The organism is Streptomyces sp. CB01635 (assembly GCF_002803065.1).
Taxonomy (GTDB): domain Bacteria; phylum Actinomycetota; class Actinomycetes; order Streptomycetales; family Streptomycetaceae; genus Streptomyces.
In genome coordinates this window covers 73,131-188,473 of the sequence record NZ_NNBL01000009.1, presented here as the reverse complement: position 1 = coordinate 188,473, position 115,343 = coordinate 73,131, and the positions used below count along the sequence as shown (strand labels likewise).

89 protein-coding genes and 12 pseudogenes (1 of these 101 only partly in view) are annotated in these 115,343 nt (G+C 69.1%); 53 read left to right on the top strand and 48 right to left on the bottom strand.

Annotation, left to right across the window (positions count from 1 at the left end; genetic code table 11):
- On the bottom strand, positions 1 to 2,290 hold the 5' portion of the coding sequence (locus CG723_RS23995) for a beta-galactosidase (RefSeq protein ID WP_199841868.1). 272 nt of this gene lie to the left of the window's left edge; only the first 2,290 of its 2,562 coding nucleotides appear in the window; it begins with the start codon at positions 2,288 to 2,290; the stop codon falls past the left edge of the window.
- A 159-nt stretch (positions 2,291 to 2,449) separates the two neighbouring features.
- On the opposite strand from CG723_RS23995, the gene CG723_RS23990 reads away from it, so the two are divergent.
- From CG723_RS23990 to CG723_RS23950, 9 genes are all read left to right on the top strand, one after another.
- Positions 2,450 to 3,463: a LacI family DNA-binding transcriptional regulator gene (locus tag CG723_RS23990; RefSeq protein WP_100595523.1), complete on the top strand. Its 1,014-nt coding sequence runs from the start codon at positions 2,450 to 2,452 to the stop codon at positions 3,461 to 3,463.
- Between the two features lie 67 nt (positions 3,464 to 3,530).
- Positions 3,531 to 5,204 (top strand): ABC transporter substrate-binding protein, encoded by a 1,674-nt coding sequence (locus tag CG723_RS23985; RefSeq protein WP_100595522.1) that lies wholly within the window; start codon positions 3,531 to 3,533, stop codon positions 5,202 to 5,204.
- A 5-nt stretch (positions 5,205 to 5,209) separates the two neighbouring features.
- Entirely contained in the window at positions 5,210 to 6,205 is a 996-nt protein-coding gene (locus CG723_RS23980; RefSeq protein ID WP_100595521.1) for an ABC transporter permease, read from the top strand.
- A complete protein-coding gene (locus tag CG723_RS23975) occupies positions 6,205 to 7,143 on the top strand; it encodes an ABC transporter permease (protein ID WP_100595520.1) in 939 nt (312 codons plus the stop codon). Before CG723_RS23980 ends, CG723_RS23975 begins: the two co-directional genes overlap by 1 nt.
- A gap of 1 nt (position 7,144) precedes the next feature.
- The gene (locus tag CG723_RS23970; RefSeq protein ID WP_100595519.1) at positions 7,145 to 9,001 is read left to right on the top strand and encodes an ABC transporter ATP-binding protein; all 1,857 of its coding nucleotides are present in this window, start codon (positions 7,145 to 7,147) and stop codon (positions 8,999 to 9,001) included.
- 64 nt (positions 9,002 to 9,065) lie between these two features.
- Positions 9,066 to 9,839 (top strand): phytanoyl-CoA dioxygenase family protein, encoded by a 774-nt coding sequence (locus CG723_RS23965; RefSeq protein ID WP_100595518.1) that lies wholly within the window; start codon positions 9,066 to 9,068, stop codon positions 9,837 to 9,839.
- Complete coding sequence (locus tag CG723_RS23960) at positions 9,836 to 10,708, top strand: hypothetical protein (protein WP_100595517.1); 873 nt, start codon at positions 9,836 to 9,838, stop codon at positions 10,706 to 10,708. The genes CG723_RS23965 and CG723_RS23960 overlap by 4 nt, the downstream gene beginning before the upstream one ends.
- Positions 10,705 to 11,643: an ROK family protein gene (locus CG723_RS23955; RefSeq protein WP_100595516.1), complete on the top strand. Its 939-nt coding sequence runs from the start codon at positions 10,705 to 10,707 to the stop codon at positions 11,641 to 11,643. Before CG723_RS23960 ends, CG723_RS23955 begins: the two co-directional genes overlap by 4 nt.
- Before the next feature lie 76 nt (positions 11,644 to 11,719).
- A complete protein-coding gene (locus tag CG723_RS23950; RefSeq protein WP_100595515.1) occupies positions 11,720 to 13,894 on the top strand; it encodes a glycoside hydrolase family 3 N-terminal domain-containing protein in 2,175 nt (724 codons plus the stop codon).
- 210 nt (positions 13,895 to 14,104) lie between these two features.
- Here the strand turns inward: CG723_RS23950 and CG723_RS23945 are convergent, their stop codons facing one another.
- Positions 14,105 to 14,755, bottom strand: a complete 651-nt coding sequence (locus tag CG723_RS23945; RefSeq protein ID WP_234374480.1) for a TetR/AcrR family transcriptional regulator — start codon at positions 14,753 to 14,755, stop codon at positions 14,105 to 14,107.
- A gap of 117 nt (positions 14,756 to 14,872) precedes the next feature.
- On the opposite strand from CG723_RS23945, the gene CG723_RS23940 reads away from it, so the two are divergent.
- Both CG723_RS23940 and CG723_RS23935 read left to right on the top strand, forming a co-directional pair.
- Positions 14,873 to 15,571, top strand: coding sequence for a hypothetical protein (locus CG723_RS23940; protein ID WP_100595513.1), 699 nt, complete (start codon positions 14,873 to 14,875; stop codon positions 15,569 to 15,571).
- Positions 15,572 to 15,794: 223 nt separating this feature from the next.
- Complete coding sequence (locus CG723_RS23935) at positions 15,795 to 16,832, top strand: hypothetical protein (protein WP_100595512.1); 1,038 nt, start codon at positions 15,795 to 15,797, stop codon at positions 16,830 to 16,832.
- A gap of 295 nt (positions 16,833 to 17,127) precedes the next feature.
- Here the strand turns inward: CG723_RS23935 and hisC are convergent, their stop codons facing one another.
- The 4 genes and pseudogenes from hisC to CG723_RS23915 form a co-directional block, all read right to left on the bottom strand.
- Complete coding sequence (gene hisC / locus CG723_RS23930; RefSeq protein ID WP_100595511.1) at positions 17,128 to 18,261, bottom strand: histidinol-phosphate transaminase; 1,134 nt, start codon at positions 18,259 to 18,261, stop codon at positions 17,128 to 17,130.
- Positions 18,262 to 18,318: 57 nt separating this feature from the next.
- Entirely contained in the window at positions 18,319 to 19,296 is a 978-nt protein-coding gene (locus CG723_RS23925) for an L-threonylcarbamoyladenylate synthase (protein ID WP_100595510.1), read from the bottom strand.
- A gap of 41 nt (positions 19,297 to 19,337) precedes the next feature.
- Positions 19,338 to 19,954, bottom strand: a pseudogene (locus CG723_RS23920) (IS701 family transposase); the annotation flags it as partial.
- A 48-nt stretch (positions 19,955 to 20,002) separates the two neighbouring features.
- A complete protein-coding gene (locus CG723_RS23915; RefSeq protein ID WP_100595509.1) occupies positions 20,003 to 21,025 on the bottom strand; it encodes a helix-turn-helix transcriptional regulator in 1,023 nt (340 codons plus the stop codon).
- A 250-nt stretch (positions 21,026 to 21,275) separates the two neighbouring features.
- Between CG723_RS23915 and CG723_RS23910 the strand changes: the two genes are divergently transcribed.
- Positions 21,276 to 24,020: a M4 family metallopeptidase gene (locus CG723_RS23910; protein ID WP_199841876.1), complete on the top strand. Its 2,745-nt coding sequence runs from the start codon at positions 21,276 to 21,278 to the stop codon at positions 24,018 to 24,020.
- Positions 24,021 to 24,123: 103 nt separating this feature from the next.
- On the opposite strand, the pseudogene CG723_RS23905 reads toward CG723_RS23910, so the two are convergent.
- Both CG723_RS23905 and CG723_RS23900 read right to left on the bottom strand, forming a co-directional pair.
- Positions 24,124 to 24,375, bottom strand: a pseudogene (locus CG723_RS23905) (GH25 family lysozyme); the annotation flags it as partial.
- A gap of 9 nt (positions 24,376 to 24,384) precedes the next feature.
- Positions 24,385 to 24,540 (bottom strand): annotated as a pseudogene (locus CG723_RS23900) (transposase family protein); the annotation flags it as partial.
- Between the two features lie 240 nt (positions 24,541 to 24,780).
- Here CG723_RS23900 and CG723_RS23895 point away from each other — a divergent pair.
- From CG723_RS23895 to CG723_RS47800, 4 genes and pseudogenes are all read left to right on the top strand, one after another.
- Positions 24,781 to 27,351 (top strand): S8 family serine peptidase, encoded by a 2,571-nt coding sequence (locus CG723_RS23895; RefSeq protein ID WP_100595507.1) that lies wholly within the window; start codon positions 24,781 to 24,783, stop codon positions 27,349 to 27,351.
- Positions 27,348 to 30,242: an FG-GAP-like repeat-containing protein gene (locus tag CG723_RS23890; RefSeq protein ID WP_100595506.1), complete on the top strand. Its 2,895-nt coding sequence runs from the start codon at positions 27,348 to 27,350 to the stop codon at positions 30,240 to 30,242. Before CG723_RS23895 ends, CG723_RS23890 begins: the two co-directional genes overlap by 4 nt.
- 762 nt (positions 30,243 to 31,004) lie before the next feature.
- The gene (locus CG723_RS23880) at positions 31,005 to 31,619 is read left to right on the top strand and encodes a hypothetical protein (RefSeq protein ID WP_159032536.1); all 615 of its coding nucleotides are present in this window, start codon (positions 31,005 to 31,007) and stop codon (positions 31,617 to 31,619) included.
- 295 nt (positions 31,620 to 31,914) lie between these two features.
- Positions 31,915 to 32,103 (top strand): annotated as a pseudogene (locus CG723_RS47800) (IS256 family transposase); the annotation flags it as partial.
- Between the two features lie 96 nt (positions 32,104 to 32,199).
- On the opposite strand, the gene CG723_RS23870 reads toward CG723_RS47800, so the two are convergent.
- Positions 32,200 to 34,287 (bottom strand): SpoIIE family protein phosphatase, encoded by a 2,088-nt coding sequence (locus tag CG723_RS23870; RefSeq protein ID WP_100595504.1) that lies wholly within the window; start codon positions 34,285 to 34,287, stop codon positions 32,200 to 32,202.
- Between the two features lie 299 nt (positions 34,288 to 34,586).
- Between CG723_RS23870 and CG723_RS46990 the strand changes: the two are divergent.
- Positions 34,587 to 35,203 (top strand): annotated as a pseudogene (locus CG723_RS46990) (integrase); the annotation flags it as partial.
- A gap of 171 nt (positions 35,204 to 35,374) precedes the next feature.
- Here the strand turns inward: CG723_RS46990 and CG723_RS23855 are convergent.
- Together CG723_RS23855 and CG723_RS23845 are read right to left on the bottom strand one after the other, a co-directional pair.
- Complete coding sequence (locus CG723_RS23855) at positions 35,375 to 35,827, bottom strand: VOC family protein (protein ID WP_100595502.1); 453 nt, start codon at positions 35,825 to 35,827, stop codon at positions 35,375 to 35,377.
- Positions 35,828 to 36,126: 299 nt separating this feature from the next.
- Positions 36,127 to 36,516 carry an integrase core domain-containing protein gene (locus tag CG723_RS23845; protein ID WP_199841867.1) on the bottom strand — a complete coding sequence of 130 codons (390 nt, stop codon included), beginning with the start codon at positions 36,514 to 36,516 and terminating at the stop codon, positions 36,127 to 36,129.
- On the opposite strand from CG723_RS23845, the gene CG723_RS46405 reads away from it, so the two are divergent.
- From CG723_RS46405 to CG723_RS23835, 3 genes are all read left to right on the top strand, one after another.
- Positions 36,509 to 36,865 (top strand): hypothetical protein, encoded by a 357-nt coding sequence (locus CG723_RS46405; protein ID WP_199841866.1) that lies wholly within the window; start codon positions 36,509 to 36,511, stop codon positions 36,863 to 36,865. The two genes, CG723_RS23845 and CG723_RS46405, sit on opposite strands and share 8 nt — an antisense overlap.
- Positions 36,866 to 37,181: 316 nt before the next feature.
- Positions 37,182 to 37,691, top strand: coding sequence for a hypothetical protein (locus CG723_RS23840; protein ID WP_234374479.1), 510 nt, complete (start codon positions 37,182 to 37,184; stop codon positions 37,689 to 37,691).
- Positions 37,692 to 37,696: 5 nt separating this feature from the next.
- The gene (locus tag CG723_RS23835) at positions 37,697 to 40,600 is read left to right on the top strand and encodes a M56 family metallopeptidase (RefSeq protein ID WP_100595500.1); all 2,904 of its coding nucleotides are present in this window, start codon (positions 37,697 to 37,699) and stop codon (positions 40,598 to 40,600) included.
- Positions 40,601 to 40,753: 153 nt separating this feature from the next.
- Here the strand turns inward: CG723_RS23835 and CG723_RS46400 are convergent, their stop codons facing one another.
- Positions 40,754 to 41,077 (bottom strand): hypothetical protein, encoded by a 324-nt coding sequence (locus CG723_RS46400; protein WP_159032534.1) that lies wholly within the window; start codon positions 41,075 to 41,077, stop codon positions 40,754 to 40,756.
- Positions 41,078 to 41,269: 192 nt separating this feature from the next.
- Between CG723_RS46400 and CG723_RS23830 the strand changes: the two genes are divergently transcribed.
- The 3 genes and pseudogenes from CG723_RS23830 to CG723_RS47795 form a co-directional block, all read left to right on the top strand.
- Complete coding sequence (locus CG723_RS23830) at positions 41,270 to 41,794, top strand: hypothetical protein (protein ID WP_234374478.1); 525 nt, start codon at positions 41,270 to 41,272, stop codon at positions 41,792 to 41,794.
- A gap of 115 nt (positions 41,795 to 41,909) precedes the next feature.
- On the top strand, positions 41,910 to 42,038 hold the full coding sequence (locus CG723_RS46985) for a transposase (protein ID WP_199841865.1): 129 nt from the start codon (positions 41,910 to 41,912) through the stop codon (positions 42,036 to 42,038).
- Positions 42,039 to 42,058: 20 nt separating this feature from the next.
- A pseudogene (locus tag CG723_RS47795) lies at positions 42,059 to 42,196 on the top strand (IS3-like element ISPfr13 family transposase); the annotation flags it as partial.
- Between the two features lie 398 nt (positions 42,197 to 42,594).
- Here CG723_RS47795 and CG723_RS46395 read toward each other — a convergent pair.
- The 6 genes from CG723_RS46395 to CG723_RS23790 form a co-directional block, all read right to left on the bottom strand.
- Positions 42,595 to 42,825, bottom strand: coding sequence for a peptidoglycan-binding domain-containing protein (locus CG723_RS46395; protein WP_324904160.1), 231 nt, complete (start codon positions 42,823 to 42,825; stop codon positions 42,595 to 42,597).
- A 711-nt stretch (positions 42,826 to 43,536) separates the two neighbouring features.
- Positions 43,537 to 43,776: a Smr/MutS family protein gene (locus CG723_RS23810; protein WP_234374488.1), complete on the bottom strand. Its 240-nt coding sequence runs from the start codon at positions 43,774 to 43,776 to the stop codon at positions 43,537 to 43,539.
- 530 nt (positions 43,777 to 44,306) lie between these two features.
- Positions 44,307 to 46,382: a SpoIIE family protein phosphatase gene (locus CG723_RS23805; RefSeq protein ID WP_100595496.1), complete on the bottom strand. Its 2,076-nt coding sequence runs from the start codon at positions 46,380 to 46,382 to the stop codon at positions 44,307 to 44,309.
- A 517-nt stretch (positions 46,383 to 46,899) separates the two neighbouring features.
- Entirely contained in the window at positions 46,900 to 48,339 is a 1,440-nt protein-coding gene (locus tag CG723_RS23800) for a dihydrolipoyl dehydrogenase family protein (RefSeq protein WP_100595495.1), read from the bottom strand.
- A 367-nt stretch (positions 48,340 to 48,706) separates the two neighbouring features.
- Entirely contained in the window at positions 48,707 to 49,177 is a 471-nt protein-coding gene (locus CG723_RS23795; protein WP_100595494.1) for a VOC family protein, read from the bottom strand.
- Positions 49,178 to 49,331: 154 nt separating this feature from the next.
- Positions 49,332 to 50,342 (bottom strand): NADP-dependent oxidoreductase, encoded by a 1,011-nt coding sequence (locus tag CG723_RS23790; protein ID WP_199841875.1) that lies wholly within the window; start codon positions 50,340 to 50,342, stop codon positions 49,332 to 49,334.
- Positions 50,343 to 50,453: 111 nt separating this feature from the next.
- Here CG723_RS23790 and CG723_RS23785 point away from each other — a divergent pair, with 111 nt between their 5' ends.
- Positions 50,454 to 51,047 carry a TetR/AcrR family transcriptional regulator gene (locus CG723_RS23785; RefSeq protein ID WP_100595492.1) on the top strand — a complete coding sequence of 198 codons (594 nt, stop codon included), beginning with the start codon at positions 50,454 to 50,456 and terminating at the stop codon, positions 51,045 to 51,047.
- A gap of 930 nt (positions 51,048 to 51,977) precedes the next feature.
- On the opposite strand, the pseudogene CG723_RS23780 reads toward CG723_RS23785, so the two are convergent.
- The 5 genes and pseudogenes from CG723_RS23780 to CG723_RS23760 all read right to left on the bottom strand — a co-directional run.
- A pseudogene (locus CG723_RS23780) lies at positions 51,978 to 52,241 on the bottom strand (ATP-binding protein); the annotation flags it as partial.
- A gap of 37 nt (positions 52,242 to 52,278) precedes the next feature.
- Positions 52,279 to 52,650 carry a hypothetical protein gene (locus CG723_RS23775; protein ID WP_100595491.1) on the bottom strand — a complete coding sequence of 124 codons (372 nt, stop codon included), beginning with the start codon at positions 52,648 to 52,650 and terminating at the stop codon, positions 52,279 to 52,281.
- 183 nt (positions 52,651 to 52,833) lie between these two features.
- Positions 52,834 to 52,989: pseudogene (locus CG723_RS23770) on the bottom strand (FAD-binding protein); the annotation flags it as partial.
- Positions 52,986 to 53,405, bottom strand: a complete 420-nt coding sequence (locus CG723_RS23765) for an arsenate reductase ArsC (protein ID WP_100595490.1) — start codon at positions 53,403 to 53,405, stop codon at positions 52,986 to 52,988. The gene CG723_RS23765 and the pseudogene CG723_RS23770, both read right to left, overlap by 4 nt.
- A 68-nt stretch (positions 53,406 to 53,473) precedes the next feature.
- Positions 53,474 to 54,109 carry an arsenate-mycothiol transferase ArsC gene (locus CG723_RS23760; RefSeq protein WP_100595573.1) on the bottom strand — a complete coding sequence of 212 codons (636 nt, stop codon included), beginning with the start codon at positions 54,107 to 54,109 and terminating at the stop codon, positions 53,474 to 53,476.
- 76 nt (positions 54,110 to 54,185) lie between these two features.
- Between CG723_RS23760 and CG723_RS23755 the strand changes: the two genes are divergently transcribed.
- Both CG723_RS23755 and arsB read left to right on the top strand, forming a co-directional pair.
- The gene (locus CG723_RS23755) at positions 54,186 to 54,491 is read left to right on the top strand and encodes an ArsR/SmtB family transcription factor (RefSeq protein WP_100595489.1); all 306 of its coding nucleotides are present in this window, start codon (positions 54,186 to 54,188) and stop codon (positions 54,489 to 54,491) included.
- Entirely contained in the window at positions 54,491 to 55,603 is a 1,113-nt protein-coding gene (gene arsB / locus CG723_RS23750; protein ID WP_100595488.1) for an ACR3 family arsenite efflux transporter, read from the top strand. Before CG723_RS23755 ends, arsB begins: the two co-directional genes overlap by 1 nt.
- Positions 55,604 to 55,765: 162 nt before the next feature.
- On the opposite strand, the gene CG723_RS23745 is transcribed toward arsB, so the two are convergent.
- Positions 55,766 to 56,272: a GNAT family N-acetyltransferase gene (locus CG723_RS23745; protein ID WP_100595572.1), complete on the bottom strand. Its 507-nt coding sequence runs from the start codon at positions 56,270 to 56,272 to the stop codon at positions 55,766 to 55,768.
- A 75-nt stretch (positions 56,273 to 56,347) separates the two neighbouring features.
- Positions 56,348 to 56,713: an ArsR/SmtB family transcription factor gene (locus CG723_RS23740; protein ID WP_100595487.1), complete on the bottom strand. Its 366-nt coding sequence runs from the start codon at positions 56,711 to 56,713 to the stop codon at positions 56,348 to 56,350.
- A gap of 73 nt (positions 56,714 to 56,786) precedes the next feature.
- On the opposite strand from CG723_RS23740, the gene CG723_RS46980 reads away from it, so the two are divergent.
- The 3 genes and pseudogenes from CG723_RS46980 to CG723_RS47790 form a co-directional block, all read left to right on the top strand.
- The gene (locus CG723_RS46980) at positions 56,787 to 56,957 is read left to right on the top strand and encodes a hypothetical protein (RefSeq protein ID WP_199841864.1); all 171 of its coding nucleotides are present in this window, start codon (positions 56,787 to 56,789) and stop codon (positions 56,955 to 56,957) included.
- A 32-nt stretch (positions 56,958 to 56,989) separates the two neighbouring features.
- Positions 56,990 to 58,363: an NAD(P)-binding domain-containing protein gene (locus tag CG723_RS23735; RefSeq protein WP_100595486.1), complete on the top strand. Its 1,374-nt coding sequence runs from the start codon at positions 56,990 to 56,992 to the stop codon at positions 58,361 to 58,363.
- An 8-nt stretch (positions 58,364 to 58,371) separates the two neighbouring features.
- Positions 58,372 to 58,629: pseudogene (locus CG723_RS47790) on the top strand (integrase core domain-containing protein); the annotation flags it as partial.
- A 328-nt stretch (positions 58,630 to 58,957) separates the two neighbouring features.
- Here the strand turns inward: CG723_RS47790 and CG723_RS23725 are convergent.
- The 5 genes from CG723_RS23725 to CG723_RS23700 form a co-directional block, all read right to left on the bottom strand.
- A complete protein-coding gene (locus CG723_RS23725; RefSeq protein WP_100595485.1) occupies positions 58,958 to 60,415 on the bottom strand; it encodes a multicopper oxidase family protein in 1,458 nt (485 codons plus the stop codon).
- 773 nt (positions 60,416 to 61,188) lie between these two features.
- On the bottom strand, positions 61,189 to 61,596 hold the full coding sequence (locus CG723_RS23715; RefSeq protein ID WP_100595483.1) for an FKBP-type peptidyl-prolyl cis-trans isomerase: 408 nt from the start codon (positions 61,594 to 61,596) through the stop codon (positions 61,189 to 61,191).
- Positions 61,597 to 62,029: 433 nt separating this feature from the next.
- Positions 62,030 to 63,010: a TauD/TfdA dioxygenase family protein gene (locus CG723_RS23710; RefSeq protein WP_100595482.1), complete on the bottom strand. Its 981-nt coding sequence runs from the start codon at positions 63,008 to 63,010 to the stop codon at positions 62,030 to 62,032.
- A 604-nt stretch (positions 63,011 to 63,614) separates the two neighbouring features.
- Positions 63,615 to 64,559: a TauD/TfdA dioxygenase family protein gene (locus CG723_RS23705; RefSeq protein WP_100595481.1), complete on the bottom strand. Its 945-nt coding sequence runs from the start codon at positions 64,557 to 64,559 to the stop codon at positions 63,615 to 63,617.
- Positions 64,560 to 65,011: 452 nt separating this feature from the next.
- Entirely contained in the window at positions 65,012 to 66,244 is a 1,233-nt protein-coding gene (locus CG723_RS23700; RefSeq protein ID WP_100595480.1) for an ROK family transcriptional regulator, read from the bottom strand.
- Positions 66,245 to 66,935: 691 nt separating this feature from the next.
- On the opposite strand from CG723_RS23700, the gene CG723_RS23695 reads away from it, so the two are divergent.
- From CG723_RS23695 to CG723_RS23660, 8 genes are all read left to right on the top strand, one after another.
- The gene (locus CG723_RS23695; RefSeq protein WP_100595479.1) at positions 66,936 to 68,192 is read left to right on the top strand and encodes an ROK family transcriptional regulator; all 1,257 of its coding nucleotides are present in this window, start codon (positions 66,936 to 66,938) and stop codon (positions 68,190 to 68,192) included.
- Positions 68,193 to 68,535: 343 nt separating this feature from the next.
- Entirely contained in the window at positions 68,536 to 69,051 is a 516-nt protein-coding gene (locus tag CG723_RS23690) for a flavin reductase family protein (RefSeq protein ID WP_100595478.1), read from the top strand.
- 37 nt (positions 69,052 to 69,088) lie between these two features.
- The gene (locus tag CG723_RS23685) at positions 69,089 to 70,153 is read left to right on the top strand and encodes an ABC transporter substrate-binding protein (protein ID WP_100595477.1); all 1,065 of its coding nucleotides are present in this window, start codon (positions 69,089 to 69,091) and stop codon (positions 70,151 to 70,153) included.
- Complete coding sequence (locus tag CG723_RS23680) at positions 70,150 to 71,040, top strand: ABC transporter permease (protein ID WP_234374476.1); 891 nt, start codon at positions 70,150 to 70,152, stop codon at positions 71,038 to 71,040. Before CG723_RS23685 ends, CG723_RS23680 begins: the two co-directional genes overlap by 4 nt.
- A complete protein-coding gene (locus tag CG723_RS23675) occupies positions 71,016 to 71,807 on the top strand; it encodes an ABC transporter ATP-binding protein (RefSeq protein ID WP_100595476.1) in 792 nt (263 codons plus the stop codon). Before CG723_RS23680 ends, CG723_RS23675 begins: the two co-directional genes overlap by 25 nt.
- A 122-nt stretch (positions 71,808 to 71,929) precedes the next feature.
- On the top strand, positions 71,930 to 73,267 hold the full coding sequence (locus tag CG723_RS23670; RefSeq protein WP_100595570.1) for an LLM class flavin-dependent oxidoreductase: 1,338 nt from the start codon (positions 71,930 to 71,932) through the stop codon (positions 73,265 to 73,267).
- Positions 73,264 to 77,100: an ABC transporter ATP-binding protein gene (locus CG723_RS23665; RefSeq protein ID WP_100595475.1), complete on the top strand. Its 3,837-nt coding sequence runs from the start codon at positions 73,264 to 73,266 to the stop codon at positions 77,098 to 77,100. Before CG723_RS23670 ends, CG723_RS23665 begins: the two co-directional genes overlap by 4 nt.
- Positions 77,097 to 78,134 carry an aldo/keto reductase gene (locus CG723_RS23660; RefSeq protein WP_100595474.1) on the top strand — a complete coding sequence of 346 codons (1,038 nt, stop codon included), beginning with the start codon at positions 77,097 to 77,099 and terminating at the stop codon, positions 78,132 to 78,134. The genes CG723_RS23665 and CG723_RS23660 overlap by 4 nt, the downstream gene beginning before the upstream one ends.
- Before the next feature lie 156 nt (positions 78,135 to 78,290).
- Here CG723_RS23660 and CG723_RS23655 read toward each other — a convergent pair whose 3' ends face one another.
- Positions 78,291 to 80,858 (bottom strand): MFS transporter, encoded by a 2,568-nt coding sequence (locus CG723_RS23655; RefSeq protein ID WP_199841863.1) that lies wholly within the window; start codon positions 80,856 to 80,858, stop codon positions 78,291 to 78,293.
- A complete protein-coding gene (locus CG723_RS23650; protein ID WP_234374475.1) occupies positions 80,851 to 81,414 on the bottom strand; it encodes a MarR family winged helix-turn-helix transcriptional regulator in 564 nt (187 codons plus the stop codon). Before CG723_RS23650 ends, CG723_RS23655 begins: the two co-directional genes overlap by 8 nt.
- A 400-nt stretch (positions 81,415 to 81,814) precedes the next feature.
- Here CG723_RS23650 and CG723_RS46390 point away from each other — a divergent pair.
- Positions 81,815 to 81,934 (top strand): annotated as a pseudogene (locus CG723_RS46390) (ATP-binding protein); the annotation flags it as partial.
- A 12-nt stretch (positions 81,935 to 81,946) separates the two neighbouring features.
- Here the strand turns inward: CG723_RS46390 and CG723_RS48700 are convergent.
- Positions 81,947 to 82,078: a hypothetical protein gene (locus CG723_RS48700; protein ID WP_267893724.1), complete on the bottom strand. Its 132-nt coding sequence runs from the start codon at positions 82,076 to 82,078 to the stop codon at positions 81,947 to 81,949.
- 554 nt (positions 82,079 to 82,632) lie between these two features.
- On the opposite strand from CG723_RS48700, the gene CG723_RS23635 reads away from it, so the two are divergent.
- The 6 genes and pseudogenes from CG723_RS23635 (at position 82,633) to zwf (ending at position 89,917) form a co-directional block, all read left to right on the top strand.
- A complete protein-coding gene (locus CG723_RS23635; protein ID WP_234374474.1) occupies positions 82,633 to 84,045 on the top strand; it encodes an alpha/beta fold hydrolase in 1,413 nt (470 codons plus the stop codon).
- Between the two features lie 12 nt (positions 84,046 to 84,057).
- On the top strand, positions 84,058 to 85,668 hold the full coding sequence (locus CG723_RS23630; RefSeq protein WP_100595473.1) for an alpha/beta fold hydrolase: 1,611 nt from the start codon (positions 84,058 to 84,060) through the stop codon (positions 85,666 to 85,668).
- 467 nt (positions 85,669 to 86,135) lie between these two features.
- Positions 86,136 to 86,909, top strand: coding sequence for a polyphosphate--glucose phosphotransferase (gene ppgK, locus CG723_RS23625; RefSeq protein ID WP_234374473.1), 774 nt, complete (start codon positions 86,136 to 86,138; stop codon positions 86,907 to 86,909).
- A 145-nt stretch (positions 86,910 to 87,054) separates the two neighbouring features.
- Positions 87,055 to 87,228: pseudogene (pgi, locus tag CG723_RS47785) on the top strand (glucose-6-phosphate isomerase); the annotation flags it as partial.
- 97 nt (positions 87,229 to 87,325) lie between these two features.
- Entirely contained in the window at positions 87,326 to 88,357 is a 1,032-nt protein-coding gene (gene gnd / locus CG723_RS23615) for a phosphogluconate dehydrogenase (NAD(+)-dependent, decarboxylating) (RefSeq protein WP_100595472.1), read from the top strand.
- Positions 88,358 to 88,507: 150 nt separating this feature from the next.
- Entirely contained in the window at positions 88,508 to 89,917 is a 1,410-nt protein-coding gene (gene zwf, locus CG723_RS23610; RefSeq protein ID WP_100595471.1) for a glucose-6-phosphate dehydrogenase, read from the top strand.
- A 247-nt stretch (positions 89,918 to 90,164) separates the two neighbouring features.
- Here the strand turns inward: zwf and CG723_RS23605 are convergent, their stop codons facing one another.
- Genes CG723_RS23605 through CG723_RS23595 form a run of 3 tightly spaced genes read right to left on the bottom strand, consistent with a single transcriptional unit; the run spans position 90,165 to position 93,753 of the window.
- Positions 90,165 to 91,019 (bottom strand): ABC transporter ATP-binding protein, encoded by an 855-nt coding sequence (locus CG723_RS23605; protein ID WP_100595470.1) that lies wholly within the window; start codon positions 91,017 to 91,019, stop codon positions 90,165 to 90,167.
- Positions 91,016 to 92,812 carry a dipeptide/oligopeptide/nickel ABC transporter permease/ATP-binding protein gene (locus tag CG723_RS23600; protein WP_100595469.1) on the bottom strand — a complete coding sequence of 599 codons (1,797 nt, stop codon included), beginning with the start codon at positions 92,810 to 92,812 and terminating at the stop codon, positions 91,016 to 91,018. The genes CG723_RS23605 and CG723_RS23600 overlap by 4 nt, the downstream gene beginning before the upstream one ends.
- On the bottom strand, positions 92,809 to 93,753 hold the full coding sequence (locus CG723_RS23595; RefSeq protein ID WP_100595468.1) for an ABC transporter permease: 945 nt from the start codon (positions 93,751 to 93,753) through the stop codon (positions 92,809 to 92,811). Before CG723_RS23595 ends, CG723_RS23600 begins: the two co-directional genes overlap by 4 nt.
- A gap of 261 nt (positions 93,754 to 94,014) precedes the next feature.
- Between CG723_RS23595 and CG723_RS23590 the strand changes: the two genes are divergently transcribed.
- Complete coding sequence (locus CG723_RS23590) at positions 94,015 to 94,710, top strand: TetR/AcrR family transcriptional regulator (protein WP_100595467.1); 696 nt, start codon at positions 94,015 to 94,017, stop codon at positions 94,708 to 94,710.
- Here the strand turns inward: CG723_RS23590 and CG723_RS23585 are convergent.
- Positions 94,700 to 95,542, bottom strand: a complete 843-nt coding sequence (locus CG723_RS23585) for an SGNH/GDSL hydrolase family protein (protein WP_234374471.1) — start codon at positions 95,540 to 95,542, stop codon at positions 94,700 to 94,702. The two genes, CG723_RS23590 and CG723_RS23585, sit on opposite strands and share 11 nt — an antisense overlap.
- A gap of 387 nt (positions 95,543 to 95,929) precedes the next feature.
- On the opposite strand from CG723_RS23585, the gene CG723_RS23580 reads away from it, so the two are divergent.
- Both CG723_RS23580 and CG723_RS23575 read left to right on the top strand, forming a co-directional pair.
- Positions 95,930 to 98,260 carry a glycoside hydrolase family 3 C-terminal domain-containing protein gene (locus CG723_RS23580; protein WP_100595465.1) on the top strand — a complete coding sequence of 777 codons (2,331 nt, stop codon included), beginning with the start codon at positions 95,930 to 95,932 and terminating at the stop codon, positions 98,258 to 98,260.
- A complete protein-coding gene (locus CG723_RS23575) occupies positions 98,257 to 99,462 on the top strand; it encodes a serine hydrolase domain-containing protein (protein ID WP_100595464.1) in 1,206 nt (401 codons plus the stop codon). The genes CG723_RS23580 and CG723_RS23575 overlap by 4 nt, the downstream gene beginning before the upstream one ends.
- A gap of 85 nt (positions 99,463 to 99,547) precedes the next feature.
- Here CG723_RS23575 and CG723_RS23570 read toward each other — a convergent pair whose 3' ends face one another.
- Together CG723_RS23570 and CG723_RS23565 are read right to left on the bottom strand one after the other, a co-directional pair.
- Positions 99,548 to 100,129: a TetR/AcrR family transcriptional regulator gene (locus CG723_RS23570; RefSeq protein WP_100595463.1), complete on the bottom strand. Its 582-nt coding sequence runs from the start codon at positions 100,127 to 100,129 to the stop codon at positions 99,548 to 99,550.
- A gap of 10 nt (positions 100,130 to 100,139) precedes the next feature.
- Positions 100,140 to 101,390 carry a glycoside hydrolase family 1 protein gene (locus tag CG723_RS23565; RefSeq protein WP_100595462.1) on the bottom strand — a complete coding sequence of 417 codons (1,251 nt, stop codon included), beginning with the start codon at positions 101,388 to 101,390 and terminating at the stop codon, positions 100,140 to 100,142.
- A 190-nt stretch (positions 101,391 to 101,580) separates the two neighbouring features.
- Between CG723_RS23565 and CG723_RS23560 the strand changes: the two genes are divergently transcribed.
- Entirely contained in the window at positions 101,581 to 103,188 is a 1,608-nt protein-coding gene (locus tag CG723_RS23560) for a family 20 glycosylhydrolase (RefSeq protein ID WP_100595461.1), read from the top strand.
- A gap of 101 nt (positions 103,189 to 103,289) precedes the next feature.
- On the opposite strand, the gene CG723_RS23555 is transcribed toward CG723_RS23560, so the two are convergent.
- A complete protein-coding gene (locus CG723_RS23555) occupies positions 103,290 to 104,828 on the bottom strand; it encodes an ABC transporter substrate-binding protein (RefSeq protein WP_100595460.1) in 1,539 nt (512 codons plus the stop codon).
- Between the two features lie 235 nt (positions 104,829 to 105,063).
- Entirely contained in the window at positions 105,064 to 105,480 is a 417-nt protein-coding gene (locus tag CG723_RS47780; RefSeq protein ID WP_234374470.1) for a glycoside hydrolase family 3 N-terminal domain-containing protein, read from the bottom strand.
- Between the two features lie 217 nt (positions 105,481 to 105,697).
- Here CG723_RS47780 and CG723_RS23545 point away from each other — a divergent pair, with 217 nt between their 5' ends.
- Entirely contained in the window at positions 105,698 to 105,877 is a 180-nt protein-coding gene (locus tag CG723_RS23545; RefSeq protein ID WP_234374469.1) for a hypothetical protein, read from the top strand.
- 420 nt (positions 105,878 to 106,297) lie between these two features.
- On the opposite strand, the gene CG723_RS23540 is transcribed toward CG723_RS23545, so the two are convergent.
- From CG723_RS23540 to CG723_RS23530, 3 genes are all read right to left on the bottom strand, one after another.
- On the bottom strand, positions 106,298 to 107,683 hold the full coding sequence (locus CG723_RS23540; protein ID WP_100595459.1) for an MFS transporter: 1,386 nt from the start codon (positions 107,681 to 107,683) through the stop codon (positions 106,298 to 106,300).
- Between the two features lie 203 nt (positions 107,684 to 107,886).
- The gene (locus CG723_RS23535; RefSeq protein ID WP_100595458.1) at positions 107,887 to 108,342 is read right to left on the bottom strand and encodes an RpiB/LacA/LacB family sugar-phosphate isomerase; all 456 of its coding nucleotides are present in this window, start codon (positions 108,340 to 108,342) and stop codon (positions 107,887 to 107,889) included.
- Between the two features lie 282 nt (positions 108,343 to 108,624).
- Complete coding sequence (locus CG723_RS23530) at positions 108,625 to 109,620, bottom strand: LacI family DNA-binding transcriptional regulator (RefSeq protein WP_159032531.1); 996 nt, start codon at positions 109,618 to 109,620, stop codon at positions 108,625 to 108,627.
- A gap of 160 nt (positions 109,621 to 109,780) precedes the next feature.
- Between CG723_RS23530 and CG723_RS46385 the strand changes: the two genes are divergently transcribed.
- Complete coding sequence (locus tag CG723_RS46385) at positions 109,781 to 109,921, top strand: hypothetical protein (RefSeq protein WP_159032530.1); 141 nt, start codon at positions 109,781 to 109,783, stop codon at positions 109,919 to 109,921.
- Between the two features lie 256 nt (positions 109,922 to 110,177).
- Here CG723_RS46385 and CG723_RS23525 read toward each other — a convergent pair whose 3' ends face one another.
- Positions 110,178 to 110,579, bottom strand: coding sequence for an integrase core domain-containing protein (locus CG723_RS23525; protein WP_100595456.1), 402 nt, complete (start codon positions 110,577 to 110,579; stop codon positions 110,178 to 110,180).
- 238 nt (positions 110,580 to 110,817) lie between these two features.
- Between CG723_RS23525 and CG723_RS46380 the strand changes: the two genes are divergently transcribed.
- Positions 110,818 to 111,030 carry a hypothetical protein gene (locus CG723_RS46380; RefSeq protein WP_159032529.1) on the top strand — a complete coding sequence of 71 codons (213 nt, stop codon included), beginning with the start codon at positions 110,818 to 110,820 and terminating at the stop codon, positions 111,028 to 111,030.
- Positions 111,031 to 111,141: 111 nt separating this feature from the next.
- Here the strand turns inward: CG723_RS46380 and CG723_RS46375 are convergent, their stop codons facing one another.
- The gene (locus tag CG723_RS46375) at positions 111,142 to 111,279 is read right to left on the bottom strand and encodes a hypothetical protein (protein ID WP_159032528.1); all 138 of its coding nucleotides are present in this window, start codon (positions 111,277 to 111,279) and stop codon (positions 111,142 to 111,144) included.
- A gap of 155 nt (positions 111,280 to 111,434) precedes the next feature.
- Positions 111,435 to 111,851 (bottom strand): SseB family protein, encoded by a 417-nt coding sequence (locus tag CG723_RS23515; RefSeq protein ID WP_159032527.1) that lies wholly within the window; start codon positions 111,849 to 111,851, stop codon positions 111,435 to 111,437.
- A 764-nt stretch (positions 111,852 to 112,615) separates the two neighbouring features.
- Between CG723_RS23515 and CG723_RS23510 the strand changes: the two are divergent.
- Positions 112,616 to 112,936, top strand: a pseudogene (locus tag CG723_RS23510) (hypothetical protein); the annotation flags it as partial.
- A gap of 306 nt (positions 112,937 to 113,242) precedes the next feature.
- Here the strand turns inward: CG723_RS23510 and CG723_RS23505 are convergent.
- Positions 113,243 to 113,785 (bottom strand): hypothetical protein, encoded by a 543-nt coding sequence (locus CG723_RS23505; RefSeq protein WP_234374468.1) that lies wholly within the window; start codon positions 113,783 to 113,785, stop codon positions 113,243 to 113,245.
- Between the two features lie 528 nt (positions 113,786 to 114,313).
- On the opposite strand from CG723_RS23505, the gene CG723_RS23500 reads away from it, so the two are divergent.
- A partial coding sequence (locus CG723_RS23500; RefSeq protein WP_100595564.1) for a LacI family DNA-binding transcriptional regulator occupies positions 114,314 to 115,343 on the top strand: 1,030 nt, incomplete at its 3' end.

Sequence of the window (115,343 nt, the reverse complement as noted above, 5' to 3'; positions counted from 1 at the left end):
GCATCAGCCCGCTGCGGGCGGACAGTTCGACCGGAGCGCCGGCAGCGAAGGGCTGGCCGGCGATCTGCAGCGTCACCCGCTGCGCCACCGGCGCCACGTTGACCAGGTGCAGCAGGCGCTGCCCCGTGCCGTCCGCGGTGGTCGTGGTCGCAAGGCCGGGGGTCGCGCCGTCCGCGACGATCCGGCGGGACACCCCGAGCCGGGCCAACAGCGCTCGCCAGAAGTCGAGATGGCATGGGTAGTCGCAGGCCAGGACGATCGCCCGCCCACCACCGTCCACGGTGACGTCGACCGCGACCGGCGAGCCGTCGGCCACATCCACCACCAGCGGCTCGACCTCCGTTCTGCCCGAGGCCCGCAGCCGCTCGAGGAACCCGACCCGTACCTCGGCCCGCTGCCCCGCCCATTGCGCGGCTCGGACCGACGGGTAGTGATGCGGGCCGCCGTCCACCTTCGTGGTGACCGCGAGCCCGAGAGCATCCGCGAGCACCGTGCACGGCGTGCCGTCGTCGTCCAGGACCGGCAGCCTGCCGTGCAGCAACAGCCTCCCGCCGCCTCGCACATACGCGGCAAGCCGCTCCTGCACGGCGCGCCCCAGGACCACGGGCGTGGCCAGCGCAAGGGCGGGCCCGGCCGGGTCGAGTCCGGCACCGAAGGACGTCTCGGCGCCCGAGAGGTCGACCGCGGGGAAGGAGTGCCCGCCGAGCAGCAGCGCACGGGCCAGGATGTCGCGCGGGCCCATACCGCGGAAGACCTCGACATCGGCCCGGAGTTCCTTGCGGCGGGCCGCGTCGGGGTGCGCGTACTCGGTCAGATAGTGGTCCGGTACGTAGCCGAGGACGATGTCGTCGTACTCCTCGTCCATGTTCGCGAGGAGGTGTTCGTTCCCGCGGACCGCCCGCACCGCGTCGCGCAGCGCCGGGTAGGCCGTGCTGAGCCCGCCCTCCGGGTCGACAGGGGCGGCGAAGCCATGGCGTTCCCCGGTGAATGCGATGCGGTCGTTGCCGTCGCCGACCGGCTCGTCCAGCGGCGGGTTGTGGCCGCCGGCGAACAGGTAGTAGTTGATCAGGCGGTTGCCCTGTGCGACACACATCCGCGTCTTGAGGTCGAGGGCTTCCGGTGTGACCTGGCGGCTCATGCACTCGCCGTAGTCGCCGCCGCCCGCCTCGAACTCCAGTGAGGTCAGGGGCTGGTCGGCGTCGTGCACAGCGGCCGTGAAGGCGTTGATGACGTACAGGTCCGCGGCGTTCTCGACGGTGAGATCACCCAGGTAGTGATCGGAGCCGGATGTGGTGCCCGGCACGCCGGCGTACGAGCGGGAGAGCTGGCTGATGCCGATCGGGTACGTCCGGCCGCGGCCCTCGCCCGTGCCGTGCAGATTTACCAGGAACGGCACGTCGATACCGTGGCGCTGTGCCACCTCGCGCAGGTGCAGGAGATATGCGGCGTAGCGGTCGCGGTGGTGGTCGCCGAGGTCGTGGTGGAGCGCCAGCTGCTGATTCTCCGTGCCGGACAGGGTGCCGCCCGAACGCCACTGCGCAGCCCAGGACTTGGCGTCCTCGGGGTCGGCGCCGTAGCGCTCGTGGGAGCGCTCACGGCCCCATCGCTCCAGGGACCGCGCCGCGAGCGCGTCGAGGGTGCGGTCCGTCAGTTCGGGGGTGCCGGTGACCCACGACAGCATCCCGACCTCGTTGTCGAGCTGCACCGCCGCGACATGGCCACCGCGTGTGACCTGGCGCTCGGCGAGGACCGGCATGATCTCGGCGTACCAGCGCTCGGCCTGCTCCAGATAGCCGGGCTCCAGGTAGTCGAGGGTGCGGGAGGTCGCCGGTTCACCGCCCCAACCGATCGGCACCGCATCGGGGTGGTCCCGGTAGATCCGGAAGGGTATGCCCTCGTTCTTCAGCTCGGCCATCACGAACGGGCCGGGCCGCGCGATGACCAACAGGTCGCGCTCGGCGGCCAGTTCCAAGAAGTGGGCGAGGTCTCGGTACTCGCTCGTGGCGCCCGTCAGATCCACCTCGCCGTCCGGGGTCTCGTGCACCAGCCACGGCATGTAACTGGCGACGGCGGTGCAGCCTGCCGCCACGAGCTTGTCGAGCCGGTCGGCCCAGTCCTCGCGGCGCAGCCGGAAGTAGTGCACCTCCCCGGCCATGACGATCCTCGGCACCCCGCCCACCAGCAGCCGCCGTCGCTCGAACTCGACTGTTCTGTACGCCTGTTCCCCGGACGCGGAGTCCTTCGCCCGTGCCCCGTGTGTCGCGCGGTCCGAACCTTGCGAAGTGCTCACGAAACAGTCCCCATCAGGTGATCGTCGGAATTCTGAGATCTGAACTCCAGCTCCTGACAGGGGTCTTGCCATCCCTGCCGGGACCGGACTACGTTCCTGAAATCGCCGTGAAACCGGTTTCCCGAAACCGGTTTCCCGAACATATCGGGGGCCGTCACGATGAGCAATAGCCGTGTATCGCTGCGCTGGGTGGCGCAACAGGCGGGTGTTTCGCCCGCCACGGTCTCGCGTGTCTCGCGGGGTTCGGCCACGGTCTCCCCGGAGCTGCGCGAGAAGGTCCTGCGCATCATCGAGGAGTCCGGCTACCGCCCCAACCACCTGGGCCGCGCCCTTGCCGAAACCCGGCACGGAGCGCTCGGCCTGGTCTTCCCGGGCCTGTCGGGCCCGTACTTCGCCGAACTGCTCCAGGGTTTCGAGGAGGAGGTGCAGGAGTCGGGCGACAGCATGTTCCTGCTCGCCTCCCACTCCCACTCCGGGACCGACACGCGGGTGATCGATCTCGCCGGCCGCGTCGACGGCATGGCCGTCCTCGCCGGCACCGTCTCCGACGCGGCCCTCGAACAGGTGGCGCGCCAGGTGCGGCTGGTGGTGATGTGCGCCCGGGAGCGGGCCGCGCACTCGACGGTCACCATGGACAACGCCACGTTCGGGGCGCTGGCCAGGCATCTGCTCGTCGAACACGGCTACCGCCGCCTCGCGTTCGTCGGCAACCCGGAGGGTTCCCCCGATGTGACGTCCCGGTGGGAGGCGTTCCGCGCCGCACACCAGGAGGCGGGCGTGGTCCCGCCCGCCCAGCCCATCGGCGTCGGGCTCCAGCAGTCCGACGGGATCATCGCCGCCCAGCAGATCCTGGACGGCGGACAGCGGCCCGACGCGGTGATGTGCGCCAACGACGAGACCGCGCTCGGGCTGATGCTCGGCGCGCTCGGCCGCGGCCTGCGCGTGCCCGAGGACCTCGCGGTCACAGGATTCGATGACATGCATATGGCGGCCATGGTGCGGCCAGGGCTGACCACGGTCCGTCAGCCCATCCGTGAACTCGCCACCACCACGGCCCGTCTCCTGGCCGACCGGGAGCCAAAGGTCACCCGGCACATCACCCTGCCGACCCGGCTCGTCCTGCGCGAATCGTGCGGCTGCCGCCCGGCGGTCGCGGGCCCGTTAGACACCTGAGCACCGACCACCTGACGGGGGACACCGGGACAGACGCGCGACACCTGCAGACGACGGAGGTATCTCAATGACGAGACGGCCACGCTTCACCACTGCGCTCATAGCCGGCCTGGCGAGTTCGAGCCTGCTGCTCACGGGATGCACAGGCACCGAGGACACCGGCGACAGCGTCAGCTCGGACGGCATGATCGGCCACATCACGTATGCGGGCATCGGCGGCGGCAGCGCGCCGCAGGCCAACTACAACCCGTTCCTCGACACGTCCAAGCTCGTGGCGACGAACTTCGTGTTCGAGAGCCTCTACCAGATCGAGCAGAACAGCTGCAAAGAGGTCCCCTGGCTGGCGAAGTCGTACAGCTGGCAGGACCCGAAGACCCTGGTCTTCACCATCCGTGAGGGCGTGCAGTGGAACGACGGCAAGCCGATGACCGCCGACGACGTCGCCTTCACCTTCAACATGATCAAGAAGTACGACGTCCTGGACACCAAGGCGGCCTGGCCGCTCCTGAAGTCGGTGAAGGCCACCGGTGACAACCAGGTCACCTTCTCCTTCAAGAAGCCCGGCGCCTCGGGCTTCACGGTGATCAGTTCCATCCCGGTCGTCCCCGAGCACATCTGGTCGAAGGTCAAGGACCCGACGAAGTTCACCAATGCAGAGAGCCCGGTCGGCACCGGCCCGATGAAGGTCAAGTCGTTCAACCCTCAGCAGGTGGTGACCGAGCGCAACCCCCGCTACTGGCAGGCCGACAAGGTCAAGGTCAAGGAGGTTCGCTTCAAGGCCAACAACGGCAGCCCCGAGATCGAGCAGCTCAAGATGGGCCGCGGCGAGTACGACACCAACGGGATGTTCATCCCGAACGTCAAGAAGTCGTACGTCGACAAGGACCCGAAGCACCACCACTACTGGTACGCGCCGGGCATGGTGATGAGCGTCTACATGAACCTCACCGAGGCCCCCTTCAGTGACGTCGGCTTCCGCCGCGCGCTCACCAGCGCCTTCGATCGGGACACCGTGGCGCGGAAGGCGCAGCTCGGCTACGTGAAGACCGCCAGCCAGACCGGCCTCGTCCTGCCCGGCCAGCAGGACTGGCTACCCGAGGGCGTCAAGAACGAGGGTCGCGTCCCCTTCGACCCGAAGGCCGCCGACGAGGCGCTCACGAAGGCCGGTTACAAGAAGGACTCCCAGGGCCGGCGGCTCGGCAAGGACGGCAAGCCGATCTCGTTCAAGTTCAAGACCCCCACGGCGTACACGGACTGGGTCGCGGCGGCCGAGATCCTCGTCAAGAACCTCAAGGCCCTCGGCCTCCAGGTCGAACTGGACCGCACCACACCCGAGTCCCACGACGAGGACCGAGCCATGGGCCGCTACGACATGATGTTCGGCGCGCACGGCGGCGACTGCAACATGTCCACCGGCTTCGGCCACCCGCTCGGCAGCGAGGGCACCGCCCCCATCGGGAAGCACGCCTTCAGCAACGAGATCCGGTGGAAGGACAAGAAGACGGACGCGCTCCTGACCGATCTGCGGTCCGCCACCAAGAAGGCGGACCAGAAGAAGGCCGTCGCGGGCCTCACCGAGATCATGATGGACGAGGTCCCGATGATCCCGATCTGGTACGGCGCCAAGTGGTTCCAGTACGACACCACGCGGGCCGTCGGCTGGCCGAACGCGAAGAACCCGTACGCGGCCGGCGGCGACAATCTCATCCTGCTCACCCATCTGCGCCCGGCCAAGGACTGAGCGCAATGACGTACTTCATCCGCCGCGCCGGGTTCTTCCTGGCCACCCTGTGGGCCGCGGTGACCCTGAACTTCCTGATCCCCCGGCTTCAGCCGGGCGATCCGGCCCAGGCGCTGCTGGCACGTCTCGCGGGCAAGACCGGCGTGATCGCCCCGGACCAGCTGGCGGCCGTCCGCAAGATGCTCGGCGCGCCCGACGGCAGTCTGTTCACGCAGTACTGGGACTACCTCGGGGCGCTCGCCCACGGGCAGTTCGGCATCTCGTACACCTACTACCCGTACAGCGTGGGCGATGTCATCGCCCAGGCCGTGCCCTGGACCCTGATCCTGGTCGGTGTCACCCAGATCCTGTCGTTCATCGTCGGCACGCTGCTCGGGGCCTGGGCCGCCTATCGGCGCAACAGCCGGGTCGACACGGTGATCACGCTCGGCTCGACCTTCGTGGGCACACTGCCGTTCTTCTGGATCGCGCTGCTCCTCGTGTTCGTCTTCGCCATCACCCTCAACTGGTTCCCCGAGGGCGGCGGTTACGGCGGCGGCAGCTCCCCGAGCTGGACGTGGGTGTTCTTCTCCGACGCGTTCCAGCACAGTGTGCTGCCCGCCGTCGCGCTGCTGATCACCGGGCCGATCGGCTGGATCATCGGCATGCGCAACAACATGGTGCAGACCCTCGGCGAGGACTACGCGCGCCTCGCCCGCGCCAAGGGGCTGCCACGCCGCCGGATCGCCCTGACCTACGGCGCCCGGATCGCGATCCTGCCGAACGTCACCGGCTTCGCCATCGCGCTCGGCGGCATCCTCGGCGGCACCGTGCTCGTGGAGAGCATCTTCAGCTATCCCGGGCTGGGGCGTCTCCTCCTCGAATCAGTGAGCAACAAGGACTTCCCGCTGATGCAGGCGCTGTTCCTGTTCACCACGGTCGGCGTCCTGATCGCCAACTTCCTTGCCGACATGGCCTACGGGTTCCTGGATCCGCGGGTCCGCCGGACGGAGGCAGCCTGATGACCATCGCCAACACCCCGAGCGCCGCGGCCGTGCCGAACGCCGGCGACACCGAGGGCGTACAGCTCGCCGCGATCACCGCCGGCCGCTCCGGGCGGCTGCCCGGCTGGTTCCTGATCCTTTGGCGTAACGGCAAGTGCCGCGCCGGACTGCTGCTGCTCACCGCCTTCGTCCTCCTCGCGGTCTTCGCCCCGGTCATCGCGCCCTACTCGCCCCGCGCCGACACCTTCGGCCTGTCCGAGGGCCCGACGGCCGCGCACTGGCTGGGCACCACCGCACGCGGTGAGGACGTGTTCTCGCAGGTGATCCACGGGGCCCGGACCTCGCTGATCGTCGGCATGGTGGCGGGCACGTTGTCCACCCTGATCGCGGTCGCCGTCGGGCTCACAGCCGGCTATCTGCAGGGCGCGGTCGACGAGATCCTCTCGTTCTTCATCAACCTCGGTCTCGTCGTCCCTGTCCTCCCCCTGATGATCACGCTCGCGGCGTACGCGCCGGTCAAGGGCCTCTGGCTGGTCATCATCGTCATCACGGTCACCGGCTGGGCCTTCGGCGCCCGCGTCAAACGCGCCCAGATCGCCACCCTGCGCACCCGCGACTACGTGACGGCCGCCAAGTTCGCGGGGGACAGCACGCCACGGATCATCGTGTACGAGATCGCGCCCAACATGATCTCGCTGATCGTCGTGGACTTCATGGGAGCGTCCCTCGGCGCGATCGGCGCCGAGGCGGGGCTGTCGTTCCTAGGCCTCGGCGACCCGGCGACGACTAGCTGGGGAACGATGCTGAACCAGGCGAGCATGGGCGGCGCGATGACGACCGGCCAGTGGGCGTGGCTGATCGCGCCGGGCCTGGCCCTCGCCCTCCTCGTCACCTCGTTCTCGCTCATCAACTTCGGCGTCGACGCGCTGAGCAACCCGCACCTGAGGGAGGACTGAGATGGCCCTGCTCGAAGTCACCGACCTGACCGTGACGTACAGCCCGCGTGGCGCCGAAGCCGTACGGGCCGTCCACCGGGTCGGGCTCGAGGTCGCCGAGGGCGAGTTCGTCGGCCTGCTCGGCGAGTCGGGCTGCGGGAAGTCGACCCTCGGCAACGCGATCCTGCGGCTCCTGGAGAAGCCCGCCGCGATCACCGGCGGCAGCATCGTCTTCGACGGCCGCGACATCACACACGCCGGCGAGGACGAGCTGCGGGCGCGTCGCTGGGCCGATCTGTCGACCGTGTTCCAGTCGAGCATGAACTCGCTCAATCCGGTGATCACCGTGCGCGAGCAGTTCGCCGACACGTACGCGGCGCACCCCGAGGCGGCGGGCAGGGATGTCGATGTGGACGCGCAGGCAGGTGAACTCCTGGAGCTGGTCTCCCTCGACCGGGACGTGCTGCGCCGCTACCCGCACGAGCTGTCCGGCGGTATGAAGCAGCGCGTCGCCCTGGCTCTCGCGCTCGCCCTGCGGCCCAAGTTCGTGCTGCTCGACGAGCCGACGACCGGCCTGGACGTCGTCGTGCAGCGCGACATCCTCGACCGGCTGCGCGAGCTCCGGCGCACGCTCGGGTTCGCGGTCCTGTTCATCAGCCACGACCTCGGCACCGTCATGGAGATGGCCGACCGGGTGCTCGTCATGTACGCGGGCGAGATCGTCGAGAGCCGGCCGGCCGGGGACATGGTCGCCGCGCCGCTGCACCCCTACAGCACGGGCCTGCTCGGTTCGTACGCCGATCCGCGCGACGAGGTCGTTCAAGTCGCCTTCATTCCGGGCCGGCCGCCGAACCTGGCGCGCGACCACGAGGGCTGTCTCTTCGAGCCGCGCTGCCCGGTGGCTCTGGACGCCTGCCGCACCCGCCATCCGGAGCTGTTGCCCGTCGAGCGCGGGGCGGCCCGGTGCCTCCTCGTCGAAGAGTCCGGGGGCGCACGGCCCGCGAGTGCGCGCCCCGCCTCGGTGTTCTCCGCCGTGGGCGGCGCGGGCAGCAGAGTTACGGCCGACACCGAGCCGGTGCTCGTCGTGGAGGGCGTTGGTAAGGAGTACCGCTCCAGGCGCGGTTTTCGCACGACGACCGTACGGGCCGTGGACGAAGTGTCGTTCGCGCTCAGGCCGGGCCGGGTCGGCGCACTCGTCGGGCAGAGCGGCTCCGGCAAGACCACCATCGCCCGGATGATCACGGGGGTGGAGCGGCCCACCAGCGGCACGATCCGCTTCAAGGACGAGCGCGTGGACACTCTGGGCCGCCGGGCCCTGCGCCGCTACCGGCGCCATGTCCAGCTGGTGTTCCAGGACCCGTTCGCGGCGCTCAACCCCACGCGCACCATCGGCTACGCGCTGAGCCGACCGCTCCGCAACTACCTGGGCCTGAACGCCGGACAGGCCCGGACCCGCGCGGCCGAGCTCCTTGAGACCGTCGGCCTCAGCCCGGCCGAGCAGTATCTCGACAAGCTGCCCGGCCAGCTCTCGGGCGGCCAGCGGCAGCGCGTCGTCATCGCTCGCGCGCTGGCGCCGGAGCCCGACGTCCTCGTCGCGGACGAGCCGATCTCGATGCTCGACGTCTCCATCCGCGCGGAGATCGTCGAACTCCTCGACCAGCTCGTACGCGACCGCTCCATCGCCATGCTCTACATCACCCACGACCTGCTCAGCGCGCGGCTCCTCGCCGACGAGGTCCTGGTCCTGAACCAGGGATCCCTGGTCGAACAGGGCCCCACCCTCGACGTGATCGGCCACGCCCGAGACCCGTACACCCGCAAGCTGCTCGCGGCCATCCCCCGCCCTGACGGGGCGCGCACGGTCCCGTCCAATAACTGACGATCCCTCATAACACCGCGACAGCACTCCACTTATGGCACTTCCTCATGCCCAGGAGGCATTCATGGCAACGAACGGCACTCTCGGTGAACTCGTCACGCCCGCGCTGCGCGAACAGTACGAGAGCGAGGGCTACTTCGTCCTCGAGAACGTTCTCAGCGAAGAACAGCTGGAGCTGCTGCGCGGCGGGGCGCAGTACTCCATCGACCGGCTCGACGCGGAGATGGACGCGGCCGGTGTCGACACGATCGGCATCAACCACCGCGGCAAGCGCTACTTCTCCAACATGATCTACCAGCACCGCCCCGAGCTGCGGGCCTTCCTCTTCAGCGAGCTGACCGCGGAGATCTGCCGTGCCACGATCGGCGAGGAGGCGTATCTGTTCTGGGAGCAGTACGTCATCAAGGCGGGCGACCCGGACACCGCGTTCTCCTGGCACCAAGACTCCGGTTACGTGCACGAGGATCACGAGCCGTATGTGACGGTGTGGATCGCACTCGACGACGTGACCATGGACAACGGCCCGGTGCATCTGCTGCCGTACTCGCGCTCGGGCGTGAAGTCGTACGTGAAGCACATCACCGATCCCGTCTCCAACGACCGTGTCTGCTACTTCGGTTCGGATCCTGGCATGCCGATGACGGCGCCGGCGGGTTCGGTGGTCGTGTTCTCCAGTGTGGTGATGCACCGCAGCGGTCCGAACCTGACCGACCGCAACCGCCGCGTCTACATCGCGCAGTACTCCAAGGACGTCATCACGCTCAAGGACGCGCCGGACACCCCGCAAGGCGCCACGGACCCGTTCCTGAGCGGCGGCGAGAACGTGGCGGATCTGTGAGCGAGGCCGTGCGGCGTCCGACGCCGCGCCCCACCTTCGACCACCCCACCGTCATCCGGCAGCAGGACGCCGCACATCACCTGTGGGGCGACGAGGACGGCTCGGGACACGTCAGCGACCGGGTGTACGTGTCGTCGAGCTGTCTGCACGTCCTGCAGTTCACGCTGCCGCCGCGCGGACGGTACGTGCATTCAGCGATGAACCCGACGGTGTTCGCGGCCGACGTGGCGTACACCGTCCTGGAGGGCGAACTGATCCTGATCGACCCGGAGCACGGCGAGGTCCGTCCGCTGGCTGCCGGTGACATCGGCTTCTTCCGGCGTGACACCTGGACACACGCGGTCAATCCACGCCACGAGCCCGTACGCGTCCTGGAGTTCTTCTCGCCGCCGCCGTCGCACGACACGGCGTCGCCGTACGCGCGCAGTCAACCGCTGCTCGGCGAGACGCGGTACCGGGACACGCGCTGGAGCGGCCGATGGCCGGCGGCGCGCGCCGACCGGGAGGCGGCCTCCCGCATCCACGTCGTACGGGAGGACGGTCATCTGCACTGGCTGCCGGAGGACGACGGCGGGCATCTGGCGGGGACGGCGGTGGACACCGAGTATCTGACGGTCACGCGTGGGCAGTTGACGCCGGGACACCGCGGCCAGGAGCACGTCACGGCCGACGAGACCGTCCTGTACGTCACCGAGGGCACCGTCCATCTGCATCTGCCCGGCTTCGCGGGCCCGGCGTGGCACCGCGTCGAGCCGCACGACGCCGCGTACCTGCCGGCGGGCACCCGGTACCAGTTGATGGACTTCGACGGCGCGGGCGCGGCGTACTGGGCCGGTGCCGGGCGCGTTCCCGAAGGCTGGCGGCCATGAGGACGGCGGGTGGCGCCGGTGCGCGGGTGGTGGTTGCCCTCGACATCGGCGGCACCACCCTGTCCGGCGGGCTCGTGGCGGAGGAGGGCGCGGTGCTCTGCGCGGCCGAGCGTCCTGCGGTGCGGGACGGCGGCCGCGATCCAGGGCTTCGTGGCACGGTGGCACTGGCGCGTGAACTGACCGTCCGGGCGGGGGACATGGGTGCGCAAGTCGTCGGTATCGGCGCCGGGTTCCCCGAGTACGTGTCGAGGGCCGGCGCTCTGACCAGCCGTGACGTCATCGGCTGGGACGAGCAGCCGGCCGGTCTCCTCGCCCCGCTGGTGCCCGAACGCCCGGTGGTCGTCGAGTCGGACGTGCGCTGCGGCGCGCTCGCCGAGGCGCGGACCGACAGCGGCCGGGGGCTCGGCTCGTTCTTGTACGTGTCTCTGGGCACGGGCCTGTCCGCCGCGTTCGTGCAGCAGGGGCGCGTGTGGGCGGGGCAGCGCGGGGAGGCGCTGGGTCTTGGCACGTGGCCGGTGCACGGCAGTCTGGCGCCGGACCTGGAGGGTTACGCCTCGGGGTCCGGGATCGCCGCGCGCTACTCGGCGGTCACCGGATCGGCGGTGACCGGAGCCCGCGCGGTGGTGGCGCGGGCGGAGGCCGGTGACGCCGTGGCCTGTGACGTACTCAGCACGGCCGGAGGCGCCCTCGGCACGGCACTTGCCTGGGTGGTGGCACTGCTCGACCCCGCCGCGATCGTCGTCGGCGGGGGATTCGGCAGCGCCGGCGGACTGCTCGACGATTCGATGCGGACCGCCTACGCCGAGCACGCCCGGCACCGGGGCCGGCCGCCCGTCCGGCGCGCGGAACTCGGCGCCCTCTCCGGGCTCGTCGGCGCGGCCCTCGCGGTCTGGGAACACCCGGCCTGCGCCCGGGAAACACACCGCATCGCCTGACATCACGGTTTGTCTCCCGCTCTGCTCCTCCGCCGCCCTGCGGCGCGGCTCCCACGACTTACCTGGAGGTACCCCCATGCCCGGACCGTACGAAGACAGGATCAAGGAACTCCTCGGCCGGATGACGCCCGAGGAGAAGGTGGGCCAGCTCCAGCAGCTGTCATGGAACGGGGACACCGGACCGGGCGGCGGCCAGACCGAACGCGCGGAGGCCTCGGCGCGCGCCGGGCTGCTCGGGTCGGTCCTCAACATCCATGGCGCCGCGCACACCAATGCGCTGCAGCGCATCGCCGTCGAGGAGTCCCGGCTCGGCATCCCGCTCCTCTTCGGCCTCGACGTGATCCACGGCTACTGGACGACGTTCCCGATCCCGCTGGCGCAGGCCGCGAGCTTCGACCCGGAGACAGCGCGGCGCGACGCCGAGGTGTCGGCGAAGGAGGCCCGCTCGCAGGGCGTGCGCTGGACGTTCTCCCCGATGATGGATGTCTCCCACGAGCCGCGCTGGGGCCGTATCGCCGAGGGCAATGGCGAGGACCCCTATCTGACGTCAGCCTTCGCGGCCGCCAAGGTGCGCGGCTACCAGGGCCCGGCGGACGGCGGCGAGCTGGCCGACGACGGCCGGATCGCGGCCTGCGCCAAGCACTTCGTGGCGTACGGCGGGGCGGAGGGCGGCCGCGACTACAACACGGTCGACGTGTCCGAGCAGCGGCTCCGCAACCTCTATCTGCCGCCGTTCCGGGCGGCCGTCGAGGCCGGGGTGGCCACCGTGATGGCCGCGTTCAACACCGTCTCGGGCGTCCCGGCGCACGGCAATCCGCACACCATGAACGACGTCCTGAAGACTGAGTGGGGCTTCGACGGCTTCGTGGTCAGCGACTACACGGGCGTCGAGGAACTCATCGCCCACGGCTACGCGGAGGACGGCGCGGACGCGGCGCGCCTCGCCCTGAACGCGGGTCTGGACATGGAGATGGTCTCCACCCATGTCGTCGACCACGGCAGGGAACTTCTCGCACAGGGCCGCATCACGATGGACCGGGTGGACGACGCGGTGGCGCGGATCCTTCAACTGAAGTTCGCGCTCGGCCTGTTCGAGAACCCCTACGCCGACGAGTCCGCGGAGATCACCGAGCCGACGCCCGGGACGCGGGCGGTATCGCGGGCGGTGGCGGCGCGCTCGATGGTGCTCCTGAAGAACGAAGGGGGGTTGCTCCCGCTGAGCCCTTCGGGCACGGGCGCGGGCTCGGTCGCGGTGGTCGGCCCGCTCGCCGACTCGGACGATCTGCACGGCACGTGGGGCGGTCCGGGCGCTCACCGGTTCCCGTCGGTGAGCGTGCTGGACGGCGTACGGGCCGTGGCCCCGGAACGGACGGTCACGCATGCGGGCGGGGACGTCGGTGAAGCGGTGGCCGCGGCCTCGGCCGCGGACCTCACGGTGATCGTGGTCGGCGAGGAGTCCCGGCTGAGTGGCGAGGCGTGCTCACGCAGCGACATCGGCCTCCCGGCCGGCCAGGAGGAGCTCATCGAGGCCGTCGCCGCGACCGGAAAGCCGTACGCCGTGGTCCTGTTCAACGGACGGCCCCTCGCCCTCGGCGCCTGGCTGGACACGGCGCCGGCTGTCCTCGAGGCATGGCACCCGGGCATCGAGGCGGGTCACGCGGTGGCCGATGTGCTCTTCGGCCGGGTGAACCCGGGCGGCAAGCTCCCGGTGACCTTCCCGCGCTCGGTGGGCCAGGTCCCGATCTACTACAACCACGAGATCACCGGCCGCCCCTACGATCCGGAGACACCGGACGAACACTTCCGCTCCCGCTACCTGGACCTGCCCGAGGGCCCGCGCCTTCCCTTCGGACACGGCCTGAGCTACACGTCCTTCACAGTCTCCGAGCCCCGTCTGAGCCGGGAGACCGTCGGCGCGACCGCTCTCCTGGACGGCGGCGCGACGGTCGAGGTCACGGTCACTCTCACCAACACCGGCGACCGCACCGGCGACGAGGTCGTCCAGCTGTACGTCCACGACGTCGTGGCGAGCATCACCCAGCCGGTCCGCAAACTCCGCGGCTTCGAACGTGTCACCCTCGCCCCCGGCGCCACCACCACGGTCACCCTCCAGCTCGGCGCCGACGACCTGGGCTTCTGGACGAACGACCAGTCCGGAACCTTCACCGTCGAACCCGGCCGTTTCGACCTCTACACCGGCACGAGCTCGGAGACGGAGAGCCGGGGCACGCTGTGGGTGGTGCCGGACTGACGCCTCGACGCGTGGTGGCCTCCCGGGCCTGTCCCGCTCGGACATACGATTCGATGCCGTGAGCTGTGGTGATGTCGTTTGGTCAGGCGGCTCGCTGGTACTCCTTGATCAACTCTCCGAGGCTGGATCGTTGTCATCGCTTTGTACGGCCGCCGCACCGCATTGGCAATCGGCGTCAGCAATGTGAAGGCCGTCCGGCATTAGTTCGAATCAGGCGTGGGCGGTGCCCCGGCGGTCGGGTGTGAGGAGGTAGGCGATCGCCATGTCGCTGAGTTCGTCCGCGTAGCGGCGTTGCGCCGCCTCACCGATCGCCGGGTCGGGGCGTACGGAGTTGTGGAAACAGGCGCCGAGGAGGGCGCGGGCCGCGGTGTCCAGCGCCGCCTGCGGGTCGGAGCGACGGATCTGGTCCGCGTAGGGAGCCGCCGCTTCGAGCAGGAGTCGATGGACCTCGGTGATGGTGCGGGCCCCGCGGTCCGAGGGCTTGGCGCCTCGCGCGCGGAGCAGCTCGGGGAAGAGGTTGGTGCTGTCGGTGAAGGACTGCAGCAGGGTGTGCGCGTAGGTGTACAAGACGCCGGACAGTGATGGCTCGGCCTTGCGGAGTTGCTCGGCCACGTACTCCTCGCGCCGATCCAGCATCCGCTCCGTCAGGGCGTTGATCAGCTGCTCTTTGTCCTCGAAGCGGCGGTAGATCGTGCCGACCGAGACGCCGGCGCGTTCCGCGACGCCAGAGATCGTCATCTCCTCCAGACCGGCCGAACCGGCGATCTCCTCGGCCGCCTGCAGTACGCGGGCCAGTGTCGCGGCGCTGCGCGCCTGCTGGGGCTCCCGGTACGGCGCTGGGCGGTCGTGCTCGTCGGTCATGTCCCGCATCGTATCGGCGGCGGTCCCACCAAGGATGTTTGACAAGTGGTGCACCTCTCTGAGTACCCTCAGGATGCGAATGTGAATTTACATTCGCATCCTACTGGAGGTTTGACCATGACCGACAACCAGACTTCCCCGGCTGTGACCGTGACGCTCGAGTCGGGGCCCGCCGGCTCCGGGAGCATCGACGACTTCGAGCTGTTCTACGCCCGCCGTGCCCTGGACCGCTTCAGGACGCGACTGGGCCGCCAGGGCCTGCTCGATCTGCTGGCCGCGGACATCGAGGAAGGCAACGCCTTCCTGAGGGAGTGCGCGCGCAGCTCCGACGGTGAGTTCCACGCGGGCACGACGGTGCTCCAGGCGCGCGGCCTGACCTCGGCCGAGTTCCTGACCTGGATGGACGGGGCCTTCGCGAGCAGCGACGAGCGCCCGCTTCTCGCGGCGCATCCCGAGCACTACGCGATGGGCACCGACGACATCGGGGCGCGTGTGGTGGAGAACATAGGCCCCCACGTGTGTTCCTTCTACATGGGCGGCTGGGGCACGGCCGCGATGGCCTGGGCCGAGGACGCGGCCGAGCTCCTCCCGAAGTCGGAGTTTCCGCGCAAGATGTCCTCCAACCTTTTCCTGGAGGACGGCACCGTGGTCGGGCGGGCGCTGATCCAGTTCGGCGACACCGCCGACGGGTTCACCGCGAACCTGACGGTCTACTTCCCCACGTCCTGCCCGAAGGACGTCCTGGACCACCACCTGCGGCACTACGCCGTCGAGTTCAGGAACTGGATCGTCGCCGCGGCAGCGGCCAACGCCTGACCGATGCGGGTGGCGCGCACCGGCGGTTGACGTCGTCGGCCGAACGCCGGGCGGCTTCGGGCTTCATGAAGTCGCAGCCGCCCGACGCGTCAGCGCGATACACGTCGGCCTCCCGGCGCACACGGCCTCCGGCTCCCAGCGCCGGGCCGATCTTCTCAACTACCCCGTCCGGCAAGGAGCTCTGCCTCTCCGGCGGACGGTGCCCAGCAAAGAAAGACCCACCATGACGCACCACGCCACCCCGCCCGGTACGGGACGCAAGCTGACCCTCGTTGTTCTCGCACTGGCGGCCCTCATCGCCGCGATGCTGTGCGCCTTTGCGCTGCCCTCGCTGCACAGCGGCGCGCATCATGTACCTATCGGCGTCACCGGGCCCGGGCAGGCCGCCGAGACCGTCCGGGGGACCGTCGACGGACCTGAGTGGGACGTCCGTGTCTACGAGACCCCCGAGGCTGTCGAGACGGCCGTCAAGGGCGGCGACATCGCGGGCGGTCTCGCGATCACGGCTCAGGGCGTCGACGTCTACGCCGCCACCGCCAGTGGTCCCTCGGCCACCAGCGCCCTCACCGCGCTGGGCGACGGCGTCGCCGAACAGAACAAGACGCAGGCCACCGTCCACGACGTGGTGCCCTTCACTGACGACGACCCCCGGGGCGCGGGCCTGACCGCGGCACTGATGCCCATGATCTTCGCCGGGATCTTCCCCGCCCTGATCCTCGGCAACGTCTTCCCCGGCCACCGTGGGCTGCGGGTCCGTCTGGCGGGAGCCTTGACCTTCTCCGTCGTGGCGGGTGCGGCCGTCGCCGCTGTCCTGCAGTTCGGTACGCACTCGATCGACGGCAGCTTCGGGCTCACCGCGCTCGGGGTCATCCTCGGCATGGCGGCCCTGTCCACGACCCTCCTCGGCCTCCAGGCCCGCTTCGGCATGGCCGGCTTCGCCATCGGCGGCGCCCTCATGATGCTGCTCGGCAACCCCCTCTCGGGCCTGGCCACCGGACCGCACTGGCTTCCCGACGGATGGGCCACCATCGGCCAGCTGCTTCCTCCGGGGGCCTCGGGCAGCCTTCTGCGGGCCAACGCCTTCTTCGACGGGGCGGGTAGCGGTCTGCCCGGCCTGGTCCTGATGGTCTGGGTCGTCATCGGGGTCGGCCTCGCACTGCTCGCGGACCGGCGTGGCAGGCGGGCCGCGGGGTCTCGCTCCAAGGTGATCGCCGCGTCCGCAACTGTGGATGCCTCGCACGCCGAATTCGCCACGTCCTGAGAGCGAATGCCGCCCGCGTCCCAACGGGGCAGCGGAGTCGTTCTGCAACGGCGCCGACGGGCTCGGCCTCGCCGGCGCCCCTTCTGGCTGACTCAGCAAACCGACCAGAGTGTCTACCACACCGGCGCGACCAACGTTCTCCACACGGGCCCGGAACACATCCGGTATGTGCAGCTGCCGATTGTCCCGAGCCGACTCCACCGCTGATCTGTGCAGCGCCGTCTCGGGCCTTCGCCGCCCTTACCGCGGAGACGTCGCTCGCGTGCGGCTGCTACGCAGCATGGTCACTGGGGCGTCAAACAAGTGAGTGGAGGAGCTGTGCGCGGAAGTGACCGGCCGCGGTCAGTGCAGCATCATTGGCCTGTCGTTCGCCGATGGTGATCCGCACTCCGTCCTGGCCGTAGGGCCGCACGGTCACGCCTGCGTTCTGGCAGTGCTCGGCGAAAGCGGACGTCTGCTGACCGAGGCGGAACCAGACGAAGTTGGCCTGGCTGTCGGGCACGGTCCAGCCCTGCTCCAGGAGTGCCTCGCGGACACGTATCCGTTCGCCGACCAGCTCCTCGACTCGCTCCATCAGCTCGGCTTGCCGGTCGAGGGACGCGATTGCGGCGCTCTGCGCCGTCGTCGAGACGCCGAAGGGAACGGCAACCTTGCGCAGGGCTTCGGCGACGGGTTCATGAGCGACCGCGTAGCCGACCCGCAACCCGGCCAGGCCGTAGGCCTTCGAGAAGGTCCGCAGGGCCACGACGTTCGGTCGATCGCGGGAGAGCTCCACGCCGTCAGCGCAGAGGGGATCGTCGTTGAACTCTACGTAGGCCTCATCCAGGACGACCACGACATCGGCCGGCAGGCGGTCGAGGAAGGGTTCCAGAAGATCCCGGCGCAGCGCGTTGCCGGTGGGATTGTTGGGCGCGCACACGAAAACCAGCCGCGTACGGTCCGTGACCGCCCGCGCCATCGCATCGAGGTCGTGCGCCTCGTCGTGGGCCAGTGGAACCTCAACGGGGCATGCTCCGAAGAGGCGGGTGACGATGGGGTAGGACTCGAAAGAGCGCCAGGCGTACACGACTTCGTCGCCCGGCGCGGTGCTGATCTGCATCAGCTGCTGCAACAGTCCACTGGAGCCGGTGCCCAGCGCGATGCGCGCGGCGGGGATCGACAAGTGTTCCGCCAGCCGGTTCGTCAGCTCGGTCGCGTGCAGGTCCGGGTAGCGGTGCATCTGTCCGGCGGCGACGGTCACGGCGTCCAGTACCCCCGGCAGCGGCGGGTAGGGATTCTCGTTGGAGGAGAGCTTCCAGCTGGGCCTGTCGGCGGACGCCGCCGACTTGCCGGGCACGTAAGCCGGGATCGTGTCGAGCAGGGCACGCAGCCGAGGCGACGAGCCCTTGCCGCTGCGAGGCACTGCTTCATCCGGGCTTATGTTGCTCATGTTGCGTCCGTTCTGTGGGGCTTCGGCGGCACGGGTTAGGCACAGCGTCGGTGCTGGTCACACGGTGGGCCGGGGCCCCGCGGCGCGGCGGAGCCGGTTGGCGATCGCCAGTCCCAGCCCCTCCTCCACCGGCAAGGACGCGATGATGAGGTCGCACCCCTGCTGATCGAGCTCGCGCAGGAACCCGTACAGCCCGCGCGCATAGGCGGCCAGCGAACCGGGGGCCGCCACCACGGTGTGCACCTTTACCGGAGCGGCGGCGAAGGAGGCGGGCAGCAAGACGCCCACCTGATGCCCCCGCTCCTGCGCCAGTTCCGCTTCGGAGACGACGTTCTCCGGCTCGACGAGGACGACTCGCGCACGCGGCGCGTAGTGCGACGGATGCTGGCCCGGCACCCGAACGCGGCTCGTCGAGTGGACCGCGAGCGGGCACCCCAGCACTGCTTCGAGGTCCTCGCGCGTCACCCCGCCCGGGCGAAGGATGCTCGGGGCATCGCCCGTGGCGTCGACGATGGTCGACTCGACGCCGACCTCGCAGGGGCCGCCGTCCAGCACGAAGTCGACTTCATCGCCGAGTTCGGCACGGACGTGGTCCACCGTCGTGGGGCTGACCGAGCCGAAGCGGTTTGCGGACGGGGCAGTGACCCCGCCGCCGAAGGCCGACAGGAGCGCGAGCGCGACGGGGTGGTCGGGCACGCGCACGGCCACCGTCTCCAGGCCGCCGGTCGCTTCGAGGGGCACGCGGGGACCGCGCCGCAGGACCAGCGTGAGTGGTCCCGGCCAGAAGTGTTCGGCCAGCAGGCGCGCCGTCGCAGGCACCTCTTGGACCCAGTCGTCCAACTGCTCCGCGGCGCTGATATGGACGATCAGCGGGTGGGTGGGCGGACGTCCTTTGACCTGGAAGATGCGCGCGACGGCGGCGGGGTCCTCGGCGTTGGCGCCCAGACCGTAGACGGTTTCGGTCGGGAGAGCCACCAGGCCGCCGGCGCGCAGCACACCGGCCGCCTTCTCGATGTCACTGATGCTTGCTGTCACCCTCGCAATCCTAGGAGCACAAGGGACCGGCGACGGTCGTGATCAATCTCAATGCCAACCACGGTTCCAGCAACCACCACCGGCGCCTTCAGCTCCCACTCGACGAGCACATCGAGCAGCCCGAGTGCCAGACGCCACTTCTCCTGATGGCCCGTGCCGTTTGGGACTCCGGCTTTCCGGCAGCAGGCCGGGTGGTCCGTCCACTCCCGGGGCAGATACAACTGCCAGTTCAAAGGGCACGATGCTGTGTCGGTGGCAGCGTGGACGCTGACTGCGCCCTGGCAGTTCGCCCGTTTCCCGACCGCTTCGCAGTACTGGCGGGCGACCCCGACCGACCCGGATCCGCACTTGGGAAACGACACGTCGTCGATCACCCACACCTCAGACGTGATCGCCTCGCACAGCCGCTGGGCGATCCGCCGCCGCACCGGCCCAGAGTCCCAAGGCGACTGGTTCACGAACTGGTGCAGAGCCTGCATGTTCCGTCGGCTAACCGCTCGGCCATCGGCTGGATCGGCTTGCGCCGGCCATCCAGCATCAGGCCCCGCAGATAACACTCGCCCCACCGCCGCTGATCCCGCCGCGGCAACGACCCGAACACATCGGCAACGCAGTCCGATAACTCACCCCGGAGCCGTTCCACTTCCCCCGACCTCATCCCAGGAAGATGCCAACACCAGGCGAGATCACCCGACGTAACGAAGCACTACTGGTTGATCGTCAGCCAGCCGCGCAGTGCCGCCTGCACCCCCGCCTGGAACCTGGTCTCCGCGTTCAGCACCGCCATCAGCCGGGTGATGCGCCGGCGCACCGTGTGCACATGGACGTCCAGGCGGCGGGCGATCGCCTCGTCCTTGAGGCCGGACGTGAGCAGCGTCAGCAACTCCCGGTCCTCCTCGGTGATCTCCTCGTCCGTGACCGACCCGATGGGCACGGCGCGCTCCCACACCGCGTCGAAGAGCGGCACCAGGGCGTGGCTGAGCAGGGAGTCGCTCACCACCAGGGCGGTCGCCGTCGGATCCGCCGCGTCGGTCGGCGGGAGCAGTGTCACCCGCCGGTCGACGGTGATCAGCTTCGTGGGCAGCTGTGTGCCCACCCGGATCTGCACACCCTGCGCGGACAGGTCGACCAGGCCCCGGGCGCGGCCGTGGAAACTCAGCCCTTCCCGGTCCACCACCACCCGCACCCGCGCCCCGCGCCGCACCGGATCGGTCACGTCCAGCGGGGCGGGCATGCCGTCCGGCTCGCTCGCCGCGTAGGGCGGTCGGTCCAGGAGCGCCACGTCCTCGGTCGCGGACACCAGCAGCGCGGCGACACGCTCGGCGATGGCCGCCCGGCCGCGGATCGTCTCGATGCCGATCGCACGGGTCGCGTGCGCGGTGTTCAGGAGCCCGGCCGCCAGCCGGTCCACGGAACCCGTCAGCTCCTCCAGCTCGGCCGACCTGTGCAGCAGTTGCGCCTGGTGGAGGTGGATCAGGCTGCGCAGTGCGGTGGCGGGCGGGACGGCGCTCGGCAGCCCGCCGTCCCGGACGGGCTGGGTGAAGCCGCGCTCGGCGAGCCGGTTCAGAGCGGCGGTGGCCCGGCGCACCGACAGGCCGACGGCCCGGGCCAGGGCCGACCGTGAGGCAGGCGCGGGAACGTTCAGCAGGGCCTCGTACACCCGGAGTTCGTCGGCTCCGAGCCCGAGGGCCTGCCACTGTGCGTCGTTGTCCGGACCGTCCCACCCCACGCCGGTGATCTTGACCGGTCAGAGTGGTCCACACAAGTGTGCACGTACACAAGTAGACAGCCGGAACGCATTGTTCAGACACCGTCACCGGTATTTGCATGTCCGCATCCGACATCCGTTCACGTACCAGTGACACTGGAGGAGCACCGTGCGGACTTCAGCACGCAGAACGACAGACAGGGTCAGAGGCATAGCCGTCGGCCAGGGTGTAGCCGCGCTGCTGGCGGCCGCGGGCCTCTTGGTGACCGCGATGCCGGCCGCCCACGCGGACACCGACACCCCGGCCGCCGCGTCGTCCGTGAGCCCGGGCGACGACACCGACACCCCCTCGCTCGTCACCGGTCTGAACGAGTCGGCCGACGCGAGCGCGAGCGCCGCCGACGCCGCCCGTGAGCACCTCGCGGGCAAGAAGGGCCGCTACCACATCGCCGACGCCAAGGGCGACCTCAAGGCGGTCTCCACCGAGGACGCCAAGGGCGGCCTGGAGACGGTGCGCCTGCAGCAGAAGTACAAGGGCGTGTCCGTCCTCGGCGGCGAGTACGTCGTCCGCATGACGAAAAAGGACGGCAAGCGCACCGTCACCGGCACCTCCGGCAAGTACTTCACCCAGCTGAAGCTGGACACGGTCACCCCGAAGGTCTCCGAGGACGTCGCGGTCGAGCGCGCGATCGGCGCCGTCACCTCGCAGCTCGGCGGCGCCCCGCTGCACGCGCCGGCCAAGGGTGACAAGAGCGCGAAGGTCGAACTCACCGGCAAGGCCGTCGGCGTCACCGTCCTGCCGCAGGGCACCGGGGTGCTCACCCGGCACATCACCGTCACGGGCACCAATCCGGCGGACGGCACGGCCGTCAAGCAGGAGGTGTACGTAGACGCCCACTCCGGCTTCCCGGTCATGCAGTACAGCGGTATCCAGACGTTCGGCTCGACCGCCGGCGCCTCCGGCGCCGCGGACGGAGCCGCGACGCTCCCGGACGACGCCACCCCGACGGCGGCTCCGCCATTCGTCGTCAAGGGCTCCGGCACCCGCTACAACGGCCAGAAGGCCGACCTGAACCTGTACAAGGGCGCCGACGGCACCTACCAGATGTACGACTACGGGTTCCGGGACGCCGCCACCCCGTTCTCCGGCCCCCTGCTGCAGACCTGGGACGCCCGCGGCGTCGACGTCTCGGCCGCGTCGGGCGTCTGGCCCAGCGGCGCCGCGATCTTCAAGTCGGGCACCCCGGACCTCAGCGCGGACTTCACCGACTCCGGCGCGGTGGACGCCCATTGGGCCGCCAACAAGGTGTACGCGTACTACAAGGACCACTTCGGCCGTAAGGGGCTCGACGACAAGGACGGGTTCATGTATTCGCTGGTCGGCGTCACCGCCAACGGCCAGCCGTACAACAACGCCTTCTGGGACGGCAGCAAGATGGTGTACGGCAAGGGCGGCGGCGACTTCCGCACCTTCTCGGCCGACACCGACGTCGTCGGCCACGAGATGACGCACGGCGTCACCGAGCACAGCGCGGGTCTGGTCTACGCGGGCCAGTCCGGCGCGATGAACGAGGCGATCTCCGACTACTTCGGCAACGCCATCGACCTGGAGGCCAACGGCCAGTCGATGGACGACCCGGACTCGGGTCTGCTCGGCGAGGACCTGTGCACCACCCAGAGCCCGCGCGAGTGCGCCCTGCGCGACCTCAACGACGGCCACACCACTTCCAAGGACTTCATCGGTACCACCTACCGCGGTGACAACGGCGGTGTGCACCTCAACTCCACGATCTTCTCCGGCGCCCTGTGGGACATGCGCCAGGACCTCGGCGGCGATCTCGCCGACAAGATCGTCTACCGTGCGCTGACCGCGTACATGACCCCGCTGGACGGCTTCACCGAGGGCCGCGCCGCGGTCATCGCCGCCGCGCAGGAGCTGGGCGTCACCAAGGCCCAGTTGAAGAAGGTCAAGAGCTCCTTCGACGCGCACGGCATCGTCCCCGGCTGGGAGACGGCGCTCGGCGTCGACACCGACACGCTCATCGCCAAGGACAACGTCGCGGGCACCGGCGTCGGTGCGGGCGGCGGCAAGTACGCGGTCTCGCGCTCCAACGAGGACGGCAGCGAGCCGTACGCGGTGTGGGTGGGCAACACCTCCGGCAAGGGCCAGCCGCAGCTGGTGAGCCCCAACAACGGCAACTACAACGTCTACGCGAGCACCGACGGCAAGAACGTCGCGTGGGCCGAGTACGCCTACGACGCGGTGAAGATCCACGTGCGCCCGGTCGGCGGCGGCGTCGACAAGGTCGTCGACGGGATCGGCACCGACGTCACATCCGTCACCATCAAGGGTGACGTCCTCGCCTACGGCTACGTCAACCCGAAGACCGGCCTCCCCCAGGTCCGCTACGTCAACATCAAGACGGGCGCGACCATGGAGATGAGCACCAACCCCGTCATGGCGACGACGCTGCCCTCCGTCCACGACGGCAAGATCGCCTACGCGAAGCTGTGGGCCGAGTCCGACGGCTACAAGCTCGGCGTCGAGGTCTACGACACCGCCACCGGCAAGCGTCAGCTGATGCCGATCGACAAGAGCGCCGTCTACGGCATCGGCCAGACCGCCTTCACCGACGACGGTGTCTTCTGGGTCGAGGACAACGACATCACCGACACCGGTCAGGCCGCCGTGATGCGCGCCGACGCCGACGGCACGAACCGCACCACCGTCACCCCGGAGTCCGGTGCGGGTTCGCTGTACGCCTACCAGCTGACGGCCTCCGACGACGCGGTCACCGTCCTGACGTTGCCGCCGGCCACCTGGTGGGCCAACGAGACGCTGCCGAAGCTGTACCAGGTCGCGCCGGACGGCAAGGGCGGCGCGCAGCGTGTCTCCTGCAACCGCGGTGACCAGGTCTACCCGTCCGCCGACACCGGCCAGCGGGTCCTGTGGCTGGACGGCACCACCGGCTACACGAACCTCGTCAAGCGCGACAGGCCGGCCGGCAAGTGCTGATCTGACGCGCTGAACACGAAGGCGGCCGGGCTCTCGGAGGGGAGAGCCCGGCCGCCTCTCGCAGGTGCCGCTCAGTTGTTCAACCGCTGAGCGGCTGAGCCGCTCAGCCGTTGGCCAGCGCCTGCAGTCGGTCGTAGGCGCCGTTGAACTTGCTGTGGTCGCCGACCGTCGGGCCGGACGACGTGTACTGCCACATCGTGTAGAAGCCCCAGCCGGCCGGGAGCGCGCCCGGGTCGGTGTTGTAGCGGGCGATCCAGAGCGGGTTGGTCGCCCCGAAGGCGCTGGAGTTGCCGGTGCACTCGGTCCACCAGCTCGTCGCCGTGTAGATCACGGCGTCGCGGCCGGTGCAAACCTTGAGCCGTTTTCATCCTCGTTCTGACGCGTCGTGAAGGACGAGAACGGCCTTCACGATGTCGGTGATGCGGTTGGTGCTGCAGCGGAGTTTCCGGAGCAGGCGCCAGCCCTTGACGGTGGCCATGGCCTGCTCGCCGACGCAGCGGATCTTGGCGTGGGCAGTGTTGTGACGGCGCTTCCAACGCTTGAGCCGAGCCTTGGGTGTTCACCGCCATCTCCCGGACGCATGCTGTGCGACCGGTGTCCTTCAAGCCCGTCGCATCCGCGCTCTCGTCCCATCGGAATACAGCGTGACGTCCGTGGCCATGAGCCCCCTGGGCCCCGGCTACGAGGGTCAGTAATGCCGCAGTAACGGCAGGTTTCTAGCGTGCGAACTCCTCGAACTGTTCATGGAGGAGCACCCCCGATGCACTTGCCCCGACTGCCCCGGCGCAGATCCGCCACATGGGCGGCGGCCGCGTTCACCGCGACCGCACTGGTGACAGGCGTCATGCCGGCCGTCGCCGCCGACACCCCGTCCGCGTCGGACACTGCGAAGGTCGACTCGGCGCTGAGCAGCGCCGTCGCCAAGGGGGGCGACGCGAAGTTCTACGTCGTCCTCAAGGACCAGGCCGACCTGACGACCGCCAAGAAGCAGCGCACGCACGCGAAGGCCGCCACGGCCGCGTACAGGGCGCTGAAGACGACCGCCGAGGACAGTCAGAAGTCGCTCACCTCCTTCCTCGACAAGGAGAAGGTCGGGCACAAGGGCTACTGGATCGCCAACGCCGTCCAGGTCACCGGCGACAAGAACCTCGTCGAGCAGCTCGCGAAGCGTTCGGACGTCAAGGAGATCGTCAAGGCGCAGACGTACAAGCTCGACGACATCGAGACGTCCGACGCCAAGGTCACCGGCTCGCGAACGACCGCCGCAGGCGACGCCGTCAGCGACACCACCCCTGACTGGGGCATCTCCGACATCAAGGCCGACCAGGTCTGGGACCAGTACAAGGACCGCGGCGAGGGCATCGTCATCGCCAGCGTCGACTCCGGTGTGGAGTACGACCACCCGGACCTCGTCGCCAACTACCGTGGCAACAACGGCGACGGCACGTTCACGAACGACTACAACTTCTACGACGCGACCGGCACCTGCGCCACCAGCAGCACGCCGTGCGACGACAACGGCCACGGCACCCACACCATGGGCACGATGGTCGGCAAGAACGGCATCGGTGTCGCGCCGAACGCGAAGTGGATGGCCGCCAAGGCCTGCGCGGGATCGAGAGGCGAGTGCGTCGACGCCGACACGCTCGCCGCCGGCCAGTGGATCCTCGCGCCGACCGACCACAACGGTCAGAACCCGCGCCCGGACCTCGCCCCGAACATCGTCAACAACTCGTGGGGCGGCGGCGTCACGACGTTCTACAAGGACATCGTCGAGGCGTGGAACGCCGCGGGCATCTTCGAGGCGTTCGCCGCCGGCAACGACGGCAACGGCACGACCTGCTCCACCACCCGCGCGCCCGGTGCGCAGGACACGTCATACGGCGTCGGCGCGTACGACTCCAGCGCCACGATCGCCGACTTCTCCGGCTTCGGCCCCTCCCCGGTGGACGGCTCAGCCAAGCCGAACATCTCGGCGCCGGGCGTCGACATCACCTCGGCGTGGACGGGTGGCTCGTACAACACCATCGACGGTACGTCGATGGCGACCCCGCACGTCGCCGGCGCGGTGGCTCTGCTGTGGTCGGCCGCCCCGTCGCTGATCAGCAACATCGACGAGACGCGCAGGCTCCTCAACGAGGGTGCCCGCGACGTGGATGACACGCACTGCGGCGGCACCGCCGGCATGAACAACGTCTGGGGCGAGGGCAAGCTCGACATCCTCGCCTCCGTCGCCAAGGCCCCGCGCAACGCCGTCTACGTCACCGGCAAGATCACCGAAAAGGACACGGGCGCGGCCCTCTCCGACATCACCGTCAAGGCCACCGGCGCCGACGGCGATCACCAGGTGACCACGGGGCCCCAGGGCACGTACAGGGTGGCGCTGGTCCCGGGCACGTACGACTTCACGGTCAACGAGTACGGCTACGCAGCCAAGACGATCTCCGGCGTCGAGCTGACCGCCGACAATCCGCTGACCCAGGACATCGCGCTCACCACCCTCGCGCAGCACGCCGTCACCGGCACCGTCCTCGACGTCACGGGCAAGCCGCTGGCCAAGGCGACCGTCGAGGTGCCCGGCACCCCGGTCGACTCCGTCACCTCCGGCTCCAACGGCTCGTTCACGCTGCCGAAGGTCGCCGAGGGTACGTACACGCTGTCCGTGACGCCCGCCGATCCCCTCCTGTGCAACGGCACGTACACGGCTGAGCTGAAGGTCGACGGCGACGAGACCCGCACCGTCCAGCTCCCGAACCGCGCCGACAACTCGGGCAACTCCTGCGCCCCGGCCACGTACTCCTGGATCTCCGGCTCCACCAAGGTCCCCCTGAGCGGTGACGAGGACGCCAAGACGGTCTCGCTGCCCTTCCCGGTCTCCTTCTACGGCGTGAAGTACTCCAGCGCCGCGGTCACCACCAACGGCCTGATCAACTTCCTCTCGCCGCGCATCGGCGACTACGCCAACGAGGCCCTGCCGACCGAGACCCAGCCGAACGGCATCGTCGCCCCGTTCTGGGACGACCTGACCCTCGACAAGAAGTCCAGCGTGCAGACGGCCACCACCGGCAAGACCGGCAGCCGTAAGTTCGCGGTCGTCTGGAACAACGTCCTGTTCGCCGACGGCAGCAGCAACCGCGCCACCTTCGAGGCCGTCTTCGACGAGTCCACCGGCGCGATCACGTTCCAGTACAAGGCCGTCCCGGGCAACGGTTCCTCGGCCACTGCAGGCATCGAGAACCAGGCCGGTACCGACGCCCTCCAGTACTCGTACGACCAGGCCGTCCTGAAGGCCGGTTCGGCGATCCGCATCGCGCAGGGAGCCAAGTCATGAGAACCACCACCTCCCGGCGGGCCCTGACGCTCGCCTCCGCCCTGGTCGCGGCGGGCCTGACGCTGACGGCGGCGCCGCACGCGCTGGCCTCCGATGCCTCGACCGAGGCGATGACGCTGACCAGCGCCGAGGCCAAGACCCTCGCCGACCACGTCAACGTCGACGTGTACGGGGACGACAACGAGTACGCGGCCAAGGAAGACGACTCGGCGGACGCGTCCACGCAGGCCACCACGGACCCTTCCACCCGGGTCACCTTCACCAACAAGTCCACGCTGGAAGGCGCGCGCGGTGTCGCCGCGACCGTCCCGGCCGGCTCCGACGGCAGCTACTTCACCGTGCACAGCCTGGGCAACGTCCAGCTGCACAAGGCCGACGGCTCCACCGCCTGGGCGCGCACCAACGCCTCGTACTACACGGACTGGCAGGTCAAGCCCCTGCAGGTCTGGCGAACCGAGCCCTACCCGGCGCGCATCGTGATGGGCTACAACGCGGTCGCCCCGTTCGCGCCCTACTCGGACCAGGGGTTCGACACCGCGGATCTGACCGGTGACGGCACGAAGGACATCGTGTTCTCGGCGTCCGTCGGCATCGACGACGCCCGGGCGTTCACCTCACCCGGATCGTCGCTGAAAGCCGGCACCTTCGTGACGGTCCTCGACGGCAGGACCGGCAAGACGGTGTGGTCGAAGCTGTACTCGTACGCCACCAACATCAAGGTCGTCGACGGCACACTGCTCATCGCCAACTCGCCGCGCCTGAACTGGAGCGCGCCCGCAACCGAGACGGCCACCCTCACCGGCATCCGCTTCTCCTCCGCCGACGGGAAGCTGACCCCGTCGTCGACGTGGACGTACGACACCAAGACGGCGGACCCGGCGACCTGGGGCGGCCTGGAGTCCCTCGGCGACGGCAAGGTCGGCGCGGTCTGGGACCTGCGCAAGACCGACACGAACGCCTCGCGCGGCCGCACCCTCGTCCTGGACACGGCCGACGGCTCGGTCAAGTGGGAGACGGACAGCGCGCTGTACGGCCGCCAGCTCCGCCTCGACGCCTCCCGCAAGCGGGTCGTCGCCCTGGAGCAGGCGGACACCTCCGACGCGGTGCAGTACGAGCTCGCCGCGTACGACCTGGCCGACGGCAAGCGCACCACCCTCGACACCCGTGTCAACGTCCTGCCCACCGCTCTGACCGTCGGTGACGCGGCCAAGGGCGGCGGCGCGGAGATCTCGGTCAGCGAGTCGACGTACAACTCGTACTTCTCCATCACCTCCAGCACGATCCGGGTCCTGGACGGCTCGGACGGCGCGACGGTCAAGTGGACGTACACCACGAAGCGCTCCGCCGACAACACCCGCGACGGCGCCAGCACCTGGAGCCTCGTCGCCAAGGGCGGTGCGCTCTCCGCCGCCGCGCAGGACGACCAGGACATGAGCAACTCGCTCAACATCGGCGGTCTGCGCTACGGCTCACTGACCGCGTTCACCGGCGGCGGCCAGGTCAAGTGGCGCCGGCACGGCCTCGAGTCCTCGCCGATGTACCAGCAGCTGTACTCCGCCAGTGGTGGCGACTACGTCCGCACCGTCGACCAGCAGCAGAACATCCGCGAGTACAAGCTGGGCAGCGGCAGCCCGAAGCGCCTGACGCCGCTGCAGGGCGACCTCAGCTACGGCCGGGCCGCCGACTTCGACGGCGACGGCAAGAAGGACGTCGTCGTCGGCGGCTCCTCGCACGGCGTGTGGGCGTACTCCGGTACGTCGCTGGTCAACGGCGAGCCGAAGAAGCTGTGGCAGGCCACCGTCCCCGGCGAGGTGCACAACATGGCGACCGGTGACGTGAACGGCGACGGCAGAACCGATGTCGTCGTGGCCGCGGACAACGCCACCGCCGTCCTCGACGGGAGGACCGGCAAGGTCCTGACGACGATCGACGGCAAGGGCGCCTACGTACGCTCGGTGACCGTCGCCGACGTGAACGGCGACGGCAAGGCCGAGATCCTCGTCCCGACCGACGCCCTGCGCGTGTACAGCGCGAGCGGCCGTCAGCTGTGGTCGTACTCCGCACCGGCGAGCGCGGGTGACGTGGTCTTCTCCGACACAGTGGTCTCCGGCGGGCAGGTGTACACGCAGTACTCCAGCCCGAACGCGCTCGGCATCTCCGACGCCTCGGTCAACGGTGTCGCCCTCGACGGCAAGGGCACCGTGAAGTGGACCGCCGACCCGAAGGCTCCGAGCCAGGCGGCCGACGGCAAGCTGCACGGCGCGGTCCTGGTCAACGGGATCTTCGCCTCGCCGAAGATCCCGTACGCGGATGGTCACGCGGTCGTCTACTCCTGGATCGTCAAGGCCGATCCGACGACCGCCGGTGACCTCGCCACCGCCTCGCCGCGCGTCGTGACCGAGATCCGGGACGGGCGCACCGGCGAGCTGATCCGTCAGACCCTCAACGGCAGCCCGTGGTCGCACGGCGGCTACTTCACGGACGACCAGAGCAACGTGCTGTACCAGCTCAGCTTCGGCACGCTGAAGGGCTACCCCGGCGACGGCAAGGAGGACACGTACGCCTCGGTGCTCGCGCCGCTGCGTACGGGCGGATTCATCAACGGACCCGGCGGACGGCGCCTCTTCGCCGGCGGAGTCGAGGGCGGGCTGGCCGCGTACGACGTGTCGCAGCTGACCAACGGCGGCGTCTTCCAGTCCAGCATCGGCAGCGCCTCGCTCCTGGGCGGCCGCAACTACCTCGCCGCCGACCTCGACGGCGACGGCACCGACGAGATGATCTCGCTCCAGTTCGATCACTTCGGCATCAACCGGATGGCGGAGCAACTGGGCGGCGGGGTCCTCTCCCTGGACGACGGCATCCACCAGATGTCGACGTTCAAGCTGTCCTGACCCGATCCGTCCTCATGGAACCCCTTGGGCCTCGCCCAGGGGGTTCTCGCTTGCTGGGCCTCGCCACTTCCGCTCGGGTGAGCCGACCGGTCCCAAGCCGGAGCCGTGGTTCCTGGCCGGGCCGTTGGTCGACACCGAGCCGGATCAGCGTGCCCTCGATGACGGCGGAGAGCCGCCGCTACCGCGTCCCGATCTCCTGCCGCCTGACAGTCAGTGTCCCGTCAGGAATCACACAGTGCGGGTGGACAGGCCGATCGAGGACGGGTAAACAAGCACGCGAAGCTCCTGGTGGACACGGGTGATCTTCGTCGAGAACCCGTTTACCAGAAGCTTCGTCCTTGAGCAGGACTGTCCAACTCGCGGTCAACACCGTCAGGTTGGAAAAGGCTCCGTCCCCCCATCGGTGGGCAAGCTGAAAGAGCTCGAGTGGACGACCGGTCCTTGCGCGAAATTGCCTCCGAGCGCGCGATGCTGGTCCGCGGTGGGGTGGCACCTGCAAGAGTGGAACTGCCTCCCGAACGCCCCGCGGACCTGTCCCGAGAACGGCCGTTCCTGCGGCCACATGCACCGCGCTTGCAGCGCCTGGCCGCCATCCCTACCGACGGCCTCCCGTTTCCGGCCACCGACCGGCGTCCGCACTGGGTCGCTGGAAGGGGGCCGGACCTCGGGCGACGGTCAAGATCGCATCAAGCTATGCCGTCCGTGTCCCGTGTGTCGCGCTGGTGTGGAAGCCTGCCAACGTTGTCAGTGACAGGGGGGCCCGTGAGTGATCAGGATGTGCGCAAGATGCTGCGCGAGATGGCGACCGGGGAGCCAGTTCAGGTCACCAGCGGCATGTCGTCCATAGACAAGATCGCCGGACTCGGCGTTGTAGCCGAGCAGTTCGGGTACCAGTACGTCGACGTACGGCGGGGCAACGGGTATGTGATGTCTCTCGTGGCCGACCCCGGCCCGCAGGCCCGTGCGCGGGCCGCGCAGAACTGGGCGCAATATCCCGACGCCGTTGACGGGGGCGCGCTGCCGCCCTTCGTGCCCGACGCGTTCCAGCTCCTCAAGGCCCGCATCACGTTCGACCTCACCAGCGAGTACTCCGACAAGCAACGGTTGATCATCGCGAGTCTCGGTATCACCGTGATGGTCGTGGGTGTCGTCGCCTCGCTCGGAGCGGACACCACCTCTTTCGTCGTCGCTGGCATCGTCTGGGTCCTGCTGATGTGCCTCATACCCGTCTTGAACGTCGCCGGTCGGCGCTACAAGGCCAAGTACGCCGCCCGGCTGGCGGCCGCGGGGTTCACGCCGGTGACCGACGAGAGGGGCCGGCTGCGGTACCTGCCGCCGGGCGGGCAGCTTCCCGGGCACGGCAACCCCTTCGCCTGAACAACTGCGACGAGCTGGGCATTCTCCCAGGTCAGACGCCACCGTCTAACAGAACATCAAGGCCCTTGCGACGTCCGTCAGAAGAGTCTGTCCCACGCACACTCGGTCCCTCGCCCGCCACTGCCCCAGCTCCCATCCCGTCTGCCGTCGACCCACGGAGCTTTAAGAGGAACGGTGTAACTCCCGATCAGGGAGGGTGCACTGATGTCCAGTAACAAGTCGACGGGGGAAGAGAGCTCGGAGGTGGCTGCCCGCAGCCGCGAAGAGGGTGGATGACCAGCTGTTTGAGTAGTCGGTGTACCGCCGCGCTCAGGCCGAAGTGCTGCAGCTGACGGGCGAGGGAGCTCTGCTTCAGCGACGTACGAAGCGACTTCTGGACTGGGCTCCAGCGGGCGAGGTCACCGAGCACCTCGGCTATGACCGGCGCGATCCGCCCGGCAGGAACGGCGGCAACTCCCGTAACGGAACCCGCTCCAAGACCGTGCGGCCGAGGGCGCGCGATGGGTGGTCGCCGTGACGGCACTGCGCACTGCTCGTCCTGTCCACCTTCCGTTCCTGCGCCGCCGTACCGGCGGCTGACTCACAGTTCCGCGGTGATGTCGAACGCGCCGAGCATGACCGACGGGTCCGATGGCTCCCCGTGGAGTTGCTGGTCGGACCAGATGGTCTTGTCCTGGCGGCTGTGCCGGACGCCCCAGCGAGAGCTGAGCCGCATGACGATGTACAGTCCGCGGCCGCCCTCGTCGCTCTCCCGTGCGTGGCGCAGGTGAGGGCTGGTGTTGTTGGCGTCCGTGACCTCGGACAGCAGATGGTCCTGGTCGTGAATGAGCCGCAGGCGGATCGGCCCTGTGCCGTAGCGGATGGCGTTGGTGACGAGTTCGCTGACGACGAGTTCGGTGGAGAAGGCCGCTTCGTCGAGGTTCCAGGCGGCGAGCTGTCGGCCGACGAGCCGGCGTGCCGTGCCCACGACGGAAGCGTCGGCGGGCAAGGTCCACTCCGCCACGCGTTCCTGCGGCAGGGCGTGGGTGCGCGCGAGCAGGAGGACAGCGTCGTCATGGCGTGAGGGCGCCATGCGGTATACGGCGTTGTCGCACAGTTCCTGCAGGGGCCTGGTGGTGGGGGCGAGGACCTGTTCGAGGCGGCGTGTGGCAGCCGCCCGGTCGCGCCCGTCGGCGGCCAGGAGCCCGTCGGTGTAGTGAGCGAGCAGACTGCCCGGGGGCAGCTCGATCACGACTGAGGTGAAGGCGCGCCCGCCGCCCGCTCCCAGAGGCGGACTTTCGGGGACGTCCACGGTAAGAGGGGACCCATCCGGGTCGATGACGAGGGGGGCGGGGTGTCCTGCGCGAACCATGGTGCAGTGGCGGGAGACGGGGTCGTAGACGCTGATGGCGCACGTCGCCACATGGGGGTCCGGGGTCGGTGCGGAGGTGTGCGCGAGTTGGGCGGCGACTTCGTCCAGGTGGGTCAGCAGCTCGTCCGTCTCCAGGTCCTGCAGGGCGAGCGTGCGCAGTGAGACCCGGAGCTGGCCCATCGTCGCTGCCGCCTCGATGCCGTGGCCGGCGACCTCTCCGACGACGAGGGCGACACGCGTGCCGGAGAGGGGGATGACGTCGAACCATTCGCCGCCCGCGCTCTCGGGCATGTACACATGGGCGGTCTCCACCGCTGAGAGGTCGGGCATCACACCGGGCTGGAGCCTTCGGTGCAGTGCTGTGGCCACGGTGTGTTCACGGTGGTAGCTGCGTGCGTTGTCCAGATGCACGGCCGCGGTGGAGGCCGCCTGCCGGGCCACGTCCAGGTCCGCTTCCTCGAAGGGGTCGGTCCGGTGCCGGTACAGGGTCAGCAGCCCGAGGACGGCGCCCCGAGCCGTGAGCGGGGCGACAATCATGGAGTGCACGCCCGCTTCCAGGAGAGAGGCAAAGCCGTCCGTGTCGGCGGACAGCCACGGCGCGTCCGGCGACACTGGGACGAGACGGGCAGACGTGTCGTTGAGGACTTGCGTGTACGGAGTGGGGAAGGGGAACGGCCGACTGTCGCCCGTCTTCCTGCTCCTCTCGGCGTCCGGCGGAGCGAAAGACACCCGGCGCAGTGGAACACTCGCCGGCACGTGGCCAGCCTGCCTCTCGGGGCCGTCCCGATCGTCGTCCAGCAGGTCGACGCTCGCCGCGTCGGCGAAGGCGGGCACCAGAGCCCTCACCAGTTCATCGGCCGTGGCCCGCGTCTCCAGCGTGGAGCCGACGCTCTCGTGCACCGTACTCAGAACGGCGAGGCGGTCTGCCGCGGCCTGTCTCTCGGTCACGTCCTCGACCACGCCCACCAGCCCCGGCGCGGCGTCGCCCGGGCCGGGCAAAGGGAACAGGGACACTTCCAGCGCCAGGGTCCGGTGCGGGTTCGACGGCGACCGTCCCCGCACCAACCGACCCCGCAGCGGCTCCCCCGTCGCGAAGGCCTCGCCGATCAGCTCCCTCAGCTCACCCGGTTCGAAACCAGGGGCGAACTCCTCGACGGAGTGTCCGATGATGTCCGCGGCCGGCAGATTCCGTACTCCCCGCCCGGCAGGGTTGTACCGAGTGACTTTCTGCTCGTTGTCGAAGACGAACAGACCCTGGGGTGAACTGGCAAACAGTGCGCTCAGCACCGCAGCGTCGTCGATGGCCCCGCTTGTCACCGCAAGCTCCCTTCGCAGACTTCCTCCTCACCTTCTCGCATCGGCCGCATGCGGCAACTCGGCCGGCGCGGCACGGAGACTACGAACGGACCGCCCTCGGCGCCACCATGCCCAGGCGTCCTTCCCCTCCTCCGGAGCTGTCACCGGCCGCCCCGTCCAGCTGTGCGCCTGCCGAATATGTCGTCCATACAGCTCAGGAGGCTGTTCGGTGATGCGGCAGGATAAGCACTCGTGTTGCTTCGTCTCGCCTCGCCTATCTGATCGTCACCAACCTGTTCGGCGCGCTGCGATTGCTGCCGATGAGCGACCGCGACAAGGACGCGGAGATTCTCGCTCTGCGCCACCAGCTCACCGTCCTTGAGCGGCAGCTCGGTACGGACCGGGTGAGACTCGTACCGGAGGACCGGGCGTTGCTTGCCGCTCTGCTAGTGCCGCTGCCCCGTCAGGTCCTACGCCGGTTACGGCTACTGGTACGACCCGACACCATGCGCGCTGGCACCGCGATCTGATGAAGCGGCGCCATGCCCGCACGTGCCGGCCGCCCACGGTCCGCTCAATTCACGTGCTGATTCTCCGTCTGGTCCGAGAGAACCCGGCCTGGGGCTACCGCAGGGTGCACGGCGAACTCGTCACCCTCGGCATCCAAGGCGCCGCCTCCACGGTCTGGGAAGTCCTCACGGCCGAGGGCATCGACCCCGCGCCCGACCGGGCCGCCACCACCTGGGCCGACTTCCTGCACTCCCAAGCCGACGCCCTCCTGGCCTGCGACTTCATCGAGACCGTCACCCTGACCGGCAGGCACCAGTACATCCTCACCGTCATTGAACACGTCACCCGCCGCGTCCGGATCCTCGGCACCACCGCCCACCCCACCGCGGCCTGGGTCGCCCAGACCGCCCGCAACCTAGCGATAGACGCTACTTCGCGCTCAACGGCACCGACCACCGCAGCCACGAGGAGCAGAACGCTGCTATCGGCGCCTACGTCCGCTGGCGCAACGCTCACGCGAAACCGAAGACACACTTCGCCCCCGATTCACCAATCCGATCACGGACTGATTACCCGGCCAAGGCTGCGTGACGAGCCACTAGCTTGTGCCGGCGGGCGGGTCGGCGTAGACGCCCTGCAGCATGCCGGTGGCCTGCCCGACTTCGATGAGATAGCCGTCCGGATCGCGCAAGTAGCACCGCAGCTCCGCCTTGCGATCGATGGGTGGCGTGAGGAACTCGGCGCCCTTCGCGCTCCACTCTCGGTGACATGCCTCGATGTCGGCGACGCGGAGGTTGAGGAAGCTGCTGACCGTGCTCGGGTCGGTGGGCGGGCGCAGGATGACGTCTGGCTTGTCCGGGGTGGGGCCGCCGCCCGGATTCATGATGATCCATCCATTGGCGAGCTTGATGGTGCAGGGGTTCTCCTCGAGCACCACCTCGCCGCCGAGAACGTCGGCGTAGAAGGCGCGAGATCGGGCTACGTCGGTCACCGTCAGAAAGTGAGTGAGGAGGAGTCCGGAATCCGGGGCAGGAAAACCGTCACCGTGCATGCAAGGCCTCCAGGCAAATCAGATATTTCCTTTCATAGTGGTGGATAGATGTCCGTGCACGCATGAACACGGCCGGGAGGGGAGCCAGCCGTGTTGTGGCGTCGACGCTCCAGTAACGCTCGTAGCGCGGGACACCGGTGAACTCTGCGCCTGCCGAAGGCCTCATCCGTGCATCTCAGGCGGCATGTCGGTACTCGTGGACCACTCCACCGAGGCGGTCGTGCCGACGTATGCCGAGGCGGGCGACCCTGGGGCTCAAATATGGGATTCGGCCGCTGTCCTGCGGGTTCGTAGTGGTGTCAACTGGAGGTCTGGTACTCGTTGATGAGTCCGCCGAGGACCGCTGCGCGGTGGACGCGGTGCTCGGCGAGGTCGATGGGGCGCGGTGGTCCGGCTTCAGCTTGCGAGGGACAGAGCTGGTTCAGTGCGCGGTGTGGCCGGTGCCCGTTGTAGTGCTCCAGGTGCCTGGTGAGGGTTGGGCGCAGTGCCGTTCGTTGAGGATGAGTGTCCGGTCGAGGAGCTCGCGGCGCGGGGGTGCCGTTGAACCTTTCGCTGTGTGTGTTCGCTTTCGGGGCCTGGGGCGGGCTTTTGAGGACGCGCAGGCCGAGGTCGGCGAGGACGGCGTCGAAGGCGTCGGTGAACTGGCCGTCGCGGTCGCGGATCAGGAACTTGATGCCTGTGATGTTCATGCCGGTGTCCATGAGGAAGTTGCGGGCGGCCTGGGTGGTCCATGGGCCGGTGGGGGTTGGCGGTGACGCCGAGCAGGTGTGCACGGCGTCTGCCGTGTTCGAGCATGACCAGGGTGTAGATGCGTTTGAGGTTGATGGTGTCGACGTGCAGGAAGTCGGCGGCGACGATGTGCTCGGCCTGGGCTGCGAGGGGCTGCCTCCAGGTTGGTCCGGTACGGCGTGGGGCGGGGTCGGTGCCGGCCTGGTTGAGGATGTTCCACACCGTGGAGGTGGCCATCTTGTTGCCGAGGCGGGTGAGTTCGCCGTGGATGCGCCGATGGCCTGTGGGGCTCGTAAAGGGCGTTGTTGAGCTACGTGGCCTCGCTCACTCTGAGCAGCCCCGACTCCCAGCTCTCCGCCGTGGTGGTCGCCATCCGAGCCGCACGTGGTGGCGTCGTCAACCTCGCCGGGACGGGCCTCTCTGCCTTGCGACTCGGCGATGCTGGGCTATTGATGTCCTTCGTGCCCTCGGCTGACAGATGGACGACGCCCTCTTCGGCGGCGATCCTGCAACACCGGTCCCACACCTGCCGCGGCCTGTCTGCGATCCAATTCCCCTGCAGCGCCGGGCTGTTCGCGGATATGTTGCGGGGGACACTCTGGGACGTCGGGGCACAGGCGGTGGCATGGAGGGCGGGGACATGACGTCTGGCGGGGTGCGGGCCAGCGAGGTGGTCAGGGACGTGGTGGCCGAGGTCGCAGCGGAGGAGCTGCCCGTGGTGGACGGGCTGGCGGCACTGGACGAGGAGATCGTGGCCCGGCGGATGGGCCGCGGGCGCAGTGAGCAGGATCCGCTTGGGTTCGGGCTGGATGAGGTGGCCGTACTGGTCACGCCTGTGGTGTGGCTCGCGGTGCACGAAGCGGCGCGCCAGCTCGGAGGCCAGGCCGTGATCGGCGCCAGCAGGGGTGTGAAAGCGGTCGGCCGGAAGATCTTCCGCAGGCCGGCGACACCAGCGGTGATCCCGGTCTTGAGGCATGAACAACTCCGTGAAGTACGCGAGATGGTTCTCAAGGTGGCTGCCGAGCGCGGGCTGAGCGAGCGGCGCGCGGAGACGATCGCCGACGCGGTGGTGGTCAGGCTCACGCTCGCAGCACAGGGCGGGCAGAACAGGCCCGCGGACGCGGACGAGGACTAGCCGCGATGAGCACGCCGGACTTACGGCGCCCGTTCGACGAGCGGGCGATCGGCGCCGGCACTACCCCGCGCTTCGTGCTGCTGGTGATCCTGCTTCTGGTGAGCAGCGGCTCGATGATGATCAGCGTCTCGTTTTCCAGCCTCAGCGAGACGGACTCGAACTCGATGGGCTGCATGCTCGCCGCCGGCGTGGACCTGAACCGGATTGACGACATGGCCAGCAGCATCGGCGGCGTTCTGCACGCCGACGCCCTCGAGACCTGCCTGGCCCGGTACGCCCCCGAGCCGGCGCCGGACCCGCTCGGCCTCCTGTGGCCTGGCCTGGTACTCGCAGCGTCCGCGCTGGTGTTCCGGGCCCTGCCGGCCTGGAAGGCGTGGCGCGGCCGGCACGTTCCGCTGGAGGACGTCGACCGTACGGGGGCCATCCGCAGTACGTTGGACGAAGTTGCGGCCCAGTCCGGGCTGGCCCGCACACCGCGGTTCGTCGTCGCGCCCACCGCGCTGTCGGCCGGCGCGGCGGTGTACGGAAGTAACCAGCGTCCGACCGTCTGTCTCCACGCCGGCCTGCTGGCCCGCAGGACCGGCGACCCGGAGGGCTTCCGGGCGGTGCTGCTGCACGAGTTCGCCCATGTGCGCAATGGTGACGTCACGTTGACGTACGCCACCGTCGCCCTGTGGCGGGTATTCCTCGCCCTGGTCCTGCTGCCGTACCTGGTGTGGTGCGTGGCCGCTCTCACCACGTCGTTCCAGTCGCCGATCCGGCATGCCGAGCAGATGACCGTGGGGAGGGCGTTCATCCTCCCCGTGTTCCTGACCGTGCTGGTGTACCTGGCCCGCGCCGACGTACTGCGGATGCGCGAGGTGTACGCCGACCTGGCAGCGGTGAGCGGGGGCGCGGACCCGCGCGGATGGGCGGTCCCGGTGCCGCCCGGGCCCGAAAGCCGGCTCAGGCGCGGCTGGGCGCGCTTTTCCGAGGTGTGGCGGACCCATCCCCGCTGGGACCTGCGACGGGGCGCGCTCGAGGATCCCGCGATGCTGTTCGGCGTGCAGGCGCTGCTGATGCTCCTGACCGGCATCGCCGCGCCGGTGATCACCAATCAGGCAGGGACCGTGCTGGGCGGCGGCAGTGGATGGCGTGCGTATCTGGTGCCTCTGCTGGGGGCCGCTGCGGTCACCGGGGTTGCAGGGATTGCGCTGTGGCGTGCTGTGGCTCATGCCGTGCTCACCGAAAGGCGCGTGCTGTCCGGCGTGCGTGCTGGATTGTGGCTGGGTGCGGGGATGGCGGTCGGTGCAGTGGTGACGCCTCAGATGTCGCCTACACGCTGGTTGCCGCCCCATGCTGAAGTTCTTGCCGCAGTCGTAGCCGCAGGTGTGCTTTTCGCCTGGTGGATTACGGAGTCGTCGCAGCTGTGGCTCAGGGCATGGCCCCGGCAGGTCAGAGGGCCGGCCATGCTGCTGGTCATGGGGGTGGGATGCCTGCTGCTGACGGCGTGGATTGTCTGGTGGCAGACATTCGGGACAGGTCTGGTCGGCGGATGGTTCGACATGGATGCGTCCCGCCGGGAGACGGAACTGACCTTTCCCGGGCCGATCGCTGAGCACCAGGGCATGGTGTTTGCGCTTTCTGTGTGGTTCGAAGTGTTCACCGGATTTCAACAGCCCATTGTTCTGGCTGCTGTCTGCGCGCTGTGTGTGGTGCCGCTGCTGGCCTGGACGACCGGCCAGGGCCGCCGAGAGGGTCAAGCTTCGGGAGGGAGCACGGCGGACGACTCGAGGCCGGCGCTGCCGCCGCTGCGGCCCGTGCTGCTGGCCGCGATACTGGGCGGCCTGGCCTGCTGGGGCGGAATTGCTGTCGCCAAGGCATACATGCACACCTGGCAGCCGGAAACGGGAGAGCGCGGCGGCCTGTACTCGGTGAGCCTGAGCGCTTGGGTACTCGTCGTACTGGTGGCCATTTCGGCGACGACCGGTGCTCTCATCGCCAACCGGCTGGGTTGCTACCCGTTCTACAGCACCCTGCTGACCGCCGAAATCACCGCGCTGACCGGTCTTTCCGGGTACTACCTCCTGATGTCGGTCGACGGATGCATCCAGCCGCTCAGTACCCTCTCCTCCCAGTGCCATTGGGTGCCGTATCCCGCATGGATGGTCACCCGGGTACTACTGGCACCTGTTCTCATATCCACCGCACTCGTAGTGACCATTGCCGGGACAGCCGTGCTGGCCTTTCAACGGCTCCGAGGCAGCGACCAGGGGCGTTCGGCGTCCGTTCGGCAGCCTGAGAGCCGGCGAAGGCTCTACGCCCGGCGGGCTGCCGTTGCCGCGATATGTGCCATCACGGTGTCCGCCACGGTGACGGCTTCCGCGGCGGTCAGCCGGGAGGGAACGTCGGGCGACGGGGTGGAGAAGCGGAACCACGCCTATTCGCAGGTACCCCGCGCCTCGGCCAGCACCCCAGTGATCCGAAGAGCGCAACTGGAGTACTGGCTGAAGTTCGGCGGGGGAGACCTCCTGAACCGCTTCGGTGACGCCCATAAGGCTCTCGGTGATGCGTTCATCAAAGGCGCCGACGCGGGAGGAACTATCAAGGAATCCGAATTCGACCCCATCTGCCGACAATTCGGCCTGATCGCCAAGGACGCCGGAAAGTACTTCCCGATCCCGGACGCCCGGGCCGACGCACAGTGGCAGAAACACAACGCCCTCATGCAGAAAGCGGCAAAGTCCTGCTCACACAGCTTCGACCATGGCGAAGAGCAGGAATTCAACAAGTCCATGGACAACTTCCATGAAACGGCAGTCTTCATCGATGCGATGGGACGCCGGTTCGATGAGATCCGGGAGGCCGCCCCGACGTCAGCCCTACGGTCTTCAGCTTGGCGACGTCCGCCGGTGTTCGAGCCGAGGTGACCATCGAGACCGGAGAACCGAACTGGTGGCACAGCCGCACCAGGGTGCGCAGATGCAGGTGGTGTACCGACTCCCTGCCGGTCAGGCACATCGAGGTCACGCCGACCTCGCGCAGCCGGGACAGAGTCCGGGTGAAGACCGGGACCCGATAACTCAGCTGCACGACCCGAACGGTGCGGTGCGGCTGCCGGTGTTCGGCATGCGCCGTACGTTTCCGGCTTCGGCGACCTGACTGCGTAGCCGGGTTATTACCTCGTGCTGGGCGGTCAGCTGTGAGACGGCCTGGATGCGGAATGCCTTCAGCTTGGCGACGGCCTCGTCCTTGGCGGTGATGCGCGTCCTCAGCTCGGCGTTTTCTGCCTTGAGCCGCTCGATCTGGGCGGCCCGGGGGTCAGGAGCCTCGCCTGAGTCGCGCTGGACCTTCAGGCGCCGCTCGAACTTCTCGGCCAGGCTCGTCGCCGAGGCGGCGGCAGGCAAGGGCGGCCCCGTAGCCGGAGTCGGTCGTCACGAGCACGTCTGAGGTGTCGGCGATCATCGCGTGCCCCGCACACAGCCGTGTGCGACATCACCGGCCCTCTGCCGGGCGGGTACGACCGGATCGTGCCCACCGTGGCCGTGCGACCCGTGCCCGCCTCGTGGCTGGCTGCCGTCCGGCCCGGGGGACGCTTCGTGACCACTCTCGCCGGCACCGGACTGATCGTCACTGCGGACAAGACCGAAGACGGGGGCGCCATCGGTCGTATCGAGCTGGACGCGGCCGGCTTCATGGCCACCCGCCACGGCGACGACTACCCGCCCGGCCTCGACGACGTGTTCGACAAGGCCAGGACCGCCGACGGCGAGACAATCACCACCGGCCGCTACCCGGTGCTGTATGTGCCGGACGCGTGGGACATGTGGTCGATGCTCGCGCTCACTGTGCCCGGCATCGAACGCAGACGCATGGACACCGACGGCCTCCGCACAGTCTGGCTCCTGCACCCCGACGGATCCTGGGCACGAGCGACCGGCCGTTGGACCGACCCACCCGCGGTCCACCGGAGCGGCACTCACCGCCTGTGGGACGAACTCGAACGCATCCGCCACCGCCTCAACCGTGAAGGCACCCTGCCCGTCTACGGAGCCCACGCCCGCATCGACCACGACGGCACCCCACACCTGACACGAGGAAAGTGGTCCGCCGTAGTCACCTGACCATCCGTCGTCGCAAGCAACTCGCATTCGCCAAAACGACGCAGGCGCCAGGTGGGCTTGATCCGCTTTGACGGACATCTGAGATCAGGGGTACTGCCCCGGAAGGATGTCCATCATGGAGAGCGTGGGGAAGAAGATGCCTCGGCCTCGCCGTTCGTTCACGCCGGAGTTCAAGGCCGAGATCGTCGAGCTGTGCCGGCGCGGTGACGGCTCGTCGGTCACGTCGCCAAAGACTTCGACCTGACCGAGACCGCGGTCCGGCTGTGGGTCAGCCAGGCCGAGGTCGACGCAGGAGAGCGCGACGGGCTGACCAGCAGCGAACGTGAGGAGTTGGCCGCGTTGCGGCGGGAGAACCGCCGGCTGCGCGAGGACGTGGAGGTCCTCAAGCGGGCCACGGCTTTCTTGGCGAAGGAGACCCGGTGACGGCGCACCCGTTCATCGAGGCGGACAAGCGTACACCAGTCAGCAATTCGCCTCCCTGGCAACGGAGTTCGACGTCCGCCTGTCCCTCGGCCGCACCGGCCAGTGCTGGGACAACGCGCTCGCCGAGTCTGCATTCCTGCCGAATACGAGACCGCACTCGCGGCCTGATCACCACACCGATGGTGTCCGTCAAAGCGGAACAAGCTCACTCGACGACGCGCTCGCCTTCGACGTCAGTGACGAGGGCACCGTGCACGACGAGGTCACCCGACTGTTCGGCCGCGGTCACAGCGGCGAAGTCACAGGAGCGGGCATCGGCCTCGCCCTCGCCCGCGACCTGGCCATCTCCCTCATTCGGGGAGGGGGTAATCGGTTGCTCAGGCTGGATAGTGGTTGTAGCAGTCCAGGGCCGGGTGGTAGAGCACTTGCCAGGTGCGGTCCTCGATGACGCCGCTCGCCGGGAGGCCGTGGCAGCCCTGGATCCACTTGATCTTCTTCAGCATGACCGAGTCAAAGACCCCGTCGAGGGTGAGCTTGGGCGGCTCGCCTCCCCACGCGTTGCTCAAGCATTGCGCCTGCTTTACCCCCACTCCAGTGTCCCCGTACATAACCGTGTGCCGAGACGCCGATGAGAGGTAGGAACACTGATGGGGGACGGCTGCGGCGACAGGTGGCACTGCCAGACCTAGTGCTGCGGCGGTACACAGCGCCGCACCCAAAGTGGCCAGTCTGTGCTGTCTCATGCCGCTCCTTCCGGTCCGGCCGCTTGCTGGAGCGGCTCGGCGTCTGAGGGCGATGGATGAGCCCCATTATCCCCACAGTCAACAGCGCCTGCGAGTTGCGACCGTTACGGCCGTGGCACCGTCGTAATAGGCGGCCAGACCGTCCGCTAGCTCGCGTATGTGGTGCGCCAGCTGAGGTGTTCGACGAGCGTGGCCGTCAGGGGTGCAGATCAGGAAGATGCCAAGTCGAGCCTCTCGATCAGCACGGCGAACGCGCCGGCCGTCTCCAGCGCCTTCGCCGCGGACACCAGTCTCTGCGCGTCTGCACCCCAGCCCTGCACCCGGTAGCCCTTGAAGCAGGTGTTCGGACTGTGGAGTGAACCCGATGCGCGCCATTAGCGCTCCGAGCCAAGCATGCTCCGGCGGGGCGGAGGTAGTCGAGGCACTTCCACAGCTCCTCGCGCGCCGCGTTCTTGCCGGACTTCACTTCGGTGAACACCCGCACGCAGCCGGCCGCTTCGAGGGCCGGTCTGTGGGAAAGGGGCAGGATCAGGCTCGCTCGAGCGTGACGCCACTCTCCCCCGAGGCGGCCCGGTCTCACGACCTGAAGTGGACCACGATCCTGCCGTCGTTGGTCGGGTCCGTCTCGAATCGTTCGTACAGCTTCTTGATGTGTGGCTGGCTGAGGAACGCGAGTACGCGCTTCTTCAGCTTGCCCGAGCCCTTGCCCGGAATGATCTCCATGGTGGTTTCGCCGCTGCGCGCTGCCTTGAACATGGCCTGGCGCAGGGCCAGTTCGATGTCCCGGTTGTTGCGGAAGATCGGGTGCAGATCCACGGTGAGCAACGCGGAGCCTCCTGTTGTGTCCGGCAGCTCGGAAGGCCGCGGCTTGTCGGCCAAGGCTATGCGGGATCGTCCGGACGCCGGCCGTAGGTTCCGACACGTCATCGGCCGCGTGGCGCGTCCCGGGGCACGCGCTGCTCAATGCACCTGGAGTTGACGGACGCGGTCAGTTGCCGCAGGTGCACCCTGCAGCAGCTCGACGCCTCCGCCTCAAGGAGGGAGGCGGTGGCACGCCGGAACGCCCGCCGGGCCGTGATCAGGAGGATTACGGCCCGGCGCTGTCAGGGGGGTGCGATTCGGCTGCGGTGGCACAGGTCAAGCGCTGCCTACGCCAACTGATCATTCGTCCAGAGAGTCACCACTGCCACTGCCACTGCCACTGCCACTGCCACGGGCCGTGCGCCGTAACGGGGTTGAAGGCGACAACCGGCGGGGCGAGGCCGGGGTCGAGGTCCTGACGGCGGAGGAAGCGGCGCGGCGAGCACGCGAAGAGCGGTCCCCGGCCGGCCGACGTCCGCTGTGAGTCAGGGCCGCGGTCTGGGCCGGGCGATGAGTACGGAAACGTCGTCGTGGTCGTCCGGATCACACAGTGCTTCCAGGAGCCGGTCGCAGGTTTCTTCCAGGGAGAGGTCGTGGCTCTCGAGTACGCGGAGAAGGAGGTCGAGACGTTCGTCGATGGCGTCGCGGCGTGTTTCGACCAAGCCGTCGGTGTAGAGGACCAGTTGATCGCCGGGGCGCAAGGGCACGGTGGTCGTTTCGAAGGGGACGCCGCCGACCCCGAGGGGTGCACCAGATGGTAGGTCGAGCAGCTCGGGGGGCCCGCCTGCAGGTGTCAGTGCGGGGGGCAGATGTCCGGCTGTGGCGATTCGGCACCGGTCGCTGCGCGGGTCGTATTCGGCGTAGATGCAGGTGGCGATGTAGGGGTCCAGACCGGTGGTGATCTTGTCGAGGCGTTGCAGCACCTGGGCGGGCGGGAGGTCGAGGTCAGCCAGGGTCGCGGTGGCGGTGCGCAGGCGGCCCATCGTGGCGGCCGCATCGATGCCGCTGCCCATCACGTCGCCCACCACGAGCGCGGTCTTGTCCTCTGTGAGGGGGATGACGTCGAACCAGTCGCCACCGACCTCGGTAGAGGTTCCAGCAGGTTGGTAGCGGGTGGCGATCTCCAGGCTCTCGGATGGCGTCGGCTGGGGCAGCAGGCTGCGCTGGAGCGTCACCGCAGTGTTGCGGACGCTTTGGTACAGGCGTGCGTTGTCGAGGGATACTGCAGTTCGGCTGGCGAGTTCACCGGCCAGGGTGACGTCGTCCGCGTTGAAGGGCAGTTGATTGCGGCCGCGCATCAGCCCCAGGACGCCGAGCGCCCGGCCCTGGGCGGCCAGCGGTATCGCGAGATATGAGTGGATGCCGACACTGGCCAGGACAGCGGCGGCTCCGGCGTCACGGGCGATGCGCGCCAGATCCCACTCGTCCACGCGAGTCACCAAGATCGGCTGACCGGTCCGTACGCATTGCGTGGGCAGTCGATCGGCGTCATAGCTGACCAGTTGGTCGGCCGTGCCGGCGGCGCCGGTCGCCTCGGCGAGGTAGGCGGCCTTCACAGCGAGGGTGCGAAAGAGCGCCGGACCGCTGTCGGGTGTCGCGGGGCGGCGATCGTCCAGGGCGGAGTCGAGTACGTCTACGACCGCGAGGTCGGCGAGCTCGGGCACTGCGACGTCAGCCAGCTCGCGGGCGGTCTGTTTCATGTCCAAGGTGGTACCGATACGGGCGGAGCCCTCGGCGATCTGGGCCAGACGCTGCCGGGCCTGGGCCGCCGCTGTGATCGCGCCGTGCCGATCGGTGACATCCACCACCGACGTGGCGACACCAAGAACCTGACCGTTGGGATCCTCCAACCGGTAGACGGAGACAGACCAGGCATGATCCCTGTCAGGGTCGGCCGGGGTACGGCCAATGGTGTACTTGTCGACCAGAGGGCGTCCGGTCTTGAGTACTTCTCTGACTGCAGCCTCGGACGCGTCGACACTGTCGGAGGGCAGGACCTCGCGAAAGCCCCGACCGAGGTGGTCCTCGGCAGACAGGCCGTGTATCCGCTCCATCGCCGGATTGACGGCCACATAACGCAGATCGGTGTCCAGAACCTCCAGCGCGACCGGCGACTGGGCGATCAGCTGCGTGGACAACGCCAAGTCCTGCTCCACCTTACGCAGCGTCGACACATCGGTGGCGATACCCAGAGCGTAGAAGTCGCCCTGCTTGTCCGGCAGACGGTTGTAGCGGAATTCCACCAGCCGCGTACTGCCGTCCTTGTTCCGGACGGGAATGAGTCCGGCCCAGCTCTCGCCGGTCTCCATCATCTGCTCGCACTTACCGGCGACCAGGTCCATATCCGGGTCATGGACCAACAGCTGAGCCGCGTGCTGTCCCAGCACTTCCTGCGCGGAGTAACCGAACAGCTCCTCGGCCTGCGGGCCCCACCACACGAACCGCCCGGCCGTATCAAGCGCCACCACCGCCACACCGAGCGCATCCAGGACCCCGCTCGGCAGCTCCAGCCGGAGATCGGACGAGCCGCTGTCGGCACTGAAAGATCCCGCTTCACTCATCCCCGGGTGCTCCTTCCACCTGCCAGGGCGACGCGCGCCCAGCGCAGGCCCTGGGGCTGCAGCACTTGGATGTTTTTAGTGCCTTTCTGGTGCTTCCATAGTCTCCTGCGACGACCGACGACGCACAGCGCCGGGCGAGGACCTGCGATCATCGAGTGTGAGTAGTTGAGGTACAGGAAGTGGCGCCGAGAAATCCGGTTGCCGTAGGCATCCTGGCCGGTGCTGTCGAGGAGCTCCCACGTGTGGAGTGCTTTCAGGCCCGGCTGGTGGCGCTGCGGGGCCTCGCAGCGCCACCAGCAGGCCATGCCGGAGCCCCGTTCAGCGGGCAACTGTTTCACCGGGTGCCGGTGAAGAGGCTTCCGTACAGCGCCTTGCGGTCATCCCGAGCCCTCGGTCCGGTCCGTGTTTGCGGGCACGCCGCTGCCGGTCACCGGGACAGGAGGATCGCTCCTCATCCGGAGACGACCGAGTCACCCGGCGGAGGTCAGGACCGCCCCGCAGGCCGACCGGAGCATGCTCAGCCGCGGTAGGTCTCCAGCAGCCGCAGCCAGACTTCGCCGAGGGTGGGGAAGGCGGGGACGGCGTGCCAGAGCCGGTCGAGGGGCACCTCGCCGGCGACTGCGATGGTGGCCGAGTGCACCAGTTCCCCGACGCCGGGGCCGGCGAAGGTGACGCCTGCCACGGTGTTGCGGTCGGTGTCGACGAGCATCCGGACCCGGCCGCGGTAGTCCTCGCCGTACTGGTGGGCACCGGCGACGCGGGCGAGGTCGTAGTCGACGACCTCGATGCGGCGCCCGCTCTGCTCGGCCTCGCGGCTGGTCAGGCCGACGGAGGCGACCTCGGGGGTGGTGAAGACGACCTGGGGGACGGCCGCGTGGTCGGCGGTGGCGGCATGCGGGCCCCAGGGGGCGTCGTCGATGGGCTCTCCCTTGGCGCGGGCGCCGATGACGGTACCGGCGATCCGGGCCTGGTACTTGCCCTGATGCGTCATCAGGGCACGACGGTTGACGTCGCCGACAGCGTAGAGCCAGCCGCCCTCGACGCCGGTGACACGGAAGGTGTCGTCGACGGTCAACCAGTCACCGGGTGTGAGACCGACGCTCTCCAGGCCGATGTCGCGGGTCTGCGGGGCGCGGCCGGTCGCCAGCAAGATCTCGTCCGCGGCCAGCTGTGTGCCGTCGGAGAGCGTGATCCGTACCTCGTCGTCTTCGCCGCCCTCGCGGGCCAGAGAGGTGACGGTGGTGTTGAAGCGGATGTCGACGCCGGCTTCGCGCAGTCCGTCCGTGACCAGTTCGCCGGCGAACGGCTCCATCCGCTCAAGGAGTCCGTTCTCGAGGACGAACATGGTGACCTGGGAGCCGAGCGCCTGCCAGGCGGTGGCCATCTCGACGGCGACCACACCGCCTCCGACGACGGCGAGACGCCCGGGCACCTTGTCGGCGCTGGTGGCCTCGCGGCTGGTCCAGGGGCGGACGGTGTCGAATCCGGGAATGGGGGGCAGAGCGGCGCGGGTGCCGGTGGAGACGGCGACGGCGTGCCGGGCGGTGAGGACGATGGTGTCGCCCTCAGGGGTCTGCACGGCCACCTGCTTGGGGCCGGTGAGGCGGCCGTGGCCGCGGATGAGGTCGACGGAGACTGAGTTCAGCCAGTCGACCTGGTCCTCGTCCTTCCAGTACGAGGACATCTTGTCGCGGTGTGCGAGGACCGCCTCGACGTCCAGCGGGCCGGCCACCGCCGGGTTGAGCCCGGGTATGCGGCTCGCGTCGGCACGTGCCACCACCGGCCGCAGCAGCGCCTTGCTCGGGTCGCAGGCCCAGAACGAGCACTCACCGCCGAGGAGGTCGCGCTCGATGATCACGGTGCTGAGCCCTGCGGCGCGGGCGCGTTCGGCCACGTTCTCGCCGACCGGCCCTGCGCCGATGACGATCACGTCGTAGGTGCGGGTTGTCCCGTGCATCACTGCTGTGTTTTTCACTGTTTCGTTCCTCAATGCTTTCGTGAGTCGGGCCGGACGCTTGGGCGGTCGCGGCTCATTGCCGGCCGCGTATGCCAAACCCGCCGCCGGACGGCGCCGGGGCCGCCGTACCGCAGGGGGGCGAGGGGGCCCGGTCACGGGTTGGGGCGGCCTCTGCGGCAGAGCCGTCTCTCGGCGCCCGCGGCCCCGTGGCAGCCGGACCGCCGGGCAGCAGAGAGCACCCTTGCGCTTGCCCGCCGGCCGCCCGGTGCCGGCCTCCGGCCCGGCCCGCGAGAACCGCTGGGCCGGACCGGAGGCCATCCGGGCCGGACACAGCCCGTTGCAGCCCTTGAACGGTGGCTTGGGGGTGTCAGCGGCCAGGGAGGCGCTGTGTGACCTCCTGGAGCACCCAGCCGTTGCCGTCGGGGTCGCTGAAGGTGAGGAAGGAGCCGTAGGAGGCGCGCTCGGGGTGCAGGCCGGCCAGCCGCTCCTGGCCGGGGCCGCGGTGGGTGACGTCCCCGTCCTCGTGACCGTGGAAGAGGCCGCCTGCGTCGTGGAAGATCTCACTGACCTCAATGCCGCGGCCGACGAGCTCCGCGCGGGCCTCCTCGATGTCGGAGACGATGAGATACAGGCCCTGGAACGAGCCGGGTGCGATGGGGGTCATCCCCTCGCCGAAGCTGATCGAGCACTCGGAGCCGGGCGGCGTGAAGTGCACAACCCGGACGTCCTCGTTGGCCGTGTAGTCGACGTCCAGGCGGAATCCGACCTTCTCGTAGAAGGCCTTGGCCCGGTCGACGTCGGAGACGGGCAGCACGATCATTTCAAGCTTCAGATTCATGGTGATGTCCTTGTTCCTTGACGTCGGTGAATTCGCATCCAATGCGTCACCGGTTCAACAGGCAGTGGCCCCCCCAAGCTCGCCGTGTCGGCGTCTCGATTGCCACCGGCGCTCCACGGACGAGCGCCGGCCGGGTCGGTGAAACGGCTCGTTCCTAGACGACCGTGAGCACGACCTTGCCCTGGATGTGCCCTCGGGCGGCGCGTTCGTGCGCGGCTCGGGCATCAGCGAGCGCGAACGTGCTGTCGATCGCGACGCGGACGGTGCCCGCGTCGAGCAGGCGTCCCAGCGCAGCGAGCTGCGCACCGTTTGAGCGGACCTGAGTGCCCGTGACTGTGACGCCCAGCTTCGCGGTCTCTTCTTCGTCGAATTCGCCGAAGAACACGGGGAACTGGGAGCCGCCGCGCTTGAGCGTGCGCAGGAAACGCTTGCTGTCGGGGCCGCCGACGGCGTCGAGAACGAGGTCGACGTCGTGCACGAGTTCCTCGGGACGGCTCTTGGTGTAGTCGATGAACTCGTCGGCGCCGAGCTCTCTCAGGAACACTTCATGCGCGCCCGACGCCACTGCGATGACACGTGCCTCCTTCCATTTCGCCAGCTGTAGCGCGAAGTGCCCCACACCGCCCGCGGCGCCGTTGACGAGCACCGTCATGTTGGCGTCGAGCGGCACCGGACGATGCTGCGCCGTCTGGAAGGGTGATGGGTGATCGTGTCCGAGCTCGATCAGGAACTGCCATGCGGTGAGCCCGGCCATAGGCGCCCCGGCGGCGTGCACGTGATCGATGCCGGCCGGCTTGAGTGCGAGGTCCGACGCGGGCGCGGCCACGTACTCGGCATATGTGCTGCCGTCGAAGCCGGGGAAGCGAAGGAGGCCGAAGACTTCGTCACCGACGGAGAAGTCGTCCACATCCGGGGCGATGGCCTCGACGACGCCCGACAGGTCCGTCCCCGGAATCACGGGCAAGCTGAACTTCGGCCGCACCTTCGGAGGCAGGTTGGACATCCCGTCGCGCAGGTACCAGTCGGGCGGGTTGATGCCGACCGCGTGCACGCGAACGAGCACCTCACCCGGCCCCGGCTCGGGAGTCGGCACCTCGTCGTAACGCAGAACTTCAGGGCCGCCGTGCTCATGGAGCCGGACCGCCCTCATTGTGTGTGTCGGCATCGTTTTCTCCTGCCCGCGCTGCGGGATAGGCTTATTCGGATCAGCGATCCACATAAGTGGACCACTGATCCGAATATATGGACCACTGATCCGATTAGTCAAGGGGGACAGATGCGGGCCGACGCCAAGAAGAACCGCGACCACCTGCTCGCAGTAGCGGGTACCGCCATCACCGAGCAAGGCGTCGACGTGTCACTGCGCGACATCGCCCGCAGGGCCGATGTCGGACTCGCGACGCTGCTGCGTCACTTCCCGACACGCGAGGCGCTGCTCGATGCCCTGCTCCACACGAGCTTCGACGAACTGACTGCCAAGGCAGGCGCCCTCGAAGCGTCCGGCTCGCCCGACGATGCTCTCGCTTCGTGGCTACGCGACTGCGTCGCGTGGACAACGGAGTATCGGGGCGCGATCGTGCTGATGGCAGCCGCCATCGATGACACCGAGTCCGCGCTCCATGCTTCGTGCGTCACTCTGCGCGCGGCCGGAACGCGGCTCCTCACCCGTGCCCAGGCCGCAGGTATGGCGCGAACCGACATTGATGGCGCCGACATGTTCGCGCTGGTAATGGCGCTCGCTTGGCTCGGCGATCAACGCTCGCTCGCGCCACGCGCCGATCACCTCTTCGACGTTGTCGCAAGCGCGATCCTGACCAGCACAGCGAGCAGCGATACCGAGGGGGAACGCGGCCCTCGCACCGGTAGTTGAAATCGTCGCGCACGCGTAAGAGCGAACTCGGCCGCGCGCTCGGCAAGAGCGGATTGACGCCGAGTTCGCCAAGGCGGTCAAGGTCACCGCGCGACCGCTGGAAAGCGGCTGACGAGGGCGGAGACGCGCTAGCTGATCACGCCCTGGTCGGGTCACGACGGTCAGTCCTGCCCTCCGTCGTCGTCCTCGGGGTGCTGCACCCCTCGTAGTCGTCGGGGTGCTGCACCCCTCGTAGTCGTGAAGGACGTCCCGATTGCTCCAGCCCTTCGCCGACCCCAGTCACGATGCCTTCCCCGACCCCGGGGGCTGCGGGCTCCTCCGCCGCGCCCACAGCCACCTCGGTGTCCGCGTCATCCCCTGCACCCTCCGTCGTGCTGTTTCGCTATGAGTGTCCGCCGTGGTTGTCGCCGTGGGGCTGGTCGCGGCCATCCCCGTCCGGCGCGGTACGAAACACCGTCTGCATCAGTGAACCGAGCGGACCGAACTGCCCGTGGCCACCCGGCGCGCGTCATCCGTGTTGGTTCACCGCCCGGGTCAGCTGGCGGTTCACTGCTCGGGCGCCTGTGAGTCCGGTGCATGCACTTGCTGGGCTGGTAGCCCAACTGCGCATCTGTCGCACGGATAGGTATCGGACGCATATGCCGGGTTCACCCCAAGGGGACGGGCCATGGACGAAGCGTTCGTCGTGGCCAGGCCAGGCCAGGCCAGGCCTCGCCGACCCGGCCCGCCGCGCTGACGCTGATCAGCGGAAGGGCGAGCGAAGGCCCATTCGTCCGGCGCCCACGGGACGCCACCAGCGCTCCGAGTGCCGTGACTGCGTGCCGATAAGTAGGGAGCCTCGACGATCTCGACAGGCGAAAGGCATTGCTGCTCCGGCATTCGAACGGACCACGGGCAGCACCCTGACTCCCACGACCCGTGAGCAAGGAATTAGGAGTCAGTGCCGGTCTCGATGAGGTGCCGTTGAAGGTCAGGCGGTCGACGCGCCGGGGGTCGGTGAAGGTTTTGGTCCAGCCGCCGAAGGTCACGTTGGAGGCGACGGCGACACTGTTGTTCTCTTCGCGTTCGGTCAGCGCCTGAAAAAGGAACTCGGCGCCGTGGCGGTCGAGTTCCATGTAGCCGAGTTCATCGATGCAAAGGATCGACGCGGCCATAGCGGGCGATGAACGTGTTCAGCTCCTGCTCGTCGGCGGCCGCAGCCCGGAACATGAGGACTGCGTCCAGGCGCAGTTCACACAGGGACGAAGACGGCCTCGTCGGCCCCGTCGAGGATGAACCCATTGTCGAAGCGGACCCGTACGCTCACGTGAGGCACCCGTTCCTGGAAGGCGGTCCACGCGGGTTCCAGAGAGGCAACCTTCTCTTCGAGCTGCCTCCTGCTCTCCGTGGGCATGTCCAGTCCGAAGGCGTCGAGCAGCGACTTGAGCCGCTCGTGCTCGCGCACGTCCTCGCTCTCGTCCTGGTGGTCGGTCACCCGCTCGATGATCCCGCTGGTGCCCGCCGCCAGGGACAGGAACCCGATGATGACCCCCGACACCTCAACCGAATCGGTCAGCCTGGTGTCGGCTGCCAGCTCCACCCGCTGGCCTTCCTTGAGAGCCATCGACTTCCCATCTCTGTTACGCACTGTTCCCGGGTCGGACCCGCTGCGAAGCGGGCATCCGCCGAGGCTATATCGGCAGCAGGCTCGCACGTCGGTTCGCCCAGGAGCGGGCCACCGCGAAGGCCGTGCTCTCCGCGCCCCTCGACCGGGCGATCAGGCCGTCCTGGCGCTCCGGGGTCCAGGTGTCAGGATGTTCCGTGAGCCGCCCACGAAGATGGAGCTGCCGAACGGCAGGGGCTTGAGCTGGGCGCGGGCGGTGTAGAGGGCGGCGGTGTATCCGGCGGGGCCGGAGCCGATGATGATGACGTCGCCTATGCCGGGCTCCGTCACGCCGCTCATGCCTCCTGCTTCGCGTCGATCTCGGTGATCAGGGCCTCGATGCAGGTCTTGATCTCGTCGCGGATCGGGCGCACGGAGTCGACGCCCTTGCCCGCCGGGTCATCGAGGGCCCAGTCGAGGTATTTCTTGCCGGGGAAGATCGGGCAGGCGTCGCCGCAGCCCATGGTGATGACGTAGTCGGACGCCTGGACGGCCTCGGTCGTGAGGATCTTCGGCTTCTGGTCGGAGATGTCGACGCCGACCTCCTTCATGGCCTCGACCGCGGCGGGGTTGACCTGGTCGCCGGGGATCGAGCCGGCGGAGCGGACCTCGATCCGGTCGCCCGCGAGGTGGGTGAGGAATCCGGCGGCCATCTGCGAGCGTCCGGCGTTGTGGACGCAGACGAACAGGACGGAGGGGAGCGGCGAGGAGGGCATGGGTTCTTCCTTCGTAACGTGGAGCGAGTAGCTCAACAGGCGGTGACGACAGGGGATGACGGGAGATTTCAGGCGGTGCTCGGCAGCGAGTCGAGCAGTTCGGTGATGGGCGCGTCGATCGCGTCGCGAATGGTGCGTACGACGGCGATCGGGGCGCCTTCGGGGTCGGCGACGGGCCAGTCCAGGTAGCGGCGGTCGGCCACGACGGGGCAGGCGTCGCCGCAGCCCATCGTGATCACGATGTCGGCGGCTTGGACCACCTCGTCGGTCAGCGGCTTGGGGAAGGCGGTCTCCCCGGACGGGACGCCTGCCTCGGTGAGGACCTGGGCCACCGTCGGCTCGACGGCCGCGGCGGGATGGGTGCCGGCGGACGACACCGTCACATGTCCCTGGGCGCGGTGGGCGAGCAGGGCCGCGGCGAGCTGTGAGCGTCCGGCGTTGTGGCCGCAGGCGAACAGCACCCGGGGCAGTCCGCTGCCCGGCGATCCCTCGATGTGTGCCAGTGCGTCCAGGCGTTCGGCCGTCAGGCGCTCTGCCAGGACGACCAGGTGGGTGGTGACGCGGGCGGTCGCGGCCAGGCGCTCGTAGGAGTCGGTGATGACTCTCTGCACGGTCTCCGCGGAGAAGCGGCCGCGGTGCGAGGTGGCCAGGCGGGCGGCTCCTGCGGCGAGACGCTCATCGGGCAGGACGGGGGACGGGGACATGAGAACCCCCTTCGGCGGGTCCCAGGAGATCAGCACCGACTGGTATCAGCGCAGAGTGATGTGAGAGTATCAGCCCATGCTGACTTCAGTCGACACTGATGTGATCCGGGTCCTGGGCGACCCGCTCCGCCTGAAAATCGTCACTCTGCTCGCCCAAGAGACGCTCTGTACGACGCACCTGGTGGAGGAGACCGGAGCCAAGCAGACCAACCTCTCCAACCACCTGAAGGTGCTGCGCGAAGCCGGCCTGGTGGAGACGGAGCCGTGCGGCCGCTTCACCTACTACAAGCTGTGCCCCGAGGTCCTGGCAGGCTTGTCAGAGCAGTTCGCCGAGCTCGCCGCATCGGCCCGTACCGCCGCCGAGAACAAGAGGGCCTGCTGATGAGCCGCACCGACACCATCCCGCAGACCGGCCAGGGTGCGGCGTCCGGCGCCGGCATCGTCGCCAAGCTCTCCACTCTCGACCGCTACCTCGCGGTGTGGATCCTCATCGCGATGGGTGTCGGGCTGGGTCTGGGGCGCCTGATCCCGGGTCTGAACGACGCCCTGGCGAAGGTCGAGATCGGCGGCGTCTCGCTGCCGATCGCGCTCGGCCTGCTCGTGATGATGTACCCGGTCCTCGCGAAGGTGCGCTACGACAAGCTCGACACGGTCACCGGCGACAAAAGGCTGATGGTGTCGTCGCTGGTCATCAACTGGATCGTCGGCCCGGCGGTGATGTTCGCCCTGGCGTGGATCTTCCTGCCGGACCTGCCTGAATACCGCACCGGCCTGATCATCGTCGGCCTGGCCCGCTGCATCGCCATGGTCATCATCTGGAACGACCTGGCCTGTGGTGATCGTGAAGCAGCCGCGGTCCTGGTTGCCCTGAACTCGGTCTTCCAGGTCATCGCCTTCGGCCTGCTGGGCTGGTTCTACCTCGACCTGCTGCCGAAGTGGCTGGGCCTGGGCGATGGGCAGAGCCTGGACATCTCCATGTGGAAGATCGCACTGAACGTAGTCATCTTCCTCGGCATCCCGCTGGTCGCGGGCTTCCTGACGCGCCGCGTCGGTGAGAAGAAGCTCGGCCGCCAGAAGTACGAGTCCGACTTCCTTCCGAAGATCGGCCCTTGGGCCCTCTACGGCCTGCTCTTCACGATCGTCATCCTCTTCGCCCTGCAGGGGAAGACGATCACTTCGCAGCCGGTGGACGTCGTGCGGATCGCCCTGCCGCTGCTGGTCTACTTCGCCGTCATGTTCTTCGGCACGTTCCTTCTGGGCAAGGGCCTCGGCCTGGCCTACGACCGCACCGCGACCCTCGCCTTCACGGCGGCCGGCAACAACTTCGAGCTGGCCATCGCGGTCGCCATCGCCACTTTCGGGGTGACAAGTGGGCAGGCACTGTCGGGCGTCGTCGGCCCACTCATCGAGGTACCGGTACTGATCGGCCTCGTGTACGTCGCTTTGGCATGGCGCAAGAAGTTCACCGCGTCCGTGATCGGTACACCTGTATGACTCTGGAGCACATCGGGGTGCGGTGGCCCACGGGCCCGGGCGGCTTGCCGTCGGCCACCGCCCGCGCTGCCGGGCCGGGGCTCCGCCATTTCCGCGCCCGGGCCCTGGCTGCGGCTGCCGCGTCAGAGACTCTTTGGGGGGTGAACGGGCGCAAGGCGAGGGTCAGCCAGGTGCTGCCGCTGGAAGCTCCTTGCCGAACCAGTGATCCGCCTTGCCGTGGCCCTCGTATGGCTCGATCTCCTGATAGCCGTGCCGGGAGTACAACGCCCGAGCCTCGATGAGCTGGCTGTTGGTCTCGCAGACGATCCGGGTCGCACCCAGTCGCTCGGCTGTCTCCTCGACAGCCCTCAGCAGGCCGCGCCCCAGTCCCGATCCGCGTCCGGCAGGGCGCACGTACATGCGCTTGAGCTCCGCGGTGGCCGTGGGCGAGTCCAGTAACCGCACCCCTGCGCAGCCCAGGAAATCTCCTCGTTCATTTCGTGCGACGAGGAACGCGCCGCCGGGCGGGCTGAGAGTGAGGTGCGGGTCCGTTGCCAGCACAGCACGAAGTTCTGCATCGGTGGCGGAACGGCCCAGTACCCGCCGCCCCATCTCGGTGAAGTACTCGCGCATCACCTCGTCGACGCCCGCGCGGAGGACTGGTTCGGCTTTGATAGTCCAAGTAGGCATGCACGTCATCGTCCCGGGCCGGCCCGCGGCCGTCCATGGCCGTGCTGACGGAATTCAACTGCCTGGGCTGCAGGCTTAGTTGCGCAGATCGAGCATGGCCGACATCGCTGCCACGACCGAGGGTGCGACGCGGTAGTACACCCAGGTGCCGCGCCGTTCCGACGTGAGCAGTCCGGCGTCCTTCAGCTTCTTCAGGTGATGGGAGACGGTCGGTTGGGAGACGCCGACGTCGGAGATGTCGCACACGCACGCCTCGCCGCCCGCGTGCGAGGCGACCTTGGAAAACAGCCGCAGCCGCACCGGATCGGACAGGGCCTTGAACATCACGGCCATCTTCTCCGCGTCCGCCTGCGACAGCTCCCCGGCGGTGATCGGCGGGCAGCACGGCACCACAGCCTCGCCGTCCAACACCGCCAGCTCGACAACCTTTGAATTCGACATACGTCTATGTTGACACTCGTCGATACGAGTGGCAAGCTCCAGACATAGACAGACATCGAAACAAGGGGTTGTCGTGACCGCACTGATCCGCACCGCCCTCAACGCCGCCCGGGCCCGCCGCACGGTTCGTCACCTGGCCGGCGTCACCTTCTGCGACAGCCGTGCTCAGGTCTGCGACAGCTCCTGCCGCGCCGCGGCCCACCAGCGGCGCGCCCAGATGTCCGCGCTCTCCTTCGCCCGCTGATTCCTCCCACCCACTTCAGGAGACCGACCGTCATGAGTGAGCAGCAGCTCCCCGTCGTCGTCATCGGAACCGGACCCGCCGGGCTCGCCGCGGCAGCCCATCTCCACGAGCGCGGTATCGGGCACTTGGTTCTGGAATCCGGTCCTGCCGCCGCGTCCGCCGTGCGCGAATGGTCACACGTACGGCTGTTCTCCACCTGGGGCGAACTCGTCGACCCGGCGGCCGAGAAGCTCCTCGCGCCGACCGGCTGGACCAAGCCCGACGCCGCCGCCTATCCCACGGGAGGCGACTGGGCCGACGAGTACCTCCAGCCGCTCGCCGACGCCCTCGGCGAGCAGGTCCGCTACGAGGCCACGGTCACCGGTGTCTCCCGCGCGGGGCGTGACCGTATCGTCGACGCCGACCGTGAGAGTCAGCCGTTCGTCGTCCACTTCACCACCCCCGCAGGCGAGGAACGCGCCTTCGCCAGCGCCGTCATCGACGCCTCCGGCACCTGGACCACACCCAGCCCCGCCGGCGCGAGCGGCCTGCCGGCCCTCGGGGAAACGACCGCGGCCGACCGGATCACCTACCGCGTTCCCGACTTGAAGGACCCGGCCGTGCGGGCTCGTTACGCGGGCAAGCGCACCGCCGTGATCGGTTCCGGCGCGTCCGCGTTCACGGCCCTGGCCTCCCTGGCCGAGCTCGCCAAGGACGACGCCGGCGCGCACGCGGTGTGGATCCTGCGGCGCGGCATCAGCGGGTCCACCTTCGGCGGTGGCAGCGCCGACCAGCTCCCGGCCCGCGGCGCACTCGGCCTGGCCGCGAAGGCCGCCGTGGACAACGGCTACGCGGACGCGGTCACCGGCTTCCGCACCGAGGCGGTCGAGCGCGATGCGGACGGCCGGCTGATCCTCGTCGGTGAGGACAGCCGCCGCCTGGACCCGGTCGACGAGGTCATCGTCCTGACCGGCCTGCGCCCCGACCTCTCGTTCCTGTCCGAGCTGCGCCTGGGCCTGGACGAGCGCCTTCAGGCCCCGGTCGAGCTGGCCCCGCTGATCGACCCCAACCAGCACTCCTGCGGCACCGTCTACCCCCACGGGCACCGCGAGCTCTCCCACCCCGAGCAGGACATCTACCTGGTCGGCATGAAGTCCTACGGCCGTGCCCCCACCTTCCTGGCCATGACCGGCTACGAGCAGGTCCGTTCCGTCGTCGCCGCCATCGCCGGGGACACAGAGTCCGCCGACCACGTCGAACTCACCCTGCCCGAGACCGGGGTGTGCGGCGGCGCCGGACTCTTCGACGACCCCGCCGCAGAGCAGAGCGAGGGCGGAGGCTGCTGTGCTCCCGCGCCCGCCGTTGTGCAGATCAGTGTGGGCGCAGGCGCTGCCCTCACCGTTGAGGAGTCGTCCTCGGGCGGCTGATGCCCTTGGCAGAGGGCATTGATCCAGCTCCACGCCGCAGCGACCCGACGTGGCGCGAGTTCCTGACCGCCCAGGCCGAAGGCATTATCGCCTGCGAATTCGTCCACGTCGACCTGGTTGATCTGCGCCGGGTGTATGCGCTCGTGTCCCTCGAGCACGGCACACGCCGGCTGCACATGGCAGGAGTGACTGCCCATTACAGCGGACCCTGGATGGTCCAACGGGCGAGAAACCTTGCAGTTGAGTGGGGTATGCGGGCGGACTCTCGCTGCGTCTCTTGTCCCCTCCCCCCTAGCCCGGGAGCACCCGACGCCCATGGTCGCCACGTCCGCTCACCGGGTGCTACGCACCCGCATACTCGGCGGCGTGATCAACGCGTACACATAGGCCGCCTGACCAGGGGTGATGACTTTCCGAACGGCGCATGATGCGTACGGCCCGAGGGACACCGAACCCGCGATGCGGGACGAGGCGAGCCCGTAAATGACGGGCACGCGCCTGACGTTGTGGCGGGCCGTCGTCACGGAGATCTCGCCCCTCCGACGTCGGCGCCGATGCTGACCGCTTGGCCCCGGCGCGACGGGCGTCGGCACGTTACTTGACGATCTCCAGCACCGCCATCATGCCCGCGTCCTCATGGTTGAGGATGTGGCAGTGAAGCACGGTCTTGCCGGTGTAGTTCTTGAAGCGGGTCCGGACGACGATCTTCCCCTTGGCGGGCACGCTCGCCGTGTCCTGCAAGCCGTGGCCGTTGTGCGGTCGGCCGTTGATGCTCATCAACTGGAATTTGTTGACGTGCACGTGGAACGAGTGTTCCTCGTTGCTGTCGTTGCGCACGGTCCACTCCTCGACCGTGTTCAGCTTGGACCGGACGTCCACTCGGTTCGGATCGAACTGCTTGCCGTTGATGTAGAACTTGCTGCCGTCCTTGTTCTCGGAGAACACGACGGTGTGCCGGGCGGCGATCGCCGAGTGGCTCAGGTCCGTGACCGGCGCGAAGGCTGAGGTGGGCAGGGCCGCCGGGTGCGTGGAGGGTCCTTCGGAGACCAGGGTTGCCAGGGTCGCCTGCGGGAACTTGTTGCCGGCCGGCCCGGTGTTGTAGGCGAGCGTCTGCAGCTGGGTACGGCCGGTCGGACCGCCCTGTACGAGCACGTCGAAGCGCGCGCCTGCCGCGAGTAGGAGCGAGTCGGCTGTCCAGATCCGGTCGACGGGGGTGCCGTCGTGGGCGATCACACGGAACCGCTGACCCTGCAGGTGGATCTTGTAGTAGATGTTGGCGCTGATGTTGGCCAGCCGCCACAGCTGGGTCTCACCCGGCCGGATGCGGATGGTCGGGTTCAGCTGACCGTTGACGGTGCGATTGGTGGACGCGCCGATGTGCAGGTTCTGGGTCCGGACCGCATCACCCTGGACCTGGAAGTCCTTGAGCCCGATGACGTGCTCGGTGATGTGGCGCAACTTCGCCGGCAGGTACTCCTGCAGCCCGTCGACGATCAGGACGCCCGACATGCCCCCGGCGACCTGCGGTGCCGAGATCGAGTGTGCATGTGAGTGGTACCAGTAGGTGCCGGGCCGCAGGGTGTTCGGAAACTGGTAATCGTAGTGAAACGTCTGGCCGGGATTGATATGGACGAAGATGTTGTCGGAGTTGCCGCTCGGCGACACATGAAGCCCATGAACATGCAGATTGGTGAACTCGTTCAGCGAGTTCTTCATCGACAGGTCCACCTTGTCCCCCGGCCGGATGCGCAGCGTGGGAGGCATGTAACTGCCGTTGTAGGTGAGGGCCCACAGCTTGCGGCCGCCCACCTCGACCTTTCGCCTCTCCACGATGAGTTCCACCCGCAGGACCCCGTTGCGGCTCACCATCTGCGCCGGCTCCTTCAGCGGCGCGCCCTGCGCAACCGCCGGTGACTGCAGGGGGGCAGCCACCGTCTGCGCCTGCGCCGGTTCCCGCTCCGGCGGCTGCTCGCCGGAACAGCCACCGACCAGGAGGGCGATGACGACAACGACGGCAGTGGCCAGTTCGGGCAGCTTGAACCGAGACCGCATTATCTCTCCACTCCTGGGACTCCCACATCGCACGTAGCTCACTCCCAGCAAGCACGTGGTCGCGCCTGTGCGCTACCCCGGTGGAGCGTTCGCGCGACACAGCCACCCCCGATGTACGGACGTCGCCCGGGGCTGCGGGCGGGACGACGGTCCACTGAGGTGTGGGCATACCTGTGGTTGGGATCCGCCGAATCCGGAGGATGCGGAGACCGCGGGCCTGATCAACCGCGGATGCCGGGCAAACCGAGTGCATCACTGCTCGCTGAAGGCGCGTAGTTCTGCGTATCTCGTCTCTGACCTGGTCATATCCCTTGATGGGGCGCAGCTCCGCAGACCGCCAGCAGATTCTTCGTCTCCTGGTGGTACAGCAGTTGCACCCAAGCTGACCAGCGGAAACAGTAGATGGTGCGGCTCTCTGGCGGGGGCTGGTCCGGAAATGGTCCGGATCTTGGTCCGTATCGGCTTGCGCAATGTGCTGCTGCTGGGCGGGGCCTTCTCGGACCGGCGCTGTGATCGGCAGTGCGACGAACTGGATTCCGCCGGGGACCTCCCCCGTCTGCCGAGCGCGGCCGCCGAGTTCAGACGTCCGGGCGGCGGCGCCGGGCAGGCCGTTGAGGCAGTCGGTCGCCTTGTGGCCTTCGGCGGTCACTGAGTCGCAACGGAACCGTTCGGACGCTGCGGAGGCGGAAGCAGGAGCAGGAGCGGCAGTGAGGAGCACGGCGGCGCCAACCCGGGGGACGACGCAGCACGTCGTAGCGGAGGAGCGGCCAGGGTCACCAGGCGCTGCTCCACCCGGTTGTGCTGGAATACGAGTCCAGCAGGTCCACCACGAAGACCAGGGTCGAGCCCGCCGGGATCAAGGGCGAGGGCGACTGATTGCCGTAGCCGAGACGCGGCGGAACGATGATCTCGCGCCGACCGCCGACCTTCATCCCCCTCACCCCCCGGTCCCAGCCCTTGATGACCTTGCCACCGCCCAGGGCGAACTTGAACGGCTGGCCCCGGTCCCAGGAGGCATCGAACTCCTTCCCGGACTCGAAGGTCACCCCGACATAGTGGACCCTGACCACCATGCCCGGCTTCACCTCAGCCCCGTCCCCGACGACCAGGTCCCGGATGGTCAGCTCGGTAGGAGCGTCACCCTCCGGAACGTCGACCTCGGGCTTCGTCAGTTCACTCATTGCAGCCTCATCACTCTCCGTCGGAAGCCGTCGCACGGACCAGTCGGACACATGAACACTCCATGCAGCAGATGGTCACGCTATCGAGAATGCCGGTCGTCCCCGGAGCGCTGCGGCTGCCGAATATTGCATCCGTCCAGGTCAGGCGTCATTCCGGTACGCGTGGATCACTCCGCCGAGCTGGTCTTGTCGGCGTATGTCGAGACGGGTGACTTGTTCGGGATCGGTGATCGGTTCGAGGCGCCGCGGGCAGTGGCGCCGCCTGGTTCATCGCTTTCGACCAGATCCTGTGCGCCGCCGGCACCCAGACCGTGCTCACCGGCGTCCGAATACCACGCGCTGCAGTTCGGCCACGCCGACCAGTCCCGACGGATGCGGCTGCGGCGCCGCGCCGCCCTTTACGGAGGACGGCGCGGCGACGGTCGGCAGCGCCTCAGGTACCGACGACCACCCGGTGGTCGGCGGTGAATGGCTTGCCCGCGACCAGTTCGGACTCCTGCCCGTCGGGGCCGACCGGGAGTTCACCGATCAACGTGACGCGGTGCAGACGGCGCTCGACGTTCAGGTGCTCGATGTCGCGCGGGGCGAGGTGGGCGGTGGCCCGGTTGTCCCAGAAGGCGACACTGCCGGGCTCCCAGCGGAAGCGGACGGTGTACTCGGGGCGAGTGATCTCCTCGTAGAGCAGGTTGAGGATGGTGCGGCTCTCGCTCGGGGTCACGTCGACGATGTGGCTGGTGAAGCCGGGGTTGACGAAGAGCGCGCGCTCCCCGGTCTCGGGGTGGACGCGGACCACCGGGTGGACGGCGACCAGCAGGTTGTCGTTCACACGGCGGGCGTAGGCGCTGTCGCCTGTGGGCTTCTCGGCGCCGCCGTAGCGGTGCTCGGCGCGCAGCGTGTCGACGAAGGCACGTACCGGGGCGGACAGGCCTTCGTACGCGGCGACCAGGTTGGTCCACTGGGTGTCGCCGCCGAACTCGGGGACGGTTTCGGCGCGCAGGATCGATCCGGCGGGCGGGTTGACGGAAGCGGTGACATCGGTGTGCCAGCCGGAGAAGTAGCTGTAGCGGCGCTTCTTCGTGGCCTCGCGGAACCCCTTGCCGTAGCGCTCCTCGTAGCGGCGCGGGTCGATGGTGAAGATCTCGGGGTGGTCCTCCGGCGGGGTGTCGTCGTGCGGGTGGGCATAGGTCAGGTCGCCGAACTGCCGGGCGAAGGCGATCTGCGAGGCGTGGTCGAGGTCCTGGCCGCGGAAGAAGACGACCTTCCAGCGGTGCAGCGCCTCCTTGATGACGGCCAGGTCGCCGTCGGAGAGGGGCTTGGAGAGGTCGACGCCGGAGATGTCGGCGCCGGTGTGGCCGGAGGCGGGGCGTGCGGTCGCGGTGGAGGTCGTCGGCTTCGACGAGATGGTCGAGGTCATGGTGGTCAGCCCTTCTGTGCTGCGGCGAGCGCCGCGTTGAAGTCGTTGGTGACGACGGAGGGGTCGAACTGCTTGGAGAGGTCGACCTTCTGCGGTAGCCGGCCGTTCTCGGTGCAGAGGTCGGCGTGCTTCTTCTGGGACTCGACGACGCCGTCGTCGATGGGGACGTAGGCGGTCGTGCCCGTGGTCTGGAAGACCTGCTCGCCCAGGGGCGTCTGCTTGCGAATCTCGACGTAGTAGGCGTCGACCCACGCGTCCGGGTCGGAGCGGACCTACGCGTTGCCCTCACCCAGGGTGCGGTGAAGTCCAGCAGCGCCTCGCGCTTGGTCGGGTCGGCGTCGACCGTCACGGACTCGAGAACGTTGCCGGCCCACTGTCGATGTGGAACAGCACCTTGTACGGCAGGTTCTTCACCTGTCGCGCTCGCCGTCGGACACCTCGAGAGCGGTCAGCAGACTCTTCCCTTGGTCGCCGACCGGAGCGTCACCGTGCCCCGGCTGCCGCCGCCGTCCGACGACGTAGCCGCGGTGGAGTCCACTCCACCGGCCGTGGCGACCGGCAGGAACAGCCCGAGCGCCAGGGGGCGACGAGCTCTTTCGTAGGCCTATGCATTACCGCCCCCGTCATCGGGCAGGGCGAGGGCGGTGTTGTACGTGGTGTCGTCACCGGTGACGGCCCTGCTGTGGGTGCCGTTCACCGACACCGGGACATCACCGGCGAGCGTGATCCGCTGCACGCGGCGGGGGAGAGTGCCGTAGTCGGCCACCGCGTAGTGCTGCGTGGCGCGGTTGTCCCAGAAGGCGACATCGCCAGGGGCCCAGCGCCACCGTACGGTGTTCTCCAGCTCTGTCACGTACGACTGGAACAGCCGCAGCAACTCGCGCGAGTCCTCCGCGGACCAGCCCACGAACCGGCGCGCGAAACCGCCGAGCACCAGCACCCGTTCACCGCTCTCGGGGTGCACACGTACCACCGGGTGCTCGGTCTCGTACGCGACCGACGTGAAGACGGCACGGTGGCGCTTGGCCGCCTCGGTGTCGTCTGCCGGGTTGTAGGCCGCGTAGTCGTACTGGTTGGAGTGCACCACCCACAGCTGGTCGGCGAGCGCACGCAGCTCCTCCGGCAGATTTGCGTACGCCGTGGCCGTGTTGGCCCACACGGTGTCGCCGCCATAGGGCGGGATGGTCACCGCGCGCAGGATGGATCCCAGCGGCGGGCGCTGCACGAACGTGACGTCCGTGTGCCAGTGGTTGGCCCGGGATGTGGTCTTTCCGTAGTCCAGGTCGAGAACGGCCGGGGCACCCTCCAGGGCGGGGACGGTCGGGTGCGCGGTGGTGGGGGTGCCGAAGCCGCGGGCGAAGCGCTCATGGCTCGCCTCGTCGAGGTCCTGACCGCGGAAGAAGACGACCTTGTGCTCCAGGAGGGCGGCGCGAATTGCCGCGACGGTGTCGTCCGGCAGGTCGGAGGCGAGGTCGACGCCGTGTATCTCGGCGCCGATGTTCCCGGCGACCTTGACGATGTCGAGGACGATCTGGGCGGGTGCAGACATGGCAGGGCAGCTCCAATGGGCGCATACGCAGGTGCGCTGACTGGTGAAGGTGTACCGAGGCGTACGAGGAAGGCAGCCCTCTACGGGGCGGGAAAGGGAAACAGCAACCAGGAGACGGACAACGTGCCGGTGGCGCTCGGCTCAGCGCGCGTGGCCGGCGGGCCGACTACAGCCCAGTCCGGCGAAGTGGTGGGCGCGGAAGGCGTTGACCGTCTCCCGTCCGGCGGCGTCACGCGCCGTGGCCCTCCCTGTCGCATCCATAGGGTGATTCTCCGCGCTGCCTGACGGGGCGACAATAATTTGCGACGCCGTGGAAGAAACGGACTGCGGGTGCGGCAGGCCGTGTCGGTCCGGGGATCTGCCCGCCACTGCGAAAGCACGGGCCGTCGCGGGCGAGCGGCATGCGGCGACCGGGCGTCGGCACAGCGCGTCGGCACAGCGCCTCGCCGGCGCTACGCGGAGCGCGCTGTGCGCAGCTCCATCGGCCTCCGGTACACCGCGTCGAGCACGACCGATCCGGCCGCGACCGCCAGCACGTGCGGTCCGAAACTGCTGGGGACGACGGCCCGTTCGGGATCGCCGCACAGATGCGAGTGTGCGGCGATCTCCTCGTGCAGGTCCGGCAGCAGCTCGGGGAAGGTCAGCGCCGTGCGCTCGACGACCACCAGCAGTTCCGGATTGAGGACATCGAGCAGCAGCGCTGCCGCACGCCCGACGGTGCGCAGCCTCTCGCGCAGCACCCGCAGCGCCTCGTGGTGGCCTTGGCGGGCCCGGTCGAGGAGCAGAGCGAAGTCCGGCGCGGGGATGGTCCCGGTCTCGAAGGCACGCTCGGCCACGGCAAGTTCCGACACCGCGGTCTGCAGACAGCCGGTACGACCACACCCGCAGGCCTGACCGATGTGGCCCAGCGGCAGATGGGCCACATCGCCCGCCCCGGACCGGCGCCCGCGCAGCACGCTGCCACCGGCCGCGATCGCGGCGTCCACCACATTGCCGACGAAGAGCTGTACCAGGTCCGAGCGCCCTGCCCCCGCGCCGAAGAGCAACTCGGCGTGTGCCAGCGCCCGCGCGTGCCCGTCCACATGCACCGGCAACCTGGTCGTGGCGCCAAGCACGCGCCGAACCGGCACATCCCGCCAACCGAGGGGCGCATGCTCGATCACCGTTCCCTGCTCGGCGTCGACCCAACCACCGGTCACGACGCCGAGGCCGAGCACCGAGCGCCCCGCCGCGTGACGGCCGAGGAAGCCGGGCAGGAGCCTGCCGATCTCCTCCAGCACCTGCCGCGGCCCGCCCGGATGTGGCAGCCGCCGCTGCGCCGTGACCCGGCCCAGCAGATCCACCACGGCGAAGGTCATGTGTTCCAGGGCGATGTGCACCCCGCAGGCGACGTGGTGGACGGGGTCGATCGCCACCGGCACCTGCGGCCGCCCGGCGCGCGGCGGCCTCACACGCGGCGGCAGTTCGCGCAGCAGCCCGAGCCCGATCAGCTCCGCCGTGTGGCGCGACACCGCGGCCGGGCTGAGCCGGGTTCTGGCCACGAGTTCCGTGCGCGCGGCGGGTCCGTCGCGCAGCAGCGTACGCAGCAGGGCGCCCGGGCCGCCGCCCTCGACGGACAGCGGTTCCGGTCGCGCGGGCAGAGCAACCAGTAGCGGCGGCCGGGCATGATCGGAGATGGCGGTCATGGCTCCCTCGCTCAACGGTAGGACGGCAGAGAGCCGCGGAGCGAGGCACGCTCAGCGGCGGTGGGAGTCCGTACAGCACGGGAGCGGGAACGGAGAGACCATGCGCCGATGCTCGCAATTCCGCCCCTGGCGGTCAACGGTGCTCCGTTACGGGCGTACGGCAGTCCTGTGAATCCGGTCGGCCGTCCAGAGCATGCGGCGTGATGGCAGCCGGTCTTCGAGGTCGTTCGTGCGCCGCTTGACGGACACCTACTTCCTCACTGGCGTCACCGGCGAGTTCTCCTCCGTCGCCGCAGTGGGCGGTTCGAATCCTCGTCTTCGGAGCAAGAGATCAGGCGAAGTTGGACGGAGTCGGCATCTCCGTTCCATCCCTGTCCAGGATGCGGTCAGTGGTTTGACCGGGTAACGGCGTCCCGGCTACGTTCCGGGCCATGCAGCGATCCGCACACCTGACGACTCGAGGTCATGTCGACCTGAAGCGTGTGTGCTCCGCGGCGTGTCACCGGGCCTGAACGCCGTGCCCGCGCGGGCCTGCCACCAGGGACCTCTCCTGCTCGGCTCTTCGCGGGGCGCCCTTCCATCGGGAGAAGCGACATTCTGCCGACCGTGAGTCCGGCAGGTTCTGTCCTCAAGGCTCCGTAGAGGAGCACGCACCCGCATCGCCCGCTGCCACCGAGCCTGGAAGACATCCGTGAAGAGTCTCTCTGCGCCTGCCCGTCGTGGTCCCACATCGCTGCGTCGCTCGGACATCCCCGCCGTTGCACCGGCCCGTCGTGTCTCCGGCGCTGGGTCCGTTCTGAGCGCCATTCTCGACCACGGCCCGGTCGCCCGTTCCACCGTCGCCCGGCTCACCGGCCTTTCACCCGCATCCGTGACCGGACACACCGGCCGGCTTGTGGCCCGTGGTCTCATCCGCGAGAGTGCGCAGGTCACCGGGCCGAAGGGATTGGGGCGGCCCCACATACCGTTGGAGATCGACACCAGCCGTTACCTGGTGGCCGGCGCACATATCGCGGTCGCCCACTCGACCGTCTCCCTCATGGACCTGCGCGGCCGGATCCTGGCTGTGGACCGCCAGCCGCACCGAGGCACCGAACCGCAGCTGATCCTCGGTGACCTGGCAGCTCGCCTTCCCCGGCTGCTGGCGGCCCATGCGGCTGGACGGACGGTGTTCGGTTTGGGGGTGGCCACCGGACACCGGGTGGACCCGGAGGCCGGACTGGTCATCGAGCATCCGCAACTCGGCTGGCGCAATGTGCCAGTGCGTGATGTTCTCGCTGCGGCGACCGGACTGCAGGTCCAAGTGGACAGCCATGCACGGGCGTTGGCGCGCGCCGAGCAGATGCTGGGCGTGGCCACCGCCCGGGCCAGCGCGGTGCTCCTGTTCGTCGGTGCGGTCGTGGACGCGGCGTTCGCCACTGCAGGCGCCATACACCTCGGACCGCGCTCGGGGGCGGGCAGTGTGGCTCACCTGCCGCTCGGGTCGGCCGGCTCCGGCGGCGCGGAGCCGTGCCCGTGCGGGCAGACCGGGTGCTTGCAGTCCGAGGTGTCGGAGCACGCCATGGTGCGGCGTGCGGCCGAACAGGGTCTGCCGGCCGGATCGTTCACGCAGCTGCTGGATCAGGCGCTGGCCGGTGAGGCGCGGGCGGTGGCGCTCTTCCGTCGTCGGGCGCGGCTCGTCGGCAGAGCAGCGGCACTGCTCCTGGACATGTTCGACCCCGAGGTCCTGGTGGTCGTCGAACCTGGTGCGGGCCGACTGCCACAGTGCCTCGCCGATCTGCGGGCGGAAGTGGCCGAGCGCTCCTGGGTCTGCGACGACCCCGAACGAGCCGTGGTGCCCAGCAGTTTCACCGGATCGGTGTTGGCCACCGCCGGTGGCGCGGTGGCGCTGGGGGTGCTGTACGGGGACCCGCTGGGCTCGTGGCCCGCGCTGCCCGCCGTCTCCTGAGCAGTATTTTCTGGTCTCGACTTAATTCAGAATGTTGCATTATTGACCGACTCCTGAACCGAACGGGAAGATGGATTCATGACCGGCCGACAGCGGATTCCCCAGCGCCTGCCCTCAGTGGCATGCCGCTGCTGGGCGGCTGTGCCGGTCGGCGTCTTCGCTTGGCGTTCCTGTTGCCGCCCCTGTCCGGGCCGCCGATAAACAGCGACTGATTCACACGGGTGCTCCGCATCGTAGTGCGTACCTCTCTACGCCTGCGCGCCTCGTCTCCTCGGCCTGCCCGCTCTGGCTTTGCCGTTCGCGTGCCGATTCCATTTTTCGACAATCCATCTCGGGAGAGAAGTTGACTGTCGCCGTGTCTTCGCATTCCGCGACATCCTCCGCTACGGGTATTGCGCCGGGGCGGTTCAAACAGGCATTTCGCAGGTATCCCGCCGGTGTCGTCGTCGTCACCGCGGACGCCGGCCTCGGGCCGGTCGGCTTCACCGCCACCTCACTCACCTCTTTGTCGCTCGATCCGCCGCTGGTCTCCTTCGCCATCGGGACCACCACTTCCTCCTGGCCTCATGTCGAGCGGTCCGCCTCCGCCGTGGTCAACTTCCTCGGCGCCGACCAGCAGGCACTGGCCACCACGTTCGCCACCAGCGGCATCGACCGGTTCGCGGCGCCGACCAACTGGCGGCGACTGCCGCAGGGTGAGCCGGTCCTCGACGGTGTTGCCGGCTGGATGCGGCTTGACATCGAGCAGCTCGTCCCGGCGGGCGACCACCGGATCGTCATCGCCCGGGTCGTGGACTCCTGGCTCGACGAGGGGCGCAGCCCACTCCTGTTCCACGACGGTTCCTACCTCGCCGTCTGAGCATTCCCTTCAGCTGCCCATCGATCAGGAATCTGCCATGTCACGTAATTTCGCGCACACATCCGTCGGGCGCAGGTCATTCATGGCCCTCGCCGGCGGGACGATACTCAGCCTCGCAGCCTGCGCTCCGCAGACCAGAACTGCCGCCGAGGCGAAACCTGCCGGAAGGTTGCCTACGGGGTCACCGCCGCCCGGTACCAAGCTGTCGATCGCGGTCCATTCCACACAACTTCAGCTGGGACCTGCCGGGCTCAAAAAGGAATTGAAGTTCACTGTCTCGCAGTGGCCCAATCTGAGCGCCGGCCCCGACGTCATCCAGGGATTCCGTGCGCATTCCATCGATCTGGCGACCAATGCCGGAATTCCGCCGATCCAGGCCCACGCCATCGGTGTCGATGCGAAGATCGTCGCGGTACAGGTGCGGAAAAAACCCTCCTACGTCTTTGCCACCGCCGCGGGTTCCGACATCAGGGCGGTCGAGGACTTTCGCGGCAAGAAGATCGGCTTCTCCCAGGGCCAGGCGCAGGGTGTCGTCGTACTGCGGGCCCTGAAGAAGGCGGGGCTGCGCAACAGCGAGGTAGAGCTGGTCGCACTGCCCAGCACCCAGTTCCTGACCGCTCTGCAGTCCAATCAGGTCGATGTGGCCCCACTCGGCGAGCCGACTCTCACCAAGTACCTCGGCCAGTACGGCAAGGACGGCGCCCGCGGTGTGAAGGCCGATGTCGTGGACCTGCTGACCGTGCTGTGGGCACCGACCGAGGTGCTGGACGACCCGGCGAAGGTCGCGGCCGTCCGCAACTTCATCCCGCTGTGGTCCCGCGGACTGGTGTGGGCGTGGGAGAACACCGACGAATGGATCGACACGTACTACGTGAAGGACCAGGGCGTCTCCAAGGAGGACGGCAAACGCATCGTCGCCTCCCTCCGCAAGCCGCAGTTCCCGGTGAGCTGGGACAAGGCGATCGAGTGGGAGCAGGAGACCGCCGATCTGCTGGCCGATGGCGGTTTCGTGCCCAAGCAGGACGCCTCCGAGCTGTTCGACCGCCGCTTCGAGGGGCTGGCGGCGAAGGCCGTACCGGCCACGTACCGGGTGGCGTCATGACGGAGATGCTGTCGAACGCACGGCTGGAGAGCCCGGTGGCAACGACCGCCGAAGCGACGAGTCGTCTCAAGCCGGCAAAAGGTACGGTCCCGCAAGCCGCCCGTGGTACTCGCAGGCGCCTGGGCCCAGGCCGGTCCGTGCCCTTCGGCCGGCTGATCGGCCCGGCACTGCTGATCGCCGTGTGGTGGGCGGCGTCGGCCGTCGGCTATCTCGACCCCCGGATCCTGTCCGGACCAGGGACCGTGCTGTCCACCGCGGCGGACCTGGTCTCCACCGGCCGGCTCCAGGACAACGTGCTCGTCTCGCTGCAGCGCGCCGGGCTCGGCCTGTTCTTCGGTGTGGCAGCAGGGGTGATCCTGGCCGTGGCGGCCGGGCTGAACCGTACGGGGGAGTACCTCCTCGACGGCACGCTCCAGGTCAAGCGGGCCATTCCGTCCCTGGCGATGCTTCCGCTGCTCATCCTCTGGCTGGGCATCGGCGAGCAGATGAAGGTCACCGTGATCGCGCTCGGCGTCGCGGTGAACATGTACATCAACACCTACGCCTCGTTGACCGGCATCGACAGCAGGTATGTGGAGCTTGCCGAGGGACTCGACCTGAGCCGATGGCAGTTCATCCGCAAGGTCGTCGTCCCGGGCTCGCTGCCGGGCTTCTTCGTCGGCCTGCGCCTCGGCGTCACAGCGTCCTGGCTCGGCCTGATCGTGGTCGAGCAGATCAACGCCACCCAGGGCATCGGCTACATGATGTTCCAGGCCCAGCAGTACGCCCAGTCCGACGTGATCATCGTGGGGCTGGTGGCCTACGGGATCTTCGGCTTCGCCTCGGACGCGGCGGTACGCGCGATCGAGAGGAGGGTCCTGTCATGGCGACGCACTCTGGCGGGCTGACCGAGATCCGGCCCGCGACCGGATCGGGGAGCGAGGACCACGGCGGCGACCGGCTCGCGGTACGGACGACCGGCCTGGTACGGAAGTTCGGGGACCGGATCGTACTGAAGGAACTCGATCTCACCCTGGCGCCGGGCGAGTTCACGGCACTCCTCGGCCGCAGCGGCTCGGGCAAGTCCACGCTGCTGCGGGCCGTCGCCCGCCTCGACCATACGGTGGAAGGCTCCGGCGAACTCATCGTCCCCGAGCGGGTCTCGCTCTCCTTCCAGGACTCCAGGCTGCTGCCCTGGCTCCGGGTACTGGACAACGTCGTCCTGGGCCTGCGCGGTCCCGGGTCCCAAGAGCGCGGTCTGACAGCCCTGGCCGAAGTCGGCCTGGAGGGCCGCGAGCGCTCCTGGCCGCATGAACTGTCCGGCGGTGAGCAGCAGCGCGCCGCGCTCGCCCGCGCCCTGGTCCGTGATCCCGAACTGCTCCTGGCCGACGAGCCGTTCGGCGCCCTGGACGCCCTCACGCGGATCAAAATGCACGGACTGCTGCGCGAGCTGTACGAGCGACACCGCCCCGCCGTGCTGCTGGTCACCCATGACGTCGACGAGGCAGTGGAACTCGCCGACCGGGTGCTGGTCCTGGACGACGGCCGCATCTCCGTGGACCTCGCCGTCGACCTGCCCACCCCGCGGTCCCCGCGCGAACCCCGCTTCCAGGAATACCGCGACACGCTGCTCGCCGCCCTCGGTGTGGCGCAGCACCAGCCCACCACCTCTTGAGGAGACGAAGCCCCATGGCACGCAAGACAGAAGACCGGACGGAAGCGCAGGCGGAATCCGAGAGCAGGCCGCACACGGGGCGCGAGTCCGGCCGCAAGCCGCTGCACCTGAACGCGTTCCTGATGTCCACCGGTCACCACGAGGCCTCCTGGCGGCTTCCCGAGAGTCCGGCAGAGGCGAACTCGGACATCGAGCACTACAAGAACCTGGCCCGGATCGCCGAACGCGGCAAGCTGGACTCGCTGTTCCTGGCTGACAGCCCCGTCCTGATGGGGGACCCCGGCCGACGGCCGGCGGCCAAGCTGGAGCCCACAGTCCTGCTCACCGCGCTGGCGGGGGCCACCCGGCACATCGGCCTCATCGCCACCGCCTCCACCAGCTACAACGAGCCGTACAACCTGGCCCGCCGGTTCGCCTCGTTGGACCATGTCTCGGGCGGCCGGGCCGGCTGGAACATCGTCACCACCGCGGGCGCCGACGCGGCCCGTAACTTCGGCCTCGACGACACGCCCCTGCATGCGGACCGCTACCGGCGTGCCGGGGAGTTCGTCGAGGTCTCCACCAAGCTGTGGGACAGCTGGGCGGACGACGCGGTGATCGCCGACAAGGAAAGCGGCGTACATGCCCTGGCCGAGCGGGTCCGTCGCATCGACCACACCGGCGAGTTCTTCCGGGTCGACGGACCCCTGAACGTACAACGTCCGCCACAGGGCTACCCGTTGCTCGTCCAGGCAGGTTCCAGTGAGGACGGCAAGGACTTCGCCGCCCGGTACGCGGAAGCAGTGTTCACCGCGCAGCAGACCCTGGAGGAGGGAATCACCTTCTACAAGGACGTCAAGCAGCGCGCACGGACACTCGGCCGCGATCCGGACGGCATCAAGATCCTCCCCGGCATTGTCCCCGTCATCGGCGACACCGAGGCGCAGGCGCTGGAGCTGGACGCCGAGCTCGACCGGCTGATCGTTCCCGAGTACGCAAAGCGGCAGCTCGCCCAGCGGTTGAAGATCGCCCCCGACGATCTGGACCTCGATGCGGAACTCCCCGACGACATTCCCACCGAGGAGGAGATCGAGGGCGCCAAGAGCCGCTACACGCTCATCGTGGAGCTGGCAAGGCGCGAGCGGCTGACCGTGCGTCAGCTCATCGGGCGGCTCGGCGGCGGCCGCGGCCACCGCACCTTCGCCGGTACGGCGGAGCAGGTCGCGGACACCATCGAGCACTGGTACGACAGCGGTGCGGCGGACGGCTTCAACATCATGCCCGCCGTGCTCCCGTCCGGCCTGGAGGTCTTCGTGGACCGGGTGGTGCCGATCCTCCAGGAACGGGGCCTGTTCCGTACCGAGTACACCGGCTCCACATTGCGTGAGCACTACGGACTCCCGCGCCCCGCCAACCGGCTGTTCGACACCGTCGACGCCGGCGAGGGGCACACCGGCATCGCCCTGGCGGCGGCCCGGTGACGGACTGTCCATCCCAGGAAACCAGTACGCCCCAGCAGCCTTGGGCCCGGTGGGCCCGGCGGCTGCTGGGGTACTGCCTGCGCCACCGCGCCGACCTCCTGCTCGCCTTCGGCGCCGCCGCTGTGGCCGCCGTCGCCACCGCCACACTGCCCCTCGTCCTGCGCCATGTGGTGGACGGGGTGGCGGCGGGCACCACCGCTTCGCTCGCTCCCTGGACCATCCTGCTCGCCGGACTCGGCGCCGTCCGCTTCGCGGCGGCTTTCACCCGCCGCTACCGCTCCGGCAGGCTCTCCCTCGGTGTGCAGTACGACCTCCGTAACGACGCCTTCGCGGCTCTGCTGCGCCTCGGCGGCGCACAGCAGGACGATCTGCGCACCGGGCAGGTGGTGAGCCGGTCCATCTCCGACATCACACTGATCCAGACCCTGCTGCAGTTCCTGCCCAACCTCACGGGCAACGCCCTGATGTTCCTCTTCTCGCTGGTCTTCATGGCGTTGCTGTCCCCGCCGCTGACCGTGGTGGCGCTGATCGTCGGCCCGGTGCTCTGGCTGATCGCCCTGCGCAGCCGCCGCGACCTCTTCCCCGCCAACTGGCACGCCCAGATGGAGGCCGCCGAGGTCGCCTCGAGGGTCGAGGCGACTGTGACCGGCGTCCGCGTGGTGAAGGGATTCGGCCAGGAGGCACGGGAACTGACCGGCCTTGAGGAACGCGCCCGCCGGCTGTTCTCCTCCCGGCTGCGGGTGGTCCGCTTCACCAGCCGCTACAACCCGGCCCTCCAGGCGGTCCCCGCCCTCGGCCAGGTCGCCGTACTGGCCCTCGGTGGCTGGATGGCCCTGCACGGCCGGATCTCGCTGGGCACCTTCCTCGCCTTCACCACCTATCTCGGCTCCTTCGTCACGCCCGTACGCCAGGTGGCGACCCTGCTCACCGTCTGGCAACAGGCACGGGCCGGGGCCGAACGGGTCCTGGAGGTCGTCGACGAGGCCCCGCTGATCACCGACGCGCCAGGTGCGCAGGAACTGCCCGACCGCCCTGCGCCACTGTCCTGGCAGAACGTCACCTTCGGATACGGGGACGGCGAACCGCTGCTGCACGGCTTCACCCTCGATGTGCGCCCCGGCGAGGCGGTCGCCCTGATCGGTCCGGCCGGCTCCGGGAAGTCGACCGCCGCGGCTCTGCTGCCCCGCTTCTACGACGTGCCGTCCGGTTCGGTACGGGTGGGAGGCGTCGACGTACGCGACCTCACTCTGGAGTCGCTGCGTTCCCGTATCGGCTTCGTCTTCGAAGAGAGCCTGCTGCTCTCGGACACGGTGCGGGCGAACATCGCCTACGGCGTCCCGGACGCCACCGATGAGCAGATACGGGCCGCCGCCGCGATCGCCAGGGCCGACGAGTTCATCGAACGGATGCCCAACGGGTACGACACCGTCGTAGGCGAACAGGGCCTCACGCTCTCCGGCGGTCAGCGGCAGCGGCTGGCACTCGCCCGAGCCCTGGTCGGCGACCCTGCCGTGCTCGTCCTCGACGACGCCACATCGGCCATCGACGCCCGAGTGGAAGCCGAGATCCACACCAGGCTGCGAGAGGCGACCCGCCGCCGCACCACCCTCATCGTCGCGCACCGCAGATCGACTCTGGAGCTCGCCGACCGGATCGCCGTCCTGGACGGCGGAAGGATCACGGACACCGGCACGCTGGACGAACTCCTTGACCGGTCGGCCCTGTTCCGCGACCTGCTCTCGACCGGTGCGGCGACGGATGCGGCCGAGGCGGCGGAAGCGGCACGCGCCGCACCACCGCCCGGCGAAGTCACCTCCCACCTGTGGCAGCGGCCCGCTCACTTCGGCCGCGACACCGACGAAGGCGCAGCGGTCCGGGCCGCCCAGGCCCTGGCCGAGGCGGCAGCCACCTCGGGTCCCGGACGAGGTGGACCCGGTGGCGGAGTGCTCAGCTCCGCGCCACCCAGCCCCGAACTGATCGCCGCACTCGCCCGGCTTCCGCTGCCCCCGGCCGACCCGAGGGTGCCCACCGAGGAGGCCGTGGCCGCCGACCCGGCCTTCCACCTCGGCACCCTGCTGCGGCCGTTCCGTCTCCCGCTTCTCCTCGGCCTGCTCCTGGTCGCCCTGGACGCGGTCGCACAGATCGCGGTGCCCGTCCTCGTACGCCACGGAGTGGACCACGGCGTCGCCCGGCACGCCGGAGACATCCTGCTGGCCGCAGCCGCGGCAGCCGGTCTCGTCGTCGCCGGGAACTGGCTGATCGGAGTGGCCCAAGTCCGCACGACGGGACGCACCGGTGAACGGCTGCTGTACACCCTGCGCGTGAAGACCTTCGCGCAACTCCAGCGCCTCGGCCTCGACTACTACGAGCGCGAGCTCGGCGGCCGCATCATGACCCGGATGACCACCGATGTGGACGCCCTGTCGAACTTCCTGCAGACCGGACTGATCACCGCCGTCGTCAGCCTGCTGACCATCCTCGGTGTCCTTCTCACCCTGCTGATCATCGACGCCGGCCTCGCCGCGGTCCTGCTCGCCGTCCTGCCCCTCCTGGCCGGCGCCACTGTCCTCTTCCAGCACTACTCGGTGCCCGCCTACCGGGAGGCCAGGGAACGTATCAGCGCCGTCAACGCCTGCCTCCAGGAGAACGTCACCGCCATCCGCGTCACCCAGGCCTTCCGCCGCGAGCAGCGCAACGCCCGCGACTTCGCCCGACTGGCCTGGGCCTTCAGGGACTCACGGCTGCGCGCCCAGCGCTACATGGGCACGTTCTTCCCGTTCGTGGAGTTCCTGGGCACACTGTCGACCGCGGCCGTGCTGGTCGTCGGAGCCGGTCACGTCCGCTCGGGAGAGCTGAGCGGGGGCACCCTGATCGCCTTCCTGCTCTACGTCGAGCTGTTCTTCTCGCCGATCCAGCAGCTCTCCCAGGTGTTCGACGGCTACCAGCAGGCCGTCGTCGGCCTCGGCAGGCTACGGGCGCTGATGCAGACCCCGGCAGGCACCCCACCCGCTGAACACCCCCTGCCGGTGGAGAAGTTGCGCGGGGAGATCGAGTTCGACGGAGTGTCCTTCGGCTACCCGGGCGGTGGTGGCCGGGAAGTACTGCACGGACTCTGCCTGAGCATCGCACCGGGCGAGACCGTTGCCCTGGTCGGTGCCACCGGCGCGGGCAAGTCGACGGTCGTCAAGCTGCTCGCCCGGTTCTACGACCCGACAGCGGGCACGGTCCGGGTGGACGGCCACGATCTGCGCGACCTCGACCTGACCGGTCTGCGCCGAAGGCTGGGGGTGGTGCCGCAGGAGCCGCACCTGTTCAGCGGTACGGTCCGGGACGCCATCGCCTACGGGTGGCCGGAAGCGACCCGCGCCGAGGTGGAGGCCGCGGCCCGCGCCGTCGGTGCCCACGAGATGGTCGCCGGGCTGCCGCTGGGCTACCTGCAGCCCGTGGGGGAGCGGGGCCGCAATCTGTCCGCCGGGCAACGCCAGCTCCTGGCCCTTGCCCGGGCCGAACTCGTCGACCCGGACGTTCTGTTGCTCGACGAGGCCACCGCCTCGCTCGACCTGGCCACGGAACGCAGGGTCGCCGCGGCCACCGAGGCCCTGGCCCGTCGGCGTACGACCATCGTGGTCGCCCACCGCCTGACCACCGCCGCCCGCGCCGACCGGGTGGTGGTCCTCGACGCCGGAGCCGTCGTGGAAGACGGCACCCATGCCGGACTCCTCGCCGCGCGGGGTCCGTACCACCAACTGTGGCAGGCCTTCCAGCAGGGCGGGCACCCCGCCTCGGTGGATCACCTGAAGATCAATGAACTCGTCAAGGAGAACGCACGATGACGGAGTACCGCAATCTCGGACGCACCGGCGTCAAGGTGAGCCCGCTGTGCCTGGGCACCATGATGTTCGGAGCACGGGGCAACACGGACCATGTCGACAGCGTCCGGATCATCCACCACGCCCTGGACTCGGGCATCAACTTCGTCGACACCGCAGACGTGTACTCCGAGGGCGAGTCCGAGACCATCGTCGGCAAGGCCCTGTCCGGCGGGCGGCGTGACAACGTCGTGCTCGCCACCAAGTTCCACGGAAGCCTCGGCAGCGACCCCAACGAACAGGGAAACAGCCGCCGTTGGATCATCCGTGAGGTGGAGAACAGCCTGCGGCGGCTGGGCACCGACTGGATCGACCTCTACCAGGTGCACCGCCCCGAGCCCGACACCGACTTCGACGAGACGCTCGGCGCGCTCTCCCACCTGGTACAGCAGGGCAAGATCCGCTACATCGGCACCTCCACCTTCGAACCCTCCTCCATCGTCGAGGGCCAGTGGCTCGCTGAGCGTCGGGGCCGGGAACGCGTCGTGGCCGAGCAGCCCCCGTACTCCCTGCTGGCGCGCGGTATCGAACGCGAGGTCCTGCCCGTGGCGCAGCGCTACGGTCTCGCCGTGCTGTCCTGGAGCCCCCTCGCGGGCGGCTGGCTCTCGGGGCGCTACCGCAAGGGCGCCGGGCAGCCCGCGTCCAGCCGTGCCGAACGCCAGGCGGCCCGCTTCGACATCACCTCACCGGAGAACGCCGCCAAGCTGGCGGCCACCGAGGCCCTCGCCCTGCTCGCCGAGGAAGCCGGCGTCACCCTCGTACAGCTGGCCTTGGCCTTCGTACTGGAACACCCCGCGATCACCTCGGCGATCATCGGGCCGCGTACCTTCGAACAGCTGGAGAGCCAGCTGGGCGCGGACAAGATCCGGCTGAGCCAGGACGTACTCGACCGGATCGACGAGATCGTCCCACCCGGCTCCAACCTCTCGGCCCGCGACGGTGGTTACACCCCGCCCTCGCTCACCGACTCCGCGCTGCGCCGCCGTTCACCGAACTGACGCAGCAATGGCGAGGCACAGTCCGTCGACAACGCTTCCTGATCGGTTGTGCCGATGCCCTTGGCCGCCCAGCCGGGCGGCCAAGGTTGACGGCAGGGGCGGCACGTACCCCACGACTCGCTCGCAGATCGCGTTCGCTTCGGGCACCTGTGTCGGTCAGTGCCCCAGATTCACGTCCGCGTCCTTCTCGCCCTCGCCGCTCACCCGCAGCGGCACGGCCTGGGGCGCGTATCCGCTGGCGATCACGGTGTAGTGGCCGGTGTCCAGGTCGTTGAACGCGTAGGCGCCGTGCGCGTCGGTGACCGTCGTGGCGACCGTGTTGCCCGCCGCGTCGAGGAGCGTGACCCGGGCGTCGTCGACCGGGTGGCCCGCGCGGTTGCGGACGGTGCCGTGGACGTGGGCGCCAGGGGCGAGGCGGATCTCGTAGCGGTTGGCGGTGCCGCCCGTGACCTCGGCCGGCAGGGCCGCCGGACGGTGTCCGGGGGCGCTGACCACGAGGGTGTAGTTGCCGGAGGACAGGTCGGCGATGCCGAATTCGCCGGTGTGGTCGGCCGCTGCGGAGGCGACGACCTCGCCGCGCACGTCGGTCGCGGTGACCAGGGCGCCGGGCAGCGGCCGGTCGTCGGGGCTGGCCAGGACCGTGCCGGTCAGGCCGGCCGTGCCGGAGAGCACCAGGTCGAAGTCGACCAGGCCGTCGGCCACCGTGATGGTGGTGGCCTGCGGCTGCCGGGCACCGCCGGAGGCGATTAGGACGTACGTTCCCTCGGCGGGCGCGGCGACCGCGTAACGGCCGTCCGCCTGCGTCGTCGTACGGCCGAGCTGGCTGCCGCGCAGGTCGATCAGCGTGACCACGGCGCCCGCCACGGGCGATCCCGCGATGTCGCGGATGTGGCCGCGGACACCTGAGGCGGGTTCGTCCGCGAGGGCGGTGGCGAGCGAGGCGACCGGGGCCGCCTCCACCGCCTCCGCCGTGTCAGCCATCGCCGTCACGGGCGCCTCGGCGGCGGCATCCGAAGCGGTGCCGCCCTCCTCCGCCGCCCGCGCCTCAAGGCCCGACATCTTGCGCAGCGGGACCTCCTTGGTCCACAGAACCATGAGGAACGCGACCGCGATCACGCCCGCCGCGATAAGGAACACCACGTGCATGGAGTCGGCGAACCCCTGCTTGAAGGGCTCGGCCAGGCGCGGGTCCAGGTGCTGGATGAACGACGAGTCGCTCAGTACGTCGGAGCTGCCGCCGCCCGCGCCGGGGTGCTGCAGCATGTCGAGGACCGGCTTGTTGGCCGGGTCGGACAGGACCGCCGGGTCGTGCAGCGCGGACTGGAACTGGTGCGTCCCGGCGGCCGACCTGAACGCCGAGGAGATCTTGTCGCCGACGTTCGAGAACAGCACCGACAGGAAGATGGCCGTACCGGCGGTGGCGCCCATCTGCCGGAAGAACGTGGACGACGCGGTCGCCACGCCCATGTCCTGCGGCGGCACGGCGTTCTGCACGGCGAGCACCAGGGTCTGCATGCAGCCGCCGAGGCCGAGGCCGAAGACGAGCATGTAGACCATGCTCTCCCACAGCGGAGTGTCCCACTGGACCTTGAAGTGGAAGAGCAGCAGCGCCGTGACCATGAGGACGGTGCCGATGGTCGGGAAGATCTTGTAGCGGCCCGTCTTCGCGGTGATCTGGCCGGAGACGATGGACGCGATGATCATGCCGAGCATCAGCGGCAGCATCTCGAGACCGGACTTGGTGGGGCTCGCGCCCTTCACGATCTGCAAGTACTGCGGGATCATCAGCATTCCGCCGAACATGCCCGCGCCGATGAGGACGGACAGCAGGCTGGTCTTGCTGAAGATCGCGTTGCGGAACAGGCGCATCGGGATCAGCGCGTCGTCGCCCATCCGGCGCTCGACGAGGATCCAGGAGATGATGCCGACGACGCCGATGCCGTAGCAGGAAAGGGACCTGGACGAGTCCCAGCCCCACTCGCGGCCCTGCTCGGCCACCAGGAGCAGCGGCACGACGCCGAGCGCGATGGTGAACGCGCCCCACCAGTCGATCCGCCGGGCGCGGCGGGTGTGCGGGATGTTGAGGACCTTGGCGACGACGAAGAGCGCGATGATGCCGATCGGCACGTTCACCAGGAACACCCAGCGCCAGCCGACGACGCCCAGAATGCTGTCCTGACCGGCGAGGAAGCCGCCGATGAGCGGCCCCGCGACGCTGGAGGTGGCGAAGGTGGCGAGCATGTAGCCCTGGTAGCGGGCCCGTTCGCGGGGCGGCACGATGTCGCCGATGATCGCGAGGGCGAGGGACATCAGGCCACCGGCACCGATGCCCTGCAGGGCGCGGAACGCGGCGAGTTCGGTCATCGACGTCGAGAACGTGCACGCCGCCGAGCCGACGATGAAGATGCTGATCGCGCCCAGGAAGTAGGGCTTGCGGCCGTGCAGGTCGGACAGCTTGCCGTAGAGCGGCGTCGCGATCGTCGAGGTGATCAGGTACGCCGTCGTCGCCCACGCCTGCTGGCTGAGGCCGTGCAGGTCGTCCGCGATGGTGCGGATCGAGGTGGAGACGATGGTCTGGTCGAGCGCGGCCAGGAACATGCCCAGCATCAGACCGCTCAGAATGGTCAGGATCTGGCGGTGGCTCAGGCCACCGCCGGAGGAAGCGGGTGTCGCCTCCGTGTGCTTAGCGGTGTCTCGGCGCGGCGCCGACACGGCCTCACTCATGCTTGCTTGCTCCCTGCTGCGCCCCGGCTTCGGGCTGAGTCCCGTCGCCGTGGCGTTGCTGTTGATGCACTACCAGGTCGTCGTTGAGGCGTGTCATCAGCCGGATCAGCTGATACCGGTCCTCGGGGGGCCAGGGGTCGAGGAGCTCTGCCAGCTGCGCGTCGCGCTGCCGGCGGTTCTTCTCGTACACCGCCCTGCCGGACTCGGTCGCGTGCAGCAGCGTGCCGCGCCGGTCCTCCGGGTCGGGCCGCCGCTCGATCAGGCCGCGCTCCACCATGGAGCGGACCTGACGGCTGACCGTCGACAGGTCGAGGAAGGTCTCGGCGGCCAGATCGGTAGCCCGCTGCTCCCCGTCCCGTACGAGCCGGGCCAGCAGGACACGCTCACCGGCGCCCTGCTCCAGCTTGGTCTGGTGCCTGCGCGCCGCGACCAGCCGGGTGAAGCGCACGATCTGGCTCCCCAGTCCCGCCCCGGCCTCCTCGGCACTCGCGACCCCGGTGTCCCCGGTTGTCCTGTGTTCCCCCGCTGCGCGGTCACGGACCGTCCCCTTGTCCATTACCCGCCCCCTGTTCCACTCACATTTTATTGCTTGTAGCTACCAAGTGAGTGTAGACGGCCCGGAACGGTGTCCGGTACGGGGCCTCGGATGCACGACCCGGCGCACGTGGCAGCCTGATGCGCCGGTAGCGAAGGAGCCGACGCGAGAAGCCCGAGGGTGCCGACCCACAACCCCGGTCACCCACGCTGAGCTGCGGCTTCAGGGCCGCGCCTGGCCTACCTCACCGCGACGACCACCGTCGCGTTCCTGAACCTGGTGCCTATGAGTGTCCGGGAGAAGGACATCGAAATACTGGCGCTGCGGCACCAGTTGCTGGTCCTGCAGCGGCAGGTCGGCAAGCCCGCGTTCAACGATGCCGACCGCGTCGTCCTCGCTGGCCTGCTCCACCGCCTCCCGGGCCGCGACGATGGACGAGGGCGGCCGCGGCCTGTTCCTGATGTCGCAGATCGCCGAGCACTGGGGCACCCGGTACACGCCCCAGGGCAAGGTGATCTGGGCCGAACAGGCGCTTCCCTAGGTCTCCGAGGAGTCAGGCCCGGCGGCGGCTCCCATCGGGGAAGATGCGCCCGACCGGGGCGGGGGAGGGCCAGACCAGGCCCTTGGTGCGGGTGGTCAGGTACCAGGCCCCGAGGAGCACGGACGCCGCCGGCGCCCACATCACGACCCTCCGCCTCGCCCAGGCGCCCCGCGTGGGGTGCCCCAGACGCGCGGTACCAGCTCGTCGGCCGTGGCGTCGACGCGTCGGCCGACGGCCTCCACGTCCACCCGGTTGCCGGCTGAGGATCCGACGGTGGGGCCATGGTGACTGTGACGAGGCGGAAGGGGGACGGACTCGGTCGACCCGATACCGGGAGCAGACCTCGCGCCGACGCGGGGCGGTCCGGCGATTCGTGCGGGTCGGGCCGGGTGATGCGGCGCGCGTCCCATCGTGTCGGACGAGCCGGGGGTTACGGGTTGTGAGCGCTCCGCGTGCACCCGAACGCGCCACCCGGTACCGTCGAAAACGCGCGTTCCGCCCAATCCGTCGCGGCCTGGTCCCGTCAGTGGCCGCCGCCGATGTCGGCAGAGGAACGGGATCACATGCCAAAGCGCAGCATCCACGCGGTGACTGCCGCGGCCGCTCTGGCCTGCTTGGCAGTATTCGGAACCACACGGATCAGCGCCTCATCAGCAGGTGCCCAGGCCGCAGAACCCAGTCCGGCAGCCCCCAGGTTCGTGCCCGGTGCCTGTCCGAAGCCGCCCGAGCCCATCGAAGCGCTGAGCAAGGCACGGTGCGGTTTCCTGGAGGTCCCCGAGAACCGCTCCCGCTCCGGCGGCCGGACCATCAAGCTGGCCGTGGCGGTCATTCCGGCCGCTGCGGAGAAGCCCTCCGAGGACCCGGTGGTGTTCATGGCGGGCGGCCCCGGTGCCGACACGTTCGACGACATTCCCTTCCTCATGGACTCCGGCCTGAACAAGGACCGCGAGCTGATCGTCATGGCCCAGCGCGGCAACCTCTACGACAAGCCGAACCTCGCCTGCCCTGAGGTCGACCGGTTCAACGCGCAGGCCGTGGGCCTGGGATATGACGCACAGCGGGCGGAACAACTCATGCTGAAGGCGGTAAAGGACTGCCGGGGCCGCCTGACGGGCGCCGGCGTCGACCTGAGCGCCTACAACACCACCGAGAACGCCGCGGATTTCGCCGACCTGCGCAAGGCGCTGGACATCCCCCGATGGAACGTCTACGGGTACTCCTACGGCAGCAATCTGGCCCTCACCTACCTGCGCCTGCACCCCGAGGGAATCCGCGCGGTGGCGATCGACTCGATCACACCTCCCAAGGTCACGGCCCTGCCGTGGGGATGGGGCAGCGCCGCCGAGGGAATCCACAACATCTTCAAGGCGTGCGCGGCGCAGCCCGCCTGCAAGGACCGCTACCCGGACCTCCTCCGCCTGCTGACGGAGCAGGTGCGCAAACTGGAGGCTCACCCCCTGACTCTGAACGTCACGCCGCCGAGCGGAGGAAAGCCGGTCAAGGTCGTCCTCGACGGGGGCGCGCTGCTGAACCTGGTCGTCGCCTTCACCCCCCGGCCCAAGGACATCCCGGCGGCGCTCGACGAACTCAGCCGCGGAAATCCGAAGCGCTTCGCGCAGGCCCGCGCGGCCGGCTCGGTCCAGAACGTCGGCGCCTTCGCGCACGGCCTGACGAACTCGATAGCGTGCGGCGAGTGGGCGCCGGGTTACTCGGAATCCGACGTGCTGAAAGCGGGGCGCAAGGCCTTCCCCGGGTGGCCGGACACGGTCCTGGCCCAGGTGCCGCAGCTGCCCTTCCAGTACCCGGCGTGCGGGATCTGGAAGGTTCCGGACCGCGCGAAGGTACAGCGGGTGGCCACGGTCAGCTCGGTGCCGTCGCTCGTCGTCTCCGGCACGTTCGACGTGAAGACCGGGGCGAGTTGGGCGAAGGGCGTGGCCCGCAACCTGTCCCGCTCGACCGCCATACAGGTCCCCGGGATCGGCCACTGGGTGGTCCCGCAGTCGCCTTGCGCGCAGCGCGTGCTGGCGTCGTTCTTCGCCCGCCCGACCGCCCCCGACACCTCGTGCGTGGACGGTCTCGAGCCCGAACCGTTCACGATCACCCCGAAATGACTGTGAGGGCAGATGACCTTCCACCACGCGCCCCGTCGTCGACGCCCCGTACGACGACTTCAGGCCACGTCGGTCGGCATAGCAACCGGGCTCCTCGTCACCGGCCTGCTCGCAGCGCCTGCTCAGGCACAGTCCCGCACCGACACCAGCGCCGGCCCCGAGGCGCCGATCGGCACGGCCGCACGCACGGTGGGCGACGCCAGGTACGAACCGGGCCCCTGCCCCAAGACGCCGGAACCGGTCGAGGCGCTCAAGGGGGCCCGCTGCGGATCCCTCACCGTGCCCGAGAACCGCGCCAAGTCGACCGGTAGAACGATCAAACTCGGTGTCGCGATCGTGCCCGCCAAGTCCGCCACACCGAAACCCGACCCCATCGTGTGGCTCGCGGGCGGACCAGGGGACGACACGGTCGGGGAGGCGAAGATGGCGATCGACGGCGGCCTGAACCGCGACCGTGACGTGATCCTCATGTCCCAGCGCGGCACGTACTCGGCCGAGCCGAACCTCCTGTGCCCCAACATCGACAGGTTCAACGCGCAAGCGGTCGGTCTCGTCTACGACGCGCCGTCCACCGAGGGCCTGCACGTCGAGGCCACGAAGGCCTGCCACGACCAGCTGGCGGCCCGTGGGATCGACCTCAGTGCCTACAACGACATCGAGAGCGCCGCCGACTACGACGACCTGCGCACGGCGCTCGGAATCAAGCAGTGGAACCTGTACGCCATCTCCTACGGCACCCACCTGGCACTCGTCTACATGCGCCTGCACCCCGACGGGCTCCGCTCGGTGGGCCTCGACGGCATACTGCCGCCGTCCAAGGGCGGGTCGGCCCTGACCTGGAGCAGTGCCCGGCAGGGCTTCGACGGTCTGTTCAAGGCCTGCGCGGACCAGCCCGCGTGCAACAAGCGCTACCCGAACCTGTCGGCCACCTTCGACAAGCTCGTCCGCGACCTCGAAGCCAAGCCGGTCACCACCACGGTCAAGCTCCCTGGGAGCGACAAGCCGGTGAAGGTCGTACTGGACGGCGGGGCACTGGTGAACTGGATGACCTCCGCCACCCACGTGGCGCCCCAAGTACCCGTCGCCCTCGATGAGCTGGCGCACGGCAAGCCCCAGCGGATCGCTCAGCAGTGGGCCGGCGGCAAGCTGAGCCCCCAGGCCATGGGCAGGGTTGCGCACGGTCTCGTCTACGGAGTCTTCTGCAGCGAGTGGACGCCGTACGAGAGCGAGGAAGAGGCGCTCCAAGGCGGACAGGACGCGTTCCCCTCCTTCCCCCGCTCGGTCCAGGCCCAAGCCCCTCAGCTCACGTTCCTCCGCCCGGACTGCGACGTCTGGAACGTCCCCGCGGCACCACGCTCGATCCGGGACGTGACCCGCGGCGACATCCCCACCCTCGCCCTGTCGGGCAGCTTCGACTCCCAGACCGGGGCGGACAACGGGCCGTACGTCGCCCGTACGTTGAGCAAGGCCAAGGTCGTCACGGTCCCGTACGAGCCGCACGTGGTGTTCGCCACCTCGAAGTGCGCCCAGGAGATCACCGTCTCCTTCTTCGACACCCCGGCCGCACCGAAGACCGCATGTCTGAAGAGCCTCGAACCGCCCAAGTTCGAGATCGGTCCCTGAGCCGCCGGCTACTCCACCGAACACCCACCCCGACCAGCCCTACGCGCCGGGCGGTGGGTGGCTCCCCGCCGCCCACGGGGCGGGCCTACGCAGATCGCTTGGACGCTGGGGATGCGTCCACGTGCGGGCGTCCGGCCGGTCCGTCGACGTACCTCAGCCCTTCAGAGTCCTGTGCTCCCGGTTCTTTGCGGCGAGGGGCTTCAATGCGGGACGACGATTCGTGTTTTTGAGCCTCACTGGCGTGAGTCGCAGTCGCGTTCCTCTCGAACGGAGGGGAAAGCTAATGCCCTTGCGAGTAGGCAAGCATTGGATATACCCCCTAATCTTCGATATAACCCGATAAAGGTGACGTAGCGAATATTAGGGGCATATGTAAAAATTGGGAATTACGTGGCGAAGCTCTTGCGGTGCCTAACGTCCAAGATTCACACAACACATTTTGGGCCAGTCCCTGAGGGGAGCGGGCAGTGGCGCAGGAAATTCAGGACAAGGCGGCCCACGTGCTGGGAGTCGACATCGGCGGCACCGGTATCAAGGGAGCGGCGGTCGACCTCGAGCTCGGCAGCCTCATGGGTGAGCGGGTTCGGATCCCGACCCCGCATCCGGCGACCCCGGGGGCAGTCGCGGACGTGGTCGTGACGGTGCTCTCCCAGATCGGCGTCCCTGGACCGGTCGGGCTGACGCTCCCGGCCGTCATCCGGGGCGGCAGAGTCCAGACGACGTCCAATATCGACCCGGCCTGGATGGAGACGGACGCGGCCCAGCTCTTCGCACGAGTGACCAGCCGCGACGTGAGGGTGGTGAACGACGCCGACGCGGCCGGGATCGCCGAGTTGCGCTTCGGCGCCGGCAAGGGGCGCAAGGGCGTCGTCGTGATGGTGACGCTCGGCACCGGTATCGGCAGCGCCGTCTTCACCGACGGGTTCCTGGTGCCCAACAGCGAGCTGGGGCACCTGCCGCTGCACCACGGGGATGCCGAGGACTGGGCCGCGGAGTCGGTGCGCGAGCACGACGACCTGTCCTGGAAGAAATGGGCGCACCGTCTGGAGAGGTATCTCGAGCTTGTCCAACGGCTGCTGTGGCCCGACCTGATCATCATCGGCGGCGGCGTCAGCAAGAAGGCCGACAAGTTCCTGCCGCACATCGAGCTCAGGACCGAGATCGTGCCGGCCCAGCTGTTCAATGATGCGGGCATTGTCGGCGCGGCGCTCTTCGCCCCGGCCGGGGAAGGGCAACCCTAGCCCTCCACAGTCGATATGACGGCCCGGGCAGCACCTTCAGGGAGGCTGGCGTTGAGCAACAACGACCTGGCAACACTTTCCGTCAACACGTTCCGCACCGGCAAGACCGAGGACGAGGTGCGCGCCGAGGGGGACGGCGGAGGGCGTGGCGCCGCATCGGGTGTTGGAGGGCAACCGCCCGACGAACGTGCCGCTGGCCGAGGTGCTCACGCCGTACCGCGAAGCCGGGCGCCCGAGCCAGGGGACGATCTGGGGGATCGACTCCTTCGACCAGTGGGGCGTCGAGCTCGGCAAGGTGCTCACTGTCGCGATCATCTCGGAACTCGAGAGCGCGACCGAGCCTGAGTTCGGCCACAACTCGTCCACGAACGCGCTGATCCGGCACTACCGCACGCTCAAGAACCAGGAGGCACCACATGGCGACAGACAAGCCCATGCAGCTGGGGATGATCGGGCTCGGCCGGATGGGGGCGAACCTGGTGCGTCGGCTGATGCGAGACGGCCACCATTGCGTCGTGTCCGACGTCAACGCGGCCGCCGTCGCCGAACTGGCCGGCGAAGGCGCGACGGGCGCAGACTCACTCCAGGACTTCGTCGCCAAACTGGACAAGCCACGGGCCGTATGGCTCATGCTTCCTGCTGCGATCGTCGACTCCATCCTCGACCAGCTCGAGCCGTTGCTGGAGCCCGGCGACATCCTCATCGACGGCGGCAATTCCTACTACCGTGACGACATCACGCGCGCCAAGCGTCTTGCCGACAAGTCGCTGCACTATGTCGACTGCGGGACCAGTGGCGGGGTCTGGGGGCTGGAGCGCGGCTACTGCCTGATGATCGGCGGCGAGGATGAGACCGTGGCCCATCTCGACCCGATCTTCAAGACGATCGCTCCCGGCGAGGGCTGCGCCGAGCCGACGCCGAGCCGGACCCGGACCGACGGCACCGCCCCGCTCGGGTACCTGCACTGCGGGCCGAACGGCGCCGGGCACTTCGTGAAGATGGTCCACAACGGGGTCGAGTACGGGATGATGGCCGCGATCGCCGAGGGCCTCAGCATCATCAAGCGCGCGGACGCCGGCACAAGCCGGCAAGAGGTCGACGCGGAGACGACGCCGCTGCGCGATCCGTGGGCCTACCAGTACGACATCGACGTCGGCGAAGTGGCCGAGGTCTGGCGGCGCGGCTCGGTCGTCGGCTCGTGGCTGGTCGACCTGATCGCCGACGCCTTCGCCGGCTCGCCCTCCCTCGACGGCTTCGCCGGGCGGGTCTCCGACTCCGGGGAAGGCCGCTGGACCGTCCTCGCCGCGGTGGACGAAGGCGTCCCGGTACCGGTCATCACCACCTCGCTCTACGAGCGCTTCGAGTCCAGACAGGCCGGGGAGTTCACCGACAAGATCCTCTCGGCGATGCGCTCGGAGTTCGGCGGGCACGCCGAAAAGAAGGGCTGAGGGCTGTGCCGGCCGGGTCAAGGCGGCGGCGTCGCTCGTCCTCGCGGACGCGGCGGCGGCCGGCCGGGTCCTGCTCGCGTCGGCGCCCAGTCGCCAGCAGGACCATGATGCCCGGCCCCATTGCCGTGCCGGCTCCGTGAGGAGGATGAGGTGGCTTCGAACTCGCCGAACGTTCCCGCAGACGTGCTGGTCATTTTCGGGATCAGCGGAGACCTCGCACGGAAAATGACGTTCCGCTCGCTCTATCGGCTTGAGCGGCGCAAGCTGCTGACCTGCCCCATCGTCGGAGTGGCACGCGACGGCTGGTCCGACGACGCGCTGCGTGACCACGCCCGCGCGGCGATCAAGGCAACGGGCGAGCCGCTGGACGACAGCGTCTTTGCCCGGTTCGCCGCCCGACTCAGCTATGTGCAGGGCGATTACGCCGACCCGGAGACGTTCCATCGCCTCGCCCGGGCGGTCAACGGCAAGCGGCACCCGGTCTTCTATCTGGAGACCCCGCCGTCGCTGTTTGCCCGGGTGGTCGAGGGCCTGGCAGGCGTCGGGCTGACCAAGGGCGCCCGGGTCGTCGTGGAGAAGCCGTTCGGGCATGACCTCGCGTCGGCGCGTGCCCTCAACGCCGAGCTGCGTCAACTCCTCGACGAGGATCAGCTGCTGAGGATCGATCACTTCCTCGGCAAGGAGCCGGCGATGGACATCCAGTTCCTGCGGTTCGCCAACTCCGTGTTCGAGCCGGTGTGGAACCGCGACCACGTCTCCTGCGTGCAGATCACCATGGCCGAGGACTTCGGGGTCGAGGACCGCGGCCACTTCTACGACCCGGTCGGCGCGCTCCGCGACGTCGTGCAGAACCATCTGTTGCAGCTGCTCGCCCTGATGGCGTCCGAGCCGCCGTCAGCCGCCGATGCGGACGCGCTCCGGGACCGCCGGGTTGACGTGTTCCGGGCGATCCCCGACGCCGACCCGGCCCACTACGTCCGCGGGCAGTACGAGGGGTACCTGCAGGTCCCCGGCGTGCGGCCGCGTTCGCGCACCGAGACCTTCGTCGGGTTGCGGCTGGAGGTCGAGAACTGGCGCTGGTCCGGGGTGCCGTTCTTCATCCGCGCCGGCAAGTCGCTCCCCGAGCGTGTGACCGAGATCCGGATCGTGTTCAAGCGCCCGCCGCGGCTTGCGTTCGCGGAGCGGTTCGCGCCCGAGCCCGACCAGTGGATCCTGCGGATCGATCCGAGCCCTGGCGTGAACTTCCGCATCCAGGCCAAGCAGCCGGGCAAGCAGGACACGCAGCTGGTGGACCTTGACCTCCTCTTCGCGGCCGAGCTGGGTGAGGCACCCGAACCGTACGAGCGCCTGCTCAGTGATGCAATGCAGGGCAACGCGAGCCTGTTCACCCGGGAGGACTCGGTGGAGGAGACGTGGCGCATCGTCCAGCCACTGCTGGAGGCGCCCGGCGATCCGGAGCGCTACCGGCCGGGGACCTGGGGACCGGAGGGAGCGAGCAAGCTCGTCGCCGGATATCCGCGGTGGCACGAACCATGGCTGCCGGCGAGGTCTCCCGACTGACACAGCCGAGTCCAGTCAACGGATGGTGGTGGCCAGAAGCCGTTTTCGGCGTCCGGGAACAGACGGACGCCGAGATCGCGTAGATCATCGATGCAAAGGCAGTGATCTTCGAGAGGTCCTCGGCAGGCACAATGGCCGCGGGTAAGGGGCTACGGGCGGCGTCCGGGGCCGCCCTCCGCGAACGTCAGGCTGGATCGTCTTCGAGGACGAAGCCGAAGTGACGCTGGGCTCCGGGCGACGCCCGCGGTCAGGAAGCCTGCCTCGGTTGATCCGGCTCCTGGCGCAGCTGCCTGCGTCGGCGCTGTTCCACTACGTCGGCCACGGGGGCCGACAGCAGCAGGGTGCGGGTGTAGGGGTGGTGGGGGGAGCGCGTGACGTGGTCGGTGTCGCCCGTCTCCACGATCTCGCCCTTGTGGATCACGGCGACCCGGTGGCTCATGCAGCGGACCACCGCCAGGTCGTGGGAGACGAAGAGGTACGACACTCCGGTCTCCCGCTGGATCTCCAGGAGGAGGTCGAGCACGGTCCGTTGCGTGGTGAGGTCGAGCGCCGACACCGGTTCGTCGCAGACGACGAGGCGGGGGCGGAGCGCGAGGGCGCGGGCTATGGCGACGCGCTGGCGCTGGCCGCCGGAGAACTCGCGTGGCAGGCGTCGCGCCGCGTCGGACGGGAGGTGCACGCGGTCGAGCAGGTCGTCGACCCGTCCGCGCGCCTCCCGGGCGTCGACGCCCTGCGCGAGGAGTGGTTCGGCGAGGGTGTCGCCGACGGTGAGGGTCGGGTTCAGCGACGTGTACGGGTCCTGGAAGATGACCTGGAGGTCACGGCTGAGGGCCCGTCGGCGGGCCGTGGTCGCCGTGTCGATGCGTTCGCCGTCGAGGGTGATGGTGCCCGAAGCAACAGGCACCAGGCCGAGGATCGCGCGGCCGATGGTCGTCTTGCCCGAGCCCGACTCACCGACCAGGCCGAGGGTTTCACCGGGCCGGATGTCGAGGTCCACCCCCTTGAGCACCTCGGTGCGGGGAGTACGCCATCCCTTGCCGGGGAACGACACCCGCACGTCCTTGACGGTCAGCAGGGCTTCGGACGCCGATGCGCTGGTCATACGGTGGTGCTCCTTGCCTCGCGGGGCTGCCAGGGCTCCCGTGCGGGGGCGGTGTCGAGAACGGCGTCGAGCAGGGTGCGGGTGTAGTCGTCCTGCGGGGCGTGGAGCACCTGCTCGGTGGTGCCCGTCTCCACGATGCGGCCCTTGTTCATGACGGCGACCCGGTCGCAGAGGTCCGCGACGACGCCGAGATTGTGGGTGACGAGCAGTACGCCCAGGTTGCGCTCCTGCTGGAGGCGGCGCAGCAGGTCCAGTACCTCGGCCTGGACGCGGACGTCGAGGGCGGTGGTGGGTTCGTCGGCGATGAGGAGTGCGGGGTCGCAGGACATCGCGCCGGCGATGAGTACGCGCTGGGCCATGCCGCCGGATATCTCGTGCGGGTAGCGGCGCATGGCCTGTTCGGGGTTCGGGATCTCGACCGTGTGGAGCAGGTCGACGGCGCGCTCCGCGGCCTGCTTGCGGGAGAGGCCGAGGACGTGGCGCATCGGTTCGATGAGCTGGCTGCCGATGGTGAAGGCCGGGTCGAGGTTGCTCATCGGTTCCTGCGGGATGTACGCGACGGTCGTGCCGCGCAGGGCGCGGTGGTCCCGTTCGAGCATCCCCACGACTTCCCGGCCCGCGATGAGGACGCTGCCGCGGCTGATCCGGCCGCCCTCGGGGAAGATGCCGAGCACGGAGAACGCGGTCTGCGTCTTGCCGGAGCCCGACTCGCCGACCAGGCCGACGATTTCGCCGGGTCGCACATCGAGGTCGACCTCGTGCACGACCTCCTTGTCGCTGCCCCTGGGTCCGGGGTAGGAGACGGCGAGCGAGCGGATCGACAGGAGCCCGGCCCGCTCCTCGCCGGTGTCCGCGGGTGCCACAAAGTCGGCCGTGCGGCCGGGAGTTCGGGTACGCCGGGGCGGTTGTCCCGCGCGGTCCTCGAGGGAGTCCCGCAGGGCCGTGGCGATGAGGACGAGGGCGGCGTTGGTCAGGCCGAGGGCGAGTCCGGGCCAGAGCAGCAGGACCGGCCGGCGCTGGATGTTCTGGAACGCCTCGTTGAGCATGGCGCCCCAGGTCGCGGAGTCACCGCTGCCGACGCCGAGGAATTCGAGGCCGGCCTGGAGGGCGATGGCGATGCCCGCCACGAGGGCGACCTGGATGATGATGGGGCCGCGGACGACGGTGAGGACGTGGCGGGCCACGATGCGGGTGTCGGAGAGTCCGGAGACGCGCGCGGCGTCGACATACAACTCGCCCCGGACGTTCGCGACGATGCCTCGCACCAGACGGAAGAAGCTGGGGGAGGCCAGGAAGCCGAGGACGACCATCAGGACCCAGACGTTGGGGCCGAGGATGGCGCGGGAGGCGAGGAGTACGACCATGGCGGGCAGCGCCATGACGAGGTTCACGAGCCAGTTGGCGACGGAGTCGAAGCGGCCTCCGTAGTAGCCGGCGTACAGGCCGAGGGGGATGCCGAGCGTGAGCGCGATACCGAGGGCGATGACGGCACCGCCGAGGGTGTTGCGCCCGCCGTACAGGATCCGCGAGAGGATGTCGCGGCCGGCGGAGTCCATGCCCAGCGGGTGGCCGGAGCTCGGCGCGGCGAAGGCGTCGGCGAGCGACGCGTCCCCAGGGGCCTGGGGTGCGAGGAGCGGGGCGAGCAGCATCGCCGCGACCAGGAGCAGAAGGACCGTCAGGGAGACGGCGCCCAGCGGATTGCGGACGAGCTGCCGGAGGATGCCGCGGGAACGGCCGGGGTCCGCCGGGGTCTTCGCGGTCGGTGCCGGATCGGCAGGGAGTTTCTCGCTCATGCGATCCTCGCCTTCGGGTTGAGCCAGCCGATCATGATGTCGACCAGGAGGTTGATCAGGACGACACCGATGACGGTGAGCATGACGAGCGCCATGATCACGGGGATGTCGCCGCGGGTGGTGTAGGTGACGGTCATGCTGCCGAGGCCCGGGAGGCCGAAGATCTGCTCGACGAGCACAGCGCCGCCGAGCAGGCCGACGAACTGCATACCGAGGACGGACAGGGCGGGCGCGGAGGCGTTGCGCAGGACGTGTTTGAGCACGATGCGGGACGGGGGCAGCCCGCGGGCCCGCAGCGTACGGACGTAGTCCTGGCGCAGGACGTCGATGACGGCGCCGCGCACCTGTTGGGAGACGCCCGCCACGGAGGCGACCGACAGGGAGATCACCGGCAGGGTGACGGTGGAGAGCCACCCTCCGGGTGACTCGGTGAACGGGATGTATCCGATGGCGGGGAACCAGTTCAGCCGGACCGCGAAGATCAGCACGAGGATCAGCGTCACCAGGAAGCCGGGGAGCGCGTAGCCGAGTACGCCGAGGATCTGGACGGCGCGGTCGACGGCGCCGCCGCGGCGCACCCCGGCCCACGCGCCGAGCAGGAACGAGACGAGGGCCGTCACGACGGTGACGCCGAGCATGAGACTCACGGTCACGGGCAGCCGGTTGGCGATGGCCTGGGACACGTCCTCGCTGGAGAACCAGGACGTGCCGAAGTCCCCGCGGACGGCGTGCGAGAGCCAGTCCGTGTACTGCGCGAGGACCGGTCGGTCGAGTCCCAGCTGGGCGTTCTTGGCGTCGATGACGTTCTGCGACGCGCCCTCGCCGAGGAGTTGGCGCCCCACATCCATGTCAGGGATCGACAGAAGCACGTAGGAGAGGAACGAGATGACGAGCAGGAGTACCGCTCCCGCGGCGATCCTGCGGGTGATGAAGGTCAGCATGTGTCTCGGTATCCGTGACCGGCGGCCGAATCGGCCGGCGTGAACCGCGCCGGGTTGGGGTGGCCCCGCTCTGGGGCAGGGCCGGGCGCGGCGCATGGGACGTCCCGCACCGCTTCGGCGGACGAGATCGTGAGGCGACCCTACCTGCGGTTTTTACCGCCGAGTAGGTTCGCCGGGAGGGATTTAACCAGCTGGTAAGTTTTCGTGACCGTCGGTTGCAACGTGCGCAACAGCGACCGTCCTGCCTCCCCTCCGTGACGTATGCGAAGCCCCCCGGAAGGACGTCCTTTGCCCCAGGAGCCAAGTACGCCCCACGAGCCCCGTACCAAGGGTGAGCGGACCGGCGCCCGCATCCTCGACTCGGCGGCCGAACTGTTCGCCAGGTCGGGGTTCAGCTCCGTGTCGCTCCGGGAGATCGCCGCGCACGCCGGTCTCACGCACGCGGGACTGCTCCACCACTTCCCGGGCAAGGAGGCGCTGCTCCTGGAGGTGCTGGCCCGCCGGGACGCGGCCGATGCCGCGAAGGCGTTCCCGCGCGTCCTCGGACACGGGACTCCCGAGCCCTCGCCCACCGAGCGGCTGCGGCTGCTCGTCGAGTTCGTCGCACGCAACAGCCGGGCCCACGGCATCGTGGCCCTGTACGCGAAAGTCTCGGCGGAGGCGACGGCACCGGACCACCCCGCCCACCCCTACTTCGTCGCGCGCTACCGGCGGCTGCGGGAGCAGCTGGGCGCGCTGCTGGAGGCGCTGTTCGCCACGGCCGATCCCCCGGTGAAGGCCGAACCGGGCACGGCCGCCGTGCAGTTGATCGCCCTGATGGACGGCCTGCAGACGCAGTGGCTGCTCGAGCCCGACGCGGTGCCGATGGAAGCGCTGGTACGTGACTTCCTCGGCCGGTACGGCCTTCACGTGACCGGCTCCGCCGAGGATTCCGCGCCGGGCCCGGTCACGGGTTGATCCTCGCGAGCACCTCGGCGGCCATGCTGCGGTGCCCCGCGGCGTTGGGGTGGAAGCCGGCGGCCTCCGGCGTCTCCTTCGGCTCGATCCAGCGCACGCCCTCGGCCTTGCAGGCGTCGTGCCCCACCGACGGGGAGTAGGTGTTGACGAAGGTCGCGCCGTAGACGGAGGTCTGCTGGGAGAGCATGGAGTTGAGCTCCTTCTCCTTGTCGCGGAACCAGGCGAAGTCGCCCGCCGCGAAGGGGATGGCGTCGCGGCACGCGGACCCGTCGTCGGGCATGATCGCCGGGTAGCCGACCAGGAGCACCTTCGCCTGCGGTGAGCGGGCGTGGATCTCCTGGAGGATCGCGTCGATCTTGGGCGCGGTGGTATTGATGCGCGAGCGGATCTCGTCGGTGCCGAGCAGGGTGTAACTCGTCTTGCAGGGAGACCCGTTCGGATCGAGATACGCGACCAGGACACAGCGGGTTCCGACTTCCTGGAGGCCCAGGTCGTTGCCGCCGATCCCCAGGGTGACCAGGGTCGTGTCCGGGCGCAGGGCGTCCAGCTGGGGAGGCGCGGATTCCTGTGGCCCGGCCATGTGGCTCGTGTCGGCGCCGGCGCAGGTCACGTCGGTGACGCTGGCGGCGTGCAGAGCCTCGGCGACCAGTGAGGGGTAATTGCTGTCGGAGCGGCCGCAGTTCGGCTCGACCTCGTCGGGGATGCCCAGTCCGGAGCTGTACGAGTCCCCCAACGCGACGTAACGCACCGGGGCAGCGGCGCGATTGGCGTGCGACGGGCGCACCTGGTCGCCCGAGTTGGCCGCCGCGGGCTGGACGAGGGCCAGACCCACGAGCCCGGCGGTGCCTACGGAAACGGCGGCGCGCAGCAGAGGGCGCCGGACGCCTCCTGCGGATGAGGACTTCAGGGACGAATGGTGCGAACGGTGCAGCGGCACAGCTGTACCTCTTCTCGTGAGCGGCAAGGGCGGCATGAGCGCACGTCTTCGGCGGCTTGGGCGTGTACACCGGTTCGTCGCTCGGGCTGGATCGACCGAGCTTGAAAACCATAGAGTGATCGGTTTCTGGCCGTCAATCCGTCTGCGCGCGACACCTTGGGCGGCTCCGCCCGGCGCACCGCACCACTTGCCGGGACACCTTGACAGCTAAAACCGATCACCTTACGTTTTTTAATTGGCTGACTCTTCAGCCATGTCGATACACCTCTCCGGGCAGGCCGAATGACCCACCAGCACCACTCCTCCGCACCCGGCGCACCCGTCGCGGCCGACGAACTGTCGCTCGTTGAGAAGGCGTCGCTGACCAGCGGCGCGGGTGACTTCGTCACACGAGCAGCAGGGGATGTCCCCGCCGTGTCCCTGTCCGACGGGCCGCACGGACTGCGGCTGCCGAAGGAGCAGGGCGACGGCGGCCAGGTCGACCTGCACAGCGCGGCACCCGCCACCTGTTTTCCCCCGGCCGTCGCGCTCGGCAGCAGCTGGGACCCGCAGCTCGCAGGACGGGTCGGCGCCGCCATCGCCGCCGAGGCACGGGCCCACGGCGTCCACGTCGTGCTCGGTCCCGGCATCAACATCAAGCGGTCACCGCTGTGCGGACGCAACTTCGAGTACTTCTCCGAAGACCCGCTCGTCACCGCCGAGCTGGGCGGCGCGATGGTGCGCGGACTGCAGGAGGCGGGTGTCGGCGCCGCGTTGAAGCACTACGCGGCGAACAACCAGGAGACCGACCGTATGCGGGTCAGCGCCGACATCGACGAGCGGCCGCTGCGCGAGATCTACCTGCGCGCCTTCGAACGGATCGTCCGCCGGGACCGCCCCTGGTCGGTGATGGCGGCCTACAACGCGCTCAACGGCGTACCGCTGAGCGAGAACCACCGCCTCCTGACCGACATCCTGCGCACCGAATGGGGCTTCGACGGCGTCGTGATGTCCGACTGGGGGGCGGTGCGCGACCGCGTCGCGGCGCTGCGGGCCGGACTCGACCTGCAGATGCCGGGGACGGGCGGACGGACCGACGCCGAGGTCGTGGCGGCCGTGGAGAGCGGCGAGCTGGACGCCGAGGCGCTCGACCGGTCGGCCGTCAGGCTCGCCCGCTTCGCGCACCGGGCCACCGCGGCCGACGGCACCGGAGCCGTCGAGGTGTCGTACGAGGCACACCACGAACTGGCCCGGGCGGCCGCGGAACGCTGCATCGTCCTGCTCAAGAACGACGGCGAACTCCTGCCCCTGGCCCCGGACTCCGGGACCGTCGCCGTGATCGGCGAGATGGCGCGCACCCCGCGCTTCCAGGGCGCGGGCAGTTCACAGGTCACCCCGACCCGGCTGGACGTACCGCTGAACTGCCTGCGTGAGGCGGCGGACGGTACGGATGTCACGTTCGCCGCCGGCTACGTCATGCCGGGCGTCGACGCGGAAGGGGTCGAGGATCTCGTCGGGGAGGCCGAGCGGCTGGCCGCCCGCAGCGACACCGTGCTGCTCTTCCTCGGACTGCCGGCACAGGACGAGTCGGAGGGCTTCGACCGCGACCACATCGACCTGCCCGAAGCACAGGTGCATCTCCTGGAGCGCGTCGTCGCGGCCAACCCGCGGACCGTCGTGGTCCTGTCCAACGGCGGTGTGGTCCGCACCGCTCCCTGGCACGAGCGGGTGCCGGCCCTCGTCGAGGGCTGGCTCCTCGGCCAGGGCGGCGGCGCGGCGCTCGCATGTGTTCTGTTCGGCTCGGTCAACCCGTCGGGCCGGCTCGCCGAGACGATCCCGCTGCGCCTGGAGGACTCCCCGTCCCATCTGTCCTTCCCCGGCGAGGAGGGACATGTCCGTTACGGGGAGGGCGTGTTCGTCGGCTACCGCGGCTACGACGCACGCCGCAGCGAGGTCGCCTTCCCCTTCGGGCACGGGCTGTCCTACACGACGTTCACGTACTCGGGCCTGACGGTGCTGCCGGGGACCGACGGCTCACGTCTGGACCTGCGGGTACGGGTGACCAACACCGGGCAGCGGGCCGGGCGCGAGGTCGTACAGATCTACAGCCGGGGGCCGGCCGGCAGCCGAGTGGCCCGCCCTGAGCGCGAGTTGCGCGGGTTCGCGTCCGTGGAGCTGGCGCCAGGTGAGGAGGCAGAGGTACGCGTGAGCGTGAACCGGTCCGACCTCGCCCACTACAGCGAGCGCGAGGCGAAGTGGCGTGTGGAGGGCGGTGTCCACCACTTCGAGGCGGCGGCCTCGTCCCGGGACATCAGGCTCACCGTTCCGGTGACGCTCGACGGAGACCCTTCCCAGATTCTGCTGACAGGTCGACACACTCTGGCGGAGTGGCTGGAACACCCTGTTGGGGGACCGCTGTTGGGCGATGCCTTCGCCCGTGGCCGCGCGGCCACGGGCGGGAACGGGGGTGCCCTGGCCGATCCGGTGATGCGTCGCTTCCTCGCGGGAATTCCCCTCGACGTCATCGCCGACTTCCCGCAGAGCAGTGTCGGCCCCGAGGACGTGATCACGCTGTCGGCCAAGGTGGCGGCGGAGGCGGCCGGAGGGGAACCCCGGATGAGGGACCCACGGTGATCGACGGTGAGGCGGCAGCCGGCTGGGAGCCGGTGCTCGACGCGTTCGCCGAGGCCCAGGCGCGGGACCCCGGTTCGGCGCAGCTCTCGGTCTACCGGCGCGGGCGTCTGGTCGTGGATGCCTGGACGGCCGTCGGACCGGCCGGTACCCGTCCCTTCGGGCCGGAGTCGGTGGGCGTGCTGATGTCCGTGACCAAGGGCTTGGCGGCGGTCTGCGTCCAGATGCTCAGCCAGAACGGCGAGCTCGATGTCGCAGACCCCGTCTCCCGCTACTGGCCGGAGTTCGCACGCAACGGCAAGGCCGGGACGACGGTCGCCGATCTCCTCACCCACAGCGCGGGGCTGCCGGCCTTCACCGGTGACCCGGCCGATGCCGCCGCCGTCGATCTGCTCGACTGGGACGGGTGCGTGGCCCGGCTCGCGGACGCGCGGCCGGTGTGGCGGCCCGGCAGCGCCTTCCACTACCACCCGCTCACCTACGGCCACTTGGTCGGCGAGGTGGTGCGCAGGGTCACCGGCAGCACCGTCGGGGCGTTCTTCGCCGCCGAGGTCGCCGGCCCGCTGGGACTCGACCTGTGGATCGGGCTGCCACCGCACGAGGAGCACAGGTTCGTGCAGCAGCACCATCCCGGATCGCCGCCCACGCCCGAAGAGATCACCGCGGCCCTGCGCTCCGTCGGCCTCACACCGGACGACCGGCTCGCCCGCTCGATCCTGGCGTCCATGGCCGAACTCACCGCCGTCACCACCGCGTTGCGCTCCCGGCAGGGCCGTGCCGCCGAGATCCCCGCGGCAGGCGGCATCGGCAACGCGCGCGGCCTGGCCCGGCTCTACGCGGCACTCATCGGCCACGTCGACGGTGTGCGGCTGCTGTCGCCGCTCACGGTGGAGCGGGCACGGGCACCCCGCACCGACCATCTGCCCGCGCCCGCGCCGCTGCGCCGCCCCGCGCACACGCACCCCGCGCGCTTCGGCCTCGGCTTCGAACTCCCGCGCCCCGGACTGCCGATGCTCGGCGAGGGCTCCTTCGGCCACGCCGGAGCGGGCGGCCGCCTGGGCATGGCGCACCCGGAGAGCGGCCTGGCCGTGGGCTACACCTGCACGGAGATGACGTGGGACGGATCCCGGGGCCCCGACCCGCGCTGGAGTCCGTGGACCCGGGCCATCCACCGGGCCGCGGGCCTGGCCGCAGGCTCGTGGTGAACGGCTGAGGCCACGCGCCGACGCACAGAGGGCCGGAGACGGTGCACCGCCTCCGGCCCTCTTCACATCTCGCGGCGCTGAACCGTTACGCCTTGTCCGGCTCCGTCTCCAGCAGGCTCATCACGTCGTCGATGGGCTGCTCCATGTCGGTGGACCGGTCGATCAGCCACTGCAGCTGGATTCCGTCGGCCAGGGCGAGGAACAGGACCGCGAGCCGCTCCGGCGGAATGTCCGAGCGGAGCGTGCCCTCGTCCATCCGCCTGCGCAGATAGTCCGCCGTGCGCTCGCGCATCGTCGGATAGCGCTCGGCGAAGAGGGCGTGCGCCGGATGCCCGGGATCGCTCGCGGCCGCCGCCATGGACACGAACAGTTCCACGAGTCCGGGCGTGCTCGCGCCCTCCCGGATGATCTCTCGGTAGCTCTTCGGGTCCGCCCGCTCCGCGTGCCGGACCCGCGCCTCCTCGTCACGCATCCGCAGGACCTGCGTCAGCAGGTCCTCCTTCGAGTCGAAGTAGTGCATGAGACCGGGCAGGCTCAGGTTGCACTTGGCCGCCACCTTCCGCAGCGACGTGCCGCGGTATCCCTCGCTGGCGAAGATCTCCAGTGCCGCGTGCAGGATTTCGGCGCGCTTCGCCTCGCCCTTCTCGTACGGGCCCCGTTTTGCCATGTCAGCCAGCCTAGCGTGCGCTGAGCGCGGCGGCCGGGGCGTGCGGGATGCGGCCCGAGCGGGCGAGCGCGCCGAGCCGGCGGGCCGACTCCTTGGGGGTGCGGGCGAAGGTGTCCGGGTCGACCGCGATCAGCCCGAACGTCGGCCGGAAGGTGCCCCATTCGTAGTTGTCGAGGGCGCTCCAGTGGAGGTACCCGCGTACGTCGATGCCGTCGGCCATGACCGCCGCGAGGCTCTCCAGAGCGCGGGTGGTGTAGTCGATGCGGCGCTCGTCGTCGCCGGTCGCGATGCCGTTCTCCGTGACCATGACGGGTACGCCGGGGCCGACCACGTCGACGGTGTGCCGCACGGCCTCACCCAGCGCCTCGGGGTACCACTCCCAGCCGGTCAGCGTCGTCTCGGCGCCCTGGGGGACGGGCAGCGGCCCGTCCACGCCGATGAGGTGGCGCGTGTAGGCCTGCACGCCGATCCAGTCGTCGCCACGCGCGGCCTCCAGGAACACGTCCTCACGCGGGAACGCGTAGGCCGCCGCGACGTCCTCGGCACCCGGTTCGGCCTGGTACACCTGGTTGGCGACGGTCCAGCCGACCTGCAGCCCCAGACCGGCTTCGTGCAGGACCTCGGTCGCGGCGTGGTGGGCGCGGATGAGGGCCTGGGTGACGTCCGTGGCCGGCTCGACGGAGGCGAAGCCCGCCGCGGCGCCCGCGTCGCCCGCGCCCTTTTCGGCGGCGCGCCGGTACAGGGCGGTCATCAGGGCCACCATGTTGGGCTCGTTGATCGTGGCCACGTACTTCACCCCGGCCCGCAGGACCTCGAGCGCCGTCCGGGTGTACTGCGCGAACACGTCCGCGGAGTCCGGCGCCGCCCAGCCGCCGCGCGCGTGGAACCACTGGGGACAGGTGAAGTGGTGCAGGGTCACGACCGGGGTGAGACCGCGCTCGATCGCCCCGCGGACCATGTCCCGGTAGTGCGCGAGGGCGGCGCGCGAGACGCGCCCCTGCACCGGCTCGATGCGCGCCCACTCGATGCTGAACCGGTAGGAGTTGAAGCCGAGTTCACGCAGGAGATCCATGTCCTCGGGCCAGCGGTGAAAACTGTCGGCGGCGTCCCCGCTCGGCTCGCTCACGAAGGTGTCCGGCCGGTTCTCGAAGGCCCACCAGTCGCTCCCCGTGTTGTTGCCCTCGACCTGGTGGGCGGAGGTGGCCGCACCCATCAGGAAGCCATCCGGCAGGACGAGTTCGGACTGCGCTGAGGACGTCATACGGCCACCCCTGAAAAGCGTTCGTTGATCGGTTTTCGTGTTAGCGTACAGGTGGGGCTGGTCGGAGAGGAAGTGGCGCCGGGACGAACGCGCAGCCCGGCCGGCCCGATCGCCCGGGGGCGCTGTATCGCCGTACCTGACGATCCGGCGACCGGACCCCGGGCGTACCGAGCCGCCGGTGGAGGACTGTATGAACGCCGTCATCCCCAGCCCGACCGAGCAAGCCGCCCAGGGCGGCGCCGGTTCACTTGCGGCCGCAGGGCCCTGGCGCATCCGGGCCGACCGCTCCTTGAGCGAGGTCGCGGACACCGTACGGGCGCTGCTGGCACCGCACCTCGGCATGCGGCTCCTGCCCGAAGGCGACCCGCAGGACCACGGCAGCGAGATCGTCCTGACGCTCGATGCGACCGGTGTTCCGCTCGGCACGACCGTCGGCGTCGCACCGACCGGGACCGCGGAGCCGGCCGACGAGGCCTACGCCCTGACGGCCGGGGCCGACGGCATCACCTGCCGGTCACGCACGCCCGAAGGTGTCTTCCGCGCGGCGACCAGCGCGGCCCAACTGCTCCTGACGACACCGCCCGACGGCACGATCGAAGCCCTGCAGCTGCGGGACGCGCCCCACTACGCGTGGCGCGGCCTGATGATCGACCCCGCGCGGAGCTTCATCACTCCGGACGAGGTGCGCCGGGTCATCGATCTCGCCGCGCTCTACAAGCTGAACGTGCTGCACCTGCACCTCACCGACAACGAGGGCTGGCGCATCGAAGTGCCGTCGCTCCCCGCGCTGACGGCCGGTCAGGCCGCCTCCGGACCGGCGGCCTTCTACTCGGCGGACGAGTACCGGGATCTCCAGTCGTACGCGGCGCGGCACTTCGTCACGATCGTCCCCGAGATCGACCTTCCGGGGCACTGCGCCGCCCTGCGGGCCGCACTGCCGGACCTCCCGCCCGCGCCCGCCCCCGAAGGGCTGGCGGACCGCTTCCCCTTCGTGCCCCCGCTCGACCTCGCCGACGCGGCCACGCACACCGCGGTGTCCGCCGTTCTCGCCGACGTGTGCGCCCTCACGGACGGCCCGTTCGTGCACATCGGGTGCGACGAAGCGGTGGGCATCATGGAGGACGCGTTCCACGTCGCGGTGGACGAACTGCGAAGCATCACAAGGAAGTTGGGCAAGCGACCGGTGGCGTGGCAGGAGTCGTCCCGGGCCGGCGCCGGACCTCAGGACATCGCACAGTTCTGGGTCGACGTGCCGATGATGGATCTGCCCGGCTCCGCCGAGGAACTCGCCGCCCGGCCCGAACTGACCGCGTCCGGCATGACGATGGAGATCGCCGCGGCGCTCAAGTCCTTCTTCGCCCCGTCCGACCACGACGTCGAGCGCGTCCTCGCGGGCGGCGGCCGACTGCTGCTCTCCCCGCAGTCCCACCTGTACCTCGACCGGCGTTACGCACCCGAGGTGACGCCTCCCGGCCAGGCGGAGGTCGCCGCTCGCCTCGGCTTCCCCCACTACCGCCCGCGCGACGTCCGGCACACGGCTTCCTGGGACCCCGCCTCGCACGGCATCCCCGACGAGTCCGTCGCGGGTGTCGAGGCGACCCTGTTCGGCGAGACCCTGCAGGGCATCGACGACCTCACGACGCTGCTCCTGCCGCGGCTCGGCTCGGTCGCCGAGACGGCCTGGTCGGGCCGGCCTCCTCTGTGGGCCGAGTACCGCGAGCGCATCGCCCGGCACGCGCTGCTCTGGCGCGATCGCGGGCTCGTCCACTTCGCCGCCGATGACGTGCCCTGGGCGTGATCGCGCATAACAGGGGGCGCCTCCACCGCGGACTGCGGTGGAGGCGCCCCTTTGCTGTCTGAACTGTCCCAACCGTCTGAACTATCCGGCTGCCGTTCGGTTCAGGACTTGGCGGGCGTGTAGTTGTAGATCGAGGGCACGGCCATCCCGGACTGCGGCACGACCTTCACGTCCTTGCTCGACACCAGCAGGAAGGACGCCCGGTAGAAGGGGGCGAACCAGCCCTCCTCGACCAAGTGCTTGTTGAGCGCGCGCGACGCGTCGTCACCGGCCTTGGTACCACTGGCCACCTGGACCTGCGGAAGCAGCTTCTTCACGGTCGGGTCGCTGGTGGCGAAGGGGTTGAACGCCCCCGGCACCACGAGGTCGTTCATGGTCACCCAGTCGATGGAGGACTGGCCGATGTTCATGACCATGCCGGAGTAGGCCTTCTCCCGGAAGATCTTCTGCAGGGCGGTGGCGCCGTCGAGCTGGTCCCACTTGACCTTGACGCCCACGGCCTTGAAGTCGGCCTCGATCGACGACGCCAAGGCGTCGTTGACGATGGCGGACATACGCGGCAGCTTCAGTGTGAAGCCCTGCGCGTAACCGGCCTGCGCGAGCAGCTTCTTGGCCTTGGCGGGGTCGTGGGGGTAATAGGAGTCCAGGCTCTTGTCGTACGCCTTCGTCTCGGGACCGAAGACCTGGTCCGTGATCTCGCCACGGCCGCCGCGGATCTTCTCGAGCATCGTCTCGCGGTCCAGGGCGTAGTTGAGCGCCTGCCGCACCCTCGCGTCCTTCAGCTGCGGTGTCCGCACGCCCCCGCGGTCGAAGAGCAGAAGCCCCTGGAAGTCGAAACTGTGCTTGGACTTGGTGAGGTTCGTGTCGGGCTCGATGGACGCCTGCTGATTGGCGTCCTGGAGGACAGCGCTGTCGAGCTGGCCCGTCTTGAGGCCGTTGACGACGGCCGTCTCGTTGTCGAAGACGCTGATCGTCAGGGTCTTGTACGGGAGTTCCTCGCCCCAGTAGTCCTTCTTGCGGTCGAAGACGTACTTGGAGCCGATCGCCGTCTTGGCCTTGTCGAGGGTGTAGGGGCCGGTTCCGACCGGCTTCGTCTTGAGGGAGCCGCCGGCCAGCTTCTTCGGGCTCGCCATCAGGCCGGCCGCGTCGCTCAGGTAGAAGAGCATTCCCGGGTCAGGGCTCGTCAGCTCCAGCGTGACGTGCGTCGCGTCGGCCACCTTGACGTTCTTGAGCGCGGCGAGGTACTTGGCCCCGCCGCCTCCGCCGCCCTTGAAGTGCTCCAGGTTGGCCTTGACCGCCTGGGCGTCGAAGGCGGTCCCGTCGCTGAACTTCACTCCCTGCCGCAGGGTGAGCGAGAGCTGCGTGCGGCTCTTGTCGTACGTCCACTTCGTGGCGAGCATCGGCTTGTACGTGCCGTCGGGGGCCCGCTTGATGAGGGTGTCGTAGACCGCCTGGAAGTACGGCAGGGCGCTGCCGAGCGCGGTCGCCGGGTCCAGGCTCTGGGTGTTCGTGAGTGTGGCGATGTCGAGTTCCGCCGTGCCGGCTGTGGCGGAACCGCCGTCCGTGCCACAGCCCGTGAGTACCAGGGACAGAGCCGTGGCACCAGCCGTCAATGCCCCTATGCGGGCGGAAATCCTCATGCGGTTCTCTCCGTCTGGAGGGCCGGGCGGCAGACGTCTCCCGGCAAGGTGTCATGCGGCAGCCGGACGGCACGCTCTACCGCCAGGCTCTTCAGCGCTCGAAAACCATATTGTGATCGGTTTCTGAACGTCAATGCGCCAACCGAAGAACGTCAACGCGCCAAGCGGCGAAGCAGTGGCAAGCCCGTCTCGCGTCGCGGCCGCCCGAAGCCCACCCCTTGCAACCAAAAACCATTCACTGTATGGTTTTGGTGATCGGGTGAGGCGAAGGAGCGCCACGCATGTCACGCAGGGGGCCGAATTCGGCAACGCCTTCGTGCAGCACCCCGACTGCTCGCCGCAGGTCGAAGCGGTCGCCCGGGTTGACCTGTTCGCGGCCGTAGGAGAAGTGCGGGTCCTCGCCGTCCAGTTGCGGCCCGCCGCCGGGGAAGTGCTTGGCCATCGCCGAGACCGACTCCTTCCCCGACTTCTCTCCCTGCAGGCCGCGGACGTAGGCGGCCCCGAGCCGGGCCGTCAGGCCGGAGTCTTCGCCGAAGGTGTGCGCCTGCCGCGCCCAGCGGGGCTCGGCGGCCAGGTCGATCTGCGGGTGCAGGGCGCCGCGGATGCCGACCGCCACGTCCGCGCGACGGGTGAGATCGGCGAACCGCTCCACCAGCTCCTCCGACCCGATGGCGGCCAGGCCCAGCGGCTCGGGCCACTGCGCGAAGGGGCCCTGCCATCAGTGCGGTCGCCGGATTGTCGGTGAAGGAGTGCCGCGGGTCGCTGGAGATGGTGAACGGGATGCCCAGCGGCCGCGCGAGCGCCGCCTCCTGCACGGCGTTGTACCACTGCGCGATCGCGAGGGCGGTCAAGGCGAACATGATGTTGGCGTGGCTGATGTGCCGCTCGAACAGCTCCTGCATGCTCGGCTGGTCGAACGGCCCGCGGTCCTCGAAGTCCCCGAAGGCCCTGACGATCCCCCTGAGGGGATCGTTTCCATCCCGATGCCCGGGCTCGACATCAAGGTCCCGTTGCTGGGGGGGGTACGAGCACCCACGACGGGTCAGTAGGAGACCTCGCAAGGCCTCTTGCCCGTCTACGAGTGGCGGGAGCGTACGGAGCTCCCGGGATAGGTGCCCCGTTCGGAGCGTGGCGGGAAGGGAGAAGGCCGCCCTCCCCTTTGCGCCCTGGTCGAGGGCCGGTTCGTAAGGTTTGACACCGGGTGCAGGCCAGGTGTCTGCCGCTGTCCGGGAAACGATCAGCGCGCGGACGGGAAAGCAACATCTGATGTGGCGAGACGGTGCTGACCAAACCCACTCGTGAACACCCGCCAGTAGCACGCGCGCGGAGTTCGACCACCTACGCGCGAGTGTGACCATGACCGAAATCCCAACGACCCAGATCGCCGGCACCCACTCGGGCGGGCGGTGGTCTGCGGGGTGGGTGAGCGCTGGGGATCACACCACGATGCACCGTGAGGGCGACCAAGTTCACCGAAACTCTGACGACGACGACAAGTCGGCATTCACCGACACGCCAGACGTGGTCTGGCCATGGCCTTGTTCCGCGACGAGGCGGAGCACGCGCTCCCGCTCATGGCGGCCCCAGGTTTCCTTGGTTGCGAGGATGCCGACGAGCCCGATCACGGCCGCGCCGAGGTAGAGCAGGGCCGCGCCTGGCCAACCGAAGGCCCCTACCAGGGCGGCCGCGAGCAGTGGGGCGAAGCCGCCGATGGCCGCGGCGATTTGGTAGCCGAGCGAGGCTCCCGAGGTACGGGTCGCGGTGCGGAACTGCTCGGTGAGCAGAGAGCCCTGGGTTCCTGTGAGTGATGCGTGGATGAGGCCGATTCCGATGATGAATACCGTCACTACGAGGGCGGGTCGGGCGGAGTTGGTGAGCAGATACATCGGGAAGGCGAAGAGGATCGCCGCGACGCAGGCAGCGATATATATCGGGCGGCGTCCGATGCGGTCCGTGAGTGCGCCGGCGAGAAAGGTGACTGCAATGGCGAGAAGGCTGGCGGCGGTGATGGCGCCCAGAGCGACGGGCCTGAGATCGGGGTGGCGTTCGGTGATGTAGCTGAGAAGGTAGGTGGCGGTCGAGTAGTAGGCAAAGGATTCGACGACGCGCAAGGCTATGACGCGCAGGATGCCCTGCCAGTCGTCAGCCAGGGTGGCCCGGAGCGGGTTCTTCTTGGTCTCGCCGCTGGCCTGGGCTTCCTGGAATTCAGGGGATTCGGAGAGCCGGGAGCGAACGATCAGCGCGACGATCACGAGGATGGCGCTGAGCAGGAAGGGGGTCCTCCACTGCCAGTTGCCGTCGAGGGTGTCGCTCCACGCGAACACACCGCTGGCCAGGGCTATGCCCAGCGGGTTGCCTGACTGGGGTATCGCGGCAAACATGCCCCGGCGGTGCCACGGTGCGTGTTCGTAGGCCATGGTGATCGCTCCGCCCCATTCGGCTCCGAACGCGAGGCCCTGGATCATGCGGATGGCCACGAGCAGGATCGGTGCGAGCACACCGACTTGTTCGTAAGTGGGCAGCGCGCCGATGAGGAACGTTGCCGCGCCCATGACGGTCATCGCTGCGACGAGGACGGGTTTACGGCCGAACTTGTCGGCGAAGTAGCCGCCGATGGCGCCGCCCAGCGGGCGCATGACGAAGCCGACAGCGAGAGTCGCGAAGGAGAGAAGAGTGCCGACGAACCGGTCGCTCCCGGGAAAGAAGACCGCTCCGAAGTAGAGCGCGGAGGCCGTGCCGTACGCGATGAAGTCGTAGTTCTCGACGCTGGTGCCGAAGGCAGCAGCGATCGCTGTCTTGAAGCGGTCCTTGGAACCCAGCGCGCTTTGTCGTCCGGCGGGGGTACTGGTGGACATGAGGTTCTCCTTGATCGGTCGCCGGATCGTTGCCGGCGCCTACGCAGCGAGGAGGATGGGGGGCCGCACGAGGGCAGGCCGGTCCATTGAGTGAGTGTTTTCGGGCATGCCGAGGAGCCGCCCGGCGTAGTCGTCCGTGGGTAGGGCGAGTTCGGTGTCAGCGAAAGAGCGGGTGCACTTGCTTGGGGGGGGTGAGTGGTTGGTCAGGGGGCCGAGGTGAGGGCGTCGAGCGCGTTGAGTTTTGAGACGCGACGGCGGGTGTCTTCGTCGTCGTCGAAGACGGCCCCGAGGAACTCACGGATGATGTCGGGCACGAGTGCGTGCGGGACGAGCCAGGCCCCCATCGCGATGGTGTTGGCGTCGTCGTGCTCGACTGCCTGGTGGGCGGAGTAGGGCTCGTGGGCGAGGCCGCAGCGGATGCCGGGGAGTTTGTTGGCGGCCATGACAGCGCCCTGGCCGGTGCCGCATACGAGCACGGCCCGATCGGCGGAACCGGAGAGCACAACTTCGCAGGTGGTGCGGGTGATGTCCGGGAAGTCGACGGGGTCGCAGCTGTGGGTGCCGCAGTCGATCACCTCGTGGCCGAGAGCCTCAATGGCTTCGTGGACAGCGGCCTTGAGCGCATATCCTGCGTGGTCTGCGCCGAGGGCGACCTGCATCGTTGGTCCTTTCAAGATGGGTGCACTGTCTTCCGCCTGATGGGTGATGGGCGTTGCAGTACTGGGGCGTGTGTACCGGCGACAAGCACGACTGTCTTGCGGGGCATTGCCTGCTCGGCCGCGGGCGCCATCAGGGTGCACACCCATTCGCTTCGGAGGGGTGCTCTCCGCCCGGCCGACTGCGTGTCGGCCGATCGGGCTGCGACAGATTGGCTGGGACGAGGCGAGGGGCTGAGGTAGTCACTGCCTTCGTGACGGCGGCGCCGAGGGCGATTCGGATCCTCATCGGATGTCCTGCACGGACCGGTCGACGAAGGTGGTGGGAATACGTTGTCCGGGTGCGGTGCGGTCTGCGATGAGGTCGACGAGCCCACGTACGCCGAGCCGGCCGATCGACGAAGCGTCGTTGCGGACCGCGCTGATGGGCGGCGAGGTGAACTCGAACCAGTCCAGGTCGTCAAAGGAGACGACCTCGATGCGGGCTGCCTGCTCTGCGCCGAGCCGCTCGCGTAGCGCGCGCACGGCTCCCAGGGTCGTCTGGCCGTTCGCACCGAACGCGGCGGTGAACGTGACCTCGCGGTCGAGGATGCGGCACATGGCCTCTGCCGCACCGCCGGCCAGGAAGTCACCGGCGTCGAGCAGCCTGTCGTCGGTACTGATGCCGTGCGCCTGGCGCCCGGCGAGGTAGGCGGCGCGGCGCTCGGCTCCAGTCGAGAGCGTGTCAGGGCCGCCGATGAACGCGACGTCGTGATGCCCCCGGCGCTGCAGCCAGGCGAGTACCTGCTGGACGCCTTGAGCGTTGTCGGTGCCGTACAGCGGGGCGTCGACGCCCTCGATCGTGCGATTGAGGAACACGAGCGGCAGCCCGGACGCGAGCGTGGCCGCGACCTGCGGCGAGACGGTGCCCTGCGGCGAGAACAACAGGCCGTCGATGCGTTGGGCGGCGAAGGTGCGAAGGTAGGCGTCGGCCTGCTCCGCGTCCTCGTTCGCATTGGCCAGCAGCACGGTGTAGCCGTGGTGGCGTGCCTCCTGTTCGGCGGCGTGGGCCAGTTCGGAGAAGAACGGGTTGCGGATGTCCGAGACGAGCAGTCCCAGTACGTCGGTTCGGGCCCGCCGCAGGGAACGGGCGGGTCCGTTGGCGATGTATCCGAGCTCCGCTGCGGCGGCGAGCACGCGGGACCGTGAGTCGGCCGAGGTCTGGCTGCTGCCGCTGAGTACCCGGGATGCGGTACCGAGTGCGACCCCGGCCCGTGCCGCGACGTCCTTGATCGTGGCCAACCGCCCCACCTCCTTGTGGAAACGTTTCCATGAACGGAACAAAACTAAGATCGCACATCGACCGTGAGATGAGCAAGGCTCCAAAAGGAAACGCAGGAGCGCAGGACCGGTGCCGAAACGCCAGACGGCCGGGCGTACTTCACCGCTGCGTGCAGGCTCCGTGGCAGAGGATGTGCGCCTCGCCGTCCGTGCGATGCTCGGCTCGGCGAGTCCGGCGGAGCAACTGCACGCTGCCGGCATCGACGCCGAGTCGATCGCGGCGTCGGCGCGGCTGCCGCTCGAGACGGCCGTGGTGCGCTGACCGAAAGACACCGGCATGACCAGCAGCCGGCTGCGGGGGTACTACGTCGCGCGGTGTGTCAGCCGGACGGTTGGTCGGCGCGGAGCTGGAGGTCGTCCGCCTGCTCACCGGCTCACCTTGCACTCAGTCGGCTGGCGCCTGCACCGTCCGTCCACGCGACGCCCGGTGGCCGGCAGGTTCTGGGTCCACGCAGCCGACGGACAGGGCCGACTGACTGATCCCGCGCTGTGGGTGCCGGAAAGTAGGTCCATGCAGGTCATGCAGCATGTCGGTACTCGCGGAGGACGCCGCCGAGGCGGTCGTGTCGGCGTATGCGGAGACTGGGGATTCGCTCGGGTTCGAGCGGTTGGGGGAGAGGGTGGAGCGGAGCGGTGGTCTGGAGCGATCGGTGGGTGCGGTGCTCGTTGTCATGGAGCTCGTAGGCGCGTAGGGCGTGGCGTAGGTGCTGCTGGTTCCAGATGAGGGTGCGGTCGAGGAGTTCGCGGCGGAGGGTGCGCACCCAGCGTTCCGTGATCGAGTTCATGCGGGGTTTGCGTGCGCCGGTGAAGGCGGTGCGGATGCCGGCGTCGGCGAGGATCTCGTCGATGAGGGCGGGGTACTTGGCATCGCGGTCGCGGATGAGGAACTTCCCGCGGATGCCTGCACCTTGACAGTCCATCACGAGGTTCCTGATTGTCTGGGTGACCCGGTCGGCTGTGGGGTGCGCCGTGGTGTGGAGGGTCCGGAGCCGGCGTGTGGTGTGTTCGGTGGCGGCGAGGGTGCACGGCTGCTATCCGGTCAGGGTGATGGTCTCGATGAGGCCCATGGCGAGGAGTGCGTCGGCTTGGGAGCGGGGGAAGGCGGCCCAGGTGAGTGTGGTCTGCTGTGGTGAGGCGCCAGCGGGTCAACGCGCCTTCGTGGACCAGCAGTTCTACGTCGGGGGCGATGGCGATCCGGGCGTCGGGCTGCCTGGCGAGCAGGTCGGGGGCGCGCAGGCGCACCAACTCGGCGCCGTCCGGGCGCAGCGGAACACGGTCGCCTGGGGTAGTTCGAACTCCGACGGCGCGTTGGCCCGCAGCCCGGCCGGCACGCTCGGCGGCTGTGCTGCCGCGCCGAGTCCCGCCTCGTAAGGAGCGGACCGGAGCGGGAGGAAGAACGCAGCGCTGCAGAGCCCCCGACGGTCCTTGTCGAACTGGAGAAAGTCGTTCTCCGACCACAGCCACTGAATGCTGCCGAAGGTGTCAGCCAGCTGCTTCTCGCGCGTCCGCATATCCGGCGACGATCAGTTGTTGGCCGGGAAGGTCGAAACGCGGGCTGAACCGCAACGGACGCCCCGTCGTCTCGACACTGACCGTGCCGCCGACCGAGAACGTCACCATGGTTGTCGCCTATCGGATCTGCTGGGCGGCCGGCCTGGTGCCGCCCCGGGAACTCGGGACGTTCCCGTTCACGATGTCGTCGTGGGTCACCGGGCTTCCGGGGTCGTCGGCCGAGCCACCATGATGCCGGGTATCCGCGCTTGGTGAGGTGGCGGTCACGTCCGAGGCGGGGCGAGTAGCGCTCGTACGCCTTGACTGGTGAGGATCAGACCGTCGTGGTGGCCGGGATCGATGAGGAGCGCCAGATCTTCGTCGGTGGGCCAGTTGGCTGCCAGTAGCCCGAGTTGTACCGGGTGACTCACGAGAATGTCGGGGAGCGCCTGGCCCATTCGCTCTGCTGACGTGAAGACGGGGACGGCCCGCAGGTGTGGTGGGTCGTCGATCAGGGGGAGGGTCAGCCGGCCGTCTTCCGGGTGGTCGTGAGTATCGGGCTCAGTCGGTTCAGGAACGAGAATGTCGCAGGCGGCCAGCGTGTCCAGCGCGGTCCGGTCGTCGGGGGTTTGGTGGAGGTCGCGTAGGGCGTCCTGGGCGACGGTCGCGAACAGTTCCTTGGGGATGCTGTCGTCGCACATCGTTTTGTCCCCTCGTGGCTCCGGCTGGACCGCCCGGAGTGGGATCGCCGGGTGGGAGACTGCCGTCCGCTTTCCAGTACCCAGGAGTGATCCGGCTATGCGGCATCTGAGTGTGCGGCGATGAGCACAGGCCGTCATGTCGGCGAAAGACAGCCGTGTGTGCTCCTTGCGGCGCCTCACCGGCCAACAGGTCGAAGGCCCGGGCCGTGGCCTGCCGCATATCGGCCTGCGGCCCGCCGCTACGATCCGAAACGGGACGAGTGTCCTGGCGGCCCCAGATGCACGCCCTCCAGCCGTGGCCGTAGCCGCGACGCCCACCGGCCAGCTCTCACCGGAACGAGGACGTGAGGACCCGGTGTGTGCCCCAGATGCGTATGGCCGCCTTGTGGGTGGCGGTGGAAGTTCAGCCGTCGAGTCGCGAGGGGAGCCATGATCGTCAGTTTCGGTAGGACAGGGGTCTGCGCAGCCAGCGCGAACACCGCTGCCTGCCTGACCATCGGTTTGTCCGTTGCGTCATGGGTGACGTCGATGAAGGCGGAACCGATGGGCATTGATCGGGCGGACCGGTAGGGGATCTACGTCGCCACGTGGCCAGCGACATGGTTCGGCCTCGGGCGGGTTCTGACCACGTACGAGTGCGCCGTATACGGGGACACTCAGTCCGTCGCTCGGTCGGCACCCGGGCCGTGTGCCGTTCGGAAACTCATCGCTACTGCTCGGAGACGGTCTGGCGCGGCATCACTGTCTGCTGGAACCCTGTTCGGGTGAGCGTTCCACCGGTCTACCAGGTGGCGCGGAAGCTGCTCGCAGTCCCGGCGGTGCTGCTGGGCCGGGACATGGCCAAGGACGCGGAATTGCTGGTGCTGCGGCACGAGAGCGAGGTGCTGGGCAGGCAGCTGACGAAGCCGGTGCGCTACGAGCCGGCGGGATCGGCTGTGGTCGGCTCGACGACGGTCTGGGAGATCCTCACCGCAGCGGGCATTGATCCAGCTCCACGCCGCAGCGGCCCGACGTGGCGCGAGTTCCTGACCGCGCAGGCCGAAGGCATCATCGCCTGCGACTTCGTCCACATCGACCTGGTCGATGCCGCTGCGAACGACGCGAACCGTCGTCCACCTGTGTGTCACCGCCTCCCGTCGTCGAGTCGCGCAGCTACGTGTTCCCAAGGGGCAGCTTCGACAACGCCGTCGGAATCACGTGACTGGGCCAAAGCGGAGCGAACACAAGAGGCGTCATGGACAGGGTGTGGTTGTACAAGAGTCGTCGCAAGCCGGGATGGGGGCGGCCAAGCCCCTGCCAGGGCGGCCCGACAGCCTCCGCTGACGTTCAGTCGGGCATAGAGGGCAGCACTGTGGGCCGGAGTCGGCCGCTGCGGCAGGATCAAGAACTTCTCAGCGTGCGTCCTGGGCGAAGGCGGCTTCCGCAGCACGGGCACGCAGGTTCTCCAGGGTGGCCGCCTGGCTGTCGGCCCGCTCCAGGAGGCTGTGCAGTTGGCGGGTCAGGTTTTCAGTGGTGTCGGGGAGTATGGCCAGGCCTCGCCACAGACACGCTTTGCCTTCCACTCCCAGTTGCAGGGATTCCAGCTCGACCAGGGTGTTCAGTCGGGTGCGGCCCAGTGCGCTGCCGTGGGGCATGAGGCGGGCGAGTTTCTCGCCGAGCCAGCCGGCACCGATCTTGTAGTGCTTCACCGGGACGGCCAGCTCGGACATGATGTCCAGGAGGGCGGAACGGTCCTGGTCGATCTCTTGAGCCAGATCTTCCAGCGTCTCGCCGAGCGCGTGCGGCGCCGAGCGCTCGGCCTCGGCCAGGTGGCGGCAGAGCGCCACGCCGGCCGTGGCCCCGGCCAGGTGGTCATTGAGGTACAGAGCCAGCAGCGTCTCCCCGTCCTGTTGACCGTGTTCTTGCGTCGTCGTGGATTTGGCGAGGTCCTTCACGGCTTCTCCTCTCGTGCCCCGGTCGGGACATGCCAGGGCGTGGCCCGGGGCTTACACGGCGCGGTGCCCCGGTGCCCATCTTCCGATCCGCGGGCCGTCGGCGCCTGCCCGAAGCCGCGGAGAAACCCTCCCGGTGCCGCCGGCATGGCCGGGCTGCCTCTATGGGACCGGGGTCAGGGTGGCGTGTCCCGCTCGGACATACGATTCGATGCCGTGAGCTGTGGTGATGTCGTCTGGTCGGGCGGCCCGCTGGTACTTCTTGATCAGCCCTCCGAGGGTGGATCTGCTCGAATGGCACGGACCGGTCGCCGACGGTGATCTCGCTGCGCCCCGTCCGTGAAACGCCCCGTCATCGAAATTCGTCGAAGAGCCGAGGAATCCGTAGACACCCGGCGGGAGCCGAACCTAACCTCACCGAGGCCGCCCAGGGACGAGCGGCCCCACGCACCGTGTCGAACGATTTCGACGAGCCGACCCGAGCGGCCACACGACAGCGGCGGACCCCGGCGAAGAGTCAGGCAGTACCTCATGGTTGCGATCACGGATGTGGCCCGGCAGGCGGGCGTCGCCGTCAGCACGGTCTCGTACGTGATCAGCGGCAAGCGCCCCATCTCGGCGCCCACCCGCCGCAAGGTCCTCGACGCGATGAACCGGCTCGGCTACCGGCCGCCCTCCTCCGCGCGCTCGCGCACCATCGGGCTCGCGGTGCGCGTTGACGACGGGGCGCACCGGCCGCTGCTCGCCGAGTTCATGCTCACGGCGAGCGTGGCCGCCCGCCGGCACGCCTGCAACGTGCTGCTCCTGACCGACCACGAGGAGCACGGCGTCCTGGACGCCGCCCTCCTCGACGGGCTGATCCTCATGGACATCGGCATCGTCGACCCCCGCCTCGACGTGATCCGCGCACTGCCCGTGCCGACCGTCCTGATCGGGCTGCCCCGCGAACCCGCGGGCCTGGCCTGTGTCGACCTCGACTTCCGGGCCGCCGGAGCACTGTGCGTCGATCACCTCGCCGACCTGGGGCACCGCGAAGTGGTGCTGCTCGGCGCGCCCGAGGCGGCGTACGCCAGACACGCCGGTTTCGCGGTGCGTACCGTGGCGGGCGCCGCGGAACGGTCTGCCGCGCGCGGAGTGCGGCTCACCCACAGGACCGTCGCGGGGGACTGGGACAGCGTGGCGGGCACCCTCGCCCGGGTCCTGGCCGAACGCCCGCGCACCACCGCCCTCATCGTCCAGAACGAGGCCGCGACGCCCCATCTCGCCCCGCTGCTGCGCGGCATGGGCCGCGCCGTGCCCGAGGATCTGTCCGTGGTGGCGCTCGGTTCGGACGTCGTCGCCACCGCGGGCACCCCCGCACTGACCTCGGTCGCCGTGCCCGCCGCCGCGCTCACCGAACGCGCCGTGGACCTCCTCGTCGCCCGGCTCGACGGTGCCACGGCGCCGGGCCGCCGACCGGTTTTGCTGGAGCCCCGGTTGTCCGTCCGGGCCTCGACCACCGCGCCACCGGCGGCTACCGTCTGGTGGACGACCGTGAACGCGACTGAGCCGCGACGCCGCT

Bases quoted from the DNA above. Each gene is read 5' to 3' on its own strand.
- CG723_RS23990 (WP_100595523.1), top strand. From the start codon at position 2,450: ATGAGCAATAGCCGTGTATCGCTGCGCTGGGTGGCGCAACAGGCGGGT.
- CG723_RS23985 (WP_100595522.1), top strand. From the start codon at position 3,531: ATGACGAGACGGCCACGCTTCACCACTGCGCTCATAGCCGGCCTGGCG.
- CG723_RS23980 (WP_100595521.1), top strand. From the start codon at position 5,210: ATGACGTACTTCATCCGCCGCGCCGGGTTCTTCCTGGCCACCCTGTGG.
- CG723_RS23975 (WP_100595520.1), top strand. From the start codon at position 6,205: ATGACCATCGCCAACACCCCGAGCGCCGCGGCCGTGCCGAACGCCGGC.
- CG723_RS23970 (WP_100595519.1), top strand. From the start codon at position 7,145: ATGGCCCTGCTCGAAGTCACCGACCTGACCGTGACGTACAGCCCGCGT.
- CG723_RS23965 (WP_100595518.1), top strand. From the start codon at position 9,066: ATGGCAACGAACGGCACTCTCGGTGAACTCGTCACGCCCGCGCTGCGC.
- CG723_RS23955 (WP_100595516.1), top strand. From the start codon at position 10,705: ATGAGGACGGCGGGTGGCGCCGGTGCGCGGGTGGTGGTTGCCCTCGAC.
- CG723_RS23950 (WP_100595515.1), top strand. From the start codon at position 11,720: ATGCCCGGACCGTACGAAGACAGGATCAAGGAACTCCTCGGCCGGATG.
- CG723_RS23945 (WP_234374480.1), bottom strand. From the start codon at position 14,755: ATGACCGACGAGCACGACCGCCCAGCGCCGTACCGGGAGCCCCAGCAG.
- CG723_RS23940 (WP_100595513.1), top strand. From the start codon at position 14,873: ATGACCGACAACCAGACTTCCCCGGCTGTGACCGTGACGCTCGAGTCG.
- CG723_RS23935 (WP_100595512.1), top strand. From the start codon at position 15,795: ATGACGCACCACGCCACCCCGCCCGGTACGGGACGCAAGCTGACCCTC.
- hisC (WP_100595511.1), bottom strand. From the start codon at position 18,261: ATGAGCAACATAAGCCCGGATGAAGCAGTGCCTCGCAGCGGCAAGGGC.
- CG723_RS23910 (WP_199841876.1), top strand. From the start codon at position 21,276: ATGCCGGCCGCCCACGCGGACACCGACACCCCGGCCGCCGCGTCGTCC.
- CG723_RS23895 (WP_100595507.1), top strand. From the start codon at position 24,781: ATGCACTTGCCCCGACTGCCCCGGCGCAGATCCGCCACATGGGCGGCG.
- CG723_RS23890 (WP_100595506.1), top strand. From the start codon at position 27,348: ATGAGAACCACCACCTCCCGGCGGGCCCTGACGCTCGCCTCCGCCCTG.
- CG723_RS23855 (WP_100595502.1), bottom strand. From the start codon at position 35,827: ATGCACGGTGACGGTTTTCCTGCCCCGGATTCCGGACTCCTCCTCACT.
- CG723_RS46405 (WP_199841866.1), top strand. From the start codon at position 36,509: ATGTTCATGCCGGTGTCCATGAGGAAGTTGCGGGCGGCCTGGGTGGTC.
- CG723_RS23845 (WP_199841867.1), bottom strand. From the start codon at position 36,516: ATGAACATCACAGGCATCAAGTTCCTGATCCGCGACCGCGACGGCCAG.
- CG723_RS23840 (WP_234374479.1), top strand. From the start codon at position 37,182: ATGGAGGGCGGGGACATGACGTCTGGCGGGGTGCGGGCCAGCGAGGTG.
- CG723_RS23835 (WP_100595500.1), top strand. From the start codon at position 37,697: ATGAGCACGCCGGACTTACGGCGCCCGTTCGACGAGCGGGCGATCGGC.
- CG723_RS46985 (WP_199841865.1), top strand. From the start codon at position 41,910: ATGGAGAGCGTGGGGAAGAAGATGCCTCGGCCTCGCCGTTCGTTCACG.
- CG723_RS46395 (WP_324904160.1), bottom strand. From the start codon at position 42,825: ATGTACGGGGACACTGGAGTGGGGGTAAAGCAGGCGCAATGCTTGAGC.
- CG723_RS23805 (WP_100595496.1), bottom strand. From the start codon at position 46,382: ATGAGTGAAGCGGGATCTTTCAGTGCCGACAGCGGCTCGTCCGATCTC.
- CG723_RS23800 (WP_100595495.1), bottom strand. From the start codon at position 48,339: ATGCACGGGACAACCCGCACCTACGACGTGATCGTCATCGGCGCAGGG.
- CG723_RS23795 (WP_100595494.1), bottom strand. From the start codon at position 49,177: ATGAATCTGAAGCTTGAAATGATCGTGCTGCCCGTCTCCGACGTCGAC.
- CG723_RS23790 (WP_199841875.1), bottom strand. From the start codon at position 50,342: ATGCCGACACACACAATGAGGGCGGTCCGGCTCCATGAGCACGGCGGC.
- CG723_RS23785 (WP_100595492.1), top strand. From the start codon at position 50,454: ATGCGGGCCGACGCCAAGAAGAACCGCGACCACCTGCTCGCAGTAGCG.
- CG723_RS23775 (WP_100595491.1), bottom strand. From the start codon at position 52,650: ATGGCTCTCAAGGAAGGCCAGCGGGTGGAGCTGGCAGCCGACACCAGG.
- CG723_RS23765 (WP_100595490.1), bottom strand. From the start codon at position 53,405: ATGCCCTCCTCGCCGCTCCCCTCCGTCCTGTTCGTCTGCGTCCACAAC.
- CG723_RS23760 (WP_100595573.1), bottom strand. From the start codon at position 54,109: ATGTCCCCGTCCCCCGTCCTGCCCGATGAGCGTCTCGCCGCAGGAGCC.
- CG723_RS23755 (WP_100595489.1), top strand. From the start codon at position 54,186: ATGCTGACTTCAGTCGACACTGATGTGATCCGGGTCCTGGGCGACCCG.
- arsB (WP_100595488.1), top strand. From the start codon at position 54,491: ATGAGCCGCACCGACACCATCCCGCAGACCGGCCAGGGTGCGGCGTCC.
- CG723_RS23745 (WP_100595572.1), bottom strand. From the start codon at position 56,272: ATGCCTACTTGGACTATCAAAGCCGAACCAGTCCTCCGCGCGGGCGTC.
- CG723_RS23740 (WP_100595487.1), bottom strand. From the start codon at position 56,713: ATGTCGAATTCAAAGGTTGTCGAGCTGGCGGTGTTGGACGGCGAGGCT.
- CG723_RS23735 (WP_100595486.1), top strand. From the start codon at position 56,990: ATGAGTGAGCAGCAGCTCCCCGTCGTCGTCATCGGAACCGGACCCGCC.
- CG723_RS23725 (WP_100595485.1), bottom strand. From the start codon at position 60,415: ATGCGGTCTCGGTTCAAGCTGCCCGAACTGGCCACTGCCGTCGTTGTC.
- CG723_RS23715 (WP_100595483.1), bottom strand. From the start codon at position 61,596: ATGAGTGAACTGACGAAGCCCGAGGTCGACGTTCCGGAGGGTGACGCT.
- CG723_RS23710 (WP_100595482.1), bottom strand. From the start codon at position 63,010: ATGACCTCGACCATCTCGTCGAAGCCGACGACCTCCACCGCGACCGCA.
- CG723_RS23705 (WP_100595481.1), bottom strand. From the start codon at position 64,559: ATGTCTGCACCCGCCCAGATCGTCCTCGACATCGTCAAGGTCGCCGGG.
- CG723_RS23700 (WP_100595480.1), bottom strand. From the start codon at position 66,244: ATGACCGCCATCTCCGATCATGCCCGGCCGCCGCTACTGGTTGCTCTG.
- CG723_RS23685 (WP_100595477.1), top strand. From the start codon at position 69,089: ATGTCACGTAATTTCGCGCACACATCCGTCGGGCGCAGGTCATTCATG.
- CG723_RS23680 (WP_234374476.1), top strand. From the start codon at position 70,150: ATGACGGAGATGCTGTCGAACGCACGGCTGGAGAGCCCGGTGGCAACG.
- CG723_RS23675 (WP_100595476.1), top strand. From the start codon at position 71,016: ATGGCGACGCACTCTGGCGGGCTGACCGAGATCCGGCCCGCGACCGGA.
- CG723_RS23670 (WP_100595570.1), top strand. From the start codon at position 71,930: ATGTCCACCGGTCACCACGAGGCCTCCTGGCGGCTTCCCGAGAGTCCG.
- CG723_RS23660 (WP_100595474.1), top strand. From the start codon at position 77,097: ATGACGGAGTACCGCAATCTCGGACGCACCGGCGTCAAGGTGAGCCCG.
- CG723_RS23655 (WP_199841863.1), bottom strand. From the start codon at position 80,858: ATGAGTGAGGCCGTGTCGGCGCCGCGCCGAGACACCGCTAAGCACACG.
- CG723_RS23650 (WP_234374475.1), bottom strand. From the start codon at position 81,414: ATGGACAAGGGGACGGTCCGTGACCGCGCAGCGGGGGAACACAGGACA.
- CG723_RS23630 (WP_100595473.1), top strand. From the start codon at position 84,058: ATGACCTTCCACCACGCGCCCCGTCGTCGACGCCCCGTACGACGACTT.
- gnd (WP_100595472.1), top strand. From the start codon at position 87,326: ATGGCGACAGACAAGCCCATGCAGCTGGGGATGATCGGGCTCGGCCGG.
- CG723_RS23605 (WP_100595470.1), bottom strand. From the start codon at position 91,019: ATGACCAGCGCATCGGCGTCCGAAGCCCTGCTGACCGTCAAGGACGTG.
- CG723_RS23600 (WP_100595469.1), bottom strand. From the start codon at position 92,812: ATGAGCGAGAAACTCCCTGCCGATCCGGCACCGACCGCGAAGACCCCG.
- CG723_RS23595 (WP_100595468.1), bottom strand. From the start codon at position 93,753: ATGCTGACCTTCATCACCCGCAGGATCGCCGCGGGAGCGGTACTCCTG.
- CG723_RS23590 (WP_100595467.1), top strand. From the start codon at position 94,015: ATGCGAAGCCCCCCGGAAGGACGTCCTTTGCCCCAGGAGCCAAGTACG.
- CG723_RS23580 (WP_100595465.1), top strand. From the start codon at position 95,930: ATGACCCACCAGCACCACTCCTCCGCACCCGGCGCACCCGTCGCGGCC.
- CG723_RS23570 (WP_100595463.1), bottom strand. From the start codon at position 100,129: ATGGCAAAACGGGGCCCGTACGAGAAGGGCGAGGCGAAGCGCGCCGAA.
- CG723_RS23565 (WP_100595462.1), bottom strand. From the start codon at position 101,390: ATGACGTCCTCAGCGCAGTCCGAACTCGTCCTGCCGGATGGCTTCCTG.
- CG723_RS23560 (WP_100595461.1), top strand. From the start codon at position 101,581: ATGAACGCCGTCATCCCCAGCCCGACCGAGCAAGCCGCCCAGGGCGGC.
- CG723_RS23555 (WP_100595460.1), bottom strand. From the start codon at position 104,828: ATGAGGATTTCCGCCCGCATAGGGGCATTGACGGCTGGTGCCACGGCT.
- CG723_RS23540 (WP_100595459.1), bottom strand. From the start codon at position 107,683: ATGTCCACCAGTACCCCCGCCGGACGACAAAGCGCGCTGGGTTCCAAG.
- CG723_RS23535 (WP_100595458.1), bottom strand. From the start codon at position 108,342: ATGCAGGTCGCCCTCGGCGCAGACCACGCAGGATATGCGCTCAAGGCC.
- CG723_RS23525 (WP_100595456.1), bottom strand. From the start codon at position 110,579: ATGGACTGTCAAGGTGCAGGCATCCGCGGGAAGTTCCTCATCCGCGAC.
- CG723_RS46375 (WP_159032528.1), bottom strand. From the start codon at position 111,279: ATGGTGACGTTCTCGGTCGGCGGCACGGTCAGTGTCGAGACGACGGGG.
- CG723_RS23515 (WP_159032527.1), bottom strand. From the start codon at position 111,851: ATGTGCGACGACAGCATCCCCAAGGAACTGTTCGCGACCGTCGCCCAG.